The organism is Mumia sp. zg.B17 (assembly GCF_019550915.1).
In the GTDB taxonomy this organism is placed as follows: domain Bacteria; phylum Actinomycetota; class Actinomycetes; order Propionibacteriales; family Nocardioidaceae; genus Mumia.
In genome coordinates, this window is the sequence record NZ_JAHWCI010000006.1 from 111318 (window position 1) to 226660 (window position 115343).

The following is a 115343-nucleotide window of genomic DNA, read 5'->3' on the forward strand; positions in this document are numbered from 1 at the left end:
GTCCCACCGGAGCGGGACGACACAGAGACTAGCGTACGCGCATGACCTCTCCGAAATCCGGGTCTGGCTCGTCGCGCCGTACCCTCGCCGTCCTTGACATCGGCGCCAAAGCGTTGCTCGTCGTCCTCCTCCTCGTCGCCGTCGCGTACCCCGATCTCGGGAACCTTCGCGGCAAGGCGATGGGGTTCCGAGCGGTCGCGTATCCCCTCGGCGCCGCCATCGTGCCGCTGCTGTGGTGGTGGCTGTGGCGGCCTCGCGGCACGGCGTACCCGTGGCTGGGCGACCTGCTGATCACCCTCCCCTGGCTCACCGACACCCTCGGCAACCGCTTCGACCTCTTCGACACCGTCTGGTGGTTCGACGACTGGATGCACTTCATGAACTGGGGTCTGCTGACCGCCGGCTTCGTCGTCCTCACGCTCCCCCGTGACGCGGCTCTGAGTGCCGTGACCGAGAGGGCGCTCGCCTTCGGGCCTGTGACGGCCGTCGCCTGGGAGGCCGGGGAGTACGTCGCGTTCGTCCGCCACTCCTCCGAGCTGGTGACTGCCTACACCGACACGCTCGGCGACCTGACGCTCGGCACCCTGGGCGCGTACGTCGGCGGCCTCTGCGTCTACGCGCTGTCGCGCCGCCGCACGATCGTCGAGGATCCGGTCACGGGTCGACCGTCTCCGCCGAGCGTCGCGCAAAGATCTTCGCAGCCAGCGCGGTGACCGGGCCGGGGGCGGCCAGCTCGCGGTCGTCGACCCGGTGAATGCCCTGGACGTCGCGCGTCGTGCCTGCGAGGAAGACCTCGTCGGCACGCTCCAGCACCTCGATCGGCTCGTCGCGCTCGACGACGTCGATCTCGTCGCGGCACCACTCGAGGACCAGTGCCCGCGTGACGCCGGCCAGGCACCCCGACTCGAGGGTGGGCGTCACGAGCTGACCGTCGAGGACGTAGAAGATGCACGACCCGGTGCCCTCGCAGAGCAGGCCGGCGGTGTTGGCCATGACGGCCTCCGAGGCGCCGTGACGGAGCGCGTGCTCGACCATCAGCGCGTTCTCGGCGTACGAGGTGGTCTTGAGGCCGCTGAGGGCGCCACGCTCGTTGCGCGCCCAGGGCACGGTCGCGATCGCGGTCGTCGCCGGAGGGGGCGTGGACGGCTCGGCCACGACTACGACCGTCTGCCCCTGGTCCCCGCGCGGCGAGCCGAGCGGACCGGGCCCTGAGGTGACGGTGATCCGGATCCGCCCGAACGGGATCACCTGCCCGTTGACCGTCGCCTCCACCCCACGGCGTACGAGGTCGAGGTCCGGCTCTCCGATGCCGAGACCGCCGGCCGAGCGGGCCAACCGCTCGAGGTGACGGGTGAGAGCGAACGGGACACCGTCGACGACCTTGATCGTCTCGAAGACGCCGTCGCCGACGACGAGGCCGTGGTCGAGGACCCCGAGAGCGGGTTCGTGTGGGGATTCCAGCGTTCTTCCGTTGATCCAGGCGCGCATGACGCCACGTTAACGTGCGTGGGCGACCCCCCGTTTGGACCACCTGAACCCATCCGCTAATGTTTCTCTCGCACCGGGGAAGCCCGGAAGCACGCGGACGTGGCTCAGTGGTAGAGCATCACCTTGCCAAGGTGAGGGTCGCGGGTTCGAATCCCGTCGTCCGCTCGGAGTGGGTCCCAGGGCCCCTTCTCAGACATCGTAGATGTCCGGTGGAGTGGCCGAGAGGCGAGGCAACGGACTGCAAATCCGTTTACACGGGTTCAAATCCCGTCTCCACCTCGATGGGGCCGCAAGGCTCCATCCCTGGTCCGCAAGGACCACGGGCGATTGGCGCAGCGGTAGCGCGCTTCCCTGACACGGAAGAGGTCACTGGTTCAAACCCAGTATCGCCCACCAGCATCACTGCAAGGTCGAGGCCGGTTCCCCCACGGGAGCCGGCCTCGTCCCGTTTCGGACGCCGAGATGTCGTGACCGTGCGCGGCCGTCGACCGGCGAGTGTGAGAGCCCGTCAGGCGACGGACTGCTGCGACTGCTCGAGGCGCCGGGCGACCCGAGCCTGCCACGTCAAGACCAGAATCGGTCCGACAACGGGCACGGCGAGCAGAACGACCCAGCCGAGAATCCCGTACGGCACCGTCAGCCGGCCCCGCAGCAGCTGAACGACCACCAGCAGGATGAGAGCCACGTTCACGACCGCAGCGACCCCGGCACCCAACTCCGACCAGGTGGGCGTGAGGGGTTCGAGCTCGGCCGATTCGGGCATGGCGGTCCATCTCCTGCTCACGACGGGGTTTGCAGTGCGGAGGCTCCAGGCCCGAGCACGACACGAGGCGCGCGGCGTACGGGCGACTCCCACCGATCAGCCGATCTCCATCGCGGCGTCGGCCGCGGATCGGAGTGTCATGATGGTTCATGGACATCCTCCGGGCGGGCGGCACGTTCTGGCGCATTCGGCGTCGACGGTGTCCTGAGGTCGGCGACGCGGCGCCCTGGATGCCGGAGTTCGCCGCAGGCGCGGACGCTCCGCCGGCTGCCTCGGAGCTCGGCCGCCGCCCGATCGTCGTGACGTGCGACGGCGTCGTGATGCACGTCGAGCCGGCGCCGGGACGCCGTGACACGGAGCGCCGGATCACGGAGATCGCCGCGGCTCTCTACGCGCTTCCGTGGGCGGTGGGGACGGCCGACGACCCCGACCACCGGCCGCACGGTCCGGTGCCCCGCCCCAGCGACGCCAGATGGCTGGGACACACCTTCAACGGGTTCGGACCGCCCTGACCCCCGTACGAACGAGGACGTCTCCCCCCGGCCGACGTCACGATCACGGCGCCGAAAGGTCCAACACCCCGGCATAAGTCGGCCCCGAGAAGAGGTGGAAGCTCTGCTCGGGGCCTCGGCACAGGAAGGCGAGTTCCCGTGAACCGTGCCTCCATTGTCGCACCCTCCGGTGACGACCGGACGTGCGGCCTCATCGCTCGTCCAGCAGCTGGGTCAGCCCGTGCTGGCCGACCGCACGTAGGACGGGCGCGTCGTCGGACGCGGCGATGAGGACCGCCGCGAAGAGCACCGCCCACCCACGTGCGCGTTCCCACGTCATGGCGTCGGCGTAGCCGGCCCGGGACACCTGCTCACGGAACTCGGCGCGCCCCGGTGCGTCGAAGGTCAGCCACGCCGTCGCGAGGTCGGTCGCCGGATCACCGGACGTCATGTCGCCGAAGTCGATCACCGCCGACAGAGCGAGGTCGTCTCCCCCGTCGGTGACGAGCACGTTCGCGGGATGGAGGTCGCCGTGGAGCCACGGCGGCGGCCCCTCCCAAACAGGCGCCGCCACCGCCGTTTCCCAGAGGCTCAGCAGCTCCCCCGCGTACGGCACGTGTCCGGTTGCGACGCGCTCCCGCATCCCCTCGTCGCGGGCGGCGAGCGGAACGCCTCGGTACGGGTTGCGCGGCGCGTCCTCCGGAGCCGGTCGGTGCAGTGCGGTCACGACGTCGGCGAGCGGCCGCGCCACCGTGCGGCGGTCGACCACCGGAGTCTCCCCCAGCATGCGTCCGTCGAACCAGGCGACGATGCTCCACGCCCACGGGTATTCCGGCCCGCGCGTGCCGTCGCTCGGCAGCCCGGTGCGTACGGGCTCGGGGACGGGGACCGGGAGGTGCGGCGCGAGGATCGGCAGCCAGTCCTGCTCGTGGCGGACGAGGTCCGCGGCGAGTGCCCGCCGAGGCACTCGGAGCGCGAGGTCATCACCGAGCCGCAGCACCACGTTGTCCCACCCGTTCGCGACGAGTCGGATCGGGAGGTCGGCGAGATCGGGATGCTGAGCCTCGAGGAGCCCTCGGACGAGCGGTATCGTCACGTCGATCTCGGCGGCAGGCATGGGCGGCACCGCTCGATGCTAGTGCGATGCAAGAACTCGGCCCGGCTGAACCGCCTTTGCGATCATGCGGGGGTGGACCGGTCGGTACCGTCCCCCACGACCGCGCTCGTCGGTCGTGACCGCGAGCGCAAGCTGCTTAGCGCCCTCCTCGACGAGACCGAGGCGGGACGTGCGTGCACCGTGCTCGTGCACGGTGAGGCGGGAGTGGGCAAGACATCGCTCGTCCGTGCTGTCACCGAAGCCCGCACCGAGGGTGTCGCCCTGTACGGAGCGGGTCTGCCCTTGTCGAGCCTGACGGTGCCGCTGCTCGCCATCCGGTCTCTGGTGCGCGAGCTGCCCGACGACGTCCCGCCCCTCGATCTGCCCAACGGCCATGACGCCGCGGACGCTCTGGTGGGTATCGATGCCTGGCTCGACAGGCTCGCGGAGACACGCCCCGTCGCACTTGTGGTCGACGACCTCCACTGGGCAGACCAGACGTCGTTGGACGTGCTGCAGTACGTCGTCGCCGGGCCGGAGCGCCGTCGGTTGTCGATCATGGCCACGGTCCGTTCCGGGGCGGTGACCGATGAACACCCGCTCACGCGCTGGCTCGCCGACGTGCGTCGACTGCCGCGTGTCGAGGAGATCGAGCTCGCACCGCTCGACCGGGCGTCCACCCTCGACCAGCTCACCAGCCTCCTCGGGGAGACGCCCCACGGCTCTCTCGTCGGCGAGGTGTACGCCCGGGCCGGTGGGAACCCCTACTTCACCCGCCTCCTAGCGACCGGTCTACGCAGCGACGCTCGTCACCTGCCCACCGCGATGCCGGGATCGTTGCACGACGCGCTCCTGCGAACCTCCTCCACGCTCTCGGCGTCGGCGAGACGCGGGACCCAGACCCTCGCCGTCGGTGGCCATCCGGCGACCTACGACGAGCTTGATGACGTCGCCCCGGATCTCCGGTGGGACGAGATCGTGCCCGAGGCCGTCGCCGCTGGGGTCGTCGACGCGCTTCCAGCTGGGCGGTTCTGGATCCACCACCCGCTCCTCGCCGAGACCATGGAGGCAGAGATGCCCGGGCGGGAGCGACGTGCCCGGCACCGCGCCTTCGCGCAGTGGTGGGAGCGACAACCGCCGTTGCACGAGGAGACGGCCGAGGCCGCACGCGTCGCTCTGGTGGCCGACCACTACTTCCAGGCCCAGGACACCGATCACGCCCGGACCTGGGCGCTGCGTGCGGCAGAGGCCGCCGAGTCGGCGGGCGCCTGGTCGGAGGCACATCGTCTGCTCGAGCGAGAGCTCACACACGACTCGTCGGACGGACGCGACGACACGCGGCTCGGCCTCCTTCACCGCGCCCGGGCCGCCGCCGAGATGTCCGGGGACCTCGACGCCGAGCTCGCCCTGGTCGACGAGCTGATGACGTGCGTGGACCCAGCGACCGACCCGCTCGCCGTGGCCGACCTGATCGTGCGGCGCGCCAGCGTCCGCCACCTGACGGGCCGGACGTACGTCGACGACGACGCACTGGCGGCCGCCGAGACGCTCGCCCGCTCACAGCCTCCGTCGGCCACGCTGGTGCGAACGCTTGCGTGGAGCGCGATGCATGGTGACTGGGAGCCCGCCAAGTGCGCCGCGCTCAGCGAGGAAGCCGTCATGATCGCCCAGGAGATCGGCGCCGCCGTCGGCATGGCGCTCACGGCCAAGTCCGTGACGGCCTTCGTCGGTGACGACGCCGCGGCATCGATCGCCTGCGCAGGTGAGGCAGTTGCCGCAAGCATGCGCGAAGGCGACTGGCCATCGGCGGCGAGGAGTGCGGAGTACCGCACCTGCGCGGGCGACTCGGCCTGGTCACCCTGGTTCGCCGAGCAGATCGCGCGCGACCGCGAGCACCTCGCCGCTTCCGGCGCACCGCGGCACGAGATCGTGCTCTTCGACATCCTCGAAGCCGATGCTCGCCTCTGGATCGGCGAGTGGGAGGAGTGCGTGGCGATTCTCCGCTCCTGCATGGCGACGCGGCTGCAGCCGATGTGGGACGCCGGCGGGCGTCTGTCGCTCGCCCATCTCGCGGCGGGGCAAGGGCGCCACGAGGAGGCAGCGTCGCACCTGGCGCGAGCCGAGGAGCTCGTTGTCGACACGCAGAGCTTCTACGAGCTCGAGTTCGACGCGGTCCGGGCGCTGGTGGCGCTCGCCGCTGCCGATCCTGAGGCTGCCTACTCCCACGCGGTCGCGGGTCTGGGGTTCGACACGCTTCCGCCGTCCATGATCGAGTACCTGCTCCCGCTGGCGGTGCGGGCTCTCGCCGACCAGATCGAGCGACGTCGAGCCGCCGGGGAGGGCACCGACGACCTGCTGCGCATGCTCACCGAGCTCGCTGCGACTCACCGCCACATCGTCCTGGACATCGGTGAGATGCAGCCGTGGGTGGCAGCCCAGATCGAAGCGATCCAGGTGCTCTACCGTGCCGAGCTCGCACGCGCGATGTCGAGCCCGGACGCGCCCCTGCTCTGGCGTGTCACCACGGTCCGCGCCCGCCGCGCGCACCTGCGCTGGGACGAGGCGTACGCGGGATGGCGCTGGGCCGAAGCGCTGCTGCGCTCCGGCGATCACGGACGTGAGACCAACGGGATCCTGCGCGACGCCCACGTGCTCGCGAGCCGGCTCGGGGCCGTCCCCGTGATCGACGCCCTCGAACGGCTCGCGGCAAGCGCCCACATCTCGTTGGCGGAGGTGGTGGGCGAGCCCGCCGGGACGTGGGCCGACGGCGCCCTTCCCGGCCTCACCCCACGCGAGAACGAGATCGTGGCGCACCTGGTCGCCGGGCGGACGTACGCGGAGATCGCTGATGCGCTCGTCATCAGCGAGAAGACGGTGAGCTCCCACGTGTCGAACATCTTGCGCAAGAGCGGTGCGAAGAACCGCGTCGAGCTCGCGGTGCTGGCCCAGCACCGGGTGGGCCCCTGACCGTCAGCGACTGGCACCCTGCTCTGGCACCGTCTGAGGTGCCGGAGCGGCTCCGGCCAGGTGGTCGCACCGCACGAGCCGATCTCCGACACGTTCGATCTCGCATTTGCTGTCGTCCAGCGAGGGTGAGACCGTCGCGGCGGGAGCATCGTCGGCGTACGGGCCGTCCTCCGGGACTGGCTTCGCGTGCGTGGGTTGCGTACCGGCGAGCACCAGGGCGAGGGTCGCGGCAACAGCAAAGATGCTGCGGTGTGGGTGGCGAGCTGTGTTCACGGGATCCTCCTGCGATGTGGATTCCACCGTCGAACGCGCGAACGCCGGTGAGCATCGGGGAGCACCCCTCAGATCTCTGCATCCGATCCCTCAGAGCATGACCCCCGTCTCACGGTTGAACTTCGCTGGACCGGTGCCGCCGCCGCACGCCATCCTTGTCCGTATGAGCGACGACCCCGCAACAACGGCCGCCAGCGGGGTCATCTACGGCAAGCGGGCCGCGCACCGTCCGCCGAGTGCGCCGGGTCCCGAGTGGCCGTATCCGACCTGTGTCCGGTTCTGCGCGATGCCCCACGAGGTCGGAGCACCGTGCCGCTCGTTCGGCGACGACGTCTTCCTCAGCCTTCGCGGGGTCGACCCGAAGACCGGCGAGCCGGTGTTCGTCCTCGTCTTCCCCGAGCACCCGGACTCGCCCGAGGTCGTGCTGACCGCCTACCAGGCCTCGGTCCTCGCTGCCGAGCTCTCACCGGAGAGCCTCCGCTAGCTCCGCGTCGGCGTCAGTCAGTGCGTGTGCGGCTCGAGGGGGACCGTCGGCGACGACGGGTCGCCGCCACCAACGCCGTACGAGAGAGCGAGGGTCAGAAGGCCCAGGGCGACGACGACGAGCGTGCCGTCGCCTCGAGGGACGTTGCTGCCGCGCCTCCGCTCGAGCACCCCCAGCACAGTGGCCACGGCCATGGCGACAAGGCCGTGGCCGATCATCACCGCCGTCATGAGGACGCAGCAGGTCGCGACGCACCGCCGCCCCGTCGCGACGCCGTAGCGGACACAGTCGCGGTCCGCCCTCCATCCGCTCACCGCCAACGGCATCGTCATCGCGCACTGGCGGAGGAGGCGTCGCCGCGACGGGGCTGCGTACGCCGCGGCGGCGACCGCGAAGCCCACCACGATCGCGGGGCGCCATCCCACGAACGTGACGAGCAGGCCGCCGAGGACGACAGACGCGGTCGCGACCGCCGTCCAAACGGCGAGATAGCCGGTCAGGTAGCCCGCCGCAGCCCGGTAGCGCCGCGACCAGAGGCTGGACTGGGCGACGAAGGCGACCTGCGGAAGGACGAACGGCACCATCATCGCCACCACCATCACCGCCGCATGCCCGATCGCGTGCAGCGGCGGGTGGACCTCGGGCGAGCCGAAGAAGCGTCCGGGATCGGCGAGCGCGAGCCACGCAAGTACAACCCAGGCCGATGCCGCGAGCACCACGGCGCACCACTCGGGGTGGTACCAGTGCGTCCGTACGACGAACGTCGCGCCGCTCATGCGTGGACCATGCTCATGCGTAGAAGAGGCTGACCCGGCCGACCGCGACGTCACCCGACGGGACGTTGCCGGTGGCGTCGGGGATCGGCGTGAACGAGACGTCAAGCTTCTTGGGGTCCCACTGCCCCGCCGCCGCCAGCGCCTTCACGATCCGGGTGATCTCGAACGTGGCGTTCTTCCCGCTGCCGCTGTGGGTGTCGGACTTCGTGGAGGACTCGATCACCCCGAACATCGAGAGCAGACCCGCCTTGCGGTCGGGGAAGTCTCGCGGCGATGCCCCCGGGGGTACGTTCACGTGAACGACGACCGATCCCGCACCGAGCCGGGTCGCGGTGACGTTCTCCAGGCGGAGGAAGACACGCGAGCCTGGGGGGACTCCCCCCGACTCCTCGATCAGCCGCGCGACCGGACCCCTCGGGGCGTTCACGTCCACGCGCGCCGAGGAGGGTCGTGAACCCACCTGTACGGGCCCGCTGGACGCACCGACCATCTCCGGCGGCCGTTCCTCCTGCTCGGCAACGGGCTGCGGCACCTCGTCGAACCGTTCGGCGAGCGCTTCGCGGGCGGCGGCAGCGGGCATGTCCGCGTACCGGTATCCCAACGGCGGCCGGCGGGGGTCGATCACCTGTGCCGTGGTCAACGTCGTGGTGGTGGTGCCGGACCCGAACACCCATCGGGCGTCTCGCCAGTCGTTCCGGGTCGGGTTGCGGTTGTTGCCTCGGCGCAGCCACGCCTCCCAGAGCCGGTCGATGTTGGCGTGGTGGAGCCAGAAGAGCGGATCGCGGCCCGCGGTCTCGAAACGTGCCATGAGTCCTCGGGGCGCCGAACCACCGACGGCCATGTGGACACCGCCGTGGGGTGAGTCCTCCAGCGCACCGGAACCGGGACCACCGGCGTGGGTGCCCACGGGTGCCGCCCGCCCGCCGAACCCTGGCGAGAACGGCCCGGTGAACTGGTTGGTCTCCATGGCGCTGGTGAGCTCGACGGCGTCCGCAGCCATCGCTGCCCCTCCGTTGATCCCGGGTGCACGCTGGGACACGAGCAGCGGGTTGGGCTGGTTGTCGGGCGTCCGGGCGTCACGAAACGCCGGGGGGATCCTGCGGACGTCCGAACGGGACTGGTCGCTGTAGTTCCAGAACGGCAGCGCCCAGCCCTGCGGACCACCGAGGCGGGTGATCTCGTCTCGCACGATCCGCTCGAAGTGGTGGAGGTAGACGCGGTGCCACGGCAGGAAGTGCCAGCTCTCGTGCTCACAGGCGTTCCAGCGCGCACCGGACGGCCAGGACGACCGGTCGATGTCGGTGCCGTGCGTCTCGGCGAGGTGACGCCAGCAGCGCGGGTCGGCGAACGTCGTGCCGTCCCTGGCCTGGAGCGCGGTGATCGCGCGGGCGTACCAGAGGATGGTGGGGTGCCACCGGTCGGCCGCGCTGAGAGTCCAGACGTCTTCACGGACTCGTACGCCCGGCGTGGGCATGGGTGTCGGGGTGGGCGCAGGTGTCGGGGTGGGCACAGGTGCGGGGCCGGGTACTGGCGCCGGGCCCGGCGCGAGCTTCTCGAGCTCCGGCCACGTCTTCGGTCCGATCACCCCGTCACGGACCAGGCCGCGACACGCCTGGAACATCTTCGTCGCGAGCTCCGTCCCCTGCCCGAACCGGCAGTCGACGACGAGCGGGTCCTGGCCGATCGCCTTGAGCTGCGGCTGCAACGACGCTATGTACTGACGCGTCGCCTGGCTGGTGTCGCTGCACGCCGGCGTGCCGGAGCGCCATGCCGCCAGGAACCGGTTCAGGAGGTGCTGCGCGTAGCCGACCGCGGGGTTGCGCGCCTTCGAGGCCGAGGTGCTGCGGTGGATGAGCGGCCGCGGCCCGACCGGGGCTGCCGGCGGCCCGTCACCCGGCGCGCACCGGTACGCGCCCCAGGTCTCGGCCTCCGTGGTGGGATCTTCTCCCCACTCGGTCTCGCCCCACTCGGTCTCGCCCCACTCGGTCTCGCCCCACTCCGTCTCGCCCCACTCGGTCTGGGTCGACGACACGGCCTCTGCCCCACCCTCGGTCCGGAACGGGCTCTCGTCGAACCACTCCTGCGTGCCCGCATCGGTCTCGGTCTGCCACGGCACCTCGTCCTCGAGCATGGTTCACCCCGTCATCGCTTGGTCAGCGGCCGCGGCGCGGCGACGACCTGGATCGGTGTCGGGCGTTCCTTGAGGTTGCGCCCGCTCGCAGCCGCCCACTCGGTGATCACGCGACGCACCTCGGTGCCCAGCGGGACCGCGCCGGGCGGCAACGGTGGCAGGGCCGGCGGCACCGTGCTCTGATACAGCAACCATGCGGTGCCGCTGTCGGTCACCCAGCCGGCCTCGAGCGCACGCAGCACCAGGGACAGCTCCTGGGCCATCGCGAAGAACGAGTTCGCCCGCGAGTGCGGTGTCAGCCCGACCCGCTCGCCGATCACCCGGAGCCGGTCGGCCGCGCTCGTCGCCTGAGCCCGCAGGTCCACCACGACCGGAGTGTTGGAGCCGAGCGTCAGCTCCACCCATCCCATCGCGGTCGTCGCCGCGAGCTCCTCGCGGCTCAGCAGCGCGTTCTGGCGGCGGGAGCGCAGCATGAACCCGATCTGCTCGGCGAGCCGATAGATCCGGTCGTCGTCGGTGGTGTTGCCAGCGACCAGGTTCCGCACGTTCTCGATCGCGCGCCACAGCTCGTACAGCAGCTCCTCGAGCAGCGCGACGAACGTCCGGTTCGAGGCCTCGGCCTTCTCGTACGGGTACGGCGCGTTGGCGTCGGTACCGTGGGCGAGGTCCATGCCGAACATCCGGTAGTACGCGTTGCGGCGTACGGCTTCGGCGTCGGGACGCACGGCGCTCGTCGACAGCCACGCGGCCACGGGGTTGTGGGCGCCGAACAACAAGGTCTCGGTCGCGTCCAGCCAGCGCTGCGTCGACACCGAGGGGATGCCGAGCCCTTCGCCACCACGGAACGCACGCACGACACGCGCCAGGATGTGGGCGGCACGGGTGTTCTCGATCGCGTAGGCATAGATCAGGTGGTCCCACGCCGGCTGCGACGGCATCGCGACGCCGCCGAACGCCCCCTGGTTGAAGAGCGCGACGCGCGCGGGGCCGGCCGGGGGCGGGTTCGGTGCCCACGGGTTGGCCGCGTCGAGGACCTGCTCCATGCGCCAGACGAGGTCGAGCGGGTCCGCGGTGATGACCTGGGCCTCCGCGGCGGGACCGCCACCGAGCTGTTGGACGAGCTGCGTGATCATGCCACCTGCTCCTCGTAGTACGGGCCGGTGACCACCGGCCGGGCCTGACCGATGAACGAGACGGGGAGCTCGTAGTCCGTGGCCAGCTGCTGGAAGTTGGAGTCCCGGTCCCCGCCGAGCGAGTCCCGGATGACGGCGAGTGCCTCACCGACCCCGGGATCGAGCTCGAGGGCGGTGGACGGCGGGACGATGCTGCGCAGCGGTCCCATCACCTCCGCGATCTCGGCAAGACCGACCGCGAGGCCGTCGAGCCCGGCGATCCCGCCGAGCGTCGTCCACACCTTGGCGAACTCCCGCGACGAGCTGTGCTGCATCGCCTCGACAGCCTCGAGCAGCTCCTCCGTGCGCTCCTCGATCGTCTCCATCGACGACGCCAGCGACCTGGTCGTCGGGTTCGCGCTCGTCTTCTTCGCCACGTCTGCCACCTCCGCTAGGCGCCGCTCACGCGGCGACGCTCCGTTGTCCGGTCATCCAGGTCCTCGCCCGCGAGATCCACTCGCCGGCCCTCTCAGGGTTCTCGGCCTCCCGCAGCCCGGCGAGGGCGATCAGCCGGATGCCCTCCGTCCCGCGCCAGTGCGGCGAGGTCCACAGCGCGGGTCCTGCGCTCCGCTCCAGCTCCGCGAGCGCCGACGGCGACACCCGCTGGGGGTCGACCAGCGCACTGACCGGCCGGTCCCGGAACCCGGGCACCGGGGTGTCGAGGCAGGTCGCGGCGATCGCGTCCAGGCGACGCTGCGAACGCAGGATGAGCGGCACGCTGCTCGCGTCGGCACGGCTCGCCGGATAGGTCGTCATGACCGCCCGCTCGAGCCGGTCCCACGGCCCAGGGCCGTACGCACGCCGACACATCGCGCAGCCCAGCAGGGTTCGCAACCACCCGATCGGGTGCGGATCCCCCAACGGCCACCGGAAGAGCGTCCGCTCGTCGCCGACCACGTCGTGCAGGGCGGCGACGGAGGCGAACCCGGTCAGGACGAACGCGTACACGTCCGCAGCGATCTCGCTGCTCCACGGCTGCCACATCGCCTTCAGGGCGGGATCGTCGGCGAGGGTCTTGCCGAGCGCGTCCGCGAGGGCGGCGTTCCATCCCGCGAGGTGGGCGACCTGGTGCCCCGTCTCGTGGAAGAGCGAGGTGGGACGATAAAGGTTGTGCCGCACGATCTTGACGGCGGCGACGGGGTTGACGGCCCCAGGGGCCCAGAGCCGGATCCCCACCCGGAGGATGCTGGCGCCCAAGCCCTCCCCCAGGTACGTGAGCACTGGGGGAACAGGGAGGCCGAGCGGCCGCAGGACCGGCTCGATGCTCTGGTAGGCGACCGAGTCGAGGAACTGCAGCGTCGTACGGAGATGTGTGCTCGTGCGGGTGTTGACCGCCTGTCCGAAGAAGTCCAGCGTCGTCTCCACCTGGACGTAGCGACGGCGGAACTGCTGCACCGCTGCGTGCGCCTCCGCGAGCCGCCCGGGATCCAGGCGACTGGCCCGGACCGCCGCCGTGGTCGTCCGGCCGTTCTCCAGCAGCTGGTCGACCGTCTGCGCCAGCTGGGTCCGCACCGGCAGGCCGATCGAGCGCTCGAGCGACTCCCACGCGTGCCGTGACGCGAACTCCTCGGCGTCGACGAAGCACTGCGCGGCACCGGTCCAGTGACCGAGCTGACGCTCGAGCTCGTCGGCGATCAGGCGGTGCTCGTTCACGGTTCGACCCTCCCGGGGACGACCGTGACCGTGGCGGGCGCCGCGGGCACCGCCGTCGTCCCGTTGCTGCCGGCGGTCGCAGCCTGTGGCGCCGTCCCGGGCGTCTCACCGGCGTCCGCGTCGTCGGCCGGGCCGGCGACGCCTCGCAGATGCACCTGAACGGTGACTCCGCGAGCCGGGTCCTGGGCGGCCCGCACGAACTCGTTGCCCCGCGTCCGGACGAACTCGGCCAACGCCTTGGCCAGGCCCGCACGCAACCGCCGCTGCGCACGCGACGGCCCTCGCCCACGCCCTCGGCCCCGTCCCCGCGGTGCCGTGGGTCGACGCCGACGCGGACCCCGCGCCGTCGCGAAGGCAGAGCGGAGCAGCGCGCGGAGCAGGGTCGTGCCCCCGCGGCCCGAGGCGACGGCAGCGGCGAGGCGTTGCGCGTCGGCCTCGGAGAAGAACAGCGACAGGCGGACGTCGCCACGTGACTCGTCGCTCCTGACCCTGCCGTCGCTCGGACGGACGGCCTCGGCGGCCGAACCCGGCGTCGCGTCGGGAGCGCCGCTCTGGCCCACAGGCTCGAGACGGAAGAAGCGCTGGCCCACGGAGATGCGGTGGCGCGACGCCAGGAAGCGGACGGGGGCATCGACACCGAGCCGCGGCTCGCGCAGCAGCACCCCCGCGTTGGCGATCGTCAGCGGATGCAGCTGGCTGTGCGCACCTCGGGCGGACGCCGACCCCGCGATCCTCTCGAGTCGCGCGAGGCGCACCAACGTCGTCCCCGGACCTGACTCGTACACGTGCACGCGGAACCGTCCCGGCAGGGCGATCCCCGCTGCTCGCAGCGCGGCAGCCAGCGTGACGCCGCCGAACGTCGTCACGGTCGAGGCGACCGCAGCGGTCACCTCGATCTCGGGCACCCGGGAGAACTTCTTGTAGGCGTAGGCCGTGCGAGCGTGCCGGACGACGAACGACCCGCCGAGCGACGGCGCGATCTGCAGGTCGGGCCGTACGAGCTGGGTGGGGAAGTTCGCTGCCACCGCCTCCTCGAAGGCCTCGGACAGAGCCACCTGGAGGAGGTCCTCGTCCTCGAAGAACGCCGCCGGCTGCTCCGAGAGCCGCCGCACCGTGTCCTCGACCGTCGCAGCGAGCGCCGCGGGGGCAGCCTCCTGCTCGAGATCGCCCGGACGGCCTTGCTCGAGCCCGATCACACGCATGCCCACATCGACGATCGCCGACGACAGGGGGCCGGAGAGCTTCGGCCCGACCCACTGTCCGATGAGCTTGGCGAGGAAACCCGACAGGAAGCCCACCACCTTCGGGCGACCGACGAGCCGGACGCCGAGCCTGAGCGCGGGCAGGATCGCGGGGAGGAACTGGTCGATCGCCGGGGTGAGGTCCTCACCCTCCTGTGCCGAGGCGACGCGGTCGATGAACGCGCTGCGAGCCGCTGCCAGCGACTCGAGCTCGTCGGACGCCGCCGGAGCGGCACCGCGTTCCTGGTCGTGGCCGAAGCTCTCCCCTTGCTCCAGCGACTCACCACCGAGGACGGACTCCGCCAGAGCCGCGTCGAAGGACTCGGCAAGACTCTCGGGATCTCCCGCGGTCACCGGCGTCGGGGCGAACGACGAGACGAGGAACTCCTCCTCGGCGTCACCCTCGGTCTCGACGAGGTCCTCGGTCTCCTTCTGGGCCAGCCCGAAGCGCCGCGCGAGAGCGCGAGCGGGTTCGTGCAGCGCTGCCGGAAGCTTGTTGATGGCGATCGCGAGGACGCGCTGGAGCAGCGGGCGCACGAGCGCCTTCAGCTTGTTGAGGATGGGGCCGAGCACCGAGAGCGCCGCCTTCCCGATCTTGCCCGCAGTGCTGACCACCGTCTTCACGACGCTCTTGGCCTTCTTGATCAGGCCTCCGATGAACTCCTCGCCCGCTGGAGTGACGTCCAGCTCCCCGACCTCGAAGCGGCCGAGGAGCTCGTCGAGCTGGTCGGGTGCCATCGCCTCGACGTCCAGGTTCTGCAGGTGGTCGGCGAACCGTTGGACGCACCGCTCGGCCTCGGAGCCGATCGGTGCCAGGTGGGCATCGGCGATCTGCTGCCGCTGCAGAGCGAGCTGCTGCGGCTGCTCGGCGACCAGCCCCGTCTCGGCCGCTTCCGCGGTCTCCGCGATGAGCTCGGCAAGAGCCTCGTCGAACTGCTCGTCGTGGATGCTCTCGAAGGCTTCGGCGATGACCTCTGCCGTCTCCCCGTCTCCCTCGGCCTCGCCGGTGAGCAGCTCGGCGAACGGCGTTGTCACCTCGGTCCACGGGAGGAAGCCGAGGGTCGAGGGCAGCGTCTCCAGCGTGGCGGCGTCCTCGGCGAAGGGGGTCTCGACCTCTCCCTCGAGGCGTTCCCCTGCAGCTTGGTCGATCACGGTCATGAGACCCTCCCGGAGCTTGTCGATGCGCGACAACCAGCAGCCTGCAGGGCCGCCGTAGCCGGCGGGGTCTCGCTGTCGTCCCCGCCGCGACGAGGCCCCGTACCCCGCCCTGGTCGGTTCGCGTCCGTGCTGCGTCCCTGTTTCGTGCGCGGCGCGTCCTCGTCGTCGGGCGCAGGCGACAATGCCCGCGAGCGCGAGCCCGAGGGCCCCTATGCTCGTGAGGTCGAACCCACGCCGCCGTCGCCCGGCCCTCGCTCGACTCCGCGGCACGTGGCCCCCGGACGCCTACTCAGGACGTGCCAGGGACCAGGAGCAAACGGTGACCAGCTCGAACGGATCGCGCCGCGTCGGCGTCCTCGGAGGGCTCGGGACACGTCCCCCCGAACGCCTCTCGGGAGCCGGACGGCGGCTGCTCGCCTACGCCGCGGTGAAGGGACCCCGGGTGAATCGGCTCCTCACCGGCACCGACCTCTGGCCAGAGCTGACGGAGGCAAGGGCGCGCGCGAACGTGCGGCGTGCCCTCTGGCAGCTCCCCCGCCGCTGGGTCCGTGCCGACGGCCCCGACCTGGAGCTGGCGGCGAGCGTCGACCTGGGCGAGGCGCGCCGCGTGGCCGACCAGGCCCTGGCCGACGTCGAGGTGGGAGCGGAGGAGGTGGAGATGCTCAAGCACGACCTGCTGCCCGGGTGGTACGAGTCCTGGGTGCTGGACGAGCAGGACCAGTTCCACCTGCACCGTATCCAGGCTCTCGAGGCGGTGTGCAGGACCGCGTCGGCGGCAGGCGCCTACACGTTGGCGACCGGAGCAGGACTTGCCGCCGTCTGTGCGGAGCCGCTGCGCGAGTCGGCGGTGACGGTCCTCGTCCAGGCGCTGGTGACCGAGGGGAACCGCTTCGAGGCCGCGCGACGCTACCGTGCGTACGCGCAACGACTCCGCCACGAGCTCGGCGCCGCTCCGGGTGACGACCTGGTCGCGCTGGTGCGGCCCTTCCTCCGCCGTCGGGCGTGACGGCCGCGTACGACGGCCCCGTCGACCTCTCGCGCGATCGGTCGGTCGGAGTGAGACTGAGGTATGAGGAGATCCGCCGTCGCCATCGCAGGCCTGGCCGCCGCGGCCCTGCTCGTCCCCGAAGCCGGGGCGGGTGCGGAGCGCGAGAGCGGGGCTGCTCAACCGATCGCATCCCGCACCGCCGGTGCCCGGCCTGCCGCTGCCCCGGCAGTGCGAGCCGCGCCGATGCGCGTCACCACCGTCCTGCGTGGCCTCGACCATCCCTGGGACATCGCGTTCATCTCTTCTCGGCAGTTCCTGTTCACCGAGCGCGCCCGCCGTACGATCTCGATCGGCACCCTCAGCGGCGGCAAGCGCGTCGTGGGGCGAGCGAGGGGAATCTGGGCGAGCGGGGAAACCGGGCTCATGGCGCTCGAGCTCGCGCCTGACTTCGCCCGTACCGGGGCCTTCTACACCTGCCACGGCTACCGCTCGGGCTCGACGACGGACGTCCGTGTGGCCCGCTGGCGCCTCAACGCCGCCCGCACCCGTGCCCGCCTGGTCACGACGATCGTGCGAGGGCTCCCCGCCACCACCGGACGCCACGGTGGGTGCGCACTGGCCTTCGGCGCGGGCAGGACGCTCTTCATCGGGACCGGTGACGGCGTGGTCGGGCGCAACCCGCAACGGCTCCGGTCCGGGGGCGGGAAGGTCCTCCGCGTCGATGCGCGGACGGGCCGCGGTCTGCGGACGAACCCGTACGCGAAGTCCCGCTACGCGATGAAGCGCCGGGTCTACACCTACGGCCACCGCAACGTGCAGGGCCTCGCACGGCGTGCGGGCCGCATGTGGTCGGTCGAGCAGGGCTCCTCACGCGACGACGAGGTCAACGCACTGTTCCGCAAGGGCAACTACGGGTGGAACCCGGTGCCGGGCTACAACGAGTCCGTCCCCATGACGAACCACCGGCTCCCGGGCAAGCAGCGCAGCGCACGGTGGCGTTCGGGCCGCACGACCCTCGCGACGACGGCTGCCGCCTGGCTGCGGGGGTCGGTCTGGGGCAACCGGGCCGGGCGCGTGCTCGCGGTGACGGCGCTGAAGGCCGAGCAGATCCGCCTGCTGCGGTTCGACAAGCGAGGCCGGCTGCGTGGCCAGTCGGTGGCGCTCCAGGGCCGGTACGGCCGGCTGCGGGCGATCACGGTCGCACCCGGGGGCGCGCTGTACGTGTCGACCTCCAACGGCAACGGAGCCGACCGCATCCTGCGCGTGCTCCCGGGCTAGGCGTCGGGCCCGAGGTCGGCGGGTGTGGCCGTGGACGCCGACCTGCGGAGGTCCGGCTCGAGGTAGATGACCCGGGCGATCGGGACGGCGGCGCGGATCCGAGCCTCCGCACCGTCGATGGCCGCGGCGATGTCGGCGGCGTCCTCCGTGGTGTCGACCTCGATCTTCGCGGCGACCAGCAGCTCCTCCGGGCCCAGGTGGAGGGTACGCAGGTGGATGACCGACGACACGCCCTCCCCGACGACAGCCGCCTTGATGGCGTCGACGTCCTTGCGGCTCGCCGACTCACCGAGGAGCAGGGACTTGGTCTCGATCGCCAGCACTACGGCGATGGAGACGAGGAGCACCCCGATGCCAGCCGTACCGAGGGCGTCCCAGCGCCCGTCGTCGGTCGTCAGGGTCATGCCGACACCGAAGAGCGCCAGGACCAGGCCGATCAGGGCGCCGAAGTCCTCGAGAAGGACGACCGGGAGCTCCGGCGACTTCGCGTTGCGGATGAACGAGACCCACGACTGGGGCCCGCGGACGGCGTTGGACTCGACGATGGCGGTGCGGAAGGAGAACCCCTCCATCCCGATCGCGGCCAGCAGCACCACGATCGGCACCCACTGCCAGGAGTCGATCGGGTGCGGGTCCTCCCACTTGTGCCAGGCCTCGTACAACGCGAAGAGACCACCGACGGAGAACAGCACGATGGACACGATGAACGCGTAGATGTACCGCTCCCGCCCGTACCCGAACGGATGGCGCTCGTCGGCCCGACGCCGGGCACGCTTGCCTCCGAGGAGCAGCAGCCCCTGGTTGCCGGAGTCGGCGACCGAGTGCACGGACTCGGCGAGCATGGACGAGGCACCGGTGAGGAGGAAGGCGACGAACTTCGTGACCGCGATCCCCAGGTTGGCCGCGAGCGCGGCGACGATCGCCCTGTTGCCCCCGTGTGCCGACACGTCCGTCCTCCTCGAGCCAGGGCCGGAGCCCGCCTGTTCCGCGCCTGGCAGCGTACCGCCGTGAGACCGTGGCCGCCGTACGTCAGCGCGCCCTGCAGAGGCCTCGGCGGTGCGGGATCCCACTGATACGCTCCCAGTGACCTCGGACACACGCATGCCTCAGGAGCCCCCGTGCCGCACTCACCTCGCGTCCACGCGTTCGGTGACGACGTTCTCGGTGACCTGGACGCGACCGGCGTCGCCGAGCTCGTCGCGACCCGTCAGATCAAGCCGCGCGAGGTCGCCGAGGCGGCGCTCGCCCGGGTCGAGGCGGTGTCCGCCCTCGATGCCGTCGAGCACCTCGACGCCGACCGAGCGCTCGACGCGGCCGACCGTGCCGCAGCGGGCGCGTTCGGTGGAGTGCCGACCTTCGTCAAGGACAACGTCGACGTCGCGGGCTGGCCGACGGGCAACGGCTCGGAGGCGTACGCGCCGCGACTCGCCCGCGCCGACAGCGACTTCGTACGGATGTGGTCCGACCAGGGCCTGACCTACCTCGGGAAGTCCCGGCTCCCGGAGTTCGGGTTCAGCGCGACCACCGAGTTCATGACCCGGCCGCCGGTGCGCAACCCGTGGAACCCTGCGTACTCGTCCGGTGCGTCGTCCGGTGGCTCGGCGGCGCTCGTGGCCGCCGGGGCGGTCCCCCTCGCTCACGCGAACGACGGCGGCGGATCCATCCGCATCCCGGCGGCGGCGTGCGGGCTGGTGGGCCTCAAGCCGACCCGTGGTCGCATCACTCCTGACCGCCTCGACGAGACGATGCCGGTCAAGGTGGTGACGCAGGGTGTCGTCACGCGGTCGGTGCGTGACACGGCTCGGTTCTTCGCGGCCGCCGAGCGCACCTACCGCAACCCGCGCCTGCCTGCGGTCCGGCTCGTCGAGGGCCCGGGCACGACCCGACTGCGCATCGGCGTCATCCACGACTCGGTGACGCGGGCCAGCGACCGCGAGACCCACGACGCAACCACCGGGACCGCCGAGCTCCTGGCGTCGCTCGGCCACCACGTCGAGGAGATGCCGCTCCCGATCACCCAGCAGTTCGCCGACGACTTCGCGCTCTACTGGGGGTTCCTCGCCTGGTACCTCACCGTCTCCGGCAAGCGTGGCCTCGGACCCGACTTCGACCCGGCGCTGACGGACAATCTCACCCAGGGCCTCGCCGCGGCGTTCCGCAAGGGTGTCCGCCGGTTCCCCGGAGCGATCTACCGCCTTCGCCGCGCCCAGCACTCCTACCGCGCGCTCTTCGCGACGTACGACGTGCTGCTCTCCCCCGTGCTCTCGCACACGACGCCCAAGCTCGGCTACCTCTCGCCGACGCTGGACTTCGACCGGCTCTTCGCGCGTCTGTATTCCTACGTCGGCTTCACACCGCTCAACAACGTCGCGGGAGGGCCGGCGATCTCGCTGCCTCTCGGACAGACCCGCTCGGGGCTTCCCATCGGGTCCCACCTGTCCGCCGACCACGGTGACGAGCGGACGCTGCTGGAGCTCGCCTACGAGCTCGAGGCAGCGCGTCCCTTCGCCCGCATCCAGGACGCCTGAGACCCCGCGTCCACCGCGTGCGCCGGACGAGCCAACGGCTCTGCCGGGGCCTACGGTGGGATGGTGAAAGCAGCTCGCGCGCTCACCCTCCTCGTCACCGTCCTGGTCGGCGCCCTCGTCGGCTCGCTGCTCGGTGCGGCACCGGCCTCCGCCGCACCGCCCCAGCTCACCGTCTCGGCGCCGGCGAGCGCGTACGCGGGGACGACCGCCACGATCCGCGGCACCACCTCACGGTTGGACGGCGAGATCCTGCTCGAGCGCGGTCGCAACGACGGAGCCTGGGAGAGGCTGGCCGCGACGCGGCCCGCGTCAGACGGCTCGTACGCGGTGGGCGTCTCCGTCGTCCCGGGCGCCCAGCGACTGCGTGTACGTCACGTCACCGTTGAGGGGACCGCGGTTCGCGAGCTGGGTCTCACCGGGACCGCCGCACCGTCTCGACTCGCCCTGTCCGGGCCGGCCAGGCTCACCGACGGCCGTACCGCCACGCTGACGGCCCGCTGGACGACCGGTGACGGTCGCGCGGTGACCGGGACGGCCGCCCTGTGGGGTCGTCGCTCTGGGGAGTCGGCGTGGACACCGCGCGGCTCGGTGGCGGTGCGCGCAGGGTCCGGGAAGGTGCGGGTCAAGCCTCGTGTCGACGTCGCCTACCAGCTGCGCACCGCCCGGACGGCGTACGTCCTGGCGGGAACCTCAGCCACGCACGTCGTCGACAACGTGCCCCCGGGTCGGGTCTTCGTCCGTCCTCCGGGCGCAGCCTCGCCGCGCATCAGGCTCCCCCGGCAGCCTCGAGCACGTAAGGCCGGCGCGCACGTCTCCGTCAGCCGGATCTCCAACGCGGTGTGGCGCTCGATGAAGGGCCGCACCTGGCACCGCGGCTGCCCCGTGGGCCGGTCCTCACTCCGGATCCTCCGGACCAACTACTACGCCTACGACGGTTATCGGCGCCGTGGCGAGATCGTGATCCACGCGCGCGTCGCGAAGGCGACCAAGCGCGTGTTCCGCGACCTGCACGCCGCGAAGGCTCCGATCCGGTCGCTCTACCGGGTCGACCGCTTCGGCTGGTCGCGCAGGCTGCGCGGTGGCAACGACATGAAGTCGATGGCCGCCGGCAACTCCTCGGGATTCAACTGCCGCAGCGTCGTGGGACGACCGGGACGGCGCAGCCCGCACAGCACGGGGCGCAGCATCGACCTCAACACCTGGGAGAACCCGTACCGCTCGGCGTGGGGCCTCGTCCCCAACCGCGACTGGGACTCCCGACGCAGCCCGGCGGCGTTCGTCTACCGCAGCCGCAACCATGCGGTGGTGCGGATCCTGGCGCGGCACGGGTTCCGGTGGCTGGGGAGCGCGGACTGGCAGCACTTCCAGTACTCCGGTCGCGGTGCTCGCCACCTGCCGGCGCCGAAGACGTTCTGGGACTGAGGTGCTGGTTCTGCTCGGCGGCGAGGCGGGCGTCGGCGCGTCGCAACCTCGACGGCGCCAGCGGTCCTCGCCCAGAAACGATCAGTTGAGGTCGCTTGTGCGATCCGCACGACAGCCGGAGTCCGGCACAGAGTCCAGCTAGGTACATCCTCCGCTGAATACAGCGAATCGTGTACGGTCACGCTCATGGAGACGGCCACCCTCACGCACACCTCAGCACTTGCTCGGTTGGGGCACGCCCTGTCCGACGAGACGCGCACGCGGATCTTGCTGGCGTTGCGCGAGGCGCCCGCCTACCCGTCGGACCTTGCGGACGCGCTGGGCGTCTCGCGGCAGGTGATGTCGAACCAGCTCGCATGCCTACGCGGCTGCGGTCTTGTGGAGTCACTCCCCGACGGGCGCCGGACCTGGTACCGGTTAGCCGATCCGCACCTGGCATCAGCGCTCGGTGATCTGCTGCAGCTGGTGCTCGCGGTCGACGCGACGTGCTGCGGCCCGGACTGCAGCTGCGCATGAGCAGCATCTCGATCGGCCCACGCCCCCTGCTCCCGGACCGCCGCTTAGTGCTCGAGCGACGGATCCGGTGGATCGTCGCGGTGACGATCACTTACAACGTCATCGAGGCCGGCGTCGCCCTGGTCGCCGGCCGGCTCGCGTCCTCGTCGGCGCTGATCGGGTTTGGCCTGGATTCGATCGTGGAGGTGCTGTCCGCGGCGGCGGTCGCCTGGCAGTTCTCTGCCCCGAACCCGCACACCCGTGAGCGCGCCGCGATGCGGACCATCGCACTGTCGTTCTTTGGCCTCGCGGCATTCGTCACCGTCGACGCCGTCCGGACCTTGCTGAATGCGACCGAGCCGGAGCACTCCACGGCCGGGATCATCCTGGCCGCGGTGAGCCTGGCGGTCATGCCGTTCCTGTCCTGGTTCGAGCGCCGCACCGGCCGCGAGCTCGGGTCGGCATCCGCCGTTGCTGACTCCAAGCAGACCTTGATCTGCACCTACCTGTCCGCGGTCCTGCTGGTCGGGCTCGTGCTGAACAGCACCCTGGACTGGTGGTGGGCGGACCCGATCGCCGCCATGGCGATCGCCGCGTTCGCGATCCGAGAGGGCATCGAAGCCTGGAAGGGCGACGCCTGCTGCACACCCGTCTCCCAGCTGGTCGGCGGCGGGATGGCGCACTGCGACGACGAGCACTGCGAGGACGGCGGCTGTGCCGACTGATCACACCTCGTCGAGGGGTTCCCGCTGATAGGCACGACCGCGACCACGCACCGCCCGGGGCTGCCGACCACCGCGGCCGGCTAGCGATCGTGTTCGGGATCATCGGCCTGGTCGGCAACGTCGCCTCGATGCTGGTCCTCTCCTCGGGGCAGGCGGCGAACGTCAACATGCGCGCCGCGTTCCTGGAGGTCGTCAACGACTTCCTCGGATCCGCGGCACTGATCGTGACCGCGATCGTGATCGCCACACCGGCTGGGAGCAGGCGGACGCGGTCGCAGGACTGCTCATCGGGGCGCTGATCCTGCCGCGCGCATTCAGGCTGATGCCAGGTTTCTGGCGATAGCTCTGCTGAGACGGCCCTGCACGCCAGAAACGATCGATTCTGGGGACTCGCGGAGCGATCGCGCCGCCGTGCAAGCCAGTTCTCGGCTACAGCGGTCCCAGGACGTCGCTCACGGCATCATGCAGTTCGAGTCTTTCGAACACACGCAGGAGCTGTCGTTCCTCGTAGAGGAAGTGAGTCTCCATCACCGCACCAACTCCGTCCAGGTGCATCGCGAGTTCTGCCGCCGTCGCTGATCGGTCGACGGCCGCACCAAGTTCCCCAAGGAGATGAGCAATCATCGAGTGGTCTTGTTCGAGGGATCGGAGCACGGGGGCCAGGTGAGGATGAGCGGCCTCGATCGCGGGAAAAAGGGCGCGGTCTTCGCCGCGATGGTGACCGTCGAGTGCCGCACAGAATCCGTGGCAGTACAGCAGCAGATTACGCGTCGCGTCTTCGGATGGACCGCCGTCGCGTACGGCTGTCTGTGCGACGGCCAGAGCGTCCCGCAGGCGTTGGTGCACGCGGCGTAGTTCGTTGCTCCAGGCAATCAGCCTGGTCGTCTCGCGCTCAGTCACGCGAGGACGAAGGGAGCGATGAAAGCATCCTCGGTCCTTCGGGTTCGACGCCTCCATGCCTGACACAGACTGTCACCGACACGCGACGCTGCACTCATGTTAGACGGGCGCACCGTTCTTTCGCGAGAGGCCAGGACGAGGGTGGCGGTAGATTTCCGCAACTGGCCGAAGCTGATCGTTTCTGGTCGAACAGCCCATGGAGATAGATGGGACCACCGCTGAGATGTGGAACGAGGACCAGCTCCGCCGCCCCAGGCCGTCGCGCTGCCGTTCTGCGTCTCCATGAGCCTGACCGTACGAACGGCCGGCAGCGCGCGCGAACGATTTAAGGTGTCGCCATGGACCCGTTGCAGCGTGCCTCCACCAACCAGGCCGCCCCTCTCGTCGGCTACGACGCGGTGAGCTCCGACGCCGCGCTCGTCGCCTCGGTGCGCGCGTTCGCCGGTGACGACGCCCCGGCAGTCCTCTCGTCGCTGGAGCCCGTCGGACGGCTCGCCGGCTCGGCGGAGGCCCGCGAGCACGGGATGCTCGCCAACCAGAACGAGCCCGTCCACCACCCGGTCGACCGCTACGGCAACCGGGTGGACGAGATCGCGTTCCACCCGTCCTGGCACTGGATGATGAGGCAGGGGATCGGGTTCGGGCTGCACGCGACACCGTGGGTGAGCGACCAGCCCCAGCCGCACCTGCGGCGTGCTGCGGCGTACGTCGCGTGGACCCACAATGACCCGGGGCACGGCTGTCCGCTGACCATGACGTACGCCGCGGTCCCCGCGCTCCGCGCCGACGACGCGCAGGCCAAGCAGTGGACGGCACTGCTCGCCTCCACCTCGTACGACTTCGGGCTGCGCAACCCCGCGGAGAAGACGGGGATCCTCGCCGGGATGGGGATGACGGAGAAGCAAGGCGGCTCCGACGTCCGGACCAACGTCACGACGGCCACGCCGACGGCCGTCGACGGTGAGTACGTGCTGCACGGTCACAAGTGGTTCACGAGTGCTCCGATGAACGACCTCTTTCTGGTGCTTGCGCAGGCGCCGGGCGGACTCACCTGTTTCGTGGTGCCGCGGGTGCTCCCCGACGGGACGCGCAACCCGCTCCAGGTCGTCCGCCTCAAGGACAAGCTCGGCAACCGGTCCAACGCGTCCTCGGAGCTGGAGTTCGCCGGCACCTGGGGAGTCCGGCTCGGCGACGAGGGCCGCGGCGTCCGGACGATCATCGAGATGGTGGCCTCGACCCGCCTCGACTGCGTCCTGGGCTCGTCGGCGCTGATGCGCCGCTCGGTGGCGGAAGCCACGTGGCATGCCGCGCAGCGGTCCGCGTTCGGCGCGCCGTTGTCGCAGCAGCCGGCGATGCAGAACGTCCTCGCCGACCTCGCGATCGAGTCCGAGGCCGCGACGCTGCTCGGGCTCCGGCTGGCCGCGAGCGTGGAGAGGTCCGACGACGAGCACGAGAAGGCGCTGCGCCGGATCGCGCTGCCCCTCGCGAAGTTCTGGGTGTGCAAGCGCACGCCCTTCCACGTTGCGGAGGCGCTCGAGGTCCTCGGCGGCAACGGCTACGTCGAGGAGTCCGGCATGCCGCTGCTCTTCCGAGAGTCGCCGCTCAACTCGATCTGGGAGGGCAGCGGCAACGTGAACGCGCTCGACGTCCTCCGCGCCCTCCAGCGTGAGCCCCAGGCGCTCGAGGCGTGGTTGAACGAGATGGGTGCCGTACGGGGTTACGACCCGCGCGTCGACGGCATCGTGGACGACGTGCTGGTCGAGCTCGCCGATCTCGACGACGCGGAGTTCCGGGCGCGGCGCATCGCCGGTCAGATGGCGGTCGCGCTGCAGGCGTCCCTCCTCATCCGCCACAGCGATCCGGGGGTCTCCGACGCGTTCGTCGCCTCGCGGATCGGGGGCGACTGGGCGGGCACCTTCGGGACGCTCCCCCGCGGGGTGGAGGCGGCCCGCATCGCCGAGCGGGCCACGCCCGTCCTCGGCTGATCTCCGCCCCCGTCGTTTCGGTCACGCCGTTGGGTTAAGCCGTTGTCGCTGTGGCGCGGGTCACAGAGACCCCTGTCGATCCCTGCAACGGCGGGAGGAGAGACGGCAACGTCTCATCATATGGATGGGGATCTCATCTTGTGAGATGAAGCGTTGCTCTCGACGGGGTACCCGGCGCAGACTGACGACCATGCTCACAGCGCAGACGACCCACCTGGCGGTACGCCGTCACGTGGACTTCGGTCGGATGCGCAGCATGATGTGTCGCTGCGGTTGATCGTCCCCGCCCCGGCCCTCTGACGCGCCGGCTGACCATCGCACCCGAGCATTCTTCGACAGGACGCCACATGACCGCGACCACCGACGCCCCCGTGCGCGTCGCCCGCCCCCGCCGCGCCAAGGGCGACGGCCAGTGGGCCCTGGGATACCGCGAGCCGCTCAACGCCAACGAGCAGTCCAAGAAGGACGACAACCCGCTCAACGTGCGTGCTCGCATCGAGAACATCTACGCCCACGGCGGGTTCGACTCGATCGACAAGGCCGACCTCCGGGGACGCTTCCGCTGGTGGGGCCTCTACACCCAGCGCAAGCCCGGCATCGACGGCGGCAAGACTGCCACGCTCGAGCCCGAAGAGCTCGAGGACTCCTTCTTCATGCTCCGCGTCCGCATCGACGGAGGCCAGCTCGACCTGCGCCAGCTGCGGACCATCGCCGGCATCTCGACCGAGTTCGGCCGTGACACCGCCGACCTGACAGACCGCCAGAACGTGCAGTACCACTGGATCCGCGTCGAGGACATGCCCGAGATCTGGGACCGGCTGGAGTCGGTCGGGCTCAGCACCCAGGAGGCCTGTGGCGACTGCCCTCGGGTCATCCTCGGCTCCCCCGTCGCCGGCATCGCCTCCGACGAGATCATCGACGGCACCTGGGCGGTCGAGGAGATCGAGCGCCGCTACATCGGTGACCCCGAGCTCTCCAACCTGCCCCGCAAGTTCAAGACCGCGATCAGCGGGCACCCGAGCCACGACGTCGTCCCGCAGATCAACGACGTCGCCTTCACGGGTGTCGTGCACCCCGATCACGGCCCAGGCTTCGACCTGCTCGTCGGAGGCGGCCTGTCGACCAACCCGATGCTCGCGCAGCGCCTCGGCGCGTGGGTCCCGCTCGAGGAGATCCCCGAGGTCTGGCACGGCATCGCGTCGGTCTTCCGTGACTACGGCTACCGGCGGCTCCGGACCCGCGCACGCATCAAGTTCCTCATCGCCGACTGGGGCCCGGAGAAGTTCCGCGACGTGCTCGAGAACGAGTACCTCAAGCGCAAGCTCGTCGACGGGCCCGAGGCGCCCGCACCTCGTACGCCCGGGGACCACGTCGGCGTCCACCGCCAGGTCGACGGCAGCTACTACGTCGGCGTCGCGCCGAAGGTCGGTCGCGTGACCGGCACGATCCTCTCCCGGCTCGCCGACGTCGTGGAGGCCCACGGGAGCAACCGGATCCGTACGACGGCCCAGCAGAAGCTGCTCGTCCTCGACGTCGCCCCCGACAAGGTCGACTCGTTGGTCGCCGAGCTGGCCGCGATCGGTCTGGAGGCGGACCCGTCGCCGTGGCGCCGCAACACGATGGCCTGCACGGGCATCGAGTTCTGCAAGCTCGCGATCGTCGACACCAAGAACCGCGCGGACCTCCTCATCGACGAGATGCAGCGCAGGATCCCCGAGCTCGACGAGCCGATCACCGTCAACGTCAACGGGTGCCCCAACTCCTGCGCCCGGATCCAGACCGCCGACATCGGTCTCAAGGGCCAGCTGGTGCTGGACGGCGGCCGACAGGTCGAAGGCTTCCAGGTCCACCTCGGCGGCGCCCTCGGCCTGACACCAGGCTTCGGGCGCAAGCTGCGTGCCCACAAGGTCACCGCGGAGGCGCTCCCCGACTACGTGGAGCGGGTCGTCCGCGGATACCTCGACCACCGCAGGGACGACGAGTCGTTCGCCGAGTGGGTCTCCCGAGCCGACGAGGAGCAGCTGCGATGAGCGGGCGCGCGGCTCCCTTCCACTGCCCCTACTGCGGCGACGAGGACCTGCGTCCTCACGGGACCCGTCACGGCGCCTGGGAGTGCCGCGCCTGCCTCCGCGCCTTCTCGCTCTCGTTCATCGGGTTGATCCCCGCGGGGGGTGACGTCGCATGACGCCCACCGCGATCCGTCACGACGTCCCTGCGCGGTCCACCGAAGAGCTCGAGGAGCTCGCCCGCATCGCCGGACCGGAGCTCGAGCTCGCACCGGCCGAGCTGATCCTGGAGTGGGCGGTCGAGCACTTCGGCGACCGCTTCTGCGTCACGTCGTCGATGGGTGACGCCGTCCTCGCCGACATCGCGAGCAAGGTCGCTCCGGGGCTCGACCTTGTGTTCCTCGACACCGGCTACCACTTCGCGGAGACCATCGGGACCCGCGACGCCGTCGAGGCCACCGTGCCGGTCAACCTGATCACCGTCACGCCCGTACAGAGCGTCGCGGAGCAGGACGCCGCGCACGGCAAGGACCTGTTCCGTACCGATCCCGACCTGTGCTGCGCGCTCCGCAAGGTCAAGCCTCTCGAGGCGGCCTTGGCCGGCTACGACGCATGGGCCACCGGACTGCGCCGGGACGAGACGCACAGCCGCGTCATCGCCCCTGTCGTGGGGTGGGACGGCCGCAAGGGCAAGGTCAAGGTCTCTCCGCTCGCACGCTGGACGGCCGACGACGTCGACCGCTACATCGCCGAGAACGGCGTCCTCGTCAACCCTCTGCAGTACGACGGATATCCCTCGATCGGGTGCTGGCCCTGCACCCGGCGTGTCGCTCCGGGCGACGACGCCCGTAGCGGACGCTGGGCCGGCACCGGAAAGAACGAGTGCGGCATCCACCTCTGATGCCGCACACCACTCTTCGACACCCTCTCGGAAGGAGGAATGCACCATGACCGCCCCTGCACTCGTCACTCTCGCTCACGGGAGCCGTGACCCCCGCTCGGCCGCAACCATCGCATCACTGACGGAGTTGGTCCGGTGCATGCGTCCGGACCTCCGCGTGGAGGAGTCCTACCTCGAGCTCTCCGAGCCGTCACCCCTCACGGTGATCGACCGGCTCGTCGCCGAGGGGCACGACGAGGTCGTTGTCGTCCCGCTCCTCCTGACCCACGCCCACCACGCCAGCGTCGACGTCCCCGCCGTCGTCGAGGCGGCGCGGCGTCGCCATCCTCACGTCCGGGTGCTCGCGACCGACGTCCTCGGCATCCACAAGAGCTTCCTCGGCGTGCTGGACCTCCGGTTGCGCGCGGCCCTTCGCGAGGCCCGAGCCACCGAGCTCGACGGCCTCGTGCTCGCAGCGGCCGGGTCGTCGAACCCGCTCGCCAACGCGCACGTCGCCCGCGTCGCCCGCGCCTGGGGCGCCCGCCACAAGCTGCCGGTGATCGCGGCCTTCGCCTCAGCGGCACCGCCAGCAGCGGGCGAGGCGGTGCGGGAGCTGCGCCGTGACGGCAAGCGTCACATCGCCGTCGGGTCGCTGTTCCTCGCCCCGGGCTTCCTGCCCGACCGGGCCACCGAGCTCGCCCTCGAGGCCGGGGCGGTGGCGGTCTCCGACCCGCTCGGCGCAGCACCCGAGCTCGCCGAGGTGGTCCTCGCCCGCTACGCCGTCGGCGCAGTCGATCTGGTCCCGATCCCGGCCTGACGCGGTCGGCCGCGCCACGCCTGCGCTCGGTCTGCCGCTCAGGCGCGGCAGACTGAGCGCATGACGACCTCGGGCGACTCTCCAGCCACTCCCCTGCGTCTTGGCTCCGCCGTCGTGCACGGCGCCACGGGATACGTCGGGCGGCACCTCGTCCGCGCCTTGCTGCTCGAGGACGTGACGGTGCTCGCGGTCGGCCGATCCGACGCCGGGCTCGACGCGGTGCGTGAATGGCTGGGTGAGGCCGGCGCCCTGATGCGTCCGGTCGTTGCTGACGTGTCCACCGACGAGGGCTCCCACTACGTCGCCGATCAGCTGCGCCGGCGCGGTGGGATCGACGCTGCCTTCGCCGCGATCGGGGGGTGGTGGGAGGGCGCCGACCTGGTGGATCTCGACACCGCCACCTGGGACGGTCTGCTCCGGAGCCACCTGACCGCCCACTTCCTCGCGGCGCGGTCGACGGTGCCGTCCCTGGCACCCCAGGGGTCGGCGTACGTGGCCCTCAACGGCATCGCGACCCTGAAGCCGGAGGCCGGATCGGGACCCGTGAGCGTCACCGGGGCGGCACAGAGCATGCTCCTCGAAGTCCTGCGGGCCGAGGAGGACCGACCGCGGGTCCGCTTCCACGAGCTCTGCGTGGTGAACCCGGTCGTCGACGACGGTCAAGCCCTGGACGCGCGCGAGGCCGTCGTCGAGATCACCGACGTCACCGCCGCCGCCCTCCGGCTCGCCCGCGCCGGCGATCCCACCGTCGTACGCACCGAGCTCGGGCAGTGGCAACCGGCACCCGCCGCGACACCCCACAGCGGTGACTCGGCGGTAGGCTGACCCCGTACCGACCGCAGTCGGCGGACTCGTCACGAAAGGCCTCACCGATGACCGAGCCCACCCAGGACGCCCGCACGCCGTACGACGTGGCCGTCCTGTTCGAGCAGGAGCTCTCCGAGCTCGACGCGCGTCAGCTCACGTCGCTGCACGAGGGTCTCGACGACCCGGTCGTCTATCACCTGCTGCTCCCGGTCGAGGACGCTGCCGCGACGATGGCGACCTCTCTCGGCGTGCTCGGTGGAGCCGATCTCGCTATGCCCGACTCGCAGACGGTCGGAGACGTCGACAATGCGATCGTCGAAGCCGGCCAGGAGTCGTTGCAGCGCTCGATCGACCTGATCGTTGCTGCGGGCAAGGCCGACACGACCGCACGCGGCGCCCTGACCCACGACGACCCGGTCAGCGCGCTCGCCGACCTCGTCACGCGGGTGGGGGCCGAGGAGGCGATCATCTTGACGACGTCGCACGTGTTCTCGGAGTTCTTCCACGTCGACTGGGCCTCGCGCGCCGAGCGCAAGCTCCACGTGCCGACGCTCCGTCTCATCGAGCACGAGAGCTTCGACGCGCAGTCGGCCGGTGCAGGCGAGGGCGCTTCCCTCATCTGACGCTCGCGGGTCACCCCCTGGCGCCCGCGGGTCACCCTCTGGCGCTCGCGGGTCACCCTCTGGGCGTGTGCTCGTCCGTACGATGGAGGCATGGCGTACCAGGTCGAGAAGACGGATGACGAATGGCGTGTCGAGCTCACGCCCCAGGAGTTCCACGTGCTGCGGGAGGCGGGGACCGAACGCGCGTTCAGCAGCTCCTACGAGACCGACGAGACCCCCGGCGTGTACGAGTGTCGAGCGTGCGGCGCGGAACTGTTCCGCAGCGACACGAAGTTCGACGCGCACTGCGGTTGGCCTGCGTTCTTCTCACCGCTGGCCGGAGAACGCGTCGAGCTGATCGAGGACGTGTCGCTCGGCATGCGGCGCGTAGAGGTGCGCTGCGCGCGGTGCGGCTCGCACCTCGGTCACGTCTTCGAGGGTGAGGGCTTCCCGACGCCGACCGACCAGCGCTACTGCATCAACGGTGTGAGCCTTCGGCTCGTCCCTGACGCATCCTGACCCGCGGACCCCAGACAGCGACCCGCGGGCGCCAGAAACTGACCCGCGGGCGCCAGACAGCGACCCGCGGTCAGGGAAGGGTGTCGACGAGCTCGGCGACGGTGCGCAGCCGACCCGTGTAGAACGGGATCTCGTCGCGCACGTGCAGCCGCGCCTTCGAGGCCCGCAGCTCGCGCATGAGGTCGACGATGCGGTGCAGCTCGTCGGCCTCGAACGCGAGCAGCCACTCGTAGTCGCCGAGCGCGAACGACGCGACCGTGTTGGCCCGGACGTCGGGGTACGGCGCCGCCATCATGCCGTGCTCGCGCAGCATCTCCCGGCGCTCGGCCTCGGGCAGGACGTACCAGTCGTACGACCGCACGAACGGGTAGACGCAGAGGTACGCCTTGCCTCCAGGCTCGGTCATGAACGCCGGGGCGTGCGAGCGGTTGAACTCCGCCGGGCGGTGCAGCCCCATCTGTGACCAGACCGGAGCCAGTCGCTCACCCAGGGCCGTACGGCGGAACGCGTGGTAGGCGTCCTGGAGCGCGTCGGCGCTCACGGCGTGCCACCAGATCATGACGTCGGCGTCCGCGCGCAGCCCTGCGACGTCGTACGCACCCCGCACGACCACGTCGGCGTCGGCCAGCTCCGCGAAGAGCTTCTCGACCTCGGCGATCACCTTCGTCCGGTCCGCGATCTCTCCGAACGGCGTCTCCAAGCGGAACACCGACCACATCGTGTAGCGGATCGTCGCGTTCAGGGCCTCGTGGTCAACCTCGGGCGTCGTCATGGCTTCATTGTCCCCCTCGGCCCACGGGCCCCTCGAGGTGGTCGCAGATGCTCCGGGCGGCGGCCTGGGCGGATGCGACGACCGCCGGGATCCCGACCCCGCCGTACGCCGCGCCGCACACGGCAAGCCCGGGCGTGCGGCCGACGGCGTCGGAGATCTGGTCGACTCGGGCGAGGTGCCCCACGGTGTACTGCGGCAGACCACCGCCCCAGCGCTGGACATCCGCGTCCACCAACGGCCCCCGGAGGCCGATGGCCTCGGCGAGGTCGGACACCGCCGTCGCCACGAGGTCGGCGTCCTCACGCTGGAGGACGTGCTCCTCACCCGCCCGGCCGAGAGAGGCGCGCAGGATCATCAGGTCACCGGTCCGGCGCCCCAGCCAGCCCCACTTCCACGACGAGAATGTCGCCGCCTTGATCGCCTTCCCCTCCACGGGCGGGACCAGGAAACCCGATCCTGCGGCGTCGGCGGCCACCTGGTCGCGGGGCACGGCCAGGGTGACGATCGCCATCGAGGCGTAGTCGACCTCACGCAGCAGCCGCGCCGCCACCGGGACGCACGGCGCCAGCAGCCGCGCAGCAGGCGCAGCCGGGGTCGCGACGACCACGGCATCGACCTCCACCACCTCGGCGGCGTTCGCGGGGCCGACGACCAGGCGCCACCGACCGAAGCCCAGCGCGCTGATCTCACGCACGGTCGCGCGGGAGCGTACGACGATGCTCGGGTGGTCGACCACCGCGGCGGGCAGCTGCCACATCCCGCCCTCGAGGCCCGCGAAGACCGGCGGAAGATCCTTCGGCGCCGCTGCCGACTGCTCGGCGGCGGCGTGCGCGAGACGCCGTCCGCGGTGGTGGAGCGCCCAGATCGCCGGCGCGGCCGCACGCACGGAGAGCTCCGAGGCGTGACCGGCGTACACACCGCCGAGAAGCGGCTCGACCAGCATGTCGACGACCTCCCGCCCCAGACGCCGCCCCACGTACGACGCGACAGACACGTCGTCGGCGGGCTCGGGCAACGGCAGGTCGGCGCGGGCGCGCAGCATGCCGGCGCGACTGAGGACGTGGGTCTCGGCGAGCGCGTCGAGGTCGGTGGGAACGCCCATCACCGACGGCGGGATCGGGCGCATCTCACCGCGCGCCCAGAGTGCCGCCGCGACCGGCTCGGGATGGACGAGACGCTCCCCGAGACCCACCTCGCGGGCCAGACGCACCGCCTCGGGACGCCGGTTGAGCATGGACTCCGCCCCGACGTCGACCGTGATCCCGGCGACCTCCGTGCCCGCGAGCTTGCCTCCGACCCGGTCAGAGGCCTCGAACAGGGTCACGACGGCGTCGGGCAACGCCTCCACCACGGCGCGCGCTGCCGTCGCGCCCGCCAGGCCGCCACCGACGACCGCCACGCGCACGGGGGACCTCACCGGCACGCTCAGCGCAGCTCGTAGGCGTGGACGTGGTCGACCAGGCGCTTGAGGGCATCGGGGTCGGTGGCGGGGAGAACGCCGTGACCCAGGTTGAACACGTGGCCGCGTGCCTTGCTCCCGGCATCGAGGATCGCATCGGCCTTGGTCTTCATGATGTCGTCGGGTGCGAACACGACCGTCGGGTCGAGGTTGCCCTGGACCGACCGGCCCGGACCCACCCGTGCGATCCCGTCGTCGAGCGCGACCCTCCAGTCGACGCCCACGACGTCGGCTCCCGCGTCACCCATCTCGCTGAGCAGCTCGCCGGTGCCGACACCGAAGTGGATGCGCGGCACATCGAGGTCGGCGACCGCATCCAGCACGGTCTTCGCGTACGGCTTGACGTAGCGGACGTAGTCCTCACGGGAGAGCGAGCCGGCCCAGGAGTCGAACAGCTGCACCGCCCGGGCACCGGCCTCGACCTGCACCCGCAGGAACGCGGCCGCGATCGAGGCGAGCCGGCCGAGCAGCGCGTCCCACGTCTCCGGGTCCCGGTACATCAGCTCCTTGGTCAGCCGGTGGTCGCGCGACGGCCCGCCCTCGATCAGATACGAGGCCAGCGTGAACGGTGCGCCGGCGAAGCCGATCAGCGGCGTGTCGCCGAGCTCGCCGACGAGCCCGCGCACGGACTCCGTGACGTACTCGACGTCGCTCGGCTCCAGGTCGCGCAGCTGCTTGGCGACGGCCTTGGCCGTACGGATCGGCGTCGCGACGACGGGGCCGGTGCCGGGGACGATGTCGAGATCGACTCCGATCGCCTTCAGCGGCACCACGATGTCGGAGTAGAAGATCGCGGCGTCCACGCCGTACCGGCGCACCGGCTGCATCGTGATCTCGACCACCATCTCGGGCCGCGTGCACGACTCGAGCATCGGGACGCCCTCGCGGAGCTTGCGGTACTCCGGGAGAGAACGCCCGGCCTGACGCATGAACCACACGGGCACATGGGTGGGCTTCTCCCCCCGGCACGCGGCGAGGAAGGCACTGGTCGTCTTCGGCGTCGTCCCGTCCTTCGCAGGGCTGGGCGCGGCCGTGGTCGACGACGAGGCCTCGGGCTTGTCGTCCTTCTGCGGGGCACTCACCCTCCGATCCTCGCAGGTCGAACGGCGCGTCGCTGCGTCAGGTCTGACGCTCCGCGAACTATGGTGGAGGCATGGCAGCACGCAACGAGCTCGACGGTCAGCCGTCCGAGTTCATCGAGGCTGTCGCTGCCCTGCGAGACGCGGAGCTACGTCCCGAGGTGGTCTGCGAGGAGCTGGCAGCACCCCGTCGGATCGCGCCGTACTCGTACGCGCAGAGCGGCGATGTCACCGCCGATGGCGACGAGGTCGGCACCGGCCGGCTCGTCCTGCTCCACGACCCGGCGGGCAACGACGCCTGGCAGGGCACGTTCCGGTTGGTGACGTTCGCCCGCGCCGAGGTCGACGCCGAGATGGCCAGCGACCCCGTGCTTCCCGAGGTCGGCTGGAGCTGGCTGGTCGAGGCGCTGTTCTCCCAGGGCGCCTCGTACGTCGCGCCCAGCGGGAGCGTCACGACCGTCCGGACGGAGGGCTTCGGAGGGATGGAGGAGGACGGCTCCAGCGCGCAGCTGGAGATCAGAGCCTCCTGGACACCCCTGTTCGGCACCGGTGACACCCTCGCCTCGCACGCCGTCGCGTGGAGCGAGCTCTTGTGCACCGTGGCCGGGCTCCCCCCGCTGGCCCCTGGTGTACTGACCCTGCCCCGACGCGGGCGCGAGGGACGGCCGCCGCGGTGACCTCCGAACCCGACGACTCCCCCACCGAGGAGGTCGTCCTCCCGCCCCTGCAGCTGCACGACCCCCTCCCGGCGGTGGTCGACGACGCCCAGGCCCTCCAGCGCGTGCTGGACGCCCTCCGCCACGGGACCGGCCCGGTCGCGATCGACGCGGAGCGCGCCTCCGGATACCGCTACTCGCAGCGGGCGTACCTGATCCAGCTGCGCCGTGAGGGAGCTGGGACGGCTCTGGTCGACCCGATCGCGTTCGAGGACCTCCATGAGCTCGACGACGTGCTCGCCCCCACCGAGTGGATCCTCCACGCGGCCACCCAGGACCTGCCGTCTCTCGCGGAGGTCGGCCTGCGCCCCCGTGCGCTCTTCGACACCGAGCTCGCCGGCCGACTTCTCAACCTCCCGCGCGTCGGCCTGGCCGCGCTCGTCCAGGACGTGTACGGGATGAGCCTGGCCAAGGAGCACTCCGCCGCCGACTGGTCACGACGGCCGCTCCCCGAGCCGTGGCTCGTGTACGCCGCCCTCGACGTCGAGCCTCTCGTCGGGCTGCGCAACGCCCTCGAGGAGCGCCTCGAGCGGGCCGGCAAGCTGGAGTGGGCCCACGAGGAGTTCCAAGCACTTCTCCACTTCGCCGGTCCCGCAGTCCGGACGGAGCCGTGGCGGCGGACGTCCGGCATCCACAAGGTCCGTGGGCCGCGACGGCTCGCGCTCGTGCGAGCCCTGTGGGAGGCGCGCGACGTCATCGCCCGCGAGCGCGACGTAACCCCGGGGCGGATCCTCAACGACGCCGCGATCGTCACGATCGCCCGCACCGCGCCGGCGAGCCGCCAAGAGCTGCGTGACCTGGAGGTCATGCGCAGCCGCGGGGCGCGCCGCTACCTCGACACGTGGGACAGTGCCCTCGCCGCCGCCCGGGACCTGCCGGAGTCAGAGCTGCCCTCCAACGCGTCGAGCGACGCCGACGGTCCTCCGCCTGCTCGTGCGTGGCCCGAGCGGAACCCTGAGGCTGCCGCCCGGTTGGCGGCGTACCGGACCGCTCTGACGGCGATCGCCGAGCGCCACGACCTGCCTCTCGAAAACCTTCTGACACCCGACATCCTCCGGCGGCTCGCCTGGGACGCGACGGTGGCACCGGACCGCGACGCCGTCGCGGCGTTCCTCACCGACCGTGGTGCCCGCCCGTGGCAGGTCGCGCTCACCGCCCAACCGCTCGCCGAGGCGCTCCGCGCGCTCTGAGCACCCACTACGCTGGCCGGGTGGCTGAGTTCAAGAAGCCGCTCGTCGCGGCTCCCGAGCTGTTCGCGGCGCGCCAGGGTGACCAGGACCCGGTGGCACGCGCGGAGGCTGGCGCACGCGTCGCCCACCTCCTGGTCCGCGGCGCCCGAGACGCCTCCGACCAGGCCACCACCGAGCGGGTCCTGGCGCTGGCCGACGAGCACGGGCTCGACCTGCTCGCCGAGCTGTGGGCCGACGCTCCCGGCGACTCGCTCGCCGGTGCGCTGTGGCGCCTGTACGTGCTGCGCACCTGGGTGCGACGCGACGCCGTCCAGGCTGCCCGCGAGTTCGACGCCGGCAAGGCCCACGCGCCCGTCGACGAGGTGGTCGCCGGTGTCGTCGATCCCCCGGGACCGCAGGAGGTCGTCGCGCTCGCCGACGCGGTCGTGCGCGGTGTCGTGACCAACGACCTCGCCGACACCCTCGACCGGGCAGCGGCGTTCGCCCGGATCGTCGGGGTGGGCAGGGCCGCGCTCGGTGAGGACGACCACGGCCAGGCCATCAGCGCGTCACGGCTCGTCGACACCGCCGCCGCGTTGGAGAGTGCCGCCCGGAATGAACGCCGAGGCAACCTGGTTTAGTCTGGGAGTGCGCCGGGCTGCGGTTGCCCCGGGTCCCAAAATTAGCCGCTACGAGCGGCCACGCGCCGTGAGGTGCTCCCAGCCCGGCGCACTAGCCTTCTCCCCTCCCTCGTCCCGCCGATCGGCGCTGCGGGATGTCCCTCGGTGAGCGATGCTCGCGTCTATGGACACTGCTCCGTACGGCCGTACAGGCTCCACCGTCGACGTGGTGGTCATCGGCACGGGTCCCGGCGGCGAGGCGGCGACGGGGGCGCTCGCACGCTCCGGGCTCGACGTGGTGGCGGTCGAGGACGGACTCGTGGGAGGCGAGTGCCCCTACTACGGCTGCATCCCCTCGAAAACGCTGATCCGCTCCGCCGATCTCCTCGCGTCGGCCCGTCGAGCCGACGGCGTGGCCGGTGAGGTCGCCGTGACCCCGCGCTTCGCCGACGCCTACGCGCGGGTACGGGACGTCACCGCCGACTGGGACGACTCGGCGTCGGTCGCACGGCTCGAGAGGGCGGGCGCGACGATCGTACGGGGGACTGCGACCCTCACCGGGCCGCGGACGGTCGCCGTCGGTGACCGGACCTGGTCGGCTCGCCGGGGTGTCCTCCTCGACGTCGGGACCCGTCCGTCGGCACCGCCGATCGACGGACTGGACGGCACGCCGTACTGGACCAACCGCGACATCCTCCGGAGCCCCGACCTCCCCCGATCGCTGCTCGTCCTCGGCGGTGGCGCGGTGGGGCTGGAGCTCGCACAGGCGTACGCGCGCTACGGCACGGTGGTCACCGTCGTCGAGTCCGGGCCACGGCTCCTCGCGCACGAGGAGCCGGAGGCGGGGAACCTGGTCGTCGGCGCCCTGCAGGCCGACGGAGTCACGGTGCGCACCGGGAGCCCGGTCGCGGCGGTGGCGTACGACGGGGAGCGCTTCGCCATCACCCTCGATGACGGCTCCGACCTCGACGCGGAACGGCTGCTGGTCGCCACCGGGCGGACTCCCAACACCGACCGGCTGGGCCTCCAGGAGCTCGGTGTGCCCACCGAGCACGGATTCGTCACCACCGATCCGCACCAACGGGTCCTGAGCGGCGGCGCGGTGGTGGACGGGCTGTGGGCGATCGGGGACGTCACCGGCCGCGGCGGGTTCACGCACGTCTCGATGTACCAGTCCGCGATCGCCGTGGCGACGATCACCGGTCAGAAGGGCCCTGGTGCCTCGTACCGCGCGCTTCCTCGTGTCACCTTCACCGACCCCGAGATCGGCGCGGTCGGACTCACCGAGGAGCAGGCACGCCGCCGCGGGCTCCCGGTGCGTACGGGGATCACCGACCTGGCAGCGTCCTCGCGGGGCGCGACGTACGGACCGGGTGCGAGCGGGCTCATCAAGGTCGTCGCCGACGCCGAGCGCCGCGTGCTCGTCGGAGCGACCTCCGCGGGGCCGGCGGGCGGGGAGATCCTCGGAGCGCTCACGGTCGCGATCCAGGCCCGGGTCCCCGTGGAGGAGCTGCTCCGGACCATCTGGGCCTATCCGACGTTCCACCGCGCCATCGGGTCCGCCCTCGCCGACCTGTCGTGAGCGTGAGAGGCGGAGGACGGCGGGAGTGACCACGATCACCTCGACGGAGGAGTGCCCCCTCCTGTCCGGTTAGACTGGTCAAATGCTCAGGACCGTCCCGCGCCTGCCTGCCGTGATGCTTGCGGCAGCGCTGTCAGGACTCCTGCTCATGCTCGCGGGTCCGGCCTCGACCGCGACCGCTCGCAGCCAGACACCCGCGCCGTCCGACGCACGCAGCTCTGCCGACCGCGCCGTGACGGTGACCAAGGTGACGGTGCACAAGGTCGACGTCGGGGCTCGCGCCCATCACGACCAGAACGGGCTCGGGCCCGACCTCGCGGCGCTCCCTGCTGCCCACATCGGCGGCACGGCAGTGACTGCCCGCAGGCTCCTGGCTCTCGACGATGCGGCGTCGGCCGCTACCGCCTCGCCCGAGCGCAGCCGCGCGCCGCCCCGCTGACGGACGACCTCCACAGTCCTGACCGCGCTGACCGCGGTCGCCACGTCAGCAGATCCCGGAGCCTTCCGTGTCACGTCCCGATTCTCGCGCGCCGTTGTGGCGCGCTCTGGCGGCCCTCACCGTCCTCGTCATCTCGGCAGTCGTCGCCCTGAACTTCACCCCCCGCCTCGGTCTCGACCTCAAGGGCGGGACACAGATCGTCCTGGAGACCCAGGACACCGAGCGCGTGAAGGCCGACGGCGAGGCGACCGACCGTGCGCTTGAGGTCCTGCGCGGCCGCGTCGACGCCCTCGGTGTCGCCGAGCCCACCCTGGCTCGCTCCGGCGAGAACCGGATCATCGTCGAGCTCCCCGGCGTCCAGGACCCGCGCGAGGCCGCCGAGGTCATCGGCCAGACCGCCCAGCTGACCTTCCACAACGTGATCGGCCCGGCTCAGGAGGGCGCCAAGCCCGCTGAGGGGCAGCAGATCGTCGAGGACGAGGACGGCAACCCGATCATCGTCGGCCCGCAGCTGCTCGACGGCAACGGCGTCTCCAGCGCCAAGGCCGAGCAGGAGCAGCAGTCGCTGCAGTGGGTCGTCAACGTCCGCTTCAACGGGGAGGGCACCCCCGGCTGGAAGCAGCTCGTCAACGAGGCGTGCGCCAACACCGCCGGCGGGCAGCGCATCGCGATCATGCTCGACAAGAACGTCATCTCCTCCCCCGCCGTGCAGCCGAGCCTCTGCGCCGGCCCCGGATCGACCACCAGCATCACCGGTGACTTCTCGGCCGACTCGGCCAAGGATCTGGCCGTCCTGATCGAGGGCGGCGCGCTCCCCGTCCCGGTCGAGGTCATCGAGCAGCGCACGGTCGGCGCGACCCTCGGCGACTCCGCCATCGAGGCGTCGATCGAGGCGGCGCTCATCGGCGTCGCGCTCACCGCGGTCTTCATCATGCTCGTCTACCGCCTCATGGGCTTCCTGGCGAGCATCGCCCTCGGCACCTACGCCCTCCTGTCCTACGCGATGCTCGTGTGGCTCGGGGCGACACTCACCCTTCCCGGCCTGGCGGGCTTCGTCCTCGCCATCGGCCTCGCGATCGACGCCAACGTCCTCGTGTTCGAACGAGCGCGCGAGGAGTACGCCCGGCGGACCGGTGAGGGCTTGCCACGAGCGCTCGACACGGGCTACAAGAAGGCCTGGACGGCCATCCTCGACTCCAACGTCACGACCATCATCGCCGCGGGACTGCTCTTCTTCTTCGCCAGCGGGCCCGTCAAGGGCTTCGGTGTGACGCTGACGATCGGCACGATCGCGTCGATGGTCTCGGCGCTCGTCATCGCCCGCGTCCTCACCGACTGGGCCGTACGACGGTCCTTCGCCCAGAAGCGCCCCGGCATCACGGGTCTCACCGGGACCGGCAAGTTCCGCACGTGGCTGGTGACCAAGGGACCGTTCATCCTGAAGCGCTCGGGCCTGCTCGTCGGGCTCACGCTCGCCGCGATCGCCGTCGCCGTGACCGGCGTCGTCACCCAGGGGCTCAACCTCGGCGTCGAGTTCACCGGCGGCCGCGTCCTGGACTACAAGGTCAGCAAGCCCATCACCACCGACGCCGCCCGTACGGTCGTCAGCGACGCCGGCTTCCCGAGCGCGGTGGTCCAGGAGAGCGGTGGCGAGTCCGGCGACCAGAACAACATCACGGTCCGCACCGACAAGATCACCGACGACGAGGCCGTCAAGATCGAGGACGCCCTGGACGAGGCGGCCGGTCCCGTCACCAAGGAGCGTGACGAGCTGATCGGCCCGAGCCTCGGCAAGGAGCTCCGCAACCAGGCGATCATCGCGTTCATCATCGCCCTGGCCGCCCAGATGCTCTATCTCTCGATCCGGTTCCGATGGACGTTCGCGACCGCAGCCGTGCTGGCGCTCGCCACGACAGTGGCTCTGGTGGTCGGCATCTTCGCGTGGTTCGGTGAGCCGGTCGACGGGGTGTTCCTCGCCGCGATCCTCTCGATCATCGGTCTCGACGTGAACGACACCGTCGTCGTCTTCGACCGCATCCGAGAGAACCTGCGAGAACGCAAGAAGGGCGACAGCCTGCGCCGGATCTTCAACGACTCGATCATGCAGACGGTCCCCCGTACGGTGAACACCGGCCTGGGTGCGATCTTCATCCTCGCCGCCCTGGCGATCCTCGGTGGTGCCTCGCTCCAGCCGTTCGCGATCGCCCTGCTGCTCGGTCTCACGCTGGGCACGCTCGGCACGGTCTTCGTGGCCTCGCCGATCGCCGTCCTCCTCGAGGAGCGGTTCCAGCCCAAGGACAAGGCCGACCGCGTGGCGGCTGCGGACCCGTACGCGACCGTGCCCGCAGGTGGTCGCGAGAGCGGCGCGCTCTGACCGGACTCGCGTCGCTCTGACGCGGGCTCGCCCCTGACGAGACGGAAGCCATCGGGCCGCTGCGGCGGCCCGATGGCGGGTCCTTGTCGTCGTGTCGGGTGGCGCGCCTCAGAAGGTGCCGGCGCGCTCGCGCGAGACGGTGAAGCCCTCGTCGGTCTCGGTGTTCAGGCACGTGATGCCCGTGCGCTGACTGGTGCACCCGAAGGAGCCGAGGGTCGTCGACTTGCCGTAGGCGAGCTCTGGGGAGTTGCCGGCGAGCGTCGGCGCGTCACAGCTGAAGAAGCCGCCCTCGTCGTCGACGACCAGCGTGCGACCCCATCCGTCCTCGCAGCCCTCCGGCTTGGGCGGGGGCGAGAAGTCGAAGTCGCCGATGTCGCAGCGCGCACCGTCGGTGTTGAGCCGGCACACGATGTTGCCGCTCGGGCTCCGGAACGCCCTCATCGGACCGACGTCGTCGGTCAGGTCGGTCGCGACGTCGTCGAGCGGGAGCTGCGCGGTGCGCGGCGACGTCGTCGGGGCGGATGCTTCGGCCGCTGGCTCGGCGTCGGCCAGATCGGACGCGGAGCCGCAGCCACCGAGCGCGACCGCCAGGAGAATGGCGGCGCCGCGGGCGAGCACGAACGACCTCGATCGGTGCACATCTGTCCTTCCGTACGGGCTGGTTCGTCGGCCACTCTAGGTGACCGCCCGACGGCTACGACGAGAGGTAGCGGGCGAGACCGACCTGACCGCGACGCATCATCGCCGTGTGGTTGAGCCGGAGGACCGGGGACACGAGACTGCCGATCGCGTTCATCCACGGCTCGCTCGTGACGACCTCCTGCGAGTAGCGGAGGACCGTGGTCTCGCGGTCAGCGCCGAGCCGCCAGCTCGCCCAGCCCTCGAGGTCACCGGCGATCTCGGCGAGCAGATGGCGTGACGTCTCGTCGACGCGGGTCCGGTGGAGGGTGAGGTGGAGCGTGTACGGGAGGGTCGCTCTGATCGCCAGCCGCGCGGTGTCGTCGTCGATGCCGGTGACGTGACGCACGTCGGGCCACCACACGGCATAGCGCTCGAGGTCGGCGACGGCGTCGAAGGCCTGCGCGACCGGCGCTGTCACCCGCCACGTGCTGGCGAAAGAGTAGTGCCGTGGCTTCATGACAGGGTGAGCCGCTCCGTGCGGGCGCCGCCGACGGACTCGAAGCGCCGGGGCTGACAGGTCAGGAGCACGACCTGTGCCGAACGGCCGACATCGTTGAGGACCACCGCGAGACGCTCCAGACGATCGGGGTCGGAGAAGCCGAGGGTGTCGTCGAGGATGACCGGAGCGCCCTCGTCGGGGTCGACCAGCTGTGCGCAGGCGAGGCGTCCGAGGACGGCGAGCTGCTCGCGGGCGCCGCCGGACAAGGAGCCGAACGGGACGGTGCGTCCCCGCAGCGTCCGGGTCTCGATGGCGAGGTCGGTGCTGACCTCGACCTCGAAGTCGGGCCCGAAGACGACCTTGCCGAGTCTGTCGATGCGTTGCTTGAAGGGCGCGACGTAGTGGCGCTGAGCCTCGTCGCGGTGCCGCAGCAACGTGGCGCTGAGAAGGTCGGCGGCCTGCGCCGATCGGGCGAGGCGCCGGTGGGTCGCGCTGGCGACGTCCAGCGCGGCTTCGACGTCGGTGAGCCGGTCGTGGATGCCCTCGGCCGCGCGGTCGTCGAGGAGCGTCTGCAGCTCGACGCGGCGTTCGTCGGTCCTGGTGAGGTCGCGGTCAACCCCCTCGACGAGCTCGCGGGCGTTGGCGAGCTCCATCGCGAGAGTCTCCGGGGACGCGGCCTCGAACGTGGCCCGCGACGCCCTGCTCGTCGTCCTGGCGCGCTCGTACGCCTCGTCCGCGGCGACCACGGCTTCGGTGAGTGCCTCGTCATCCACCTCTGCTCTGGCGGCAGCCAGACGCGCCGTCTCGCGCGCCAGCTCATGCTCGGCGCTCTCGAGCTCCTGCCGAGCTCGAACCGAAGCCTCGCCCGCCACCGAGAGAGCCTCACGCGCACCGTCGTGGGCGTCCCGCGCGGCCGCCGCGTCGGCGTCGGCGTCCTCCGCGGCACTGCGGGCGGCGTCCGCGGCAGCCTCGAGGGCGTCGCGCTCGCCTTCGGCGCTGCCTTCGGCGCTGGGGTCGGAGCTGGGCTCGGCGCTGGGGTCGGCGCTGGGGTCGGAGGCGCGTCGTCGCTCGAGTGTGGCCAACCGGAGCTCGAGATCGTCCAACGTCGTGCCACCGAGGGCGTCGGAGAGCGAGTCCTCGGCAGTGGCGCACTGGGACTCGGCAACCCGACGACGCTCGTGCGAGGACCGGGCCTCGTCCAGAGAGTCCACCCCGGCCTCGTGGAGAGCCACGTCGAACGCCGCGCGCGCCCGCGCGACGCGACGGTCGAGATCTGCGGGCGGCGTGCCCGGACTGACCACGACCTCGACCACCCCGTCGACGGTGATCCGGACGTCGTCGAGGACCGAAGCCTCGTAGGTCTCGCCGACGACCTCCGCACCCCCAACGTCGACCCGGTGGCCGCCGAGGGGACGGACCGACACCCGCGCGGCGGCGGCGTCGCGCGCGCCGACCGCCACCTGGACATCCGTCGACATGTCGGTCAGGCGCGCCAGCACCGCGTCGTCGACGCGGAGGACCTCACGCTCGGCCCGTGCGCGGGCGCACCGCTCCCCCGCCTCCCTCGCACGGCGGACCCGGTGAGCGAGCGCGGTCCGCTCGAGCTCGTCCCGGTGGCGTGCCACGGCGAGCGCGGCAGTCTGTGCAGCATGGCGGGCCACACGTGCGCGCTCGGTGGCGACGCCGACCTCTCGTCGCGCGTCGTCCTCGGCCGTGCGGGCGTCGGAGTGAGCCGCCACTACCGCCGCGACACGCGTCCGCAGCGCGTCGATCGTCTCGGCACGGCGAGCGAGGTCGTCGACCATGCTGCGGCGGTCGTCGCGCGCCCGGACGGCGTGCGACAGGGCGCGCTCTGCCACCTCGAGGTCCTCCTCGGAGCGGCGCAGCTCCTCGCGCAGCGTCTCGAGAGCCCGGACGGCGTCCTCCGAACGGCGAAGACGAGCGTCGGCCTCGATCGACAACGTCGACAGGCGCGCGTGCTCGTGCTCGTTGGCCGCGTAGTCGTCGACGTAGCGGTCCATCTCGGCGCTCCGGGCACGCAGCCGCGCAGCCTCGGCCTCGAGCTCCACGATCTCGGCCGCTGACTGTGCGTGAGCCCCCCGCGGCTTGCCTCCCGCGGTGAGGAGACGGTCGCGCTCGGCGAGGACGGCGGCCATCAGCGCGTCGTGGTCGCCGGTCGCGCCGGCCGAGTCGTCCAGGGCGCGGTGGAGCGCGGAGATGCGGGCGAGCTCCGGCTGGTCGAGCGACTCGCCCTGGACGATCTCGAGCGCCTCCCACAGGTCGACGTCGACCGTCTCGCTCAGGATCGCTGCGAAGCGCTGGTGCGCCTCGTCGCCGCTGTGCTGCTCTCGCGAGGGCGCGGTCACGTCCAGCTCGGTCATCGGAGACTTGAGCCAGCGCTTGCGGTAGACCAGCGCGTACGGGCCGGTGCGCAGCTCGACCTCGGCCTCCGGTCCGACGTCGAGCCCGACGGGCTTGACGTCGCGGACCGCCTGACTGCGCGAGCTGGACTTGGTGGTGCGGAGCAGACGGACCGCTTCGGCGACCGACGACTTGCCCGCCTCGTTGGGTCCCACGACCACCGTCACGCCGTCGCCGAACCGGACCGTCGACTCCTGAACACCCCTGAAGTGCCGCAGCGTCACCCGCACCAGCCTCATCGGCCGGCCCCCGCGAGCCGGTAGAGCAACCCGAGCGCGTCTTGTGCCACGGCCGCGTCCGGTGCGTCGGAACGGGCGAGCTCGGCGAGCTCGTCGAGAGCGGCCTGAGCGAATCCGCTGAGACCGAGATCGGCGAAGTCGTGACCGTCAGGCAGGACGACCAGGTCCGTGTGCCGTTCCCAGGCGTCGAGCCGTGCGAAGAGGTCGCTCCCGTGCTCGAGAACGCCGTCGAGCCGCGCCATCTCGGCCGTGGAGAGCGTCCCGCTCAAGGCCAGCCACACGGCCGTGCGGTCCTTGTCGGGCATCTGCTCCAGCCGATCGGCGAGTCGGTCGACGTCCTCGGAGGAGGCCAGCTCCTGCTCGACGACCTCGAACCGCCAACGGCCGACCCGGACCGGATCCACGGTCACGGCCCGCGACTCCGGGTCGACGTCCACGACCAGCACGTTGCCGGGATCGTCCTCGCGGCGCGACGTGACCTCGGGAGCACCGGCGTACCAGATGCGGGACTCGATCTCGGTGGTCGAGTGGCGGTCGCCGAGGACGGCGACGTGAGCGCGGCCGGAGTCGAGTGCCTTGGTGAGGGTGGGCACGTCGATCGCCGCGAGCGCGTCACGGTCGGGGTTGAACGTGCTCGCCACGCCGTGTCCGGCAACCACGCGCACCAGATCGCCCGACGTCGGCCGGAGTCCGGCGCACGCGTCTGCCACCAGGTCACGCGTGGGGTGCTTGCCGAACCACGGCGCACCGACGACCTCGGCACCCTCGACCACCGTGAAGGGGGCGCTGTCGCGCAGCACGTGCACGTGGTCGGGCTTGCGCTCGGCGAAGACACGCGAGTCGTAGATCGACGCGGCGTCGAGCGGGTCGTGGTTGCCCGGGAGCAGCACGACCGGCACCGAGAACCCTCGGAGGACCTCGAACGTCCGCGCGACGATCGCCCGGTCGAGCTGGTTGGACTCGAAGACGTCGCCGCAGACGACGGCGAACGCAGCGTCGCGCTCAGCGGCGAGGTCGCCGATCCGCCGGACGGCGTCGAGCCGGGCCTGCTGGAAGCGCGCACGCGCCTCGTCGCCGAGGAACCAGGCGGTCATGCCGAGCTGCCAATCCGCTGTCGCGATGAAGCGCATGCATCCACCTCCAGGGTCCGTGCGAGCCTCCGAGCAGGCTCCCTCGGAGCCTAGTGACGAGGGCGGACAGGTTGAGGGACGCGCGCCGGGCTGGGGACGGCCGGATCGTGTGGACAACACCACTCCCGTCACGCCGCCACGCCTGCCGGGCGGGCCCTGGTCTCAGCCCGGCTGGGCACCGAGCCAGGTGGTCGCCTCCGCGCCGGCAGCCACGGCGGCCCCGAGCGCGCCAGCACGCCCCTCCCCCGCGGCCAGCGCGGCGGCGAGGGCCCCGGCGAACGCATCCCCGGCACCGGTCGTGTCCACGACCTCGACCCGTGGGGGCATCGCCGAGTCCTCGCCCCAGCGTGCACCCGCGGACCCGAGCGTGACGCAGAGCGAGACGGCGTCGTACTCCCGCGCCTCGTGCTCGTTGACTACCAGCGGGTCGGCGAGCGCGAGCAGGGACGGCGGCAGCGGTCGTACGGGCGAGGCGTTGAGCACGAGCCTCGTGCCCGCCTCCCCCGCGACCTCCGACACGGCGTCCACGGCGTCCTGGCCGATCTCGAGCTGCACCAGCACCACGTCGGCCTCGCGGATCGCGCCGGCGGCGTCGCGCACGTCGGCGGCCGTGAGTCGGGCGTTGGCGCCGGGGGCCACCACGATGGTGTTCTCTCCCTGGCCGTCGACGACGATGAGGGCCGTCCCGGTCGCCACGTCAGGCGTGGTCCGCAGATGGGTCACGTCGACTCCCGCCGCGGCCAGCGCGTCACGGTACGCCCGACCGTCGGCGTCGTCACCGACCCTGCCCAGCAGGGCGACCGAGGCGCCCGCGCGGACGGCACCGATCGCCTGGTTGGCGCCCTTGCCGCCGCGGGATCGGCGAAGATCCCCACCGAGGACGGTCTCGCCGGGCGAGGGATGGCGGCGGACCTCCGTGACGAGGTCCACGTTGAGCGATCCCACCACCGCGACCCGCGCTGACGCACGCGACGGCGGGGAGGGATCCGGGTGGGCCTCCGCGGGCGTCACCGCTGGACCGCCCGTGCCGTGTCGTCGCCGTGCGACGCCTGCGGGCCGGCGCAGATGGTGGTGAGGAACAGGTCACGTGTGGCCTCGTGGTCGACGTCGACCGCCACGTCGACCAGATGGCCGAGGGAGTCCACGCCGTGCACCGCGTCCTCGCCGAGCACGTAGCGCCGGTCGACGACCGTCTGCCCCCGGGTGAGGCCCGGCGCCAGTGCGACGTGGACCGGCCAGCGGCGAGTCGTGAGCAGGCCCGGGGACGCGACCGAGCAGACGGCACCGGCATCGCCCACCAGGCCGCCGTGCCCGACCCGGGGGTCGCTGCGGATCACCTCGTGCGAGTGGGCGAGCAGCCGTCCGGCCAGCGCGACGGCAGGGTCGGGGTCGTCGCGCAGCACCTCATACGTCTCCGCCTCGACGACGACCCGCGAGAAGACGTCCAGCCCGTAGAGCGTGACCGGAACCCCGGAGGCGAGGACGATCGCCGCCGCCTCCGGGTCGTGCCAGACGTTGAACTCGGCGACAGGCGTCGCGTTGCCCCCCTCTAGGGCTCCGCCCATCGCGACGATGCCTCGAAGGTTCTCCTTGACCTCCGGGTAGGCCCTCAGGAGCAGCGCCACGTTGGTCATCGGCGCCAGCGAGACGAGCGTCACCGGGTCGGGAGAGTCGAGGATCGTCATCCGCATCAGCTCCAGCGCCCCGCCCGCGAACGGCATGCGCGAGGAGGACGGGAGCCGTTGCCCCCCGAGCCCATCGGCGCCGTGGACGTGCCGGGCGTCGCGGGAGCCGCCGAGCAAGGGCTGCTCGGCTCCCCGCGCCACGGCCACGTCGGGCGCGTCCAGGGCGTCCAGGACCGCCAGCGAGTTCGTCACGACCTGGTCCACGTCGGTGTTGCCGGCGACGCAGGTGATCGCCCGCACGTCGATCGCAGGGTGCCGGACCGCGAACATCAGGGCCAGTGCGTCGTCGACGCCGGTGTCGACGTCCAGCACGACCGGGACGGGCGGCGTGGTGCTCGGCTCGAGCGGGGGGTTGCTCATGCCCACACCGTAGTCCCGGCGACATGTGCGCGATCCCACTTGGACGGGTCGCTCGACTTCGCTAACGTCGAAGGTTGGCGCGGAGCCGGCCGCTCCCCGGCCCGACCCCGCGCTCGACCACCGAACCACCCCCGAGATCAGGGGTACGAGACGTACGCGCATGTCGCGGGAAGGGATGTATGGCGGCCAAGAAGCCCGAGTTGGATGCCGAGGACGACAGCGGAGGTGTCCTTTCGGGAGTCTCCTCCAGCCAGGTCGTCGGGAGTGCTCTCGCCGCGATGACCGCGGCCGTGGCGGGCTCGTTGCTCGGCGTCGCCGGCACCCTCATCGGCGCGGCCGTCGGCTCCGTGGTGGCCACCGTCGCCGGCACGATCTACACGAACTCCCTGCGCAAGAGCCGCCAGCTGGCCCAGGCCGCCCGGCTCACGAGCCTCGCGACGATGGCCAAGCGCGATGTCGGTGCGGGTGCCGGTGCCGGCGGTACGGCCGTGCTGCCTGTCCCCGAGGCGCTGGACGAGGTGGGCCAGCCCGGCGACGGTGGTGTCGAGGACACCGTCGACCCGGAGACCGCCGTCGACGCGCCGGACGACGGAGCCGAGGTGGAGGCCGACGGCACGGACACCGAGGCCGCCGACCCCGATGCCGCCTCCAAGCGACTGATCTCGTGGCGCGGAGTCGCGGCGGCCACGGTCGCGAGCCTGCTCCTCGCCCTCGGAGGCATCTTGGCGTACGAGGCGATCGTCGGGCACCCGCTCGGAGACAGCGGCAAGTCGGGGACCACGTTCAGCAACGTCGGGACGACGTCGGACGACGGCAAGGACGGCGGCGGCGACAAGGACGGCGGCACCGACCCCTCCCCGTCGTCGACGCCGTCGACGACGGATTCCGACCCGGACGAGCCCGCCCCGACCGACGAGGTGACCCCGCCGGCCGAGGAGGCCGTCCCCCAGCAGCCCGGGCCGACGACCGAGCCCACTCCCGAGCCGTCGACACCCTCGACGGAGCCTGCCCCGCAGCCCGACAACCTCGACGAGGATCCGTCCCTCGGCCAGCCGTCGCCGGCTCCCGCTGCCGACGAGGCGACGCCCTCGTCGTTCGAGGGATGACCGCTGGTTGGATGGTCCGGTGACATTCAACTTCTCGGTCGGTGACCGCCTCGGCGAGACCGTCGACGGCGCCCAGGGCCGTACCGGCGTGATCTCGACACCGCACGGCGACATCCAGACACCGGCGTTCATCCCCGTAGGCACCAAGGCCACGGTCAAGGCGGTGCTGCCCGAGACGATGGGTGAGCTGGGGGCCCAGGCGCTGCTGGCCAACGCCTACCACCTCTATCTCCAGCCCGGCTCCGACATCGTCGACGAGGCTGGCGGGCTGGGCGCCTTCATGAACTGGCGCGGTCCGACGTTCACCGACTCGGGCGGCTTCCAGGTGCTGTCGCTGGGGGCCGGCTTCCGCAAGGTGCTGGCGATGGACACCACCGACCGTACGGCCGACGACGTCATCGCCGACGGCAAGGAACGGCTGGCCCACATCGACGACGAGGGCGTGACGTTCAAGAGCCACCTCGACGGGTCCAAGCACCGGTTCACCCCCGAGGTGTCGATGCGGATCCAGCACCAGCTGGGTGCGGACATCATCTTCGCCTTCGACGAGTGCACGACGCTGATGAACACCCGCGGCTACCAGGAGCGCTCGGTCGACCGCACCCAGGCGTGGGCGGTCCGGTGCGTCGCCGAGCACGAGAAGCTGACCGCAGAGCGGGCCGGCAAGCCGTACCAGGCGTTGTTCGGCGTCGTCCAGGGCGCGCAGTACGAGGACCTCCGGCGGCGGTCGGCACGCGGCCTGGTCGAGCTCGGGTTCGACGGGTACGGCATCGGAGGCGCGCTCGAGAAGGAGCAGCTGGGCACGATCGTCGGCTGGGTCAGCGAGGAGCTTCCGGAGGACAAGCCGCGCCATCTGCTCGGCATCGGCGAGCCGGACGACCTCTTCACCGGGATCGAGAACGGTGCGGACACGTTCGACTGCGTGAGCCCCTCGCGGGTGGCGCGGTCGAGCCGGGTCTACACCCACGACGGTCAGCGCAACCTGGCGGTGGCGTCCTCGCGGCGGAGCTTTGCGCCGATCGACGCGGAGTGCGACTGCTACACGTGCGCGAACTACACCGAGGCGTACCTGCACCACCTGTTCAAGGCCAAGGAGTACAACGCCGGCACGCTGGTGACGATCCACAACGAGCGCTTCATCATCCGGCTCGTCGACCGGATCCGCGCGTCGATCTCCGACGGCACCTACGCCGACCTCAAGGCGGACTTCCTCGGCCGCTACTACGCCTAGCCCGGCGGCCCTGGCCGCGCGCGGGCGGTGGTGGCCGGGTCAGCGCCAGTACGAGGGCTCGCGGGACTTCAGCCAGCGGATCACGAGCATCGTCACCGGCATGACGAGCAGCTCGACGCAGACCTTGTAGACGAACCCGATGACGGCGTAGTTCCAGAACTGGCCCCACGTCGTGATGCCGATGACCGACGCGGCGATCGCGCAGAAGATCAGCGTGTCGGCCAGCTCGCCGGCACCGGTCGAGGTGGCGAGCCGCGCGAACAGCCCTCGCTCGGCGGTACGCGCCTTCATCCTGACCAGCACCACGCTGTTGAGCAGCTGGCCCACCACGTAGCCCGCGAGACTCGCCAGCACGATCTGCGGCACGAACCCGAGGACGCTCTCGTACGCCCCCTGGTTCTCATAGAACGACGCTGCAGGGGCTTGCTGGACCACCCAGAACGTCACCGCCGCGACCACCGCCATCGCGAAGCCGGTGATGATCGCCCGGCGCGCCGCCCGGAACCCGTACACCTCGGAGATGACGTCGCCCAGGATGTAGGCGAGCGGGAACAGGAACGCACCGCCGTCGGTGATCACCGGCCAGAGCTGCAGGCCGCCGAACGTCCAGCTCCCCGACCCGATCTCGATGCCCTTGGTCGCCACGATGTTGGAGACCACGAGGACGACGCAGAACGCCGCGAGGATGACGTCGAAGTGGGTCGACCCCCGCGAGGCATAGCGGACGACGCGGCGGTCGGTGTCCTCGGGCGCGCGGAAGGTCATGCGCGCGGCCTCACGCGAACGGCTGCCGGCGGTCGACGCGCAGCGACATCCGGCCGGCCCAGCGCCACAGCCGTGCGACGGCGTCGCGGTCCTCGTCGGTGACGAGGTTGCCCATCAGCCGCAGCGCGATGGTCATCAGTGCGTACGAGCGCATGCCGACGGGGCCGCCGTACGTCACCACGCCCGGGACGGTCAGGAGCCCCGCGAGTCGGCGCGCGATCGAGAACGCCTCGCCGTAGTGCTCGCGCAGGACCGCCGGCCACGCGGTCGCCAGGTCGGTGCCGGCGGCGAGCTCGTCGGCGACCAGCCGGCCGGTCTCGAGCCCGTAGTCGATCCCCTCGCCGTTGAGCGGGTTCACGCATCCGGCGGCATCGCCGATCAGCGCCCAGTTGGCACCGGCGACACCCGACACCGCGCCGCCCATCGGCAGCAGCGCCGACGTCGGGGCGCGCAGCTCGTCGGCCAGCTCCCACTCCGTACGGCGCAGGCGGGCGTAGTGCTCCATCAGCGGTCGCAGCTGGACGTTGGCGGGACGCTTGGAGGTGGCGAGGGTGCCGACGCCGAGGTTCACCTCGCCGTCGGCCAGCGGGAAGATCCAGCCGTAGCCGCTCAGGACCTCGCCCTGCTCGTCGCGCAGCTCGAGGTGGCTGGAGATCCACGGGTCGTCGCTGCGGTCGGACTTCACGTACGACCGCGCAGCGACGCCGTACGCGGTCTCGCGGTGCCACTCGCGGCCGAGCACGCGGCCCAGCGGGGAGCGGACGCCGTCGGCGACGACGAGGCGGTCGCACGCCACGTGGTGCGGGCCGTCGGTGGTCTTGAACACCACCTCCCGGACCCGGTCGCCGTCCCTGACCACGTCGACCGCGCGGGCGCCGTCGACCGGGGTCGCGCCCGCGTCGAGGGCCGCGGCGCGGATGTGCGCGTCGAGCTCGGTGCGCGGGACCGCGGAGCCGTGGTCGGGCAGCGACCCACCCGGCCACGGGAGCATCAGCGTCTGGCCGAACCCGGAGGCCCGGAGTCCGCGGTTGGTGCCGTGGCGGCGGATCCAGGGGCCGAGGTCCAACCGGTCGAGCTCGGCGATCGCTCGCGGCGTCAGACCGTCGCCGCAGGTCTTGTCTCGCGGGAAGCGGGCGGCATCGGCCAGGACCACGTCGAGCCCGTGCCGCGCAGCCCACGCAGCCGCGGCAGAGCCGGCGGGACCGGCACCGACGACGAGGACGTCGGTACGGGTAGGAAGGTTGACGCTCACGCGCTCGATTGTGTCACCCTGCCGCAGCGCCGCGATCTTCCGGCGTGTCTGTGCCGCGCAGCACAATGGGTCGCATGCTCCTCGCCGACGTCGTCGCCACCTCTCGGGCCGTCGCCGCGACACGGTCGCGCCTGGCAAAGCGGACCGCGCTGGCCGACCTGCTGCGCGGGACACCACCGGAGGACCTCGAGGTCGTGGTGACCTACCTCGCGGGCGAGCTCCGCCAACGCCGTACGGGGTTGGGCTGGGCGTCGTTGCGCGACCTCCCGCCGCCGGCCGAGGAGCCGAGCCTCACCGTGGCCGAGACCGACGCGACGTTCGCGGCGATGGCCGGGCTGTCGGGACCGGGGTCGCAGACGGCGCGTGCCGAGACCGCGCACGACTTGTTCGCGAGGGCGACCGCCGACGAGCAGCGCTTTCTCGCGGGACTCGTCTCCGGTGACGTCCGGCAGGGCGCCTTGGACTCCGTCGTCCTCGACGCGGTCGCGGAGGCCGCCGACGTGCCGGCTGCCGCGGTGCGACGGGCCGCGATGCTGCAAGGGGCGAGCGCGCCGGTCGCCGTCGCCGCTCTGACGGGTGGCGCCGAGGCCCTGGCTGCGGTGATGCTCGAGCCGGGTCGCGCCGTACGCCCGATGCTGGCGTCCTCGGCGCCCGACGTGGCCGCCGCGCTCGACAAGGTCGGTCCCGCGCTACCGGCCTCGGTCGACACCAAGCTCGACGGCATCCGCATCCAGGTCCACCGGGTCGGCGACGACGTCCGTGTCTACACGCGCAGCCTCGACGACATCACCGAGCGGGTGCCTCAGATCGCCGAGACCGTGCGCGGGCTCGCCGCCGACCCCCTCGTCCTCGACGGTGAGGCACTCATCGTCGAGCACGACGGGCGGCCCGCCCCGTTCCAGGACATCGCCTCGCTCGGAGCGACCCACCCCCGTGACACCGCACCCGACCTGCGCTCCGGCGAGGACGTCCACGTGCTGTCCCCGGTGTTCTTCGACGTGCTGCACGCCGACGGCGACGACCTGCTCGACCGCCCGTTGCGTGAGCGGCTCGAGGTGCTGGAGCGGATCGCGCCCGGGCTCGGCGTGCCGCGTCTGCAGACCGCTGACGCCGAGGAGGCGCAGGAGTTCTTCGCCGAGGCGGTCTCGTCCGGATACGAGGGCGTGGTCGTGAAGTCGCTCGACTCCCCGTACGACGCGGGCCGGCGCGGCGCGGCCTGGGTCAAGGTCAAGCCCCGCCACACCCTCGACCTCGTCGTGCTCGCGGTCGAGTGGGGGTCGGGGCGCCGCAAGGGCTGGCTGAGCAACATCCACCTCGGTGCCCGCGATCCCAACGGCGGATTCGTGATGCTCGGCAAGACCTTCAAGGGGATGACCGACGAGATGCTCGCCTGGCAGACCGAGCGGTTCCTCGAGCTGGAGGAGTCGCGCGACGGCCACGTCGTGCACGTTCGACCTGAGCAGGTCGTCGAGATCGCTTTCGACGGTGTGCAGCGATCGCCGCGCTATCCCGGCGGTGTCGCGCTGCGGTTCGCGCGCGTGCTGCGCTACCGCGACGACAAGACGCCCGACGAGGCCGACACGATCGACACCGTACGCGCGCTGGGCTGACGGGACGGAGACACCAGGTGACGGCACGGTCCCGGACGGCGCGCGAGGCCGACATCGAAGATCTCGCGATGGCGCTCCCCCGCGCCGAGAAGGTGCCCGGGTGGGGCGGGCTCCCCCGCTATCAGGTGAGCAAGAAGTTCTTCGTCGGCTACCGTTCCTCGCGTCCGGACGCCGTCGACGCCGCGACGGGCGAGCGGCTGACCGACGTGCTGGTCTTCAGGGTGCCCGACGAGAGCGACAAGCTCGCCCTGGTCCACGGTGACGGGCCGTGGTTCACGACCGACCACTTCAACGGGCACAGCTCCGTGCTGCTCCGGCTGGCGCACCTCGGCCAGCTCTCCCTCGATGAGCTCGCCGAGGTCATCGAGGACGCCTGGCGGTCGCAGGCGCCCAAGAGCGTCGTCGCGCGTTGGCAGGGAACCCGCACCGACTGACCAAACGATCACTCCAGTGGGCAGACGGGAACGGTGTTCCAGCGCTACAGTCCGGCCGTGGACCTCGACCTCGAGACGCGACAGGCCCTGCAGCGTTTGGCGTGGACTCTCCTGACACCGCTTGCCGCGAGCGTGTCCGCGGTGGCGTGTGGGGGCAGCGCACCCCACGAAGGTCAGCCATGACGGCTGAGGAGGAGGTCCGCAGCGCGTTCGCTGCGCGCATCATCGGCATCGCCCTGGCCTGCGTCCTCGTGGCCGGTGCCACCGTCTACTGGGCCGTCGACCCATTCCGCGCCCAAAGCGGCCTGCGCGACCTGCGCCACGCGCGCGACCTCGTGTCCACGCAGGAACCCCAGAGAGCCGTCGTCGCGACAGCGAAGACGTGCCCGCGAAGGAGTACGAGGATCTCGGCTGGGGCATTGCCGTCGTACGACTGCCCGACGGCTCGTATGCCGACCTCTGGACGATGGACGTCGGCTTCGCCGTCTTCTTCGGCGCGCCGGAGGAAGGCGAGCGCCTGACCGTCCTGGTCGACCCCAAAGACCCGACGTGGGCCGCGAGCGTCGCGGACGCGGACGCTTCGACGCTCTCGCAGGCGCGCTACCTGTTCGTCAGCTTCTTCCTGCGGCTCGGGCTCGTCCTCCTGGTCGCGCGCGTGCTCCTCACCTGGGGGGCACGGATCCCGTTCCGTGCGTACCGCGCGCTGCGACGCCCTCGCGACCACGTCCGTGCAGAAGTGGTCGCGGTCATGTCGAGGGCCCGGCGAGACGAGGAGCACGTCACCCTGCGCATCCGCGTGGGCGATGACGACTACAGCTGGGACGCGACTCTCCCGCCAGGATGCGTCCCCTACGTCGGCGGCTTCCTCGAGCTGCGCGGCGACGTGCGCGACGGCGGCTGGGTGATGGCGGGCGACCCGGACCACGGCTTCGCGTACCCGCGGACCACGCTCCGCAAGTGGGACGCAGCGCCGTCAACCCGCTCGTGGCACCCCGCAGTCTGACTCACTCCCCCGGCGCGCCCGAGCGCGCCCTCACCGCGGCCTCCGTACGACTCGCCACCCCGAGCTTGCGCAAGATCGCCGACACGTGCACCGACGCCGTCTTGCGGCTGATGAAGAGCCGCTCGCCGATCTCGCCGTTCGACAGCCCTTCGGCCACCAGCGCCAGCACCTGCCGCTCGCGCTCCGTGAGCTCGTCGGGGTCCCCGCGCCTACCGACCGCATCCAGCCCTCCGCTCTCGAGCACGGCCTCCGCCCGCTGCACCACGAGCCCGGCGCCGATCGCGCTCCCTGCCGCGACGGCCTCCGTCAGACGCTCCCGCGCGCCCGCGCGGTCCCCCTCAGCCAGCAACGCCTCTCCGTCGCGCAGCAAGGCGTACGGGCGCAGGTGGGCGGGACCCGGCGCGTCGGCCACCGCCGACCACGTTCCCTCACCGAGCTCGGCGGCGACGGCACCACCCCATGCGGCGAAGGTCGGCCAGGACGCGCACTCCTCGGCGATCGCGCGGTACGGCGCGACGTCGGGCGCCGCGCCCACGTCCTCGCGGCGGAGCACGGCGATCGCTCGCGCCGCGACCGCGACGACCGGAAGCTCGTCGCCCGGGCTCCGGTCCTGACCTTGACGCAGCAGGATGTCGGAGGCGAGCCGCAAGGCCTCGTCCGGGTCACCGCGCAGCAGCGCCATCTCCCCCAGCGTCGCGGCGACCCGCGTCCGGACCTGCTGCTCGAGCCTCCCGAACCGCTCCCACCCGGCGAGCTTGGCCCGCGCGATCGCCTCGGACGCGTCCAGCTCGCCCCGCCACATCTGGAGCCACGCCCAGCGCTCGCGCAGATACATCGCGAACATGCTGTCCGACACGAGCGGGATCGCCCGCTCGTACCAGGCTGCGGCCTCGTCCCACCGACCCAGACCGATCATCGCCTCGGCGGCGTTGCCCTCGAGCATCGCATCGGTGCTCCACCCGGACCCGAGCGCGCGCGAGCGCCGTGCCCCCTCCGAGGCGAGACCGAGCGCGATCTCGAACTCGCCTCGCAGGAGGTGGCAGTGGGAGGCATTGACGTAGTAGCGCGACAACGCTCTCCAGTCGTCGACGGCGAGGTCACGAGCGCGTTCGAGGTCGTCCAGACCGCCCACGTCCCCGAGCGACACACGGGAGACGCCGCGCATGTTGAGCGCCAGCGACGCGCTGGACGTCGCCCCCGCTGCCGTCGCCGTCTCGAAGCACTCGGTCGCGCTCGCGATCGCCTCGCGGGAGCGGCCGTCGAGCATCCCGTCTCGCGTCTTCGTGACGAGGAGCAGCGCGCGCACCTCGTCGTTCTCGCCCGGACCCACGAGGGCGAGCGCCCGCTCGAGGAACGCGCGCCCCTCGGTGCTGCCGGCCTGCGCGGCGATCACCGCCGCGTTGTCCAGCGCCCGGGCCAGGCCGTCCGTGTCGTCGGGGGGCCATTCGGCGAGGGCCTGCTGGCACAGCGCGAGCGCACGGTCGAGCCGGGTCGTCGACCGCACGGAATCGGCGACGCCGATCACGAGCTGGTGATGGGAGACGCCGGCGGCCTCCTCGGCGTCCGGGACCATCTCCCAGAGGTCGAGCGCGCGCTCGCCCAGGGTCGCGGCGGTCGTCCAGGAGCCCGCACGGTCTGCTGCCTCCTGGCCCCGGACGGCGGCCGCCAGCGCACGGTCGGGCACCCGCGCCCGCCACCAGTGCTCCGCGATCTCGGACAGGCGCGCGACGGTCGTCGGATACGACTCGAGAGCGTTCGCGTACGCCGAGTGCAGGCGGCGACGCTCACCGGGAAGGAGCTCGGAGAGCACCGCCTCCTGGACCAGCGCGTGCCGGAAGGCGTAGCCGTCCTCGTCGCCCTCGAGCACCGCGGCTGCCACGGCCTCGCGGGCGGCGCCCTCGGCCGCGACCACGGCATCAGGCCCGAGGGCGTCGGAGAGAAGGTCGTAGGAGGCGCGCGGGCCGGCCGCGGCCACCTGCCGGCAGAACTCCTGCGCAGCCGGTGACAGCCGCGAGTAGCGCAGGAGCAGCAGGTCGCGCAGCGAGTCGGGGAGGTCGGTGCCGAGGAAGCCGACGAGCTCCTCGACATAGAAGGGGACGCCCTCGCTGCGGTCGATGAGGTCGGCAAGGCCGGGCCCGACGTCGTCGTCTCCGAGCAGCGCCGCGGCGAGCTGGGCGATCTCGCCCTCGTCGAGGCGCGGGACGGCGAGCCGGGTGACGAGTCGTGCGCGCTCGAGCTCGGCCAGCATCGACCGCAAAGGGTGCCCCCGGCCCACGTCGTCGCTGCGGTAGCTCGCCACGAGCAGCAAGGCACTCCCCTGCGGCAGCCGTGCGAGACGGTCGACCGTCGCCCGGGTGGCGTCGTCGGCCCAGTGGAGGTCCTCGACGACCACGACGAGCGGCTGGCGCTGCGCCACCGAGGCCAGCAGCCCCGCCACGACCTCCGGCAGCCGCCCAGGGCTCGCCTGCACGCGCACGTCGATCAGCCGCGGCGCCACCAGCCCGAGCGCGTCGGCGCTCGGCCCGGCCTCGTCGAGCGTCCGGTCGGCGCCGAGCGCACCGACGACGTCGCGGACCAGGCCCTCCAGCGCCGCGTACGGCAGCGGTCCGGAGCCTGAGTCGGCACACGCACCGGACACGACGAGCGTGTCGCCGCTCTCGCGCAGCTCGGAGACGAACTCACGGAGCAGCCGGCTCTTGCCGATGCCGGCCTCCCCGGCGACGAGGACCGAGCGGACGGCACCCCGGCGCGCCTCCGCGTACGCCTCACGCAGAACGGCGAGCTCTGGGGCGCGGCCGACCAACGGTGCACGGACGTGAGCCATGGCCTCATCGTGCCGTACGCCGCGGTCAGACCGGCCTACGCCGCTCGCCTCCCTATGTGGCTTCGGAGTCCCCCGTCGCGACCGGCCGGGACGGGTCGCTCACCCACTCGCTCCAGGAGCCGGGATAGAGCGCCGCGTCGACGCCCACGCGCCGCAGCGCGAGCACCTCGTGCGCCGCGGTGACGCCCGATCCGCAATAGACGGCGACCTCGTGCCCCGGCACGGCACCGAGGTCCACGAACCGGTCCGCGAGCACCTCTGCCGGGCGCCAGCGTCCCGCGGCGTCGACGTTGTCGAAGGTCGGCGCGCTCACCGCTCCCGGGATGTGGCCCGCGACCGGATCGACCGGCTCGACCTCTCCGAGGTAGCGAGGCGTCACACGGGCGTCGAGGAGCACGCCGTCCCGCCCGACCCGCGCAGCACCGTCGGCATCTACGACGGGCAGGTGCCCAGGATCTGCCGCGAAGTCCCCCGGCTCGGGTGCCGGGGTCTCCGTGGAGACCGGCATCCCCGCCGCCTCCCACGCCGCGAGCCCGCCGTCGAGCAGCCGTACGTCGCGGTGGCCGTGATAGGTGAGCAGCCACCACGCCCGGGCGGCGGAGGTGCCGTCGTCCGCGTCGTACACGACCACGGGAGCGCCCGCCCGTACCCCGTGCGCCCGCATCGCTGCCGCGAACCGGTCGGCGTCCGGCAGCGGGTGACGCCCGCGGCGGCCGTCGCCCGGCGGGTCCGCGAGCTCGGTGTCCATGTCCACGTACGAGGCTCCGGGCACGTGACCGGCCTCATAGGCGGCCCGGCCGGCGCTGCCGCCCAGGACGTAGCGCACGTCCAGCAGGGTCACCCCTCCCCGGCGCACCATCGTGCCGAGCTCGTCCACCGTGAGCAAGGGCTCCCGGAGCGGATCGGCTCGGTCGTCGGGCGAGGGCTCGGCGGAGGAATGATCGGCCATGGCGACACGGTAGCCTCGTGCCTCGTGGCGAGCCTCCTCTTCTTCACCGGGACGATGGACAACGGCAAGTCGACCCTGGCGCTCCAGACCAATCACAACCACGCGGCCCGGGGACGCGTCGGCCGGATCTTCACCAGTCAGGACCGTGCCGGCGACGGGCGGCTCTCGAGCCGCCTCGGACTCTCGACCGACGCGATCGAGGTGGACCCCGACTTCGACTTCTGGGACTACGTCGTCCGGTCGCTGACCGGTGGTGGGCGGATCGACTACCTCATCTGTGACGAGGCGCAGTTCTACACGACCGCCCAGGTCGAGGCGCTGGCGCGGATCACCGACGAGCTGCAGATCGACGTGTTCGCCTTCGGCATCCTGACCGACTTCCGGACCCGCATGTTCGAGGGCTCGGTGCGCCTGGTGGAGCTGGCCGACCGGATCCAGCCCCTCCAGGTCGAGGCGCTCTGCTGGTGCGGCAAGCGGGCGACCCACAACGCCCGCACGGTGAACGGTGTGATGGTCACCGAGGGTGACCAGATCGTCATCGGCGACGTCGACGAGCCCGGCTTCCCCACCCCGCAGGTCGGGTACGAGGTGCTGTGCCGCCAGCACCACCGTCGTCGTATGACGACGGCGCGGGCCCGTGCGGTCACGACGCTCAACGACCCGCTGCCGTTCAACGGCTGAGGCTCACCGCTCCACGGCGAGCAGCCGGAACACCTCGACCGCCTCGCTCTTGCCCTTGAGCTCCAGGGCACCGAGGGGCTCGGTGACGACCCCGGAGAGCAGCTCGAGGGTCGCCGCGCTCACCGCGACGCCGCCCGCGGGCGCCTTCCCCTCGATCCGGGACGCGGTGTTGACCGTGTCGCCGATGACGGTGTGCGTACGTCCTCCTGCGGTGCCGAGCACGCTCACCGAGACCGGACCCGAGTTGATCCCCACCCGGAACCTGGGCCATCCGGGGTGCTCGCGGACCACGGCCTCGGTCGCCTCCTGGAGCGCCAGGCCGGCGAGGGCCGCGCGACGGGCATGGTCGGGCTGGTCTCCTCGCCGGTTGAAGGTGACCATGAGCGCGTCGCCGATGATGCGGTCGACGTCTCCCCCGTAGCGCCCGACCACCGGCGGCACCGCCACCTCGAAGAACGTGTTGAGCATCTGCGTGACCTCCTGGGGCGCGTGGGCCTCGGAGAATGTCGTGAAACCCTGGAGGTCGGCGAACAGGATGCTCATGTCCCGTCGTCCCTGGGTCGTCTCGTCGAGATAGAGAGCGGCGAACCGCTCCTCGTGCCACTGGCGCCGGGCCGTGAGGGCGACGAGCAGCACGGCCGCGAGCACCAGGAGGTGCCACTCCCACCACGACAGGTGCCAGCTCCGGGAGAAGGCCACGGCGACCGACGCCTCCGCCAGCAGCAGGAACGCCGAGGCGACGGCGAGCGGCAGCGCGTTCCGGCGACGCCTCCAGATCCTCAGATAGCGCCACGCGGCGACGCTGTGCCCGACGATCGCCGCGCCCGCGATCGCGGACAGCATGCCGTCGACCTCCTCGGGCACGGGACCGGCGTCGAACGGCCAGATCTCTGTCAGCGACAGGACCGCCCACCCGACGACGACCGCGGCGACCACCGCCCGGATCACCCCGGCCCGCTGGACGAGGCGGACGTCACGCTCGCCGCCGAGGTCGCTGCCGGACCACACCGCGAACACCGCACCCAGCGCCAGGCCCACGGGCGTCGCGAGCACGAAGCCCGCGTTGGGAGTGGTGAGGAGGACGCCCGGCGTCGCCAGCGCGTGCAGCCCCAGGAACAGTGCGGTGACCAGGAAGGCGTACGAGGCGAGCAGCACCCGGGCGTCACCGCGCTGGAGGGCTGCGGCTCCCATCGCGTACGCCAGGACGGCGCCGATCACCGCGGCCGACAGGACCAGCCAGAAGTGAGCGGGATGGTCCTCCCAGGCGATGTCGATCTCGGGTTGCCACATCAACAGGGCGAGACCGAGCAACGGCAGCGCGAGGCACACGCCCAGACCGATCGCGCCGGTCCGCCCACCCGGGGACGGGCGGCCGCTCGGCGCCGCGCGGTGGCCCTCAGGCATCGCCCTCGGCCAGACACTCGTGAACCTGCGAGACCACGACCGACCCCTCGCCCACCGCGGAGGCGACACGCTTGACCGATCCCGAGCGCAGGTCACCGACGGCGAACACGCCCGGGAGCGTCGACTCGTTCGGCCGTGGCGGCCGGTCCCGCGGCCAGGTGCCGTCGGTCACCGCGTCCATCCCGGCGAGCAGGAAGCCGCGGACGTCCCGGCGCACCTCCTCGGGCAGCCAGTCGGTCCGTGGCTGGGCACCGATCATCAGGAACAGTCCGTCGCACCGCTCCTTGTGCTCGGCGCCGCTGGAGCGGTCGCGGAGCACGACATGCTCGAGCCAGCCCTCACCACCGCCGCCGACGACCTCCGTCCCGGTCAGGACGGTGATGTTGTCCGCAGCGGCGATCGCGTCGACGAGGTACTGCGACATCCCCTCCTCGAGCGACGCGGCCCGGATCACCAGGCTCACGTGGGCGCAGTAGCGCGCGAGGTGGAGCACCGCCTGACCGGCGGAGTTGCCACCGCCGACGACGACCGCCCGCCGCCCGGTCATCGCGTGCGCCTCGGAGACGCTCGCCCCGTAGAACACCCCGGCACCGCTGAGCGTCTCCAGCTCCGGCACTCCGAGGCGGCGGTACGAGACGCCGGTCGCCAGCACCACCGCCCGCGCCGTCACCGTGCCCACGTCGGCGATGTCGAGCTCGAAGCCGCCGCCCTCGGCCAGGCGCCGCAGCGCGACGACCTCACGCATCAGGAGGACGTGCGCCCCGAAGACCCAGGCCTGCTGGTAGCCCCGCTGGGCCAGCTCGGCCCCGCTGATGCCGCGCGAGAAGCCGAGATAGTTGCGGATCAGCGAGCTCGATCCGGCCTGCCCACCGATCGCCTCGCGCTCCACGACCAGGGTTCGCAGGCCCTCGGACGACCCGTAGACGCCTGCGGCGAGTCCGGCCGGGCCCGCACCGACGACGACCATATCGAACGAGCGGTCGCCCGCCTCCTGACCCAGCGACGTCGGGACGCCCCAGGCCTCGGCGATCTCGACGTCGCTGGGATCACGAAGGACCGTGCCGCCGAGGGCCGGCATCGTCACCAGCACGTCCACGCCGGTGAGGTCGTGCCCCCGGTCGCGGACGGCCCGCTCGGCGTGGTCGGCCAGCGCTGTGCCGCGCTCCCGGAAGGCGTGTGGGATGCCGTTGCGTACCAGCAGGCTGCGGACCCCGGCGGCCCGCGCCGACTCGCGTCCGGCCACGACGACCACCTCGCGCAGGGTGGTCGCGTCGCTGCGGGACCACTCCTGGACGAACTCGGCGACGGTCCGGTGGAAGAGCTCGTCGCGTGACGTCCACGGTTTGAGCACGTAGTAGCTGACGCCACCGACCGCCACCGCCGACAAGATGGTGCGCGCGGCCTCCCTGCTCGCCCAGGCGCCCCACGGCACCAGCATCGCCCGCCGTGCGTCCGGGTGGAGCCGTCGGGCGGCGTCGAGGACCTCACGGCGGTCGTCCGGGTCCAGTGCGTGGTCGACGAGGACCACCGCGACGGCGGCCGAGCGGGCGTGCGCCCGCTCCAGGGTGCGGACGGCCTCGTCCGCGGTCAGCTCACCGCGGATGCGGAAGTCGCTCCCGAAGGCACGCGTGAGCTCGCCTTCGACGCGTTCGAGGAGAGCCGGGTCGCGGTCGACGGCGAGCAGCAGCGGACGCGCGGAGTCCCCCGCGCGGGCATGGGCCATGAGCGCACGCTATCCAGGGCGCAGTCCGCCGACGACGTCCTTTGCAGTCTCCGCTCAGACGTCGACGAGCAACGGCACGCGCATCTCGGCCGGGGTCACCGACCCGTGGAAGCCGGCCATGCGGAGCTCGATCCCGAAGTGACGCGACGAGAACACGCCGAAGTCACCGAGCGAGGCCACCACGACGTCGCCGATCCGGGGACGGACGGCGTCGTCGATCGAGCCGAACCAACCGGCGGCCTCGGCCTCGTCCCTGGTGAGGACCAGAGCCTGCTCTCCGACGCGGTCGCGCCAACGACCGGCGACCTCGTGCTCGGCACCGGACCGCGTGTAGAGGTGGCGGAACCGCGCCTCACCGGCGAAGACCGTCACGTCGGTCAGCAGCTGGGGCTCCGCCTCGACGTCGAACCGTCCGGCGCGCGGGAGGTCGAGCATCCCGTGGTCGGCGGTGACGAGCATCGCCGTCCCCGACCCGAGCTCGGCACGCAGGTCGGCGAGGTCGTGGTCGATGCCGCGCAGGCGGTCACGCCACTCCGGGGAGGTGCAACCCTTCTCGTGGCCGGTGTGGTCGAGCGTCGACTCGTACGTGTAGACCAGCGACCCCGGCGTCGCCTCGGAAGCCTCCACGACCACGTCGAGGCGCTCGTACACCGAGCCGAACGGGTGGAACGGCACCCCGCCCTGGCTGCACACGGTCAACCCGCTGCCCTCGAACTCGGCCTTGTTGACCGTCGACGTCGGGATGCCGGCGGCGTCGATGCGCTCGAACATCGTCGGGTACGGCTGCCACTGCGAGGGGTCGACCTGAGGGTCCCAGCGCAGCGAGTTCATGACGCGGTCGGTGCCGGGGATCCGGCTCGTGTAGCCGACGACGCCGTGGCGCCCGGGCGGCAGCCCGGTGCCCAGCGACGTGAGGCTCGTGGCGGTGGTCGACGGCAGACCACTGAGCAGCGGCTCACGGTCGAGGAGACCCGCGAGGTACGGGGCCGCATCAGCGTGCTCGGCGAGCAGGTCGTAGCCGAGCCCGTCGACGAGCACGACCACGTAGCGCTCGGCGGGGGGCAGCCCGAGGGTGTCGGTCCAGCTGGGGACGCCCATCGCCGCCGCGACGCTCGGGAGCACCGAGGTCAGAGCACGGGCGTCGTAGTCGACGGCAGGAAGCACCGTCCCGGCAGCCGTCACCGCGGACGGCTCGTCGCCGCCGACAGCTCACGGGTGAAGGCGAGCAGACGCTGCACGGCGGCACCGCCGTCGGCGGCCGCGCTCACGCGCAGCGAGAAGTCGTCGGCAGTCGCCGAGCCGGTGTATCCGTGGTCGGCCTCGCAGTCGGGGTCGGAGCAGGCGGCCGGCTCCAGGTCGAGACGCCGTACTGCGCCCCAGCCGATCGTCAGGACGGCCTCGGCAGGGTCGTTGGACCGGTCCGAGGTGACGGCGGTGGCCGTCGGAACGGTGCGGGTGACCACGACCGAGTCGACGGCGCGCAGCGGCACCGCCTCGGTCGTCGTCGAGGTGTAGGGCTCCGGCAGCACGTCGTCGGCCGGGTGCTCGTCGGTGTGGGCCAGGACCAGGCGTGTGGGCGTCAGGGTCAGCACCGTCATGTGGCGGCGCACCTCGTCACCGTCGAACGTGGGCTCGTGGTGGAGCACGTACGCGAGGACGGGCTCGCCCGCGAGCGCATCGGCGATCCCGGCGGCCACCACCTGCGGGTAGTAGCCGGTGGTCTCGATGTCGGCGCTCAGCGTGGCGGTGCGGTCGCCCGGCTGGTCCGAGGTCTCGGTCTCGGGCCGCTGCGGCAACGGATGTCGGTTGGCCATGTCTACCAGTCTCCCACTGTCACGGAAGTCACGTCGGCCCCTCCCCGGAACCTGGCGCCGCCACCTCATGCACCGGCCAACGTGTCTCCGAGGCCAGCCGGCGTGCTGAGGCGCCGCACGTACCAGTCGCGCCGGGTGTCGGTCGGCTGCGCGACCCGTGCGCGCGCCTTGAGGACGTGGTGTCCCGCGGGGCTCGCGACCACCGGCTCGAGGCTCAGCTCCGACACCTCGGGAAGGTCGTCCTTGAGCGCGGCGACCCGCTGCAGGAGGTCCTCGATGGACTTGAGGTCGGCACGAGGTCCGCCGCGGTAGCCGAACAGGAGCGGCGCCGACTTCAGCTCGCGGATCATGCTGGCGACGTCGACGTCGGTGACCGGCGGGATCCGGTACGAGCGGTCCTCGAGCAGGTCTGCGGCCGCGCCCGAGAGCGCGAACGACAGCACCGGCCCGAAGAGCGGGTCCTCGACCGTACGGATCGACATCGGGACGCCGGGAGGTGCCATCTTCTGGACGACGAACATCGCGCGCTCCGGCGGGCCGATGTCGGCGGTCATCACCGCCCACGCCTCACGCATGTCGTCGGCGTCAGCGATGTTGCGCCAGACGTGGGTGAGATCAGGGCGTGCCCGGACCGTGTCGGCGGTCGCCTTGAGCACGACGTTCCATTCGAACTGCTCCCCTGCCGCGATCGCGGCCTCGAGCGTCGGAGCCGGCTCCCAGTCCCACAGGTCGATGCCGTACATGGCGAGCAGCTGGTGCACCTCGTCGTCGGTGAGCCATCCGCCATCGGGGTTGCGAGCGAGCCCGGCGCGGACGAGGTCGCTGGCGGCCGTACGGTCGACGTCGTCGTAGTGGGCGATCACGCCCTGCTCGCTGCCTGCCCACTGCGCATAGCTGACGACGCGCGCCAGTGCGCGTACGGCGGACTCAGGCGCGGAGTACGACGGGACCGAGCCGCGCCCCGCCGCTCCCTCGACGTCGGGGACGCGCAGCAGCTCGGGCACCCCCTCGGTGCCGAGGAACGTCGAGACGATCGGCTTGTCGGACTGCTCCCCCACGGCAGCGAGCACATTGGCGACCTCCTCGCCGGAGGTGTTGACCGGCGGGATGTAGACGGCGACGATCGCGTCCACCTCGGGGTTGTCGATCGCAGCGTCGAGGGCGGCCTCGAAGTCGTCGGCACCGGCGCTCGCGCCGAGCGCGATGGGTTCGGCGACGGTGAGTCCGGACGCGGCGGCCGCGTCGGCGACCAGCAGCGCCAGCGCGTCGCTGTTGCCGACCACCGCGACCCGCGGACCGCGCGGCAGCGGCTGGTGGGCGAGCAGCTGGGCGACGTCGAACATCTCGCCGAGCGTGTCGACCTGGATGACGCCCGCCTGACGGAACATCGCATCGACCGCCGACTGCGGGGCCGTCGTCTTGCGCACGGCATGCCCCACCGGGACGCCCTGCGTCGAGCGACCCGACTTCACGGCCACGATCGGCTTCTTGCGGCCGACGCGCCGGGCGATGCGGGAGAACTTGCGCGGGTTGCCGATCGACTCGAGGTAGAGCAGCACGACCTCGGTCGCGTCGTCCTCCTCCCAGTACTGGAGGAGGTCGTTGCCGGAGACGTCGGCGCGGTTGCCCGCGGAGACGAAGGTGGACAGCCCGAGGCCCCGGCGGTCGACGTTCTCGAGGATCGCGAGACCCAGCGCGCCGGACTGGCAGAAGAACCCGACGCGCCCGCGCGGCGGGATGATCGGCGACAACGACGCGTTGAGGCGTACACGTGAGGAGGTGTTGATGACGCCCAGGCAGTTCGGCCCGACCAGACGCAACCCGTACGACCTGGCGAGCCCGACCAGACGACGCTGACGCCGGCGTCCCTCCTCGCCGATCTCGGCGAATCCCGAGGAGATCACGACCAGGCCGTGGACGCCCTTGGCGGCGCAGTCGAGCACGACCTCGGGGACCGACTCGGCGGGGACGGCGATGACGGCGAGGTCGACCTCGCCCGGGATGTCCTGGACCTTCTTGTAGGCCGGGAGACCGGAGACCGCCTCCGCCTGCGGGTTCACCGCATAGACGGCGCCGGCGAAGTCGCCCAGCACGAGGTTGCGGATCATGCCCTGGCCGATGGTGTCCTGACGCCGGCTGGCACCGATGACGGCGACGCTGCGGGCGTTGAAGAAGCGCTCGATCGAGGCGGCCTCGGCCCGGTGCTCGCGAGACTGCATGACCCCGATCGCGGTCTCGGTCGGGTCGATCGAGAAGACCAGACGCATCACGCCGTCCTCGACGCTGCGCTCGACCTGGTAGCCCTGGTCGCGGAAGACCTGGATCATGCGGACGTTCGCCGGGAGCACGTCGGCCACGAACCGGTGGATGCCCATCTCGCGGCCGGCCTGCGCCAGGTGCTCGAGCAGCAGCTGTCCGAGCCCGCGTCCCTGGTGGTCGTCCTCGACGAGGAACGCGACCTCGGCCTCCCCTTCGCCGACCGCGTCATAGCGCCCGACGGCGATGATGCTGTCGCCGATCGTCACGACGAACGCGACCCGGGTCAGGTAGTCGACCACGGTGAACCGCTTGACGTCTCGGTCGGAGAGGGTCGGGTACGGCGCGAAGAACCGGTAGTACTTCGACTGCTCCGAGACGCGGGAGTAGAAGCGTACGAGCTCGTCGGCGTCCTCGGGGATGATCGGTCGGAGGTGGGCGGTGCCGCCGTCACGGAGCACCACGTCCGCCTCCCAGTGCTCGGGGTAGCGGTCGTCAGGTGCGTCGGATTGCTCGGCCACACCCAGAATCTACCGTCTGCTGCCCGGGTCACGGCGTCGCGACCCAGGGTCGTCGAGACGATGGCCTAGGGTTCTCTGGAGCGCTGACCGAGGCAGCGACCGACGAGAGAGGACGTGCATGGCCCGTCGTACGCCGAGCGCCCCGCCACCGGCCGACTACGAGGAGCACATCCTCGACGTCGACGTGCGCGAGGAGATGCGGTCGAGCTTTCTGGAGTACGCCTACTCGGTCATCTACTCCCGTGCGCTGCCCGATGCCCGCGACGGCCTGAAGCCGGTCCAGCGTCGGATCCTCTACACGATGGACGACATGAACCTGCGGCCCGACCGCGGGACGGTCAAGAGCGCGCGCGTGGTCGGCGAGGTCATGGGTCGCCTCCATCCGCACGGAGACGGGTCGATCTACGACGCGCTCGTCCGGATGGTCCAGCCGTGGTCCCTGCGGCTCCCGCTGGTGCACGGCCAGGGCAACTTCGGCTCTCCCGACGACGGTCCCGCCGCGATGCGCTACACCGAGTGCCGGATGGCGCCGCCGGCGACCGCGATGACCGAGAGCATCGACGAGGACACCGTCGACTTCCGGCCCAACTACGACTCCCGCGAGGAGGAGCCGTCGGTCCTGCCCGCCGCGCTCCCCAACCTCCTCGTCAACGGAGCGTCCGGCATCGCCGTGGGCATGGCGACCAACATGGCGCCGCACAACCTCGTCGAGGTCGTCCAGGCCCTGCGCCACCTGATCAAGAAGCCGGACGCGTCCCTGGACGACCTGATGCGCTTCGTTCCCGGCCCTGACCTCCCGACCGGGGGCAAGATCGTCGGTCTCGAGGGCATCCGAGAGGCCTACGCGACCGGCCGAGGCAAGTTCATGATGCGTGCGTCGGCCCAGATCGAGAGCATCACGCCCCGCCGCAAGGGCATCGTGATCAAGCAGCTCCCCTACAACGTGGGGCCCGAGAAGGTCATCGAGCGGATCAAGACCCTGGTCCAGTCCAAGAAGCTCCAGGGCATCTCCGACCTCAAGAACCTCTCCGAGGCCGACATCAACCTGGTGATCGAGGTCAAGAACGGCTTCAACCCCGACGCGGTGCTCGCCCAGCTCTACAAGATGACGCCGCTGGAGGACTCCTTCGGGATCAACAACGTCGCCCTCGTCGACGGGCAGCCGCGCACTCTCGGGCTCAAGGAGCTCCTGGAGGTGTTCCTCGCCCACCGCCTCGACGTGGTGCGACGCCGCAGCGAGTTCCGCCGCCGCAAGGCCGCCGACCGCCTGCACCTCGTCGAGGGGCTGCTGATCGCGATCCTCGACATCGACGAGGTCATCCAGCTGGTCCGGAGCAGCGACACCCGCAGCGAGGCGCACGAGCGGCTCAAGTCCGTCTTCGACCTCTCCGACGTCCAGGCCTCCTACATCCTCGACCTCCAGCTGGGCCGGCTGACCCGGACGTCACGGATCGAGCTCGAGCGGGAAGCCGACGAGCTCCGCGCGACGATCGAGCAGCTCGACGCGATCCTGGCCGACGAGACGATGCTCAGGGGCCTGGTGTCGGACGAGCTGGGGGAGGTCGCCAAGAAGTACGGCACCCCTCGGCGTACGGTCCTGCTGGAGAGCGCCGGTCAGGCCGTCACGGCCGCCGTCCCGCTCGAGGTCACCGACGACCCCTGCTACGTCCTGCTCTCCGCCACCGGTCTGCTCGCACGCACCACCGACGACACGGTCCCGGAGATCGAGTCCGGGCGCCACCTCCATGACGTCGTCGCCTCGGCCGTCCGTACGACCGCCCGCGGCGAGGTCGGGCTCCTCACCTCGGCGGGCCGCGTCATCAAGCTGTCGGTCATCGACCTCCCCGGTCTTCCCCCCACCGCGGCCGCGCCCAACCTCCAGGGCGGCGTGCCGCTGACGGAGATGACCACGACGGGTCTGGGCCCGGACGAGCGGGTTCTGGCCCTCACGACGTTCGACCCGGAGTCGCCAGGGCTGGCACTCGGCACCCGCAAGGGGATCGTCAAGCGGGTCAAGCCCGACTACCTCGCCAGCAAGGACTCGTGGGACGTCGTGTCGCTCGACGACGGCGACGAGGTCGTCGGTGTCCGCGAGCTCCGGACGGGTGGCGAGGAGCTCTGCTTCATCACCACCGACGCCCAGCTCCTGCGCTTCCCCGCGTCCGTGGTGCGACCTCAGGGGCGTACGGGTGGCGGGGTCGCGGGCATCAAGCTCGCCGCGGGGGCGTCGGTGCTGTTCTTCGGAGCCTTCGAGCCGGTCGAGGACGCCCAGGTCGTCACGATCGCGAGCGCCGCAGGGACGATCCCGGGCACCGAGGCCGGGTCGGTGAAGGTGACGCCGTTCGACGCCTACCCCGGCAAGGGGCGCGCGACCGGTGGCGTCCGCTGCCACCGTCTCCTCAAGGGCGAGGCGGCCCTGGTCCTCGCGTGGGCCGGCCGTGGTCCGGCGATGGCCTCCGGCTCGGGCGGCGCGGCAGCCACCCTCCCGGCCGTCGACCCGCGCCGTGACGGGTCCGGCACGCCCGGTGCCCAACCCGTGCTGGCCGTGGGCAGCCCGGTCGCCACCCAGATCGGCTGACGTCAGCCCTCGGCGCCCTTGTGGTGGGCCTCCTGGACGTGCCAGGAGTTGCCGTCCGGGTCGTTGAGGTAGACGTAGGACATGAAGTCACGGTGCTCGGGGTCGACGCCGGGCGCCATGCCCCCGGTCGCGACGTCGAAGTGCTGGATGCCGGAGCTCACGACGCCTCGTCCCTCGAGCTCCGCGTAGGCGGCCTCGATGTCCTCCACGACGAGGTGAAGGCCCTTGGTCGCGCCGGGCTCGGCCCCGTTGAGGCCGACCCCGAACGTGACCGAGCACCCCGAGCCGACAGGCGTGACCTGGACGACCCGGAAGTCGTCGCTCGCCTGATGGTCGACGTCCAGGTGGAAGCCCAGACTCTGGGTGTAGAACTCCTTGGCCCGGTCGACGTCGGTGACTCCCAGGATGATGTTCTCGAGCTTCCAGTCCATCGGCTCGTCCTTCCGGTAGGTCGGTCACGACAGCCGCCTATGCTGACGCCATGCCGAAGTCTGCCAGCCTCGCCCTCCTCCTCTCCACGGTATTCCTGGCAGTAGCGGGGTGCTCCGGGGACGACGGCACGGACGAGCCCGCACGCGATCCCGGCGAGCGGCTCGCTGCCGCTCGTGCCGTGCTCGACGACGCCGAGAGCATCAAGCTCGATCTCGCGACCAAGAGCCTTCCGTCGGGCGTCACCGGGCTCCTCGAGGCCAAGGGGACGGGCACCCACGCTCCCGCTTTCGAGGGTGACGTCAAGGTCTCGCTCAAGGGCGTGCCGGTCAACGCCGAGGTGATCTCGGTCGACGGCACCGTGCACGCCAAGACCGGCTTCGCTCCCGACTTCCTGCCGATCGATCCGGCGTCGATCGGCGCGCCCGACCCGGCGACGCTGATGCGGACCGACGGCGGCGTCTCCTCGCTCCTGACCGAGACCGACGACGTCTCGACCGAGGGCGAGAGCCGCGACGGTCGAGACGTGCTGACGACCATCAGCGGCACGATCGACGGCGCCGTGGTCCGAGGGCTGATCCCGACGGCCCAGGCCGGAGCGACGTTCGACGCGACCTATCGCCTGACCGACGACGACGTCCTCCGCGACATCACCCTGGAGGGTCCGTTCTACAAGGACGTCGAGCCGGTCACCTACACGGTCGCCGTCACCGCCTCCGACGACGCGGTCGAGATCACCGCACCGTGAGCGAGCCGTCCGCGGCCGCGGCACCGGTCGCGAACCCGGCGGCGCGCCTCCTGCTCGCACTCGCCGCGGTCGCGGTCGCGTTCGCCGCCGCCGACACGTACGTCGTCGTGATGGCGTTGCCGGACATGATGACGGCCGGTGGGCTGGGGCTCGACGAGCTGCAGCGGGCAGCGCCGATCGTGTCGGGCTTCCTGCTGGGCTACGTCGCGGTCCTCCCCCTCGTCGGCCGGATCGCGGACATCCGTGGACGACGCCCCGTCCTCGTCGGCTCGCTGGTGCTCTTCGCCGTGGGGTCCGTCGTGACCGCTGCCGCCGACGGGCTCACGGTGATGGTCGTCGGTCGGTTCCTCCAGGGCGTCGGGGGTGGCGGGCTCGTTCCGGCGACGCTGGCACTCGTCGCGGACCTGTGGCCCCCGCGCCGGCGTGGTGTCCCGCTCGGCATCGTCGGCGCGGTGCAGGAGCTCGGGAGCGTCCTCGGCCCGCTGTACGGCGCCGCGGTGCTCGCGGTCGGCGACTGGCGCGCGATCTTCTGGTTGAACTGTGCCGTCGCCCTCGTGCTGGCTGCGGCGATCGCGGCCTCCGGCCGGATGCTCGCCCTGTCTCACGAGCGAGGGTCTGACGAGCGAGGGTCTGACGAGCGAGGGGCGGGCGCCGGCTCGCCGGGCGAGCGAGGGGCGGGCGCCGGGTCGCCGGGCCGCGACGTCCTCGGCGCCGCCCTCGCCGTCCTCGCCGTCATGGGCCTCGCGCTCGCGATCGGCCAGCCCGACCGCGTGCGCAACGACGTCGAGCTCGGGACCCTGCTCCTCCCCCTCGTGGCGGAGTCACGCTGGACGACCCCGGTCGCGCTGGCGACGTACGCACTCGCCGCCGCCTTCGTCGCCCGTCAGCTGACGGCCCGGCGGCCGCTGATCGCGGTACGCACCTGGCCGGCGACGGTCCGCGCCGTCGACCTCGTCGGCGCCGCGCTGCTCGGCCTCGCGCTGGGCTGCGTGATCGTCACGTTCGCCTCGGCCGACCCCGAGCAGAGCGTCGTGTCCCCCAACGCTCCCCTGCTGCTCGGCGCGGCCGCTGTCGCCACCGCGGCCTTCGTCGTTCGGCAGCGCACGGCTGCCGCACCCCTCATCCCCCGCCGTACGCTGCGCCAGCGCCCGGCGTGGGGCGCGCTGGTCGTGTCGCTGTTCGTAGGAGCGGCCTTGATCGCCGCCCTCGTGGACGTCCCGTTCTTTGCGCGGCTGACCGAGCACCGCGGCTCCCAGCTGGCCGCCGCCCTCGTGCTCGTCGAGTTCCTGGTGGCGATCCCCGTGGGTGCTGTCGTGGGCGGTTACGCCACCCGCCGGGTCCGGCCGGCGTGGATCGCCGGCGCGGGGATGGCGCTCGCCTGCGGGTGCTTCGTCGCGATGGCCGGCTGGGACGGTGACGCGCTCGCCCACGTGTCGTCGGCAGTCGTCCTGGCGCTCGCCGGCCTCGGCTTCGGTCTCGCCGTGGCCCCGGTCAACGCCGCGCTGCTCGACGCGACCCCGGACGAGACGCACGGCGTTGCCTCGGCGCTCGTCGTCGTGGCCCGGATGGTCGGCATGCTGGTCGGGATCTCGGTCCTGACGTCCTGGGGGCTGCGAGCCTACTACGACGCGGTGGACCGGATCCCTCCCCTGTCCGAGGTCTGTCCGGGGTCCGCCACCGCGTGCAAGGCCTACAACGCCGAGCTCGTGGACGCCGGCATCGTCCAGCTCAGCACGGTCTTCGCCGGCGCCGCGGTGTGCGCGGGTCTCGCGGCGGTCGCGGCCGTCCTGCTGCTCGACGTGCCTCGACGCCGTACGAAGGACGCCGCAACCAGGGAGCGGCCGTCGGGGTCGTGATCCTCATCACGAGGGCTGCTCCTGATCCACGCTCCTCCGCGACTGGTCGTACGCTCCTGCCCATGAAGGACGACTTCGACGACCTCCTCGCCGCCAACCGCCGGTACGCCGACGCGTTCGACCTGGCCGGGTTCGACGGCGTGGCCCGAGCCGGCATGGCGATCGTGACGTGCATGGACTCGCGCATCGACCCGCTGCGGATGGTCGGCCTCGAGCCAGGTGACGCCAAGATCCTGCGCAACCCGGGAGGGCGTGTCACCGAGCAGGTCCTGGTCGCTCTCGTGCTCGGCGCGAACCTGCTGAAGGTCGACCGCGTGATGGTCGTCGAGCACACCCGGTGCGCGATGGCGAGCGCGTCGGAGTCCGATCTGCAGGCACGGATCGGCGATGCCACCGGCACGGATGCGACGTGGATGTTCCTCGGGGCGATCAACGACCAGCGCGCGGAGCTGGCCGAGTCGGTGCACAAGATCGACTCGCACCCGCTGATCCCGCCGCACGTGAAGGCCGGCGGGTTCCTGTACGACGTCGACACAGGGCTGCTCGAGCAGGTCGTCTGATCGCGGCCACCCCGCGTCACGACGACGTACGCCCGCCTCAGCGCGGGCGTACGGTCGTCCCGCCCCAGGTCTCCGGACGCAGGTCCTCGACGGTCTCGGTGAACAGCCAGCGGTGGCCGGCCAGGTCCTCCGCGGCGTACTGACGTTCGCCGTACTCGAAGGTGATCGGCTCCATCACGATCGTCGCGCCATGCGATCGGGCATGGGCGCAGTGCTCGTCGACCGCATCGACGCGGACCAAGACCTCGTGGGTGACCTCACCGGCGCGAGGGGGCCGTTGGTCGTGGCGGACGTCAGCGACGATCACCGCCCCGTCACCGACGCCGAGCTGCGAGCGATGGTCCTCGCCGATCCGCACGTGCTCCTGGAATCCGAAGGCCGACTCGAGCCAGTCGACGGCCGCACGGACGTCGGGATAGACGAGGACCGGGACCACCGTGGCGGCAGGAATCGAGCGATTGCGTCTCATGCGCTCCATGCTGCACCCGGCGTAGGCCCCGAGTCACGCCTTACGCGTCGATGCGGTCCGCGTCCAGCTCGTACGCTCCCTGGACGATGAACTCCTTGCGCGGCGCCACCTCGTTGCCCATGAGCAGCTCGAACACCGCGCTCGCCTCCTCGGCGTCGTCCACCGTGAGACGCCGGAGGGTGCGGCGCCTGGGATCCATCGTCGTCTCCTTGAGCTGGTCGGCGTCCATCTCACCGAGGCCCTTGTAGCGCTGGATCGGGTCCTTCCAGCGCAGGCCCTTCTTGGTGAGCTCGGCGAGCTTCCGCTGGAGCTCGGGGTCGGAGTAGGTGTAGACGTACTTGTCCATCCCCTTCTTGGGGTTCGACAGCTCGATCCGGTGCAGCGGCGGCACCGCGGAGTAGACGCGGCCCTCTTCGACGAGGTCGCGCATGTAGCGGAAGAACAGTGTTGCGAGGAGGCATCGGATGTGGGCGCCGTCCGCATCCGCGTCGGCCATGAAGATGATCCGGCCGTAGCGCGCCTGCTCGGCGTCGAACGTGCGCCCCGACCCTGCGCCGACGACCTGGATGATCGACGAGCACTCGGCGTTCTTGAGCATGTCGGCGATGGAGGACTTCTGGACGTTGAGGATCTTGCCGCGGATCGGCAGCAGCGCCTGGAAGTCCGACGAGCGGGCGGCCTTGGCCGTACCGAGCGCGGAGTCGCCCTCGACGATGAAGAGCTCAGTGCGGTCGTTGTCGTTGCTACGGCAGTCGGCCAACTTGGCCGGGAGCGAGCTGGACTCCAGGGCGCTCTTGCGACGCTGCGTCTCGCGCTGCTGTCGGGCCATCTCGCGGGTGCGGGCGGCCGCGACGACCTTCTCCATGACGGCGCGCGCCTTGGCCTTGTGAGCGGTCTTGTTGGACGTCAGGAACGCCTTGAGCTCCTCGGAGACCACCTTGGCGACGATCCGGGTGACCGGCGGGGTCCCGAGGACCTCCTTGGTCTGCCCCTCGAACTGGGGCTCGGCCAGCCGGACCGTGACGACGGCCGTCATCCCCTCGAGGATGTCGTCCTTGATGACGTCCTTGTCGTTGGCCTTGAGCTGGCGGTTGGCGCGCAGGACCTCGTTGAAGGTCTTGGTCAGCGCTCGCTCGAACCCGCTCACGTGCGTGCCGCCCTTGGGCGTGGCGATGATGTTGACGTAGGACCTGGTCACCGTCTCGTAGCCGGTCCCCCACCGCAGCGCGATGTCGACGCCGAGGTCGCGCTCGACGTCCTGGGGACTCATGTGGCCCTTGTCGTCGAGCAGCGGAACGGTCTCGGTGAAGTGCCCGCTGCCCGCCAGCCGCAGCACGTCCGAGACAGCGGGGTCGGGGGCGAGGAACTCGCAGAACTCCGTGATGCCTCCGTCGTGCTTGAACGACTCCTTGAGCGGCGCGTCGCCGCGCTCGTCGCGCAGCACGATCTCAAGACCCGGCACCAGGAACGACGTCTGCCTGGCTCGGGCGACCAGCTCCTCGTACGAGAACTCCGCACCCTTGATGAAGATCTGGTGGTCCGCCCAGTAGCGGACGCGTGTGCCGGTCGTCGCCTTCTTGATGCGCCCGAGCTTGCGCAGTCCGCTTGAGGGCGTGAAGGGCGCGTCGGAACCCTCGCCGTCGAACGAGCCAGGTGCTCCGCGACGGAACGACATCTCCCAGCGCCCACCGTCCTTGGCGACCTCGACGTCGAGCCGCTCCGACAGCGCGTTGACGACCGAGGCGCCCACGCCGTGGAGACCGCCGGTCGCGACGTACGAGCCGCCGCCGAACTTGCCGCCCGCGTGGAGCTTGGTGAAGACGACCTCGACACCGCTCAGCCCGGTCTTGGTCTCGGTGTCGACGGGGATGCCTCGACCGTTGTCCTGGACCTCGACGGAGCCGTCGGGATGCAGCACGACCTCGATCCGGTCGCAGAACCCACCGAGCGCCTCGTCCACCGCGTTGTCGATGATCTCCCAGAGGCAGTGCATCAACCCACGGGTGTCGGTCGAGCCGATGTACATCCCTGGCCGCTTGCGGACGGCCTCCAAGCCCTCAAGGACCAGCAGGTTGCGGGCGTTGTACTCGGTGTCGATGACAGGCTCCTTATCCACACGCTCCGGGGTCGTCCGGCGCGTCGGTGCCAAATCTACCCAGCCCGTACGACGCCCTCGGTGCACCGTACGGCCCTCGCGGCGCGGCGTGTCGTACGCCACACCGCAGGTCGCCACGTGGCGTCGTTGCCCGCTGCGGGTACCGTCGAGTTGTCGAGCCATTCGCGAGGTGATCCGCTGCGGGAACACGCGCTCATGGTTGGATGTTGAAGCAGAGGAAGGCACTGAAGCCTTCCGCCCTGAAGAACCGTTGTTCGGAGAGAAGAGGTCAGACGTGACAGCTGCTGTCGCCCCCACCGCTGCCCTCAGCGCCGCTGATCGTTGCGACCGTTGTGGAGCCCAGGCCTACGTCCGTGTTGAGCTCGCCAACGGCTTCGAGCTGCTGTTCTGCGCCCACCACGGCCGCGCGCACGACGCCAAGCTTCGCGAGGTCGCGGCGAACATCCACGACGAGAGCGACAAGCTCACGGCCACCCCGGCGAACGCGCCGGCCGAGGAGCACTGAGCCTCGGCGCCGCCGACGCCTGAACGAGCGTGATGAAGGGCCCCGTACCTGGTGGTACGGGGCCCTTCTGCGTGTCGGTCAACCTGATGGGCTCCCCGTCACGCTGCGCCTCTCACTGGGCCCAACGCGGTACGACGGCGAGTCCGTCGATCACGATGGACCCGGGCCGCGACGCAGCGATCGAGACCGATCCCCCGCGGCGCGCGGCGTCGTCGAACCGCCACACCTGCCGGAACCGCGTAGGCCCGCGTTCACCGAAGACGAAGTTCACGTTTCCTCGAGGGCGGAGGTGTCCCGCGCCCATGCTGGGCGTCCGCTTGTAGACGACGTAGACGATGGAGCCCGCCTCGACCCCGCGCAACGTCAACCGCCCGCTCTTCGTGAGTCGTGTCGCGACACGGTTGAGGTGGCGCCGGTCGCGCACCTTCTTGGTCACCCCGCTGCGGCGGAGAGCCCGGTCGTCGTAGGGCCGGGACATGCACCCGACGCCGGACCATGCCGAGACTCGCCCGGCGCGGTCGTGCGCCCGTGCCTGCACGCACACGGCCTTCCCCCTGGGGATCGCCAGCCGGACCGACGGAGACTGCCTCCGTGTCAGCGCCCGAGACGTCCGCCATGACCGTGACATCCGCGAGGCGGTCTGCGAGGTCGTCGAGTAGCGGACGTCGTACGAGGCGACTCCCGAGTCGGCATCGAACGCGGACCACCGGAAGGTGTGGGCCGTACGGAGGCTGAAGGACTTCCCGCCGGTCTGGTACGGGCCGTCCGGCGCCGCCTGGTCCAGCACCCACCGTGTCGTGGCGACCGGTGAGACGCGGCCGGCGGCGTCGGTGGCACGGACCCGGAGGGACTGGTCTGAGCCGTGAAGGTGCGGATACCACTCTCTGAGGTTGTGCGGGCTCGTGCACGGCCGGAACTCGTTGGCGCCGTAGGCGCACTCGTACATGAGCCACGCGTCGGCCGCGTCGGCATCGGCTCCGGTGAACCGGACCACCTGATCGGGCTTCGTCGTCACCGCGGGAGGGACGGCGGTCAGGCGTACCGACGGCGCACGCGTGTCGGGGAACGAACGCAGGAGGGTCGACCCGTGCATGGTCAGGACTCCATCGGACGCCACGGCGACCGAGGTGCGCGAGGCATCGGCGAGGAATCCCGACGTCATGGACGAGACCACGCGGTGGTGCTCGCTGATGAAGCCCCAGGAGGCGCCACCGGTAGATCGCCTCAGGGAGAGGCCATCACCGCTGGCGACGAGGTTCTCACCGTCCGCAGCGAGGTCGACGACCTGAGTAGCCGACAGCCACGCCAACGAGGCCGCCGGGCTCCACGTCGTTCCGTCGAGGGACGTCCGGACGTCGCCGCGGCGGCGGCTGGCCTCGAGGTGCGACCCAGCAAGAGCGATCCGACCGCTCGGCGTAACCGCGACTCGAGGCACGGCAGCATCGTCGCTCGAGGTGGCGAGGCCGTGCGCGGCCCCCCAGGTGGCGCCCGCGTCGTCGGAGACCCTGACCGACCACGTGCCGCCCCCGGATGCCAACACGACGACCGCCCTCGTGCCCTCGATTCCGACGTCGAGGCTGCCGTTGCTGGTGCCGACGACGACCGGCGTCGACCAGCTCGCACCTGCGTTCTCGGTGCGCATCGACATCACGGTCGAGCCGACGCGGAATGCGAGCACCCCTCGTTCACCCGAGGCCGCGAGGCGCAGGTTCACCGGCCTCTGGGCGACCGCGAGATCGTGGCTCGTGGGCGTCTGGCGGATCCAGCGCTGGACTCGTACGACGTGCGTTCCGGGTGCCGCCACCGCCGGAGAAGCGGTGAGCACGGTGGCCGCCGAGACGGCGACCACGGGCGCGCTCGCGGCGTCGTCGACGATCTGCGGCGGCCCGAACGTGCGGCCGGCGTCGCTCGAGACGCGCAGGTAGCTCCGTGACCCGCAGGCACTCCTGGTGCACGGACGCCAGCGCGCCGCGACGACCGTCCCCTCGGCATCAACGTCAACGAGATCGTGGGTCTGCGGCGACCCGTGACCGAGCGCACTCGCGAGGTTCGTCACCGCCCAGCCGGTCTGGGTGCGGATGGGTGCCGGCTCTGCGGCCGCCGTCGTCTCTCCCACGGCGCTTCCTGGCGCGAACGCCAGGGCCCCCGCCACCAGGACCCCGCCGAGCGAGGTCGCCAGCATGGCCGCGAGACGCGGCCGTCGTCTGATCTTCACGTGACCCTCCAGTCAGGTCACGCCACCGTGACTCTCAGACGTTGTTCTACCGCACCTCGGGGGTCACGCGACAGTGGCGGGGTAACGATTCGTAACAGCGTTTCAGGGACAGTCCGTACGCCCGAACTCGACGTCGTTGCCGGGTCCGTCCGGTGTGAACCGGTAACAGCCCTGCTCGATCTTCTGCTGCTGCCCGAGCCACCCGTCTCCCACGGTGCGCTCGTACCGGACCACCACGGCCAGGTCGTCTCCGTCGCGGGTGCCCTCGACCGCGACGACACGCCCGTTGCGGACCCAGGTGCCCAGCTCCTCCCCCGTGTCGGCTCCCCGGAAGAGCCCGAGGTTGAGCCGGTTGCGGTCGAGGTCGGCCGCCTTCCAGTGCCAGGAGTGCTCACAGCCCGCAAGCGCCAGCGCGAGCAGCAGCACCGCCGCTGCCGTACCGAGTCTGCGCGTCACCCGTCCGATCCTGCGCCGTCCCCAGACCGGACGGCAGCGTCGTCGTACTCAGATCGCTCTGGCACCCTTCCCCCATGGGAACCCTCGGCACCGTCCTCGTCGGCCTCGCAATCCTCGTCGGGCTCGCGGGGATCATCGTCCCGATCCTCCCCGGGTCTTTGCTCATCTGGGCGGCGATCGTCGTCTGGGCGATCGCGGTGGGCGAGCCGACCGGCTGGGCCGTCCTCGGGGTGGCGACGCTCGTGTACGCCGTCGCCCTCGTGGTGCAGTACGCGATCCCGGGCAAGCGGCTGAACCGGGCCGGGGTTCCTGGACGCGCCATGCTCGTGGGCGGCCTGTGCGGGATCGTCGGCTTCTTCGTCGTTCCGGTGCTGGGCCTGTTCCTCGGCTTCGTGCTGGGCGTGTACGTCTTCGAGATGGGGCGGCACCGGACGCACGCCGCTGCCTGGGAGTCGACGAAGCACGCGATGAAGGCGGCCGGCCTGTCGATCCTCATCGAGCTCGCGGGCGGTCTGGTGTCGGCGACGCTGTGGGTCGTCGGCGTCGTGTTGACCTGAGAGTTCCTGACCCGTGGTTGCGGGGTGGCCGCGCTGAGCACGTGCCCCGACGCGTGTCAGACCGGCGCTCTACTATCGAACACATGATCGAGCACAGGGTCGGAGCGGAGGCCGCTGCGACGCTGCTCGACGCACTCTCGGCCCGTGTCGAGCAGGTCGTCGTGCTGACACGTGCCGACCTCTCTCGCACAGACGACCTCGACCGGGCCGCCGGCGCCACGGAGATCGACGTCATCCGTGCGTGCGAGGCGGTGGTACGGATCGCCCAGGGCGTCCAGCACGACGCGGTCTCGGCCCTCGAAGCCCGCCGTTCGGGTGCCGACCCGAGCCAGGACCCGAGTGCTGCGCTGCCGCGGACGCGTTCGCTTCGGGCCGAGGTCGGGATGGCTCGCGGTGTGGGCAACGGCGGCGGTCAGCACAGCCTCGACGTGGCGATCGCGCTTCGTGACCACCCGATGACCCACGCGCTCCTCCGCGATGGAGCCATCAGTGCCTCTGTCGCCGCAGCGGTCTGCGCCGAGACGGCGCCACTCGACCGACGACGGCGTCGGCGCATCGACGAGCGAGTCGTCACCGCTCTTCCCGGCATGTCCGTCCGCGAGGCCTCCGCGGCGGCGCGGCGCCACGTCCTCGCACTCGACGCGGAGGGCAGCGCGGACCGGGCCGACGCGGCACGAGCAACACGGCACATCCGGCTGCGCCGACTCTCGGACGCGATGGCCGAGCTGACGGTCCGCGCTCCCGCCGAGCAGGTGATCGCCGCATGGCGACGTCTCCACTCCGACGCCTTCCGGCAGAAGGCCTCGACCGATCCGCGGACGACTCGCCAGATCGCCGCCGACCACGCGATCGAGGCGCTCACCGGTGTTGACATCGACACACCGGTCGGCTCATCGACGCACGCACCGGCGGAGATCGGTCTGTTGATGAGGCCGGAGACCTTGTTCGGCGTCGACGACGCTCCTGGCGTCCTCGACGGCTACGGACCCGTGCCGGCGGCCCTCTGCCGGCGGTTGGCCGGACGAGAGGCGAGCTGGCTCCGCAGGGTCTTCACCGACGACCGCGGCGACCCGCGCGACGCCGACGAGAGACGGCGCCGCTTCCCAGCACGGATCGCGCGGCTGATCCGGACGATCGACGGGCACTGTCTCCGCCCGTTCTGCGACTGCGACGCCACCGACATCGACCACGTCGACCCGCACGGTGCTGGAGGGCTGACGACCGTCGACAACGCGCAGGCACTCTGTCGTCACGACAACCTCGTCAAAGAGGTGCCCGGCTGGAGAGTGCACGCCTCCACGGGGTCCGCGGCGACAGGCGACCGCACTCCCATCCCTGACACGGTCACCTGGACCACGCCGACCGGCCACCACTACGCCGCCCGGCGTCGCCACCGCCTCGACCAGCCATGGCCACACCGGGCCGGGCGAGGGCGCGGCGAGCTGAGCCCACTCGAGACCCACCTGCGCGATCTCGTCAGCGTCCATCGACCAGACCGGCGGTGAGGGTAGCCGCACCCAGGAGCCGCGACGGCTGGACTCAGGAAAACCTCGACCGCTGGGGCTGTCGACGCTCGTGGTTGTCCCGCCGGCCGAGCCACCACGCCATGACGACGCCCGCGACGGCGCCCATGAGGTGTCCCTCCCAGGAGATGCCGGCCTGACCGGGGAGGATCCCACCGACGATGCCGCCGTACATCACGGCGACCACCACCGCGACGAGCACCGACAGCAGACGGCGTGTCACGATCCCCCACACCACGAGGAACGCCGCGTAGCCGTAGATCAGCCCGCTCGCTCCGATGTGCACCGTGTACGGGGCACCGATCAGCCACGTGCCGAGGCCTCCGAGGAGCACGATCCCGAAGGTGGCCGGCCAGAATCGGGACCGCGCCGTGTAGGCGAGGAGGATCCCGAGCACGACGAACGCCGTCGAGTTGGCGATCAGGTGGTCGAAGCCACCGTGCAGGAACGGAGCGGCCGCGATGCCGTACAGGCCGTCGGTGTCCCGCGGGCGGATGCCGTGCTGGTCGAGGAAGACGCCCGGAAGCGCGTCGAACAGCTCCAGCAACCACATGGCGCCGAGGAGGACGAGCACCGGGATCGCGGGGCCGAGGAACGACCGACGGCCCGGTGTACGCGTCGTGGACATGCCCTCAGCGTATCGGCGTACGACAAGGCAGCTCACGCACGAGCGCCGCGTACGGGATCCGTACGCGGCGTTCGTGAACGCTGATTGTGACTGCTGAGTTATCGCTCAGTCGAGGTAGTCGCGCAGGACCTGCGAACGCGACGGGTGACGCAGCTTGCTCATCGTCTTGGACTCGATCTGACGGATCCGCTCGCGCGTCACGCCATAGACCTTGCCGATCTCGTCGAGCGTCTTGGGTTGGCCGTCGGTCAGGCCGAAGCGCATCGACACGACACCGGCCTCACGCTCGGACAGCGTGTCGAGCACCGCGTGCAGCTGCTCCTGGAGCAGCGTGAACGAGACGGCGTCGGCGGGGACGATCGCCTCGGAGTCCTCGATGAGGTCACCGAACTCCGAGTCGCCGTCCTCGCCGAGAGGCGTGTGGAGGCTGATCGGCTCGCGGCCGTACTTCTGAACCTCGACGACCTTCTCCGGAGTCATGTCGAGCTCCTTGGCGAGCTCCTCCGGCGTAGGCTCGCGACCCAGGTCCTGCAGCATCTGACGCTGGACACGGGCGAGCTTGTTGATGACCTCGACCATGTGGACCGGGATGCGGATGGTGCGCGCCTGGTCGGCCATCGCGCGGGTGATCGCCTGGCGGATCCACCACGTCGCGTAGGTCGAGAACTTGAAGCCCTTGGTGTAGTCGAACTTCTCCACCGCACGGATCAGACCGAGGTTGCCCTCCTGGATCAGGTCCAGGAACAGCATGCCGCGGCCGGTGTAGCGCTTGGCCAGCGAGACGACCAGTCGCAGGTTGGCCTCGAGCAGGTGGTTCTTGGCGCGGCGACCGTCCTCGACGATCCACTCGAGCTCCTCGCGCACCGGCTCCGACAGCTTGCCGCCCGAGGCGAGCTTTTCCTCGGAGAACAGGCCGGCCTCGATCCGCTTGGCCAGCTCGACCTCCTGGCCGGCGTTGAGCAGCGAGACCTTGCCGATCTGCTTGAGGTAGTCCTTGACCGGGTCGGCGGTGGCGCCGGCGACGGTGACCTTCTGCTCCGGCTCGTCGGTGTCGTCAGCCGCGGAGATCGTGAAGCCCGACGCCTCGTCCTCCTTGAGGGTGGGGTCGGTCTTGAGGTCCTTCACGAAGACCTCGTCGGGGATGTCCGGCAGGACCTTCTTGCCGTTCTCGTCGACGATGATCGCGCCGGCGGTGATGTCGACCTCGGCGGCGCCCTTGGCCGCGGTCTTCTTCGCCGGCGCCTTCTTGGCCGCCGTCTTCTTGTCGGCCGCGCTCTTGGCCGGTGCCTTCTTGGCCGCCGGAGCCTTCTTGGCAGGCGCGGCCTTCTTGGTCGCGCCCTGCGAGGCCGAAGCCTTCACCGTGGTGCGGGCGGATCCCGCCTCCGCCACGACCGTCTTGCGTGCTCGGCTATCGGGCGCTGAAACCACGAGATGACTCCCTAGGGGTGCTCGGACCAGAAGGTCGCTGCAGTCTTGAGGGCGCGATCAACCGGCCTCCCGTCAACCGCGGCTCGTCCAGTCTGCCACGCGCTGGGGGCGAACCACGAACCGCCTGGCCCACGATCTCGTACCGTGACCGAAACGCGACCTTTTCGACCAAGGACGGCCGCGTCGTCGACCCGCCAGTCGCCGGTCAGGCCTTGACGGCGAGCACCGGGCAGGTGGCGTCGAGCAGCACGCGCTGCGCGTTGCTCCCGAGGATCAACTTGCCGACCGGCGACCGGCGACGCAGGCCGATGACGATGAACTCCGCCCCGGTCTCCTCGGCGACCTTGATCAGGTCGTCGGCGGGATCCATGCCGCGGACCAACTGGCGAACCTCGGAGTCGACGCCCGAGTCGGCGAGCTGCTCGCGGACGTCCTTGAGCTGGGCCTCGGTCCGGACTGCGTCATCGTCGTCGAAGTCTCGCCCGCCGCGGTGAGAGTTGACCACCACGAGGCTCGACCCCCGGAGCTTTGCCTCCTCCACGGCCCGCGCGAGAGCCGCACGTCCCTCTGCCTTAGGGACGTATCCCACGACGATCGTGCCCATCCTCGACCTCCATAGCTCGACGGTGCTTCGACAGTATCGTGATCCATGTCGCTCGACAGCCTTCCACCGCCCTCGGCGCCGCGTCACCCCGACGTGTGGACATCCGAGCTCCGGCGAGACGAGGAGGACCCACCCTGGGTCCATGCCCTCGCTTCCCTCCGGCCCGTCGGTCGGCATCCCTCCTGCGGCTGCTTCGCGGCTCCTCGACGCGCTCGTCGAGCGGTGGGTGCGGCGGGCGACCCCGCCGGACGGCGAGCCGAGACTGTCGCTCTGGTCGTACGACGCAGGGCACGCGTCCCTCGTCGGGCGCTGGTCGTCGTCGCCGCGCGTCGTCCAGCGACTTGACGCGTGGATGCGTGCCGACGTCGTCGATCGGCTCGTGGCGCCGGTCGCCGCAGGCACAGGACCGCGCGGCCGCGTGCTCGTCTGGGAGCGCGCGGGTCGGCCGGAGGTACGCGGCGCCGACCTCGCCTGGTACGCGGCGTGGCGGACCTGCGCGCACGGTGACGGTGCGGTGTTCCTCGTCGTCACGCGGGCGGGCTGGGTCAGCGTGCCGGACGCCACCGTCGGGCCGCGCCGCTCGCGTCGGACGGCACGGTGAACCGTCGACACCCCGCAGCGGGACGAGCGCGGTCAGTCCCAGGTGTGCACGGGCTCGTTGGTGTGCATCCGCTCGCGATAGTGCATCGTCATCTCGCGCAGCGCCTCCGTGCGGTCGGTGCCGGCGCGTTCGTACAACGTGCGGAAGCGTTCGCTCTGCCAGGTCGCACCGTTGCGACCCGTCAGGCACCGCTGCTCGATGATGCCGAGGTACTTGTCGCGGTCGGAGGGGTCCACCCCCATGGCGTCCAGCCCGTCGGCCGCCATCGGGAGGAGACGACGGAGCACCAGCTCGGTCACACCGACGGTGCCGATGCCGGGCCAATAGATGCTCGCGCCGATCCCGCCCCTCGCCGCACTCGTGAAGTTTTCCTCGGCCGCGCTGAACGACATCTGCGTCCAGAGCGGACGGTCGGCATCGGCCATGGCCCGGACAAGCCCGAAGTAGTAGGCCGCGTTGGCCACCGTGTCGACCACCGTGGGCCCAGCGGGAAGCACGCGGTTCTCGACGCGCAAGTGGGGGCGGTCGCCGATCACGTCGTAGATCGGTCGGTTCCACCGATAGATCGTGCCGTTGTGCAGACGCAGCTCCGCCAGTGTCGGCGGGTCGCCGGCGGCGAGGACCGCCTCCGGGTCCTCGTCGTCGAGGACCGGCAGCAGGGCCGGGAAGTAGCGGACGTTCTCCTCGAAGAGGTCGAAGATCGACGTGATCCACCGCTCTCCGAACCACACGCGCGGGCGGACCCCCTGGGCCTTGAGCTCCTCCGAGCGGGTGTCGGTCGCCTGCTCGAAGAGCGGGATCCGGGTCTCGTGCCACAGCTGCTTGCCGAGCAGGAAGGGCGAGTTCGCGCCGAGCGAGAGCTGGGTGGACGCGATGGCCTGGGAGGCGTTCCAGTACGACGCGAACTCGGCCGGTCCCACCTGGAGGTGGAGCTGCACGCTGGTGCAGGCGGCCTCGGGCATGATCGACTCGGAGGTCGTGGTCAGGCGCTCCTCCCCCGAGATCGAGATCGCGATGTCCTCCCCGCGAGCGGCGAGGACCTGCTCCGAGAGGAGGGAGTAGCGAGGGCTGGCGGAGATCGTCGACGGGGTCATGTGGCCCGCCTTGAGGGTCGGCATGATGCCGATCATCAGCAGATGTGCGTCGACCGACCTCGCGCGCTTCTCGGCGTGGTTGAGGTCCTCGCGGATCGTCTTCTCGTAGTGGCTCAACCCGTAGCCGTCGAGGGGCCGGGGGTCGATGTTGATCTCGATGTTGAACTGGCCGAGCTCGGTCTGGAAGTCCTCGTCGGCGATCGCCGCGAGGACGTCCTCGTTGCGCAGCGCGGGGTTGCCCACCTCGTCGATCAGGTTGAGCTCGATCTCCACCCCGGTCATCGGCTGGACCGCGTCGAATCGGGTGTCGCGCAGCATCCGGGAGAACACGTCCAGGCTGCGCCGGACCTTCTCCCGGAAGGCGGTCCGGTCCTCGCGGGTGAAGACCTGGTCGTCGACCTCTTGACCCATCTCAGCCTCCTCGGCCTCGTGACCGCGTCGTCGGCGTGTCGCAGCACCAACACTATGAGAGGCCGGGCACCGTCCGCAGAACGTCGTCGGTGTCGAGTCCCTCCCAGTGCGCCGGGTCGAGGCACTCGGTGAGCGCCTGCTGCACCAGGGCGGCCATAGAATATCGCGGCGCGACCTCGGCGACGCGGTCCAGCGCGCACTGGGCCTGTGCCCCGTCCCCTGCCAACCATGCCGCGAACGCCGCAAGCGTCAACGGGGCCGCCTGGAACGGAGCCACGGCGCTCACGGCGACCTCGCGCCACATCGTGAGGCTGGCGAGCGCGTTGGCAGGCGTGATCCTCGACCAGAGGACGTCGCGTACGACGACGAGCGACGTCCACACCGACAGCGCAGCCACGTCGTCGGGGGCCAGGCGATGGCCGCTGCCGCTCCCCCCGCCGCCCGTCGCCGGTCCACCCGGCCCTGCGCCGAGAGCCGCATCCACCACCGGGAGGACGCGGGCGAGTCCACGGCGCACGATCTCGGCGTCGCGCTGAGCAGCTCCGTGCGCCCCGACGCGGCCCAAGCCCTGCACCTCTCGCTCGGTCGCTCGCTGCGCCTCCTCGAGCGCACGACCCGACACGGGGGCGAACCGGCGTACGAGGTCGTCCCGGTCGGACAGCACCTCGTGGCCACGGAAGACCGCCTCCGCGAGCAGCGGGGACGAGGAGACGTCGCACGGCACCCCCTCGCGAGGGCAGCACGTCGGGTCCTGGCAGGAGTAGGAGTAGTAGCGCGTGCCGTCGTAGCGGACGGCGTCGGTGACGTGGACGCCGTCCGCGCGGAGCAGTCGGGTCATCGCGTCGGTGAGTGCCCGCGCACCCTCGTCGAGATCGGTGTCGGCGTAGGCGATCAGGGCGACCGCGTCCGGATCCTGGCGGAGCAGGTAGCCCACCAGCTGGTCGGCGGCGAGCTCGGCGGCCTCCGGCGGAGGCAGGTCGACCCGCAGCCGGAAGCCGGCACGGCCGGCAGGACCGTCGAGGCACACGGCCACCAACGAGTCGCGGGGGTGGAACCCGAGCAGGACGGGGACAACACCGATCAGGTCGGACAGGGTGCGAGCGCGCATCACATCGGTCATGCCGAGAGGGTGGGTCCTCGGAGAGCACTCGGGACAGGTGACTTCTGGCCTGTGGACACCGGCCGGTCGACACCGGCCTGTGGACACCCGCCCGTGAACACTGGCCTCTCGACACTGGCCTCTCGACACTGGCCGACGAGCCGTCCGCCGCCGGAGCGAGAATGGGCCCATGCGCCGCCAGGCCACGATCCTCCACCTCGACCTCGACGCGTTCTTCGCCGCCGTCGAGCAGCGCGACAAGCCGTCGCTGCGCGGCAAGCCGGTGGTGGTCGGTGGTCTTGGGCACCGGGGCGTCGTGTCCACCGCCTCGTACGAGGCTCGGCTCTTCGGCGTCAGATCCGCCATGCGGACGGCGGAGGCGCGAGCCCGGTGCCCGCACGCGGCCTATCTGTCGGGGCGCTTCGACGCCTACCGTGCCGCGAGCCGGGTCGTGATGGGTCGGCTCCGCGAGATCTCTCCGCTCGTCGAGCCCTTGTCTCTCGACGAGGCGTTCGTCGACCTCGCTGCCGGAGACGAGTCACGCCACCTCGACCTGGACGGCGTGACCGCGCTCGCCGAGCAGGTCCGCGCCGACGTCGCCGAGCGCACCGGCGGTCTGACCGCCTCGGTGGGTGCCGCCTCATCCAAGTTCCTCGCCAAGATCGCGAGCGAGCTCGCCAAGCCCGACGGGTCGTACGTCGTCGCGCCCGGCACCGAGATCGCGACGCTCGACCCGCTCAGCGTGCGTACGATCCCGGGCGTCGGCCCGGTGACCGCCGAGCGCCTGCGCCGGATCGGCGTCCACACGGTCGAGCAGCTGCGCCGGCTCGACCTCCTCGAGCTCACGTCCCTGCTGGGCACGGCGTACGGGACCTCGCTGCACTCGCTCGCTCGCGGAGAGGACCACCGTGGGGTGGTCGCGGAGCGCGAGACGAAGTCGCTGAGCGTCGAGGACACGTTCGAGACCGACATCACCGATCCGCGCGTCCTCGCCGACGTGGCGACCACCATGAGCCGTCGAGTGTCGGAGCGGCTGCGCGCCAACGCCACCTCCGGCCGTACGGTCACGCTCAAGATCCGCCACCACGACTTCGAGACCCACACCCGGTCGGCGACGCTCGCCGGACCCACCGACGACGCGCGCGTGATCGCACGCACGGTGACAGGGCTGCTCGCCGAGATCGACACCTCGTCAGGCATTCGGCTGCTCGGGGTCGGCGTCTCGGGGATGGCCGACTGGGTCCAGGACGACCTCTTCCCGCCCGACGACGACGAGCTCGCGGCCGCCACCGGATCGACGGGCGCTGCGACCACGCTCGCCGGCGAGCCGGACATCGCGACCGCCGGCGCGGTCCCGCGTCCGCTCCGTGCCCGCTCGCGATGGGCCCCAGGCGCCGACGTGGTCCACGACGAGCACGGCCCGGGATGGGTCTGGGGGTCGGGTCTGGGGCGGGTCACGGTGCGCTTCGAGACGGCCACCACGGGGCCTGGTCCCGTACGCACGTTCGACGCCGAGGACCCGTCCTTGACACCCGGTACGGTCGAGCCATGAGCACGTCTTCCGGTCCGCGGCCTCCGGTCGCGCCGCGCCACCCCCAGGTCAGGGTCCACCACGGCGACGAGGTCGTCGACGACTACGAGTGGCTCCGTGACAAGGACGCGCCCGAGACCCGCGCCTATCTCGAGGCCGAGAACGCCTACGCCGCCGAGCGGACCGAGCACCTCGAGGCGCTGCGCGGGCGGATCTTCGACGAGATCAAGTCGCGCGTCCTCGAGACCGACCTGTCCGTGCCGGTCCGGCGCGGATCCTGGTGGTACTACGCACGCACCTTCCAGGGCCGCGAGTACGCCGTCCACTGCCGCTGCCCCGTGACGAGCCCCGGCGACTGGACGCCGCCCGAGCTCGGCTCGGACACGCCCGTCGAGGGCGAGCAGGTCCTGATCGACGGCAACACCGAGGCCGAGGGACACGACTACTTCGCCCTGGGCGCGCTCAGCGTGAGCCGTGACGGGTCCCTGCTCGCCTACTCCGTCGACACCGCCGGCGACGAGCGGTTCACCCTGCGGGTCAAGGACCTGAGCTCGGGCGCCCTGCTCGACGACGAGATCAGCGACGTGTCGTACGGCGCGACGTGGTCGTTCGACGCCGATCACCTCTACTACTCGACCGTCGACGACGCGTGGCGTCCGGACAAGGTGTGGCGGCACACGATCGGGACGCCCTCGGACGCCGACGAGCTCGTGTTCCACGAGACCGACGAGCGCTACTTCACCGGTGTGGGCGCGACCCGCAGCGACCGATTCCTCGTGATCGCCTCGGGCTCCAAGGTCACGACCGAGATCCGGGTGCTCGACGCGACCGACCCCACGGGCGAGTTCCGAGTGGTGGCCCCCCGGCGCGAGGGCATCGAATACTCCGTCGAGCACGTCGTGGTCGGCGGCGAGGACCGCTTCCTCGTGCTCCACAACGACGGCGCGGTCAACTTCGAGCTGGCGAGCGCCCCGGTGTCCACGCCCGGACCGGAGCACTGGCGTACGGAGATCCCGCACCGCGACGACACCCGTCTGGAGGACGTCGACGCCTTCGCCGGGTTCGTCGCGCTGAGCCTGCGACGCGACGCGCTCAGCCAGGTGGCCGTGATCACCCTCGACGACGACGCCCGACCGGGCGCTCCGCTCGGCGACCCTGTCGCAGTCTCGTTCGACGAGCCCTTGTTCACCAGCGGGCTCGGGCCCAACCGCGAGTGGGAGCAACCGCTCGTCCGCCTCGGATACACCTCCTTCGTCACACCCGAGACCGTGTACGACTACGTCGTCGCGACGGGTGAGCTCCTCCTCCGCAAGCAGCAGCCCGTGCTGGGCGGCTACGACCCCGCCGACTACGAGCAGCACCGGCTGTGGGCGGTCGCGCGCGACGGCGCGAGGGTGCCGATCTCGCTCGTCGCTCGCAAGGGCGTGGCCCGCGACGGGAGCGCTCCGGCGCTGCTGTACGGCTACGGTGCCTACGAGTCGAGCATCGACCCCGGCTTCCGAGCGACACGGCTGTCGCTGCTCGACCGCGGGGTGGTGTTCGCGGTCGCCCACGTCCGCGGCGGCGGTGAGATGGGGCGCGGCTGGTACGAGGACGGCCGCCTCCTGCACAAGAAGAACACCTTCACCGACTTCGTCGACTGCGCTCGTCACCTCGTCGCCGAGCGGTGGACCACGAGCGAGCGCCTGGTGGCGGAGGGCGGTTCGGCCGGGGGCCTGCTGATGGGTGCCGTGGCCAATGACGCCCCGGACGACTTTGCCGGCATCTTGGCGGTCGTGCCGTTCGTGGACGCGCTGACCTCGATCCTCGACCCCTCGCTCCCCCTGACGGTCATCGAGTGGGACGAGTGGGGCGACCCGCTGCACGATCCCGAGGTCTACGCCTACATGAAGTCCTACACGCCGTACGAGAACGTCACCGCACAGCGATATCCCAAGATCCTCGCGATCACCAGCCTCAACGACACCCGCGTGCTCTACGTCGAGCCCGCCAAGTGGGTGGCACGTCTTCGTGCCGTCGCCGGCGCAGACGTGCTCCTCAAGACCGAGATGAGTGCGGGACACGGGGGCGTGAGCGGGCGGTACGAGTCGTGGAAGGAGCGGGCGTACGAGCTCGCGTGGGTCATCGACACCCTCGGCGCTGCTCACGAGCCGCTCGCCGTCCGAGACTGAGGAAGGACGTCGGCGAGACTGACCGACCGGGCCAAAACTGTCGGTGCTGTCCGGGACGATCAGCCGATGACCCGGACGATCTACTACACCGCCAGCAGCCTCGACGGATTCATCGCCACGTCCGACCACGACCTCGGCTGGTTGCTCTCCCAGCCTGTCTCGGAGGACCTCGCGGGTGAGATGGAGGGTCTCACCACGCGCTTCGGGGCAATGGTGATGGGTTCCAGCTCCTACGAGTGGATCCTCGACCACGAGAGCCTGCTCGACAACCCCCAGGCCTGGCCCTACACCTCACCGAGCTGGGTGATGACACATCGCGACCTCCCGCGGGTCCCGGGGGCCGACATCCGCTTCGCCCAGGGCGACGTGGCGGCGGTCCACTCCGAGATGCTCGCGGTCGCCGACGACAAGGACGTCTGGGTGATCGGCGGGGGCGAGCTCGCCGGCCAGTTCGCCGACGCAGGTCTCCTGGACGAGCTCGAGGTCTCGTACGCTCCCGTCACGTTGGGTTCAGGCCAGCCGCTCCTCCCCCGGCGCCTCGACCTCACGCTGCGTGACGTTCGTCACGACGACCCGTTCGTGATCGCTCGATACGCGGTCGCCCACCCCTGAGCGGCCCGTGGTTTAAGGGATATGGCCTAAGAAACACCTGAGACCGGCACCTTTAGCACGCTCTGTTCGTCTTTTCCAGTGCCAGACGGAATCGACCGGCGGCTGATCGCGTTGTGATGGATCGAGCCGAGAACGAAGTGAAGGAGCTGGTCTGCGTGACGACAGCAACGACTCAGGTGCGTGAGCGCGCCGAGGGACGAGACAGCGTCGGTATGTACCTCGACGAGATCTCGCGCACCCCTCTGCTCGACGCCGCCCGTGAGGTCGAGCTGAGCAAGACCATCGAAGCCGGACTCTTTGCCAAGCACCTCCTGGCCGAGGGTCGCGTGGGCCGCAAGAAGGGCGGAGCCCCGAAGTCGGCGACCCAGGAGGAGCTCGAGTGGATGGTCGCCGAGGGTGAGCGCGCCCTCGACGAGTTCATCACCGCCAACCTGCGTCTGGTCGTGTCGATCGCCCGCAAGTACGGTCGCTCGCAGATGCCGATGCTCGACCTGGTCCAGGAGGGCAACACCGGCCTGATCCGGGCGGTCGAGAAGTTCGACTACCTCAAGGGCTTCAAGTTCTCCACCTACGCCACGTGGTGGGTCCGCCAGGCCATCACCCGCGGCATCGCCCAGCAGGGCCGTGTCGTGAGGCTCCCCGTGCACGTCGTGGAGGAGCTCAACCAGGTCGGTGCCGCTCGTCGCAACCTCGAGCGCAAGCTGGGCCACGAGCCCGACCCGGCTGAGATCGCCGAAGAGCTCGGAATGCAGGTCGAGCGGGTGATCGACCTCATCTCGTGGGGTCGCGATCACGTCAGCCTCGACTCCCCGGTGGACGAGGACGGTGACACGTCCCTCGGCGACCTGGTCGCCCGCGAGACCCAGCCCGGCCCGGACCACGCGGTGCTCGACACGGAGTCCCGTGACCGCCTCTCGGGTCTGGTGGAGCACCTCGGCGAGCGCGAGGCCGACATCATCCGCTGCCGTTACGGTCTGCTCGACGGCCGCCAGCACAAGCTCGCCGACATCGGCAAGCGCCACGGAATCTCCGCCGAGCGCGTCCGCCAGCTCGAGCGAGAGGCGATCCAGCGTCTCCGCAAGATCGCCGACCCGGATCTCGCCGCCTGACGGGGGCGCAGCGAGTCCGCAGACGAACGGGCCGGTGTCCGCGACCGAAGGGTCGAGGCGCCGGCCCGTTCGTCGTCCCAGGCACCGCGCTGCCCCGGCGAGATCAGCGAGGGGCAAGTGCGGGACGGAGCTCCTCGTACGCCCAAGCGGCCAGCGTCGTCGGCGTCGTGGTCACGGCGTCCCTGGGCTGCTCGGGGACGAATCCGTCGCGGATGCCCGACGTCATGCCCACGATCCCCTGCGCAGCCCTCTTGCCGAGACCGACCGACGTGAGCATCGCGAAGAGCTCGTCGTCCTCGACGTGGTGCACGGCCACGGGATGACCGGTGACGTCGCTCACCGTGCGCGCGACGTCGGAGAACGACAGGTCCTCTGGTCCGTGCACACCCTGGATCCGTCGCCCCGGCCGTCCGCTGAGCAGGTTAGCGGCCACGACGTCGCCGATGTCGCGCGGCGCCACCCACGGCAGCCGGCGATCGGGGGCCATCGCCGTCAGGAGCACACCACCACGGATCGCGTCGATGTCGTCGAGCAGGTTGGTGAAGAAGTAGCCGCAGCGCAGGACCAGCAGGTCGACGCCGGTGGCGCCCAGGATGTCCTCCGCAGCGCCCAGCCCGTCGATGAGTCCGACGCCCTGCCGGCGCTCGGCTCCGACGCTGCTCTGCAGCACGAACCGCGAGATCGTGTTGCGCCGCACCGCGTCGGCGGCGTGCTCGGCGAGCTCTCGTGTCGAGGCATTGGGGTCGTCGACGGTCAGGTCGGTCGGATCCACCCAGAACAGGGCGTCGACGCCCTCGGTCGCGCGCACGACGTAGTCAGGGTCGTGCAGGTCTCCCTCCCTCACCTGCACGTAGGGCAGGAGGTCAGGGTCGAGTCTGGCCGCGTCTCGCAACAGGAGGACGGGCCGCGTGCCGGCCTGGACGAGCAGGCGCACGACATGCGCCCCGACGTGACCGGTCGGCGTTGTCACAGCGATGGTCGTCATGCGATCTGACGCTATCGGCGGTGTCTGACAACCTCTGGGCTCAAGAGCGTGGTCCAGAGCTGCTCCACCTCGCGCGCGAGGTCGTCGAGCGAGCCGGTGTTGTCGATGACGACGTCGGCCGCCGCGAGTCGGTCATCACGTGACGCCTGAGCCGCGATCCGGCTCGCGGCTTCCTCGCGCGACATGCCCCGCTGGGTCACCAGGCGCTCGATCTGGACCTCGACCGGAGCGTCCACGACGACGACCAGGTCGAAGCGAGAGGCCTGCCCCGTCTCCACGAGGAGAGGGACGTCGTGGACCACGACAGCATCTGGCCCTGCCTGGGCCTCGAGGTCTGCGCCACGAGCACGGACCAGCGGATGGACGATGTCCTCGAGGTCTCGACGAGCCGACAGGTCGGAGAAGACCAGCGCGCCGAGCGCCGGACGGTCGAGCTGCCCGTCGGCGGTCAGCACATCGTCGCCGAAGCGTTCGACGACCGCAGCCAACCCCGGCGTACCAGGCTCGACCACCTCGCGCGCGAGCACGTCGGAGTCGATGATGACAGCGCCGCGGTCTCGCAGCAGGGTTGACACAGCGCTCTTGCCGGAGCCGATCCCCCCGGTCAGACCGACGCGGATCACGCGGTCCGCCGTGCGCCGGGGTCAGCGCCCACGCGATGGTCGCTCTTCAGGCTCTCCGCACGCTCGCGGGTCGCGTCGTCGAGCGGGACCACGTCGACGCTGGTCATGCGGTCGTACGCACGCAGCAACGTGCTCGCCACGGTGTCGACGTCGAGGCCTGGCACCTCGTCGTAGACCGCGCCCACCGAGCGGCGGCGCATGGGCAGCTCCAAGCGGTTGTGGATCACCGGCAGCGCCGCGCGGAGCATCGGGGCGTCTCCGAGGACGATGACAGCGCTGAACAGCCAGGCGCCTCGCACCACGCGCTGTGCGGTGCCGACCAGCTTGACGAGGCCGCGTGCGTTGACGCTGTAGTCGCCGGGGCAGTACTCCCCCGGGACAGCACCGACACGGGCATCGACACCGAGCTCGCCGAGGACCGAGGTCAGGAGGACCCCGTAGTCACGGAACCGGTCACGCATCCCTGTGCCCGGGTCGGGGTCGGGGCTGACGTGGTCCACGACCAGGGTCTGCTCGGTGTACGCGGCCACCCGGCCGCCCGCACCGCGGATGATCGGCTCGAAGCCGAGGGCACGACAGGCCTGCGCCGCAGAGGCGAAGCCAGGCCTGCGGACGTCCGAACGTCCGAACGCCGCGGTGGGGCCCACCGGGACGCTGATGCGCACCGTCGGCCCGATCTCACCGTCGGACGCCTGGCGGAGCAGGGCGTGCGCGGTCGCGACATCGGTGACCGGGTCGTGGTCGACCGGCCGGGGGTCGAGGATGAAGCGCACGGGCACAGGCTACCTACCGCCCGTGGGACGCGACGAGGCCCCCGCCCAGATGGGCAGGGGCCTCGTGCAGCATGTCAACGGGAGCGGGTGATCACTCGCCGCCGGTCAGCTTGTCGCGCAGTGCCTGAAGTGCCTCGTCGGAGGCGAGCGCACCGCCGGTCGACCGGCCGTTGTCCTGCGAGGACGACGACGAGGACGACGAGCTGCTGGAGCCGCCGCCGGTGCTGCCGCTGCTGCTGCTGCTGCTGGCGCCACCAGACGAGTACGACGAGCCGCTCGCGGCCTGCTGGCCGGCCTCGCGGGCCGAGGCCTCGGCGTCCACGATCTGCTTCTTGTGGGCCTCCCAGCGCGAGTGGGCCTCGGCGTACTGCCGCTCCCAGGTCTCCCGCTGGTCGTCGAACCCCTCGCGCCACTCGCCGGTCTCCGGGTCGAAGCCCTCGGGGTAGATGTAGTTGCCCTGCGCGTCGTAGGACGATGCCATGCCGTACAGCGTGGGATCGAACTCGTCGGCGTCCTGCGCGACCTCGGTCTCGTTGGCCTGCTTGAGCGACAGCGAGATACGACGACGCTCGAGGTCGATGTCGATGATCTTGACCATCACCGAGTCACCGACCTGGACGACCTGCTCGGGGATCTCCACGTGGCGCTCGGCCAGCTCGGAGATGTGCACCAGGCCCTCGATGCCCTCCTCGACGCGGACGAATGCGCCGAACGGGACGAGCTTGGTGACCTTGCCCGGCACGATCTGACCGATCTGGTGGGTCCGGGCGAAGTGCTGCCACGGATCCTCCTGGGTCGCCTTCAGCGACAGCGAGACGCGCTCGCGGTCCATGTCGACGTCCAGGACCTCGACCGTGACCTCGTCGCCGACCTGGACGACCTCGGACGGGTGGTCGATGTGCTTCCAGGACAGCTCCGAGACGTGCACCAGGCCGTCCACGCCGCCGAGATCGACGAACGCACCGAAGTTGACGATCGACGAGACGACGCCCTTGCGGATCTGACCCTTCTGGAGCTGCGTGAGGAAGTTCTGGCGGACCTCGGACTGGGTCTGCTCGAGCCACGCGCGACGGGACAGGACCACGTTGTTGCGGTTCTTGTCGAGCTCGATGATCTTGGCCTCGAGCTTCTGACCGACGTACGGGGCCAGGTCGCGGACACGACGCATCTCCACCAGCGAAGCAGGGAGGAAGCCGCGGAGCCCGATGTCGAGGATCAGGCCGCCCTTGACGACCTCGATGACCGTGCCCTCGACGACGCCGTCCTCTTCCTTGATCTTCTCGATGTCGCCCCAGGCGCGCTCGTACTGCGCCCGCTTCTTCGAGAGGATCAGACGTCCCTCCTTGTCCTCCTTCTGGAGGACGAGGGCCTCGACGGCGTCTCCGACGGAGACGACCTCGTGGGGATCGACGTCGTGCTTGATGGACAGCTCCCGCGAGGGGATGACACCTTCGGTCTTGTAACCGATGTCGAGGAGCACCTCGTCCCGGTCGACCTTCACGATGATGCCGTCGACGATGTCACCGTCGTTGAAGTACTTGATGGTCTTGTCGACCGCTGCGAGGAAGTCCTCCTCGCTGCCGATGTCGTTGATCGCGACCTGCGGCGCGGGTGCTGCCTGGATGCTGCTCGTCATATGGGATTGAGCTCCGATGGGTGGATAGGAGTTGTGCGGGGGGCTGCGGACCCGGATCGCAGCGTGCCGGTCGTTGCCGCGTGAGAACCTCGTGCGGTAGGACTGGAGACGCTGGCGAGCACGAACCCGCTCGGTCTGGGGCCGTACGAGTCCACAACGCACATCCAGGGTACGGGGTCGTTCGTCACACGGTCAACGCGGGCTAACACACGCCCGCGGACCACTCAGTACTCGGGGGCCAGGAACGCCGCGAGCGCGTCGGTGTACATCGCCGGGTCGGCCGCTCCCATCAGCTCCCTCGCCGCGTGCATCGCCAGCTGCGGGGCTCCGACGTCCACCGTGGTCATGCCGGTGCGGGCGGCCGTCAACGGACCAACGGTTGACCCGCAGGGCAGGTCGGCGCGGTGCTCGTAGCGCTGGAGCGGGACGCCGGCCTGCTCGCAGGCGAGCGCGAAGGCGCCGGCGCCCGACGCGTCCGTGGCGTAGCGGAGGTTGGGGTGAACCTTCAGGACGGGACCGCCGTTGGGGAGGATCCGGTGCGACGGCTCGTGGCGGTCGGCGTAGTTGGGGTGCGTCGCGTGAGACATGTCGCCCGACGCGACGACGGACCCCGACACCGCGCGATGGTAGTCGTCACGCGTGCCGCCGGCGGCGAGGACGATGCGTTCGACGACGGTCACGAGGAGGTCGGAGTCGGCGCCGCGGTCAGAGGTCGAGCCGACCTCCTCGTGGTCGAAGAGGACGAGCAGCGGAACGACGCCCTCGGTCGGCCGGTCGACCACGTCGAGGAGGGCGGTCGTCCCCGCCCAGCACGTCGTCTGGTTGTCGAGGCGAGGAGCCGCCAGCAGGTCGGCCTTCCGGCCGAAGATCTGGCTCGGCACCAGGTCGTGCGTCATGATCTCCCAGCCGAGGAGCGCGTCTGTCTCCACATCGAGCCGGCCGGCGACGTCGGCCAGGAGGTCGGCCTTCTCCCCCACCCCGTAGATGCCGTCGAGATGACGCTGCGGGTCGAGCGCGACGCCCTTGCGGTCCTCCGAGAGGTGGATCGCGAGCTGGGCGACGGTGAGCACCGGTTCGTCGATGCGCACCAGCAGATGCTCCGCGCGCCCCCCGCGCCTCACGGTCACCCGACCTGAGAGGCCGAGCTCGCGGTCGAGCCACGAGTTGAGCAGCGGGCCGCCGTACGGCTCGAGGGCCACGGTCTCCCAGCCGGCGCTGGAGCGGTCCGGGCGCTGCTTGACACGCAGGTTGGGAGAGTCCGTGTGCCCCCCGACGATCCGGAACGCCGACTGAGGTCCGGCCGCCGACTCGGTGGACCAGGCCACGACCGAACCGCCACGGACGAGGAAGTAGCGTCCCTGCTCGGTCGGCCAGGCCTCGGTCTCACGAACCTCGACGAACCCGGCCGCCCCGAGTCTGCGGGCCACCTCCGCGCAGAGGTGGAACGGACTCGGGGAAACGTCGACGAGCGCGCACAGGTCCTGTGCGCGCTCGTCTCGTGGGCTGGGGTCAGTGCTCTGCGTCGACATCGCCGTCATCGTAGCCAGCCGCTACGACAACGTCACACCGCTAGGCCTTGGCGGTCGACGGCTCGGCCGGCGAGTCCTCGTCGGACGAGGTGTGCTTGGGCGTCGAGTCGTCACCGTCGCGGCGTCCCCGGAGCAGCAGCAACGCACCGGCGATGATCAGCAGTCCGCCGAGGATGGCGCCGACCAGCGGGATGGTGGTGCGCACCATCCCGAGGAGCGAGGCCTTCGTCTTGTACTCGTCGACCGTCGCCTTGACCGTCTCGTCGTCGTAGGCCAGCTCCGCGTCGGTGATCGTCGCGCGAGTCTCGCCGTCGACGTCGAGCGTCGCGAGCTGGGCCTCCTGACCCTTGATGATCACACCGGTCTCCGGCTCGACCCACAGGGTGCGAACGTTGCCGTACATGCGGTCGGCGACCACGGTGGACGCCTCGGGCATGCCCACGAGGTTGCCCGGGACCTGCTGCTCGGCGATCTTGGTCGGCTCGATCGTCTGGACGAACTTGTAGACGGTGAGGCCCTCAAGCTCGTCGGTGCCCTCGTACTTGGCCGGCACCGCCTTCTTGAGCGAGCCGTCCCAGAAGTCGAGCGACTCCTTCTGCGTGTTGAACGGGAACTTGAAGTAGTTGCCGAAGAAGCTGAACGGCTCGATCTCGACGCCGGTGCTCTCCGTCTTGGCTCCGGCCCACCGGACCGTCTCGCCGGTGTGGCGGTCGAACGGCACCACGTCGCGCGTGCCGCTGAGCGCCTCCTCGGCCGGCGTGCCCGGAGGAGCCGTGTAGGAGAGCGTGTCCCACACCGCGACGTCCTTGTCGAGCTCGTCACTCGCATCCTTGCCGGCCTCGACCTGGCCGACGACGACGCGACGGGACTCGAGCGGACCCGACTCGATCACGGGGCCGCTCGGAGCGGCGACGTTCAGGTAGGACGCGTCCTTGCCCTCGGCAGTCTTGGAGACCGTCGTGGACTCCTGGTCGAGCGGCACTACGGCCAGCTGGTCGTACGCGTACGTCTTGGCCAGAACGGCCAAGACCAGAAGGAACGCGCCGATCACAACAGCAGCGAACCCGGTCTTCTTGCCCACGTGAACTCCCTCACAGTCGATGAGACGCGGCAGACACTACCAGCCGGTAGCGCCCCAGCGGCACGCCGTCTACAACGATTCGGCAAAGCCGGTTATCGTGCCGCGGGCGAGCCCGGAACCGTGGCAGTCGAGAATGTGGCCGCGGCTACACTCCGTGCGGTGAACACTCTCGCCGCGGACACCAGCCGCGCGCTCCGAAGCTGGATCCCCTCGGACGTCTCCCGCACCCAGAAGGTGACGGCAGTCGCTCTCACGCTCATCGCCGCACAGCTGGCGCTGCGGACCTGGGTCGTCTCCGACAGCTGGTTCTTCGAGGACGACTTCCACTTCCTCAGCGACATCGCGGCCGGGGAGGACGATCTCGCCTGGTACTTCCGGCCCCACAACGTTCACTTCATGCCGTTGAGCTTCGTGCTGGTCAAGATGGTCACCTGGGCCGGCCCGTTCGCGTGGTGGGTGGCTGCCGTCCAGACCGTCGTGCTCCAGGCCGCGGCCAGCCTGAGCTGCTGGTGGATGCTGCGCAAGCTGTTCGGCGACCGCCCCGCGATGCTGATCCCGCTGGCGTTCTACCTGTTCTCGATCTTCAGCATCCCGACGCTCACCTGGTATGCGGCGATGATCAACCAGCTCCCGCTGCACACCTGCATCTTCCTCGGCGTCGCCGCCCACGTGGCATACCTGCGGACCCGGCGCTACCGCTGGGCGCTCGTCGCGACCGCCCTCACCGCTGTCGGGCTCCTCTTCTACGTGAAGGCGATCGCACTCCCGATGGTCTTCGGCCTGCTCGCGGTGCTGTATTTCGCCAGCGGCCGGCCCGTGCGGCGGTTCGTCGCGGTGGTGCGCCGCTATTTCTGGGGCTGGTTGACGTACGCGGCGCTCGGCGCGGCCTACCTCGCGATGTACTGGGTCCGGATGCCCCGCTCGGACGCCGGCGAGACCGACCACGCCGCGCTCGCGCAGTCGATGCTGGTCGACGTCCTCGGCACCGGGCTGACCGGCCTCAGCTGGACGTGGGCGCTGCTGGGGCAGGGCCCACGGTCGATCAGCGTGCCGTCGACGCTCCTGGTCTCGCTCTCATGGCTGATCGTGGTCGGCATCTGGGGCTATCTCTATGCGACCCGCACCCGGGCGCTGCGTGGTCTGGTGATCGCTGTCCCCTACCTCCTGCTGACCTACGCGATCCTCGCGGTCGGCCGTTCCGGGACCTTCGGGGACGTCGGCCGGGAGGTGCGCTACCTCTCCGATGCCACGGCCGTCCTCTGCCTGGTCCTGGCGCTCGCGATCATGCCGCTGCGCGGCGCGGTGGAGTCGTCGGAGCCTCGTGACCAACCGCTGGTGAACGCCTCGCTGTCGCGAGGTGCGGTGCTCGTGATCGTCTCCGGGTACGTCGCGGCCTCGGTCTGGTCGTCGATCACGTACGCCCGGCCCTGGCACGACACCAACCCGACGAAGGACTTCGCTCTGACGGCGATCGACGAGATCACGAAGGCCGACCGGCCGGCGTTGCTCGACGCGCCCGTCCCCGAGGCCGTGATGTGGTCCGTCAATGCGCCGTACAACCTGCCCTCGCGCATGTTCGCACCGCTCGGCGACGTGTTCACCACTCCCGACCAGGGCAACGACCTGGAGACCTTCACGGCCCAGGGCATGCTCGAGCCGGCAGAGATCGCCTCCGGGACCACCGCGCTCCCCGGCCCCGACGTCGGCTGCGGATACTCGCTCAAGGGGGACGACACCCCGGTCGTGATCCCGCTGGCGAGCGCCACCTACGACTTCCCCTTCTGGATGGCGATCGGCTACCTCGCAGGTCAGGACGGGTACGCCGCGGTGTCAGCCGGTGACAACGCGTACCGTGTCCACCTGGAGCGCGGCCTGCACACGCTGTACCTGCGGACCGACGGCTCGTACGACCGCCTCACCATCGACGCAGGTGGGGCCAACGTCTGCGTGGACCGGGTGGCCGTCGGCCCGGTGGAGGTGAAGCCGTGAACGACCGGATCGACGAACGCGAGCAACCGCAGGTCTACCCCGTGCTGGACAGCCTGCGCGCGGTCGCCTCCATCTTCGTCGTCGCGACGCATGTGGCGTTCATCGCCGGCTTCTACACCGAGGGACAGCTGGGCGCGCTCACGGCTCGCCTCGACGTCGGCGTCGCGATCTTCTTCGTGCTCTCCGGGTTCCTGCTCGGACGTCCGTTCCTGGCCGCGATGGCAGACGGCAGGTCGCTCCCGTCCACCGGGCGCTACCTGTGGAAGCGCGCCCTGCGCATCCTCCCCACCTACTGGATCGCGGTGATCGCCGCGATGCTCCTGCTGGACGAGAACGACGGTGCCTCGTTCGGCGAGTGGGCGAAGGCCCTCACGATGACGACGCTGTACGGGACGCAGCCGTTCCCCTACGGCCTCGCACAGATGTGGAGCCTCGCGGTCGAGGTGAGCTTCTACCTGGCGCTCCCCGCTCTGGCGTGGGTGGTCGCCCGGACGCTGTGCCGCAGTCCTTGGACGGCGCGCGACCTGATCTCGTGGACCATGGTGCTCGTCTACGTCAGCGTCGGGTGGCTCATGATCGGCTACACGCTGGTCGACGCCGACCTGATCTTCGCCCACCAGTGGCTGCCCGGCTATCTGAGCTGGTTCGCCGGAGGGATCGTCCTGGCGATCGCGTCGCTACCCAGCACCGACGGCAAGATCGTCGCCCTGGTGCGTCAGCTCGGCCGAAGCCCGTGGACGTGCTGGGCCACGGCGGCGGCGCTCTTCGCGGTGGCCTCGACGCCGCTCGCAGGACCGGTCACGCTCGATGTGCCGACCGCGGGCGAGGGGGTGGTCCGCAACCTTCTGTACGCCCTGATCGCCACCCTGATCATCCTGCCGGGCGTCTTCGCCCCCGAGACCTCCGTGTTCTCGAGGATCTTCTCGGTGAGCTGGATGCGGCACCTCGGGCAGATCTCCTACGGCATCTTCTGCATGCACATGACGATCCACTTCCTCATCTTCGAGTGGCGCGGCATGGAGCTCTTCCAGGGCCGTGGCCTCGAGCTGTTCGTGCTGACGCTCGCTGCCAGCATCGTGGTGGCCGAGATCATCTACCGCGCGGTCGAGGTGCCCTCGCTGCGCCTGCGCAACCTCGGCCGCCGACCGACCACGCCTCCCGCGACGACCGACGAGGCGAGCAGCCCGAGCGAGCAGACGACCAGCAGCTGAGGCCACCCCCACTCCCCGGCCCAGCCATCGCCGGACCCCCACGGGCGGACGACGTAACCGGCGGCCGCGACTGCCACCGGCAGTCCCGTCGCCCAGGCGAGGATCTCCGGCGAAAACCGCCGGATGCCAAGGCCGACGACCAGCCCGCCCAGCGCGACCAGCACTCCCGTCGTCCCGGCGAGCAGCCCGACCACCACGCCGGTCGCCACCAGGACGGGCAATGCCCAGACCTGTCGGCAGCCGCGCTCAGGCGGAAGGCTGCTCCGTCGCCTGCGCATCAGCAGCACCGACACCAGCAGGCCGAGGAAGGCCACAGCGCCCGCCAGGAGCCCGGCGCGATACGCCCCGCTCGGCCCGAACTCGAGCGACAGGTCGCCGGTGCCGGCAGGCACGACCCATCCCTGTTGCCACCCGTTCACCTGGACCGACTGGTAGCCGTCACGCGCCCGCCAGCCTGCGTTCGTGTTCTCCGCGACCGTGACGAGCCGGTCACCGTCGCTGTCGGCACCGTCCAGCGAGACCGACCGCTCCGTCTTGCCCCACGACGACGCCGTCGCCGGTGACGCCTGAGTCGTGGTGCCGAGCGAACCCAGCACGAGCGAGGTCGGACGGAAGGCGTCGTTGCCGACGACCCGGATCCGGTGGTTCCCCTCGGCGAGGTCGACCGTGCGGACCCCGCACAACGTTGCCGAGACCGGTCCGCCCTCGAGGATCTCTGCCGCCGTGGCGGTCACCCGCGTCGGGATGCGCTTGCCGTCCACCTCCACGGTCGGTCCACTTCCACACTTGCCGATCGGGGCGTCGTCGCGCGGTCGCTGCGGGTAGAGCTGGAACCGGCCAGGCAGCTCGGCCTCGCTCACGCCCACTGGAAGGGGCTCGGTGAGGCCGAACGCGTCCGCACTCGAGCGAACGTCGGTGCGGCCGAAGTGGATCTCGATGAACTCCGTGGCTACCGGCGTGAAACGTGCGAGGCCGTCGCGGAACGTCACGTCCTGCGACGTGCCGTCGGAGAAGCGCAGCGTGGCCTCCTGCGGCACCGACGCCGCCAAGCGCCGGCTCGTCTCGACCCGCAACCGCGACAGCCGCCGCTCCCCCACCCACCGGAGTGTCAAGGTGGGATCGAGGTCCTCGGCTGCTGCGATCCATCCCGTCGCGGGGTCACCGTCGATCGTCTGTGCGGCGCTGTTGCGCGCGTCCTCGACGGCGTACGAGCTGACGCTGGCGCCTGCGAGGCGACCGGCCTGAACGAGCGCGTCGAGCCCTGCGCCACCGGCCGGCTCCACCGTGAGGGACGGCTCGTACGTCGCCGCCTCGTTCAACGTGAGCTCCCGGTCGAGCGTACGACCGTCCTCTCCCCAACGCTGCTGACCCTCGACGCACCGCGTCGCGCCCTTGACGACCAGGCAGCCCGAGCGGTCCGCCTGGTCGACGGCCATCACGATCTGCTCCGGAGCACCCCAGCTCTCGGCAAGCCGCGGCATGACCAGCGGCCGGGACAGCTGCAACCCAGGGACCTCGACCTCGCTGAGCGTCAGCGGGTCGAACGCGGAGGCTCCGCTGCTGATCCGCAACCGCCGGGTCGCCCCCTCGGGGAGCGAGACATCCACCGACACCCCCGGTTGGAGCCCCGCCTCGACGGTGCCGGCGTCGGTGTGCACCGTGACCGTGCGCTGACGCTCCGCGCTGCTGTCGAGGGTGAGGCGCACCCGCGGAATGTCGGTCCTCCCGCTCAGCCGCATCTCGATCCACGACGTCCCGGTGTCACCGGCGCCGGCTTTCCACGCCGTCAGCGGGTCGCCGTCGAACGCCGACCACGGGTGCTGGCCCGGCACGAGGGCACCCGGCGCGTTCGCGTCGGACTGCGACGAGGACGCGGTGATGCTCTGCGCGCCTTCCAGGCGCCGTACGGAGACGTGTTCCTCTTCGGGACTGACGCGATAGTCGTGGACTGGGCGGTCCAGGGTGAACGGTTCGTCTGCGGTGAGTGACGCCGACCTGTTCTGCTCCGCACGGCCGAACGCCGCCTCCTGGCGGCGGGCGCCGTCGGTGAGGACGACCCGCTCGGGCACCTCACCAGACGCGACGTCGTCCGCGAGCACCGCGGCACCGAGCCCGTCGCCGATCTCGTCGAGCGTCAGCAGCGACGCCGGGCCGCCGGCCACGACCGCCGTGCTGTCCGCGTCCTGCACGGTCACAGGGCCGGCGTCGTCCTCGCCGACGTTGAAGATCTCGACCGCCGCGCGCTCGGCCTGCCAGCCACCGGCGACCCAGACGGGTCCGCCGTCCTCCCCCGTGACGAGCGGTTTGCTGCCGAGGGTGGGCCCGAACTGGGCGGCCAGGGTGATCTCCGGTGTGGAGGCGAGCGTCGAGTACACCCGCGTGGTGTCGGTGTGCTCGGTACCGAAGCCGAGGTCGTTGCGGACGACGAGGTGGCGAACCCCGGCTCGCTTCAAGTAGCGCAGGAAGCCCGCCGAGCCTTCGCCACTGGCCAGCTTGCGCTCGATCGCGTCGAGCGTGCGGATGTTGCCGCCCGGCACCAGAGGGATCGCGTTGCGCGTCGCCCAGGGCGTGCGGGCGAGCGGCTGGAGCACGTCGTCGCCGGTGCTGCCCCAGAGGTAGTCGCCGAACGAGGCAGCCGGGACCACGAGCGCACGCTGGTCGGAGTCCTGCTCGGCGAGCCAGTCGGCCGCCTCCTCCCAGTACCCCGGGACGCTCTCGTAGGTGCCTCGGTTGGCGATCTGGCCGGTCCAGGCGGGCACCGTCGCGCCGAGCACCGCGACGACGCCGAGCACCGCGACGCCCAGCCGCATCGCCCGGTCGCTCTCGCGGTTGCGGGCGGCCGCGGTGGCCAGGCCCGAGATCAGGTGGGCGAAACCGAGCACCAGCGGGATGCGGATCAACAGGTCGAACTTGTGGGTGTTGCGCAGAGGTGAGAGCACTCCGTCCAGGACGGACTGGAAGGTGGCCGACCCCCACCCGTCCACCGTCCCGGTGTGGCCGAGCGTGACGAGCACCAGTCCGAGCAGGAGCCCACTCACGAGGAAGCGACGGTACGGGGTTCCGCGGCGGGCGAGGCCGACCAGCCCGAGCGCCACGACGACCGCGCCGTTGGCGATCAGTCCGATCGAGCGGACCAGCTCGTTGCCGGCGAGGGAGTCGGTGTCGACGTAGGGAACCCAGTTGCTGGTCCCCCGCAGAGCGTCGAAGACGGTGGCGGCGAAGGTGGTCGTCGACGCGCTCTCGATGTAGTCCAGGAAGGGCGGGCTGTACTGGCCCAGCACGAACAGCGGGACCAGCCACCACAACGTGCCCATCAGCACGAAGACCGGCCACCAGATCATCATCGCCCGTCGGCGCGGGCCTGCCGGCGCGAGCAGCAGCCACAGGGCACCAAGGGGGATCACGGCGAACGTCGCCACGGCGTTGACACCGCCGACGCAGGCGACCGCCAGTGCGCTGAGCGCCGCCATCCGGCGCGGGTCGGCCCGACGCAGCCCGAGCACGAGCGGGACCAGCACCCACGGCGCGAGCGCCATCGGCCAGACCTCGATCGAGCTCGGCCCGATCACGCTGAGGATGCGGGGTGAGAGGGCGTACGCCAGCCCCGCCACGATCCGAGCCCACGGTGCGCCGATCTGCATCGCCGCGCAGAGCTTGACGATGCCGAGGAACGCCGTGACCAGCAGCAGCGACCACCACAGTCGTTGAACGATCCACGGCTCGATCTGCACGAGGTCGCCGAGCAGGAAGAAGGGCCCCATCGGGAAGAGGTAGCCGTACGCCTGGTTCTGGACCTGGCCGAACGCCCCGATGGGGTCCCACATGGTGAGCGCTCGTCCAAGGAAGCCGGCGGGGTCGACGACGAGGTCGAGCTTGGTGTCGGTGAGGACCCGTCCCGGCGCCTGCACGAAGGCGAGGGCGAACAGCCCGAGACTGACCGCGAGCAGGCGGAAGCGCCAGGCGAGTGTCTGGGCCGACCGTGTCGAGGGAGTCAGCGCTTGCGGAGCACGATCGCGAGATTCCACGTCGTCACCTCCCGCAGCACCGGTACATGCAGGGTCCACCACGCCCACCGCGGGTGGTAGCGCGGGATCAACGCCAGCACCTCCGCCTCGGACTGGGTGCGGGCCCAGCGCATGCCCGCGCCGGCGGTGACGGGGAACAGCGAGGTGCCGAAGTCGTTCTTGGGCCGCTTGCCGTGCGTACGCGCATAGCGGTCGGCGGCGCGGTAGCCGCCCAGGTAGTGCCAGGGCGCCGTCTCGTGACCACCCCACGGCCCGAACCAGAGGGTGTACGACAGGAAGACCAGACCGCCGGGCCGTGTCACCCGCAGCATCTCGTCAGCCATCGTCCAGGGCTCGGGCACGTGCTCGAGCACGTTGGACGAGTATGTGACGTCGAACGCGCCGTCGCGGAACGGGAGCGACATTCCGCTGCCGATCACCGTGCCGGGCTCGGGGTCGCCGAGGCCGGACAGCTCACCGAGGTCGGAGTCGAGCGGCGTGTATGTCGCCCCCACCGCCCGGAACGCCTTCGCGAAGTAGCCGGGCCCGCCGCCGACGTCGAGCACGCTGGCGCCCGTGAGGTCGGCGTACTGCGCCAGCTGCCCCACCGAGTCCGCCGCGAGCATCCCGTAGAAGTGGTCGGGATCGGTCTGCTCGACCCTGTGGGCGCGGAAGAGCTGGACGGACCGGCCCAGCGTCGGGCGCGAGGTCGGGGCGTGGAGGGGCGGTGCAGTCACGGCGCCGACGATATCCGACGGCCACGAGCGCGCAGTGACGTACCTAACTCGCTGGTAACCTGGGCCGCTCTTGGGAGGGAGAACACCTGTATGTCCACGAGCCACGTGCTGATCTGCAACTGGCGCGATACCCGCAACCCCGAGGGTGGCGGCTCCGAGCGTTACGTCGAGGAAGTCGCGCGCGGCCTCGCCGCGCGCGGCCACCGGGTCACGCTGTTCTGCGCAGCGCACCCGAACGCCTCTCGCGACGAGATCCGCGACGGGGTCCGTTTCGTCCGCCGCGGCGACAAGATGGCGGTGTACGCCTTCGCGCTGCTAGGGCTGCTGCTGCGCCGGTTCGGTCGGATCGACGTCGTGGTGGACGTCCAGAACGGACTCCCCTTCTTCACCCGGCTCGCGACCCGCAAGCCCGTCGTGGTGCTGGTGCACCACGTCCACCGCGAGCAGTGGCCGGTCGTCTACCCGGGGTTGATCGGCCGGATCGGCTGGTGGATCGAGTCGCGGCTGGCACCCCGGCTCTACCGACGCTCACGCTATGTCGCGGTCTCGACGGCGACCCGCGACGAGCTGGTAGCGCTCGGCGTGGACGCCGAGCGGATCTCCATCGTGCACAACGGCACCGACCCCACGCCGGTCACTCACGCCCGGCGCAGTCTCCACCCCTCGATCTGCGTGGTCGGCCGGCTCGTCCCGCACAAGCAGGTCGAGCACGCCATCGACGCGGTCGCCGAGCTGACCGAGATGCCCGACCTGACGGTCACCGTGGTGGGAGACGGCTGGTGGGAGGAAGAGCTCCGGGCGTACGCCCGCGCGCGCGGCGTGGCCGACCGGGTGGTGTTCACCGGGTTCGTCGACGAGCGGACCAAGCACGAGGTCTACGCGAGCTCCTGGCTGATGGCGCTCCCCTCGCTGAAGGAGGGCTGGGGCCTGGTCGTCGGAGAGGCCGGGTCGCACACGACGCCGACCGTCGCCTACCGCTCGGCGGGCGGCACCCAGGAATCCATCGACCACGAGGAGTCCGGCGTGCTCGTGGAGGATCACGCCGAGTTCGTGGCGGCGGTACGCCGGTTGCTCACCGACCACGAGTACCGCACGCGCCTGGGCAAGGGTGCCTACGAGAAGTCGCTGATGTTCACCTGGGACCAGACGCGAGAAGGCTTCGCCAGTCTCCTGGCGAAGCCTTCTCGGTGAGAGCTAGTCGGTCAGCCGTTGTTGCCGTACTCGACGACCTGAGTGGTCGGCTGAGTCGGGTTGTCGTCCGCACCCGAGGTCTGCACAATGCCCACGACGGTTGCCGCCCCGAGCCCGGCGCCGACGATGATGGCAGCCACACCGCCAAGAAAACTACTCACGTGTTCTTCCCTCCTGAAGTCCGAGCCGCCAGGTTACCAGTCAGTCGCAGCCGATGACCAACGTCACACCCACCGGCACGTCACCATCGGGACCGAGGCCCTCGGGTCGCAGGGGATCCTCTAGTGTGAGCCCACCATGAGCACGACCACACCCCGCCGATCTCAGGTGGCGAGCCTGCTCGCGACCACCCGCCCCCGTCAGTGGCTGAAGAACGTCATCGTCGTGACGGCGCCGCTCGCGGCCGGAATCCTCGCCCAGCCGGACGTCCTCGGCCGGGTCGCGGTCGCGCTGGTCGCGTTCATCATGGTCTCGGCGGCGGTCTACCTCATCAACGACGTCTGCGACGCCGAAGAGGATCGCCGTCACCCGGTCAAGTCGGCACGTCCGGTCGCGGCCGGCGAGGTCACGCCGGCGGCCGCGCTCGGGCTGGCGGTGGTGCTGACCATCGTCGGCGTGGGCATCGGGTCCTGGCTGACCTGGGAGCTCGGCCTCACCCTGGCTGTCTACGTCACGCTCCAGGTTTCGTACGCGCTGTGGCTCAAGCACATGGCCGTGATCGACCTCGCCGTGGTCGCGTCGGGGTTCCTGCTGCGCGCGGTCGGCGGTGGTGTGGCGACCGGTGTCGCCCTCTCACAGTGGTTCCTGCTGGTCGCCGCGTTCGGGTCGCTCTTCATGGTGGCGGGCAAGCGCTACTCCGAGTTCCATGCCCTCGGCAGCCAGGCCGGGACCCGCCGCTCGCTCACGCTCTACTCCGAGTCGTACCTGCGCTTCGTCTGGGGTCTGGCCGCGAGTGTCACGATCACCGCGTACTGCCTGTGGGCCTTCGAGATCGCGCCCGAGTCGGGCATCCCTTGGCAGACCATCTCGATCGCGCCGTTCGTGCTCGGACTGCTCCGCTACGCCGTGGACATCGACCGCGGGCTCGCGGGTGAGCCGGAGGACATCGTGCTGCGCGACCGGGTCCTGCAGTCGATCGGCGTCGTCTGGCTCATCACCTTCGCCCTCGGCGTCCTCGGGTAGCACACTCCGTTCGGTCGCTGGTTCGAGCCGCGCCGTCACGGCACTGCGTAGACCGTGAGGTCGTCGCCGGTGAAGACGGGGGTCAGGCTGTTGCGGAGGCTGTCGAGATCGTCGGCACCGTAGGCGTCCTCCTCTACCAGGACCAGGCCGATCCCTTCCGCCCTCAGAGCGGCGGCCGGGTCCGGCGAGTCGAGAGCGCGAGCGGCGGCGCGTGCCCGCGGGTTCTCCCCCGCGATCACCTCGCCGGAGACCACGAGGTCGTCGTTGACCACGGTCTCGCGCGGGAAGTAGCGCCCGGCCGGGTCGAGGACGACACGCCCGCCGTTCCAGGCCGGGGCGCGGAATGCACTGAACGGCAGCACCAGCAAGTCCCCGGCAACGTCGCTGTCGGCGATGGCTGCACGGGCCTGCTCCCACTCTGCGGGGTACGACACCGCCTCGAGCCGCCCGCCCGCGCCCCAGGCCAGATCCGGCATCACGGCGATCGGGAGCAGGACGGCGACGGCCAGCACGCTCCAACGGGCGACGCGCTCGCGCAGGCGTCGTGTGAGCGCTTCGACGCCGGCGGCGACGAGGACGGCCTGCAGCGGCGCGAGCAGGGCGAGATAGCGCGCTCCGTCACGCAGCAGACCTGCGCCCGGCACGTTCTCCACCAACCAGCCGAGCAGGTCCGGGGCGAGCGTCCCGAGAAGGGCGATCGCGAGCCCCACCGCCGCCGCGGGGACCAGCGCGACGACCATCGTCCGCCGTCGCGGACGGCGCCAGGCGGCGACGGCACCCACTGCCATCACTGCCCACAGCAGCAGACAGAAGACCGTTGCGGTCGCCAGGTCCCGCGATGACGGGACGACGTCGGCATTCCAGATCCCCCCGAGGCTGAGCGCGGCGCCGAGCCGCCCGAGGCCTGCCTCGGCCTGCAACGCGAACGCCGCCACGCCGGCGGCATCGCTGCGTCCGCTCGCCGAGTGGGCGAACCCGGCCACGATCCAGGGCAGGTTCAGCACCAGCGCGAGCAGCGCACCCCGGCCCCATCGCCGGCCGCAGACAGACACCGCAAGCACCGCGCCGATCATCCCTGAGGCCGGCGACAGCGCGGTCGCGGCGAGCGGCACGACGAGCCGCCACCACCGCATCCGCTCGCCCGCGCGCACCTGCAGGCAGGCCACGACGAGCCAGGGCAGCGCCGCGTAAGCCACCAGCAAGGGCCAGTGGCCGATGACGAGACGCTCCGCGACGTAGGGGTTCCAGACGAACCAGGTGGCACCGGCGAGCTGGGCGCCGAGGCCGAACCGCTCCAGCAGCCGCATCGCTCCCACCCCGGCGAGCAGCAACGAGCCGAACAGCACCGCCTTCTGGAGCAGCCAGCCAGGGACGATCAGGTTGAGGACCGCGACGACGGCGTCCGAAGGCACCGCTCGGGGGGTCGCCGACCCGAGCCCCCACACGTCCGCACGGCCGAGATCCAGGCGCGGGACGAAGACCATGTCGTACGACAGCACGTAGCCGCCGACGAGCATCGGGGCGCAGATCAGCAGCGCCATGGCCCACGGCCAGGCGCGCCCCAAACGACGTCGTCCCATCACGCATGGTTATATCGGGTCCGTGTCTGGGCCCCCCGCTGAACCGTCCCGCGCGCCCGCCAACGTCAGCGCCGGCGGGAGGATCGCGGTGGCCATGACGGTGCAGAACGTCGGCGCGTACGGCTTCACGCTGCTTGCGGCGCGACTGCTGGTGCCGTCGTCGTTCGGCGCGCTCACCGCACTGCTCGGCGTCATCCTCGTCGCCAACGTCGCCTCGCTGGCGGTGCAGACCACGACCGCACGCCGGATCTCGGTCGACCCCGGCAGCGCCGAGCGGGTCGCTGGGACCGCCACGGCGGCCTCGGCCGCGCTCGGTCTGGGCGTCGGGCTCGTTCTGGTCGTGCTCAGCCCGGTGCTGTCGAGCATCCTCCAGCTCGACTCGGTCTGGCCGGTCGTGCTGTGCGGGGCCGCGGTCGTTCCGTTGACGCTGATGGGCGCCCTTGCGGGCATCACCCAGGGCCAGCACCGCTGGAAGGCGCTGTCGGCGATCTACATCTCGAGCGGCGTCGGCCGAGCGGTCTTCGGCACCGCCGCGATGGCGATCAGCGCCACCCCCACCGCGGCGGTCGCCGGGATCATGGTGGGCGCCTGGCTGCCGGTGCTGGTCTGCCTGCGGTACCTGCGGCCGGGCAGGCTGTCGGGAGCGCGCAACTACCTGTGGGAGGTCACGGTCGGCTCCCACGCCATGCTCGCCTACCTGGTCCTGAGCAACCTGGACGCGCTGCTGGCACGGGTCGCCCTGAGCCCGCACGACAGCGGGTTGTACGGCGCCGGCCTGATCCTGACCAAGGCCGCGCTGTTCCTCCCCCAGTTCGTCGGCATCGTGGCGTTCCCGCGGCTCGCCCGGGCCCGTCCTGAACGGGCCCGCCGGCTCGCGACCGGCGCCGTCGCAGTGGTCGGCCTGTGTGCCACCGCGGCCACCGCGGCGATGCCGTGGCTCGCCCTGGTGCTGGTCGGCGGCGACCAGTACGCCGAGGTGAAGCCCCTGTTGTGGCTGTTCGCGCTCGAGGGCTCGATCCTCGCCATCGTCCAGCTGCTGGTCTTCGACGCGCTCGCCCGCCGCTCGCACGGCATCGTGGCGGTGCTGTGGGTCGCCAGCGGGATCGCCGCCGGCGTGATCCTGGTGGCTCCGTTCCACGTCGCGGGCATGGTGATGACGATGGCCATCACGGCAGCCGTCGTCGCAGCGGCGGCTTGGTACCTGTCCGGCCGCACGCCCGAGCTGGTGCGATCGCCGCGCCCCTGAGCCGGCGGTGCCGCGCTAGTGGCCGGCCTCGTGCCAGGACCGTCCCACACCGACGGACACGTCGAGCGGGACAGCGAGGGTCGCAGCTGCCGCCATCTCGGCGCGGACGAGCTTCTCGACCTCGTCCCGCTCCCCCGGCGCCACCTCGAGCACCAGCTCGTCGTGGACCTGGAGCAGGAGCCGCGACGCCAGCCCCGACTCCCGCAGGGCCCGGTGCACGCCGAGCATCGCAACCTTGATGATGTCGGCGGCCGATCCCTGGATCGGGGCGTTGAGCGCCATCCGCTCGGCCATCTCGCGACGCTGACGGTTGTCGCTGGTGAGGTCGGGGAGATAACGCCGGCGACCCATGATGGTCTCCGTGAACCCGGTCCGGCGGGCTTCGTCGACCACGCCTCGCAGGTAGTCGCGCACCCCGCCGAACTGAGCGAAGTATTCGTCCATGAGCGCCTGGGCCTCACGGGTCTCGATGCCCAGCTGCTGGCTCAGGCCGTACGAGGAGAGCCCGTAGGCCAGGCCGTAGTTCATCGCCTTGATCCGTGAGCGCATGCCCACGTCGATCGACTCCGGGTCGACCTGGAACACCCGGGCCGCGGTCTGCGTGTGGAAGTCGGTGCCGGAGTTGAAGGCGTCGATGATGCCGTGATCCTCCGACAGGTCGGCCATGATCCGCATCTCGATCTGGCTGTAGTCGGCCGTCAGCAGTGTCTCGAACGCCTCGCCGACGACGAACGCCTCACGGATCCTGCGCCCGGCAGCCGTGCGGATCGGGATGTTCTGGAGGTTGGGGTCGGCCGAGCTGAGTCGACCGGTGGCGGCGATGGTCTGGTTGTAGGTCGTGTGGATGCGACCGTCGGGCGCCACCGTCTTGCGCAGGCCCTCGACCGTCACCCGCAGCCGGGTGGCGTCGCGGTGCTCGAGCATGTGCAGGAGGAACGGGTGCTCGGTCTTGACGTAGAGCTGCTGCAACGCGTCGGCGTCGGTCGTGTAGCCGGTCTTGGTCCGCTTGGTCTTGGGCATGCCCAGCTCGTCGAACAGGACGACCTGCAGCTGCTTGGGCGAGCCGAGGTTGATCTCCTTGCCGATCACCGCGTACGCCTCCTCGGCGGCGGTGCGGACCCGCGTGGCGAACTCGTCCTCGAGCGACTCGAGGGCGTCGCCGTCGACCGCGACCCCGACCTCCTCCATGTCGGCCAGCACCTGGACGAGGGGCAGCTCGACGGTGTCGAGAAGCGTGCGCCCACCCTGCTTGTCGAGCTCCGCGTCCAGCGCCGAGCCGAGCTCGACGACGGCGGCCGCCTGGAGCATCGCGTCCTGCGCCGCGGCGTCGTCGGCTACGTCAAGGGTGAGCTGGTCGCCGTGGTCCTCCACCCGCAGCTCGCGCTTGAGGTAGCGCAGCGCGAGGTCCTCGAGGTCGTAGGAGCGCTGGTCGGGTCGTGCGAGGTAGGCGGCGAGCGCGGTGTCGCTGGCGATCCCGTCCACGGCCCATCCCTGCGCCCGCAGCGCGAGGATCGGCCCCTTGGCGTCGTGGATCACCTTGGGCCGGTCGGCATCACCCAGCCACGACGCGACCGCGGTGTCGTCGGCCGGTGTGAGGGTGGAGACGTCCCACCAGGCGGCAGCGCCCTCGGCGGTGGCGACGGCCAGGGCATCGACGCGCCCCGTGCCGCGCCCCCAGGCGCCGCTCACCTGGACACCGACCCGGACGCCGGGAGGCGCGTGCTCGGCCAGCCAGGGGCCGACCTGGCCCTCGCCGAGCACCTCGCCGGCCACCTCGAAGCCCTCCTCGGCCTCCGGCTCCTCGGTCGAGAGCGTCTCGAAGAGGCGGTCGCGCAGCACTCGGAACTCCAGCCCGTCGAAGACGCGGTGGACGGCATCGCGGTCCCACTGCTG

General features: G+C 71.1%; 98 protein-coding genes and 3 tRNA genes (1 of these 101 only partly in view). 51 read left to right on the forward strand and 50 right to left on the reverse strand.

The window, feature by feature from the left end:
- The first annotated feature begins 41 nt into the window (after window positions 1-41).
- The gene (locus tag KV097_RS09030; protein WP_220365689.1) at window positions 42-713 is read left to right on the forward strand and encodes a hypothetical protein; all 672 of its coding nucleotides are present in this window, start codon (window positions 42-44) and stop codon (window positions 711-713) included.
- On the opposite strand, the gene KV097_RS09035 is transcribed toward KV097_RS09030, so the two are convergent.
- Entirely contained in the window at window positions 655-1488 is an 834-nt protein-coding gene (locus KV097_RS09035) for an aminotransferase class IV (RefSeq protein WP_220365690.1), read from the reverse strand. The two genes, KV097_RS09030 and KV097_RS09035, sit on opposite strands and share 59 nt — an antisense overlap.
- A gap of 93 nt (window positions 1489-1581) precedes the next feature.
- On the opposite strand from KV097_RS09035, the gene KV097_RS09040 reads away from it, so the two are divergent.
- From KV097_RS09040 to KV097_RS09050, 3 genes are all read left to right on the forward strand, one after another.
- Window positions 1582-1653 (forward strand) — tRNA-Gly (locus tag KV097_RS09040).
- A gap of 43 nt (window positions 1654-1696) precedes the next feature.
- Window positions 1697-1767, forward strand: a tRNA-Cys gene (locus KV097_RS09045).
- Between the two features lie 42 nt (window positions 1768-1809).
- A tRNA-Val gene (locus KV097_RS09050) sits at window positions 1810-1884 on the forward strand.
- A gap of 112 nt (window positions 1885-1996) precedes the next feature.
- On the opposite strand, the gene KV097_RS09055 is transcribed toward KV097_RS09050, so the two are convergent.
- Window positions 1997-2251: a hypothetical protein gene (locus KV097_RS09055; RefSeq protein WP_220347124.1), complete on the reverse strand. Its 255-nt coding sequence runs from the start codon at window positions 2249-2251 to the stop codon at window positions 1997-1999.
- Window positions 2252-2400: 149 nt separating this feature from the next.
- Between KV097_RS09055 and KV097_RS09060 the strand changes: the two genes are divergently transcribed.
- Window positions 2401-2763 carry a hypothetical protein gene (locus tag KV097_RS09060; RefSeq protein ID WP_220365691.1) on the forward strand — a complete coding sequence of 121 codons (363 nt, stop codon included), beginning with the start codon at window positions 2401-2403 and terminating at the stop codon, window positions 2761-2763.
- A 190-nt stretch (window positions 2764-2953) separates the two neighbouring features.
- Here KV097_RS09060 and KV097_RS09065 read toward each other — a convergent pair whose 3' ends face one another.
- The gene (locus tag KV097_RS09065) at window positions 2954-3859 is read right to left on the reverse strand and encodes an aminoglycoside phosphotransferase family protein (RefSeq protein ID WP_255559445.1); all 906 of its coding nucleotides are present in this window, start codon (window positions 3857-3859) and stop codon (window positions 2954-2956) included.
- Between the two features lie 72 nt (window positions 3860-3931).
- Here KV097_RS09065 and KV097_RS19515 point away from each other — a divergent pair, with 72 nt between their 5' ends.
- Both KV097_RS19515 and KV097_RS09075 read left to right on the forward strand, forming a co-directional pair.
- A complete protein-coding gene (locus KV097_RS19515) occupies window positions 3932-6805 on the forward strand; it encodes a helix-turn-helix transcriptional regulator (RefSeq protein ID WP_220365693.1) in 2874 nt (957 codons plus the stop codon).
- 436 nt (window positions 6806-7241) lie between these two features.
- Window positions 7242-7562 (forward strand): hypothetical protein, encoded by a 321-nt coding sequence (locus KV097_RS09075; RefSeq protein ID WP_220344543.1) that lies wholly within the window; start codon window positions 7242-7244, stop codon window positions 7560-7562.
- A 17-nt stretch (window positions 7563-7579) separates the two neighbouring features.
- Here KV097_RS09075 and KV097_RS09080 read toward each other — a convergent pair whose 3' ends face one another.
- Genes KV097_RS09080 through KV097_RS09105 form a run of 6 tightly spaced genes read right to left on the reverse strand, consistent with a single transcriptional unit; the run spans window position 7580 to window position 15693 of the window.
- The gene (locus KV097_RS09080; protein WP_220365694.1) at window positions 7580-8338 is read right to left on the reverse strand and encodes a DUF2182 domain-containing protein; all 759 of its coding nucleotides are present in this window, start codon (window positions 8336-8338) and stop codon (window positions 7580-7582) included.
- Window positions 8339-8351: 13 nt separating this feature from the next.
- Window positions 8352-10469: a tyrosinase family protein gene (locus tag KV097_RS09085; protein WP_220365695.1), complete on the reverse strand. Its 2118-nt coding sequence runs from the start codon at window positions 10467-10469 to the stop codon at window positions 8352-8354.
- A gap of 11 nt (window positions 10470-10480) precedes the next feature.
- Window positions 10481-11602 (reverse strand): hypothetical protein, encoded by a 1122-nt coding sequence (locus KV097_RS09090; RefSeq protein ID WP_220344538.1) that lies wholly within the window; start codon window positions 11600-11602, stop codon window positions 10481-10483.
- Window positions 11599-12018, reverse strand: coding sequence for a hypothetical protein (locus tag KV097_RS09095; RefSeq protein ID WP_220344535.1), 420 nt, complete (start codon window positions 12016-12018; stop codon window positions 11599-11601). The genes KV097_RS09090 and KV097_RS09095 overlap by 4 nt, the downstream gene beginning before the upstream one ends.
- 25 nt (window positions 12019-12043) lie before the next feature.
- Window positions 12044-13294, reverse strand: coding sequence for a hypothetical protein (locus KV097_RS09100; RefSeq protein WP_220365696.1), 1251 nt, complete (start codon window positions 13292-13294; stop codon window positions 12044-12046).
- A complete protein-coding gene (locus KV097_RS09105; protein ID WP_220365697.1) occupies window positions 13291-15693 on the reverse strand; it encodes a hypothetical protein in 2403 nt (800 codons plus the stop codon). The genes KV097_RS09100 and KV097_RS09105 overlap by 4 nt, the downstream gene beginning before the upstream one ends.
- A 319-nt stretch (window positions 15694-16012) precedes the next feature.
- Here KV097_RS09105 and KV097_RS19740 point away from each other — a divergent pair, with 319 nt between their 5' ends.
- Complete coding sequence (locus tag KV097_RS19740; protein WP_220344530.1) at window positions 16013-16699, forward strand: bacterial transcriptional activator domain-containing protein; 687 nt, start codon at window positions 16013-16015, stop codon at window positions 16697-16699.
- A gap of 63 nt (window positions 16700-16762) precedes the next feature.
- Window positions 16763-17959 carry a sorbosone dehydrogenase family protein gene (locus KV097_RS09115; protein WP_220365698.1) on the forward strand — a complete coding sequence of 399 codons (1197 nt, stop codon included), beginning with the start codon at window positions 16763-16765 and terminating at the stop codon, window positions 17957-17959.
- Here the strand turns inward: KV097_RS09115 and KV097_RS09120 are convergent.
- Entirely contained in the window at window positions 17956-18957 is a 1002-nt protein-coding gene (locus tag KV097_RS09120) for a cation diffusion facilitator family transporter (RefSeq protein WP_374106989.1), read from the reverse strand. The genes KV097_RS09115 and KV097_RS09120 overlap by 4 nt on opposite strands.
- Before the next feature lie 120 nt (window positions 18958-19077).
- Here KV097_RS09120 and KV097_RS09125 point away from each other — a divergent pair, with 120 nt between their 5' ends.
- The 5 genes from KV097_RS09125 to KV097_RS19200 all read left to right on the forward strand — a co-directional run bounded on the left by KV097_RS09125 (window position 19078) and on the right by KV097_RS19200 (window position 23428).
- Window positions 19078-20487, forward strand: a complete 1410-nt coding sequence (locus tag KV097_RS09125) for an amidase (RefSeq protein ID WP_220344524.1) — start codon at window positions 19078-19080, stop codon at window positions 20485-20487.
- A gap of 63 nt (window positions 20488-20550) precedes the next feature.
- Entirely contained in the window at window positions 20551-21909 is a 1359-nt protein-coding gene (locus KV097_RS19745; protein ID WP_220365700.1) for a M15 family metallopeptidase, read from the forward strand.
- A gap of 186 nt (window positions 21910-22095) precedes the next feature.
- Window positions 22096-22425: a helix-turn-helix transcriptional regulator gene (locus KV097_RS09135; RefSeq protein WP_220365701.1), complete on the forward strand. Its 330-nt coding sequence runs from the start codon at window positions 22096-22098 to the stop codon at window positions 22423-22425.
- On the forward strand, window positions 22422-23129 hold the full coding sequence (locus tag KV097_RS09140; protein ID WP_220365702.1) for a cation transporter: 708 nt from the start codon (window positions 22422-22424) through the stop codon (window positions 23127-23129). The genes KV097_RS09135 and KV097_RS09140 overlap by 4 nt, the downstream gene beginning before the upstream one ends.
- A gap of 89 nt (window positions 23130-23218) precedes the next feature.
- Window positions 23219-23428, forward strand: a complete 210-nt coding sequence (locus KV097_RS19200; protein WP_308289383.1) for a hypothetical protein — start codon at window positions 23219-23221, stop codon at window positions 23426-23428.
- 130 nt (window positions 23429-23558) lie between these two features.
- Here KV097_RS19200 and KV097_RS09150 read toward each other — a convergent pair whose 3' ends face one another.
- Window positions 23559-24029, reverse strand: a complete 471-nt coding sequence (locus KV097_RS09150) for a hemerythrin domain-containing protein (RefSeq protein WP_220365703.1) — start codon at window positions 24027-24029, stop codon at window positions 23559-23561.
- A 338-nt stretch (window positions 24030-24367) separates the two neighbouring features.
- Here KV097_RS09150 and KV097_RS09155 point away from each other — a divergent pair, with 338 nt between their 5' ends.
- From KV097_RS09155 to msrB, 8 genes are all read left to right on the forward strand, one after another.
- Window positions 24368-26014 (forward strand): acyl-CoA dehydrogenase family protein, encoded by a 1647-nt coding sequence (locus tag KV097_RS09155; protein ID WP_220365704.1) that lies wholly within the window; start codon window positions 24368-24370, stop codon window positions 26012-26014.
- A 347-nt stretch (window positions 26015-26361) separates the two neighbouring features.
- Window positions 26362-28044 carry a nitrite/sulfite reductase gene (locus tag KV097_RS09160; protein ID WP_220365705.1) on the forward strand — a complete coding sequence of 561 codons (1683 nt, stop codon included), beginning with the start codon at window positions 26362-26364 and terminating at the stop codon, window positions 28042-28044.
- Entirely contained in the window at window positions 28041-28199 is a 159-nt protein-coding gene (locus KV097_RS09165; RefSeq protein ID WP_220344516.1) for a hypothetical protein, read from the forward strand. The genes KV097_RS09160 and KV097_RS09165 overlap by 4 nt, the downstream gene beginning before the upstream one ends.
- The gene (locus tag KV097_RS09170) at window positions 28196-28921 is read left to right on the forward strand and encodes a phosphoadenylyl-sulfate reductase (RefSeq protein WP_220365706.1); all 726 of its coding nucleotides are present in this window, start codon (window positions 28196-28198) and stop codon (window positions 28919-28921) included. The genes KV097_RS09165 and KV097_RS09170 overlap by 4 nt, the downstream gene beginning before the upstream one ends.
- Window positions 28922-28967: 46 nt before the next feature.
- Window positions 28968-29717, forward strand: a complete 750-nt coding sequence (locus KV097_RS09175; protein ID WP_220365707.1) for a sirohydrochlorin chelatase — start codon at window positions 28968-28970, stop codon at window positions 29715-29717.
- A 60-nt stretch (window positions 29718-29777) separates the two neighbouring features.
- Window positions 29778-30542 carry an SDR family oxidoreductase gene (locus KV097_RS09180; protein WP_220365708.1) on the forward strand — a complete coding sequence of 255 codons (765 nt, stop codon included), beginning with the start codon at window positions 29778-29780 and terminating at the stop codon, window positions 30540-30542.
- A gap of 47 nt (window positions 30543-30589) precedes the next feature.
- Window positions 30590-31147 carry a hypothetical protein gene (locus tag KV097_RS09185; RefSeq protein ID WP_220344510.1) on the forward strand — a complete coding sequence of 186 codons (558 nt, stop codon included), beginning with the start codon at window positions 30590-30592 and terminating at the stop codon, window positions 31145-31147.
- A gap of 90 nt (window positions 31148-31237) precedes the next feature.
- Entirely contained in the window at window positions 31238-31645 is a 408-nt protein-coding gene (gene msrB / locus KV097_RS09190) for a peptide-methionine (R)-S-oxide reductase MsrB (protein WP_220365709.1), read from the forward strand.
- A gap of 70 nt (window positions 31646-31715) precedes the next feature.
- On the opposite strand, the gene hemQ is transcribed toward msrB, so the two are convergent.
- The 3 genes from hemQ to hemE are packed head-to-tail and all read right to left on the reverse strand — an operon-like array spanning window position 31716 to window position 34958.
- Window positions 31716-32417, reverse strand: a complete 702-nt coding sequence (gene hemQ, locus KV097_RS09195; RefSeq protein WP_220344506.1) for a hydrogen peroxide-dependent heme synthase — start codon at window positions 32415-32417, stop codon at window positions 31716-31718.
- Window positions 32418-32421: 4 nt separating this feature from the next.
- Window positions 32422-33834, reverse strand: a complete 1413-nt coding sequence (hemG, locus tag KV097_RS09200) for a protoporphyrinogen oxidase (protein ID WP_308289384.1) — start codon at window positions 33832-33834, stop codon at window positions 32422-32424.
- Window positions 33835-33842: 8 nt separating this feature from the next.
- A complete protein-coding gene (gene hemE, locus KV097_RS09205) occupies window positions 33843-34958 on the reverse strand; it encodes a uroporphyrinogen decarboxylase (RefSeq protein ID WP_220365710.1) in 1116 nt (371 codons plus the stop codon).
- 71 nt (window positions 34959-35029) lie between these two features.
- On the opposite strand from hemE, the gene KV097_RS09210 reads away from it, so the two are divergent.
- From KV097_RS09210 to secD, 6 genes are all read left to right on the forward strand, one after another.
- On the forward strand, window positions 35030-35632 hold the full coding sequence (locus KV097_RS09210; protein WP_220344502.1) for a DUF3000 domain-containing protein: 603 nt from the start codon (window positions 35030-35032) through the stop codon (window positions 35630-35632).
- Entirely contained in the window at window positions 35629-36861 is a 1233-nt protein-coding gene (locus KV097_RS09215; RefSeq protein WP_220344501.1) for an HRDC domain-containing protein, read from the forward strand. The genes KV097_RS09210 and KV097_RS09215 overlap by 4 nt, the downstream gene beginning before the upstream one ends.
- A 20-nt stretch (window positions 36862-36881) precedes the next feature.
- A complete protein-coding gene (locus KV097_RS09220; protein WP_220365711.1) occupies window positions 36882-37481 on the forward strand; it encodes a hypothetical protein in 600 nt (199 codons plus the stop codon).
- Window positions 37482-37644: 163 nt separating this feature from the next.
- Window positions 37645-39042: an NAD(P)/FAD-dependent oxidoreductase gene (locus KV097_RS09225; RefSeq protein ID WP_220347108.1), complete on the forward strand. Its 1398-nt coding sequence runs from the start codon at window positions 37645-37647 to the stop codon at window positions 39040-39042.
- A gap of 82 nt (window positions 39043-39124) precedes the next feature.
- On the forward strand, window positions 39125-39481 hold the full coding sequence (locus KV097_RS09230; protein ID WP_220365712.1) for a hypothetical protein: 357 nt from the start codon (window positions 39125-39127) through the stop codon (window positions 39479-39481).
- Window positions 39482-39548: 67 nt separating this feature from the next.
- On the forward strand, window positions 39549-41855 hold the full coding sequence (gene secD / locus KV097_RS09235) for a protein translocase subunit SecD (RefSeq protein WP_220344495.1): 2307 nt from the start codon (window positions 39549-39551) through the stop codon (window positions 41853-41855).
- 108 nt (window positions 41856-41963) lie between these two features.
- Here secD and KV097_RS09240 read toward each other — a convergent pair whose 3' ends face one another.
- From KV097_RS09240 to KV097_RS09265, 6 genes are all read right to left on the reverse strand, one after another.
- Window positions 41964-42494, reverse strand: a complete 531-nt coding sequence (locus tag KV097_RS09240) for a DUF6636 domain-containing protein (protein ID WP_220347107.1) — start codon at window positions 42492-42494, stop codon at window positions 41964-41966.
- Window positions 42495-42549: 55 nt separating this feature from the next.
- Window positions 42550-42993: an SRPBCC family protein gene (locus KV097_RS09245; RefSeq protein WP_220365713.1), complete on the reverse strand. Its 444-nt coding sequence runs from the start codon at window positions 42991-42993 to the stop codon at window positions 42550-42552.
- Window positions 42990-45620: an AAA family ATPase gene (locus KV097_RS09250; RefSeq protein WP_220365714.1), complete on the reverse strand. Its 2631-nt coding sequence runs from the start codon at window positions 45618-45620 to the stop codon at window positions 42990-42992. The genes KV097_RS09245 and KV097_RS09250 overlap by 4 nt, the downstream gene beginning before the upstream one ends.
- A gap of 11 nt (window positions 45621-45631) precedes the next feature.
- A complete protein-coding gene (locus KV097_RS09255) occupies window positions 45632-46765 on the reverse strand; it encodes a metallophosphoesterase (protein ID WP_220365715.1) in 1134 nt (377 codons plus the stop codon).
- A 162-nt stretch (window positions 46766-46927) separates the two neighbouring features.
- Complete coding sequence (locus KV097_RS09260; RefSeq protein WP_220365716.1) at window positions 46928-47776, reverse strand: ribokinase; 849 nt, start codon at window positions 47774-47776, stop codon at window positions 46928-46930.
- Complete coding sequence (locus KV097_RS09265; protein WP_220365717.1) at window positions 47773-48810, reverse strand: nucleoside hydrolase; 1038 nt, start codon at window positions 48808-48810, stop codon at window positions 47773-47775. The genes KV097_RS09260 and KV097_RS09265 overlap by 4 nt, the downstream gene beginning before the upstream one ends.
- 179 nt (window positions 48811-48989) lie before the next feature.
- Here KV097_RS09265 and KV097_RS09270 point away from each other — a divergent pair, with 179 nt between their 5' ends.
- The gene (locus tag KV097_RS09270; RefSeq protein WP_220365718.1) at window positions 48990-49916 is read left to right on the forward strand and encodes a hypothetical protein; all 927 of its coding nucleotides are present in this window, start codon (window positions 48990-48992) and stop codon (window positions 49914-49916) included.
- Window positions 49917-49935: 19 nt separating this feature from the next.
- The gene (tgt, locus tag KV097_RS09275) at window positions 49936-51147 is read left to right on the forward strand and encodes a tRNA guanosine(34) transglycosylase Tgt (protein WP_220365719.1); all 1212 of its coding nucleotides are present in this window, start codon (window positions 49936-49938) and stop codon (window positions 51145-51147) included.
- Between the two features lie 39 nt (window positions 51148-51186).
- On the opposite strand, the gene KV097_RS09280 is transcribed toward tgt, so the two are convergent.
- Window positions 51187-51912, reverse strand: coding sequence for a queuosine precursor transporter (locus KV097_RS09280; protein ID WP_220365720.1), 726 nt, complete (start codon window positions 51910-51912; stop codon window positions 51187-51189).
- 10 nt (window positions 51913-51922) lie between these two features.
- Window positions 51923-53164: a geranylgeranyl reductase family protein gene (locus KV097_RS09285; protein WP_220344478.1), complete on the reverse strand. Its 1242-nt coding sequence runs from the start codon at window positions 53162-53164 to the stop codon at window positions 51923-51925.
- Window positions 53165-53238: 74 nt separating this feature from the next.
- On the opposite strand from KV097_RS09285, the gene KV097_RS09290 reads away from it, so the two are divergent.
- From KV097_RS09290 to KV097_RS09300, 3 genes are all read left to right on the forward strand, one after another.
- Window positions 53239-54774: an ATP-dependent DNA ligase gene (locus tag KV097_RS09290; protein WP_220365721.1), complete on the forward strand. Its 1536-nt coding sequence runs from the start codon at window positions 53239-53241 to the stop codon at window positions 54772-54774.
- A gap of 17 nt (window positions 54775-54791) precedes the next feature.
- Window positions 54792-55208, forward strand: coding sequence for an MmcQ/YjbR family DNA-binding protein (locus tag KV097_RS09295; RefSeq protein ID WP_220365722.1), 417 nt, complete (start codon window positions 54792-54794; stop codon window positions 55206-55208).
- A gap of 382 nt (window positions 55209-55590) precedes the next feature.
- Entirely contained in the window at window positions 55591-56211 is a 621-nt protein-coding gene (locus KV097_RS09300; RefSeq protein WP_220365723.1) for a hypothetical protein, read from the forward strand.
- A 1-nt stretch (window position 56212) separates the two neighbouring features.
- Here the strand turns inward: KV097_RS09300 and KV097_RS19520 are convergent, their stop codons facing one another.
- Complete coding sequence (locus KV097_RS19520) at window positions 56213-59035, reverse strand: helix-turn-helix transcriptional regulator (RefSeq protein ID WP_220365724.1); 2823 nt, start codon at window positions 59033-59035, stop codon at window positions 56213-56215.
- A 52-nt stretch (window positions 59036-59087) separates the two neighbouring features.
- Window positions 59088-59984 (reverse strand): sulfurtransferase, encoded by an 897-nt coding sequence (locus tag KV097_RS09310; RefSeq protein ID WP_220365725.1) that lies wholly within the window; start codon window positions 59982-59984, stop codon window positions 59088-59090.
- Window positions 59985-60008: 24 nt separating this feature from the next.
- On the opposite strand from KV097_RS09310, the gene KV097_RS09315 reads away from it, so the two are divergent.
- A complete protein-coding gene (locus KV097_RS09315; RefSeq protein ID WP_301022708.1) occupies window positions 60009-60665 on the forward strand; it encodes a thymidine kinase in 657 nt (218 codons plus the stop codon).
- Window positions 60666-60668: 3 nt separating this feature from the next.
- Here the strand turns inward: KV097_RS09315 and KV097_RS09320 are convergent, their stop codons facing one another.
- From KV097_RS09320 to KV097_RS09340, 5 genes are all read right to left on the reverse strand, one after another.
- Window positions 60669-62069, reverse strand: coding sequence for an adenylate/guanylate cyclase domain-containing protein (locus KV097_RS09320; protein ID WP_220365727.1), 1401 nt, complete (start codon window positions 62067-62069; stop codon window positions 60669-60671).
- Complete coding sequence (locus tag KV097_RS09325) at window positions 62062-63792, reverse strand: FAD-dependent oxidoreductase (protein ID WP_220365728.1); 1731 nt, start codon at window positions 63790-63792, stop codon at window positions 62062-62064. The genes KV097_RS09320 and KV097_RS09325 overlap by 8 nt, the downstream gene beginning before the upstream one ends.
- A gap of 54 nt (window positions 63793-63846) precedes the next feature.
- Window positions 63847-64974 (reverse strand): alkaline phosphatase family protein, encoded by a 1128-nt coding sequence (locus KV097_RS09330; protein ID WP_301022680.1) that lies wholly within the window; start codon window positions 64972-64974, stop codon window positions 63847-63849.
- On the reverse strand, window positions 64971-65606 hold the full coding sequence (locus tag KV097_RS09335; protein ID WP_220344468.1) for a DUF5998 family protein: 636 nt from the start codon (window positions 65604-65606) through the stop codon (window positions 64971-64973). The genes KV097_RS09330 and KV097_RS09335 overlap by 4 nt, the downstream gene beginning before the upstream one ends.
- Window positions 65607-65671: 65 nt before the next feature.
- The gene (locus KV097_RS09340; RefSeq protein ID WP_220344467.1) at window positions 65672-68383 is read right to left on the reverse strand and encodes a bifunctional GNAT family N-acetyltransferase/acetate--CoA ligase family protein; all 2712 of its coding nucleotides are present in this window, start codon (window positions 68381-68383) and stop codon (window positions 65672-65674) included.
- 118 nt (window positions 68384-68501) lie between these two features.
- Between KV097_RS09340 and KV097_RS09345 the strand changes: the two genes are divergently transcribed.
- Window positions 68502-70961, forward strand: a complete 2460-nt coding sequence (locus KV097_RS09345; RefSeq protein WP_220365729.1) for a DNA topoisomerase (ATP-hydrolyzing) subunit A — start codon at window positions 68502-68504, stop codon at window positions 70959-70961.
- Window positions 70962-70963: 2 nt separating this feature from the next.
- Here KV097_RS09345 and KV097_RS09350 read toward each other — a convergent pair whose 3' ends face one another.
- Window positions 70964-71392 (reverse strand): VOC family protein, encoded by a 429-nt coding sequence (locus KV097_RS09350; RefSeq protein WP_220365730.1) that lies wholly within the window; start codon window positions 71390-71392, stop codon window positions 70964-70966.
- A gap of 50 nt (window positions 71393-71442) precedes the next feature.
- Between KV097_RS09350 and KV097_RS09355 the strand changes: the two genes are divergently transcribed.
- The 3 genes from KV097_RS09355 to KV097_RS09365 all read left to right on the forward strand — a co-directional run bounded on the left by KV097_RS09355 (window position 71443) and on the right by KV097_RS09365 (window position 74554).
- Window positions 71443-72138: an LppX_LprAFG lipoprotein gene (locus KV097_RS09355; protein ID WP_220365731.1), complete on the forward strand. Its 696-nt coding sequence runs from the start codon at window positions 71443-71445 to the stop codon at window positions 72136-72138.
- Window positions 72135-73994: an MFS transporter gene (locus KV097_RS09360; protein WP_308289385.1), complete on the forward strand. Its 1860-nt coding sequence runs from the start codon at window positions 72135-72137 to the stop codon at window positions 73992-73994. The genes KV097_RS09355 and KV097_RS09360 overlap by 4 nt, the downstream gene beginning before the upstream one ends.
- A gap of 62 nt (window positions 73995-74056) precedes the next feature.
- Window positions 74057-74554: a carbonic anhydrase gene (locus KV097_RS09365; RefSeq protein ID WP_220344462.1), complete on the forward strand. Its 498-nt coding sequence runs from the start codon at window positions 74057-74059 to the stop codon at window positions 74552-74554.
- Window positions 74555-74591: 37 nt separating this feature from the next.
- On the opposite strand, the gene KV097_RS09370 is transcribed toward KV097_RS09365, so the two are convergent.
- Entirely contained in the window at window positions 74592-75023 is a 432-nt protein-coding gene (locus KV097_RS09370; protein WP_220365732.1) for a VOC family protein, read from the reverse strand.
- Window positions 75024-75063: 40 nt separating this feature from the next.
- Window positions 75064-77139, reverse strand: coding sequence for a type IIA DNA topoisomerase subunit B (locus tag KV097_RS09375; RefSeq protein ID WP_220365733.1), 2076 nt, complete (start codon window positions 77137-77139; stop codon window positions 75064-75066).
- A 274-nt stretch (window positions 77140-77413) separates the two neighbouring features.
- Here KV097_RS09375 and KV097_RS09380 point away from each other — a divergent pair, with 274 nt between their 5' ends.
- Entirely contained in the window at window positions 77414-77644 is a 231-nt protein-coding gene (locus tag KV097_RS09380; protein WP_220365734.1) for a hypothetical protein, read from the forward strand.
- Between the two features lie 112 nt (window positions 77645-77756).
- Here the strand turns inward: KV097_RS09380 and KV097_RS09385 are convergent, their stop codons facing one another.
- Window positions 77757-79859: a sialidase family protein gene (locus tag KV097_RS09385; protein WP_220365735.1), complete on the reverse strand. Its 2103-nt coding sequence runs from the start codon at window positions 79857-79859 to the stop codon at window positions 77757-77759.
- A gap of 102 nt (window positions 79860-79961) precedes the next feature.
- Window positions 79962-80315 (reverse strand): hypothetical protein, encoded by a 354-nt coding sequence (locus tag KV097_RS09390; protein WP_220365736.1) that lies wholly within the window; start codon window positions 80313-80315, stop codon window positions 79962-79964.
- Between the two features lie 74 nt (window positions 80316-80389).
- Between KV097_RS09390 and KV097_RS09395 the strand changes: the two genes are divergently transcribed.
- Together KV097_RS09395 and KV097_RS09400 are read left to right on the forward strand one after the other, a co-directional pair.
- Window positions 80390-80872 carry a DUF456 domain-containing protein gene (locus KV097_RS09395; RefSeq protein ID WP_220344456.1) on the forward strand — a complete coding sequence of 161 codons (483 nt, stop codon included), beginning with the start codon at window positions 80390-80392 and terminating at the stop codon, window positions 80870-80872.
- A gap of 83 nt (window positions 80873-80955) precedes the next feature.
- A complete protein-coding gene (locus KV097_RS09400; RefSeq protein WP_220365737.1) occupies window positions 80956-82377 on the forward strand; it encodes an HNH endonuclease in 1422 nt (473 codons plus the stop codon).
- A gap of 34 nt (window positions 82378-82411) precedes the next feature.
- Here the strand turns inward: KV097_RS09400 and KV097_RS09405 are convergent, their stop codons facing one another.
- The 3 genes from KV097_RS09405 to KV097_RS09415 form a co-directional block, all read right to left on the reverse strand.
- Window positions 82412-83023 carry a rhomboid family intramembrane serine protease gene (locus tag KV097_RS09405; protein ID WP_220344454.1) on the reverse strand — a complete coding sequence of 204 codons (612 nt, stop codon included), beginning with the start codon at window positions 83021-83023 and terminating at the stop codon, window positions 82412-82414.
- 105 nt (window positions 83024-83128) lie between these two features.
- Entirely contained in the window at window positions 83129-84451 is a 1323-nt protein-coding gene (locus tag KV097_RS09410) for an RNA polymerase sigma factor (RefSeq protein WP_374106986.1), read from the reverse strand.
- A 205-nt stretch (window positions 84452-84656) separates the two neighbouring features.
- The gene (locus KV097_RS09415) at window positions 84657-85055 is read right to left on the reverse strand and encodes a universal stress protein (RefSeq protein ID WP_220344453.1); all 399 of its coding nucleotides are present in this window, start codon (window positions 85053-85055) and stop codon (window positions 84657-84659) included.
- 142 nt (window positions 85056-85197) lie between these two features.
- Here KV097_RS09415 and KV097_RS09420 point away from each other — a divergent pair, with 142 nt between their 5' ends.
- Window positions 85198-85656: a hypothetical protein gene (locus tag KV097_RS09420; protein WP_220365738.1), complete on the forward strand. Its 459-nt coding sequence runs from the start codon at window positions 85198-85200 to the stop codon at window positions 85654-85656.
- 32 nt (window positions 85657-85688) lie between these two features.
- Here the strand turns inward: KV097_RS09420 and KV097_RS09425 are convergent, their stop codons facing one another.
- Entirely contained in the window at window positions 85689-87161 is a 1473-nt protein-coding gene (locus KV097_RS09425) for a glutamate--cysteine ligase (RefSeq protein WP_220344451.1), read from the reverse strand.
- Window positions 87162-87213: 52 nt separating this feature from the next.
- Window positions 87214-88281, reverse strand: coding sequence for a DUF4192 domain-containing protein (locus tag KV097_RS09430; RefSeq protein ID WP_220365739.1), 1068 nt, complete (start codon window positions 88279-88281; stop codon window positions 87214-87216).
- 169 nt (window positions 88282-88450) lie between these two features.
- Here KV097_RS09430 and KV097_RS09435 point away from each other — a divergent pair, with 169 nt between their 5' ends.
- The 4 genes from KV097_RS09435 (at window position 88451) to KV097_RS09450 (ending at window position 93683) form a co-directional block, all read left to right on the forward strand.
- Window positions 88451-89812, forward strand: a complete 1362-nt coding sequence (locus tag KV097_RS09435; RefSeq protein ID WP_220365740.1) for a DNA polymerase IV — start codon at window positions 88451-88453, stop codon at window positions 89810-89812.
- Entirely contained in the window at window positions 89809-91962 is a 2154-nt protein-coding gene (locus tag KV097_RS09440) for a S9 family peptidase (RefSeq protein ID WP_220365741.1), read from the forward strand. Before KV097_RS09435 ends, KV097_RS09440 begins: the two co-directional genes overlap by 4 nt.
- A 66-nt stretch (window positions 91963-92028) precedes the next feature.
- A complete protein-coding gene (locus KV097_RS09445) occupies window positions 92029-92574 on the forward strand; it encodes a dihydrofolate reductase family protein (RefSeq protein WP_220347082.1) in 546 nt (181 codons plus the stop codon).
- Window positions 92575-92786: 212 nt separating this feature from the next.
- Window positions 92787-93683, forward strand: coding sequence for an RNA polymerase sigma factor RpoD/SigA (locus KV097_RS09450; RefSeq protein ID WP_220347200.1), 897 nt, complete (start codon window positions 92787-92789; stop codon window positions 93681-93683).
- A gap of 103 nt (window positions 93684-93786) precedes the next feature.
- Here KV097_RS09450 and KV097_RS09455 read toward each other — a convergent pair whose 3' ends face one another.
- The 6 genes from KV097_RS09455 to KV097_RS09480 form a co-directional block, all read right to left on the reverse strand.
- A complete protein-coding gene (locus tag KV097_RS09455; RefSeq protein ID WP_220365742.1) occupies window positions 93787-94668 on the reverse strand; it encodes an NAD(P)H-binding protein in 882 nt (293 codons plus the stop codon).
- Window positions 94669-94679: 11 nt separating this feature from the next.
- Entirely contained in the window at window positions 94680-95291 is a 612-nt protein-coding gene (gene coaE, locus KV097_RS09460) for a dephospho-CoA kinase (RefSeq protein ID WP_220347080.1), read from the reverse strand.
- Window positions 95288-96064: a lipoate--protein ligase family protein gene (locus KV097_RS09465; protein ID WP_220365743.1), complete on the reverse strand. Its 777-nt coding sequence runs from the start codon at window positions 96062-96064 to the stop codon at window positions 95288-95290. The genes coaE and KV097_RS09465 overlap by 4 nt, the downstream gene beginning before the upstream one ends.
- Window positions 96065-96155: 91 nt before the next feature.
- The gene (gene rpsA, locus KV097_RS09470) at window positions 96156-97700 is read right to left on the reverse strand and encodes a 30S ribosomal protein S1 (protein WP_220365744.1); all 1545 of its coding nucleotides are present in this window, start codon (window positions 97698-97700) and stop codon (window positions 96156-96158) included.
- A gap of 224 nt (window positions 97701-97924) precedes the next feature.
- A complete protein-coding gene (locus KV097_RS09475; RefSeq protein ID WP_255559401.1) occupies window positions 97925-99229 on the reverse strand; it encodes a M18 family aminopeptidase in 1305 nt (434 codons plus the stop codon).
- Between the two features lie 40 nt (window positions 99230-99269).
- A complete protein-coding gene (locus KV097_RS09480) occupies window positions 99270-100310 on the reverse strand; it encodes a DUF3068 domain-containing protein (protein ID WP_220344440.1) in 1041 nt (346 codons plus the stop codon).
- Between the two features lie 159 nt (window positions 100311-100469).
- On the opposite strand from KV097_RS09480, the gene KV097_RS09485 reads away from it, so the two are divergent.
- Together KV097_RS09485 and KV097_RS09490 are read left to right on the forward strand one after the other, a co-directional pair.
- Window positions 100470-102299 carry a hypothetical protein gene (locus KV097_RS09485; RefSeq protein ID WP_220365746.1) on the forward strand — a complete coding sequence of 610 codons (1830 nt, stop codon included), beginning with the start codon at window positions 100470-100472 and terminating at the stop codon, window positions 102297-102299.
- On the forward strand, window positions 102296-103510 hold the full coding sequence (locus KV097_RS09490; protein WP_220344438.1) for an acyltransferase: 1215 nt from the start codon (window positions 102296-102298) through the stop codon (window positions 103508-103510). Before KV097_RS09485 ends, KV097_RS09490 begins: the two co-directional genes overlap by 4 nt.
- On the opposite strand, the gene KV097_RS09495 is transcribed toward KV097_RS09490, so the two are convergent.
- A complete protein-coding gene (locus KV097_RS09495) occupies window positions 103393-107535 on the reverse strand; it encodes an alpha-(1->3)-arabinofuranosyltransferase (RefSeq protein ID WP_220365747.1) in 4143 nt (1380 codons plus the stop codon). The two genes, KV097_RS09490 and KV097_RS09495, sit on opposite strands and share 118 nt — an antisense overlap.
- Window positions 107502-108251 (reverse strand): class I SAM-dependent methyltransferase, encoded by a 750-nt coding sequence (locus KV097_RS09500; RefSeq protein ID WP_308289386.1) that lies wholly within the window; start codon window positions 108249-108251, stop codon window positions 107502-107504. The genes KV097_RS09495 and KV097_RS09500 overlap by 34 nt, the downstream gene beginning before the upstream one ends.
- Before the next feature lie 90 nt (window positions 108252-108341).
- On the opposite strand from KV097_RS09500, the gene KV097_RS09505 reads away from it, so the two are divergent.
- Entirely contained in the window at window positions 108342-109442 is a 1101-nt protein-coding gene (locus KV097_RS09505; RefSeq protein ID WP_220344436.1) for a glycosyltransferase family 4 protein, read from the forward strand.
- Between the two features lie 11 nt (window positions 109443-109453).
- Here KV097_RS09505 and KV097_RS19215 read toward each other — a convergent pair whose 3' ends face one another.
- Window positions 109454-109582 (reverse strand): hypothetical protein, encoded by a 129-nt coding sequence (locus tag KV097_RS19215; RefSeq protein ID WP_255559402.1) that lies wholly within the window; start codon window positions 109580-109582, stop codon window positions 109454-109456.
- 157 nt (window positions 109583-109739) lie between these two features.
- Here KV097_RS19215 and KV097_RS09510 point away from each other — a divergent pair, with 157 nt between their 5' ends.
- On the forward strand, window positions 109740-110624 hold the full coding sequence (locus KV097_RS09510) for a decaprenyl-phosphate phosphoribosyltransferase (RefSeq protein ID WP_220344435.1): 885 nt from the start codon (window positions 109740-109742) through the stop codon (window positions 110622-110624).
- Window positions 110625-110659: 35 nt separating this feature from the next.
- Here KV097_RS09510 and KV097_RS09515 read toward each other — a convergent pair whose 3' ends face one another.
- The gene (locus KV097_RS09515) at window positions 110660-112204 is read right to left on the reverse strand and encodes a hypothetical protein (RefSeq protein WP_220365748.1); all 1545 of its coding nucleotides are present in this window, start codon (window positions 112202-112204) and stop codon (window positions 110660-110662) included.
- Between the two features lie 94 nt (window positions 112205-112298).
- On the opposite strand from KV097_RS09515, the gene KV097_RS09520 reads away from it, so the two are divergent.
- Window positions 112299-113450 carry a lipopolysaccharide biosynthesis protein gene (locus KV097_RS09520; RefSeq protein WP_220344433.1) on the forward strand — a complete coding sequence of 384 codons (1152 nt, stop codon included), beginning with the start codon at window positions 112299-112301 and terminating at the stop codon, window positions 113448-113450.
- 15 nt (window positions 113451-113465) lie between these two features.
- Here KV097_RS09520 and polA read toward each other — a convergent pair whose 3' ends face one another.
- A protein-coding gene (polA, locus tag KV097_RS09525; RefSeq protein WP_220344432.1) for a DNA polymerase I crosses the window boundary here: on the reverse strand, window positions 113466-115343 show its 3' portion. The gene runs 837 nt beyond the window's last position; 1878 of the gene's 2715 nt are visible here — the last part of the coding sequence; its start codon lies beyond the right edge, outside the window — the gene reads right to left on this strand; it ends in the stop codon at window positions 113466-113468.

Excerpts from the sequence above, each read along its gene's own strand:
- KV097_RS09030 (WP_220365689.1), top strand. The coding sequence starts at position 42 with ATGACCTCTCCGAAATCCGGGTCTGGCTCGTCGCGCCGTACCCTCGCC.
- KV097_RS09035 (WP_220365690.1), bottom strand. The coding sequence starts at position 1,488 with ATGCGCGCCTGGATCAACGGAAGAACGCTGGAATCCCCACACGAACCC.
- KV097_RS09055 (WP_220347124.1), bottom strand. The coding sequence starts at position 2,251 with ATGCCCGAATCGGCCGAGCTCGAACCCCTCACGCCCACCTGGTCGGAG.
- KV097_RS09060 (WP_220365691.1), top strand. The coding sequence starts at position 2,401 with ATGGACATCCTCCGGGCGGGCGGCACGTTCTGGCGCATTCGGCGTCGA.
- KV097_RS09065 (WP_255559445.1), bottom strand. The coding sequence starts at position 3,859 with ATGCCTGCCGCCGAGATCGACGTGACGATACCGCTCGTCCGAGGGCTC.
- KV097_RS09075 (WP_220344543.1), top strand. The coding sequence starts at position 7,242 with ATGAGCGACGACCCCGCAACAACGGCCGCCAGCGGGGTCATCTACGGC.
- KV097_RS09080 (WP_220365694.1), bottom strand. The coding sequence starts at position 8,338 with ATGAGCGGCGCGACGTTCGTCGTACGGACGCACTGGTACCACCCCGAG.
- KV097_RS09085 (WP_220365695.1), bottom strand. The coding sequence starts at position 10,469 with ATGCTCGAGGACGAGGTGCCGTGGCAGACCGAGACCGATGCGGGCACG.
- KV097_RS09090 (WP_220344538.1), bottom strand. The coding sequence starts at position 11,602 with ATGATCACGCAGCTCGTCCAACAGCTCGGTGGCGGTCCCGCCGCGGAG.
- KV097_RS09105 (WP_220365697.1), bottom strand. The coding sequence starts at position 15,693 with ATGACCGTGATCGACCAAGCTGCAGGGGAACGCCTCGAGGGAGAGGTC.
- KV097_RS09115 (WP_220365698.1), top strand. The coding sequence starts at position 16,763 with ATGAGGAGATCCGCCGTCGCCATCGCAGGCCTGGCCGCCGCGGCCCTG.
- KV097_RS09135 (WP_220365701.1), top strand. The coding sequence starts at position 22,096 with ATGGAGACGGCCACCCTCACGCACACCTCAGCACTTGCTCGGTTGGGG.
- KV097_RS09140 (WP_220365702.1), top strand. The coding sequence starts at position 22,422 with ATGAGCAGCATCTCGATCGGCCCACGCCCCCTGCTCCCGGACCGCCGC.
- KV097_RS09155 (WP_220365704.1), top strand. The coding sequence starts at position 24,368 with ATGGACCCGTTGCAGCGTGCCTCCACCAACCAGGCCGCCCCTCTCGTC.
- KV097_RS09160 (WP_220365705.1), top strand. The coding sequence starts at position 26,362 with ATGACCGCGACCACCGACGCCCCCGTGCGCGTCGCCCGCCCCCGCCGC.
- KV097_RS09165 (WP_220344516.1), top strand. The coding sequence starts at position 28,041 with ATGAGCGGGCGCGCGGCTCCCTTCCACTGCCCCTACTGCGGCGACGAG.
- KV097_RS09170 (WP_220365706.1), top strand. The coding sequence starts at position 28,196 with ATGACGCCCACCGCGATCCGTCACGACGTCCCTGCGCGGTCCACCGAA.
- KV097_RS09175 (WP_220365707.1), top strand. The coding sequence starts at position 28,968 with ATGACCGCCCCTGCACTCGTCACTCTCGCTCACGGGAGCCGTGACCCC.
- KV097_RS09180 (WP_220365708.1), top strand. The coding sequence starts at position 29,778 with ATGACGACCTCGGGCGACTCTCCAGCCACTCCCCTGCGTCTTGGCTCC.
- KV097_RS09185 (WP_220344510.1), top strand. The coding sequence starts at position 30,590 with ATGACCGAGCCCACCCAGGACGCCCGCACGCCGTACGACGTGGCCGTC.
- msrB (WP_220365709.1), top strand. The coding sequence starts at position 31,238 with ATGGCGTACCAGGTCGAGAAGACGGATGACGAATGGCGTGTCGAGCTC.
- hemQ (WP_220344506.1), bottom strand. The coding sequence starts at position 32,417 with ATGACGACGCCCGAGGTTGACCACGAGGCCCTGAACGCGACGATCCGC.
- KV097_RS09210 (WP_220344502.1), top strand. The coding sequence starts at position 35,030 with ATGGCAGCACGCAACGAGCTCGACGGTCAGCCGTCCGAGTTCATCGAG.
- KV097_RS09225 (WP_220347108.1), top strand. The coding sequence starts at position 37,645 with ATGGACACTGCTCCGTACGGCCGTACAGGCTCCACCGTCGACGTGGTG.
- KV097_RS09230 (WP_220365712.1), top strand. The coding sequence starts at position 39,125 with ATGCTCAGGACCGTCCCGCGCCTGCCTGCCGTGATGCTTGCGGCAGCG.
- KV097_RS09245 (WP_220365713.1), bottom strand. The coding sequence starts at position 42,993 with ATGAAGCCACGGCACTACTCTTTCGCCAGCACGTGGCGGGTGACAGCG.
- KV097_RS09255 (WP_220365715.1), bottom strand. The coding sequence starts at position 46,765 with ATGCGCTTCATCGCGACAGCGGATTGGCAGCTCGGCATGACCGCCTGG.
- KV097_RS09265 (WP_220365717.1), bottom strand. The coding sequence starts at position 48,810 with ATGAGCAACCCCCCGCTCGAGCCGAGCACCACGCCGCCCGTCCCGGTC.
- KV097_RS09270 (WP_220365718.1), top strand. The coding sequence starts at position 48,990 with ATGGCGGCCAAGAAGCCCGAGTTGGATGCCGAGGACGACAGCGGAGGT.
- KV097_RS09280 (WP_220365720.1), bottom strand. The coding sequence starts at position 51,912 with ATGACCTTCCGCGCGCCCGAGGACACCGACCGCCGCGTCGTCCGCTAT.
- KV097_RS09290 (WP_220365721.1), top strand. The coding sequence starts at position 53,239 with ATGCTCCTCGCCGACGTCGTCGCCACCTCTCGGGCCGTCGCCGCGACA.
- KV097_RS19520 (WP_220365724.1), bottom strand. The coding sequence starts at position 59,035 with ATGGCTCACGTCCGTGCACCGTTGGTCGGCCGCGCCCCAGAGCTCGCC.
- KV097_RS09310 (WP_220365725.1), bottom strand. The coding sequence starts at position 59,984 with ATGGCCGATCATTCCTCCGCCGAGCCCTCGCCCGACGACCGAGCCGAT.
- KV097_RS09320 (WP_220365727.1), bottom strand. The coding sequence starts at position 62,069 with ATGCCTGAGGGCCACCGCGCGGCGCCGAGCGGCCGCCCGTCCCCGGGT.
- KV097_RS09325 (WP_220365728.1), bottom strand. The coding sequence starts at position 63,792 with ATGGCCCATGCCCGCGCGGGGGACTCCGCGCGTCCGCTGCTGCTCGCC.
- KV097_RS09335 (WP_220344468.1), bottom strand. The coding sequence starts at position 65,606 with ATGGCCAACCGACATCCGTTGCCGCAGCGGCCCGAGACCGAGACCTCG.
- KV097_RS09345 (WP_220365729.1), top strand. The coding sequence starts at position 68,502 with ATGGCCCGTCGTACGCCGAGCGCCCCGCCACCGGCCGACTACGAGGAG.
- KV097_RS09350 (WP_220365730.1), bottom strand. The coding sequence starts at position 71,392 with ATGGACTGGAAGCTCGAGAACATCATCCTGGGAGTCACCGACGTCGAC.
- KV097_RS09355 (WP_220365731.1), top strand. The coding sequence starts at position 71,443 with ATGCCGAAGTCTGCCAGCCTCGCCCTCCTCCTCTCCACGGTATTCCTG.
- KV097_RS09365 (WP_220344462.1), top strand. The coding sequence starts at position 74,057 with ATGAAGGACGACTTCGACGACCTCCTCGCCGCCAACCGCCGGTACGCC.
- KV097_RS09370 (WP_220365732.1), bottom strand. The coding sequence starts at position 75,023 with ATGAGACGCAATCGCTCGATTCCTGCCGCCACGGTGGTCCCGGTCCTC.
- KV097_RS09395 (WP_220344456.1), top strand. The coding sequence starts at position 80,390 with ATGGGAACCCTCGGCACCGTCCTCGTCGGCCTCGCAATCCTCGTCGGG.
- KV097_RS09400 (WP_220365737.1), top strand. The coding sequence starts at position 80,956 with ATGATCGAGCACAGGGTCGGAGCGGAGGCCGCTGCGACGCTGCTCGAC.
- KV097_RS09405 (WP_220344454.1), bottom strand. The coding sequence starts at position 83,023 with ATGTCCACGACGCGTACACCGGGCCGTCGGTCGTTCCTCGGCCCCGCG.
- KV097_RS09415 (WP_220344453.1), bottom strand. The coding sequence starts at position 85,055 with ATGGGCACGATCGTCGTGGGATACGTCCCTAAGGCAGAGGGACGTGCG.
- KV097_RS09420 (WP_220365738.1), top strand. The coding sequence starts at position 85,198 with ATGCCCTCGCTTCCCTCCGGCCCGTCGGTCGGCATCCCTCCTGCGGCT.
- KV097_RS09425 (WP_220344451.1), bottom strand. The coding sequence starts at position 87,161 with ATGGGTCAAGAGGTCGACGACCAGGTCTTCACCCGCGAGGACCGGACC.
- KV097_RS09430 (WP_220365739.1), bottom strand. The coding sequence starts at position 88,281 with ATGACCGATGTGATGCGCGCTCGCACCCTGTCCGACCTGATCGGTGTT.
- KV097_RS09435 (WP_220365740.1), top strand. The coding sequence starts at position 88,451 with ATGCGCCGCCAGGCCACGATCCTCCACCTCGACCTCGACGCGTTCTTC.
- KV097_RS09440 (WP_220365741.1), top strand. The coding sequence starts at position 89,809 with ATGAGCACGTCTTCCGGTCCGCGGCCTCCGGTCGCGCCGCGCCACCCC.
- KV097_RS09445 (WP_220347082.1), top strand. The coding sequence starts at position 92,029 with ATGACCCGGACGATCTACTACACCGCCAGCAGCCTCGACGGATTCATC.
- KV097_RS09450 (WP_220347200.1), top strand. The coding sequence starts at position 92,787 with ATGTACCTCGACGAGATCTCGCGCACCCCTCTGCTCGACGCCGCCCGT.
- KV097_RS09455 (WP_220365742.1), bottom strand. The coding sequence starts at position 94,668 with ATGACGACCATCGCTGTGACAACGCCGACCGGTCACGTCGGGGCGCAT.
- rpsA (WP_220365744.1), bottom strand. The coding sequence starts at position 97,700 with ATGACGAGCAGCATCCAGGCAGCACCCGCGCCGCAGGTCGCGATCAAC.
- KV097_RS09475 (WP_255559401.1), bottom strand. The coding sequence starts at position 99,229 with ATGTCGACGCAGAGCACTGACCCCAGCCCACGAGACGAGCGCGCACAG.
- KV097_RS09505 (WP_220344436.1), top strand. The coding sequence starts at position 108,342 with ATGTCCACGAGCCACGTGCTGATCTGCAACTGGCGCGATACCCGCAAC.
- KV097_RS09510 (WP_220344435.1), top strand. The coding sequence starts at position 109,740 with ATGAGCACGACCACACCCCGCCGATCTCAGGTGGCGAGCCTGCTCGCG.
- KV097_RS09515 (WP_220365748.1), bottom strand. The coding sequence starts at position 112,204 with ATGGGACGACGTCGTTTGGGGCGCGCCTGGCCGTGGGCCATGGCGCTG.
- KV097_RS09520 (WP_220344433.1), top strand. The coding sequence starts at position 112,299 with ATGACGGTGCAGAACGTCGGCGCGTACGGCTTCACGCTGCTTGCGGCG.